The following is a 115,343-nucleotide window of genomic DNA, read 5'->3' as shown; positions in this document are numbered from 1 at the left end:
CTACAAACCGTAGCTTCAGGGAAAGTTCGTGAAGCATACCGGACTTACATAGGTCCTGACTTTCGTCACCACAACCCCTATTTCCGTGGCGATGCAGAATCACTCATGCTTGCCATGGAAGAAAATGCAGCTATGAACCCTGATAAAAAACTTGAGGTCAAACTTGCTATTCAAGAGAGAGATACGGTTGCGGTTCACTCTCATGTGAAGCAGAATCCAGAAGATCTTGGAGGAGCTGTTGTACATATCTTCCGTTTCCAAAATAACCAAATCGTTGAATTGTGGGATATAGGACAACCCATACCAGATGATTCCCCTAATGAGAACGGCATGTTCTAACATTGTTAAATGGATGTGCTGTCAGAACACGCTTATGTAAAAAAGTGCATTCATCCGTTTCTGGATAAATGCACTTTTTTAGTTCAACTATTCATATGACCAGGATTCTTTCTCATTCAACAAATACTCCCTTTGTTCTCTGATTACTTGATGATCAATACAGGACAATGCGATAGCTGGGAAACTTTCTGGCTTACACTTCCGAGCATTAATCCTCTAATACTTCCCAACCCCCTGCTGCCCATTATGATGAGCTGATAATTCCCTTCGTCTGCCTTTTTGACGATTTGAATGGCCGGTTCTCCCATCACAAATTGAACTTCAATTTCGATACCTTCTTTTTCTGCAAATGAACTAGCTTGGTTTAATAGATCCTCGCTTTCTATACTTTGTTCAGAAAAGATTTTATCAATCGTTGCACTTGGCATCCCTTCGGTAACACCTAGATTTTTTTCTACATGGATCACGCCAATTTTAGAATATCTTTCCTTTGCAAAATTGAATGCCGACTTTAATGCTTTTTCACTCATTTTAGAACCATCTATTGCCACAAGAATACGATTGAACATGAGCACATCTCCTTTAAGTGATTTCCGTCTATTTTATTGAAGAATTTACTTCTACGGATGAAACCGTTATTTTTGAAGAAGAAGCCTTTTTTCCATACAAGAAATAGTGTAATGGTAAACAAATTACTGCGATAATACCGAGAACGATATATAGTCCATTGTATCCTATGGAAGGAACAAAAAATCCTTGAACAAAAGGCCCAATTCCTAAACCTATATCGGTAAGAATGAAAAATGTCGATGTTGCTAATCCAACACGATGAGCAGGGGCAGATTGTATGGCAACAGTCTGAGAACTTGACATATAGGTTCCGTATCCAAAACCGACTAGTGCACCAGCAATCAATAGAACGCTCCCTACATGCGATTGACTAAGAACAAATAGTCCAATTAATAAAGAAATAATCGACGGATACATGATAAAATTGGGTCCCTTCATATCAAACATCCGGCCGGAAAATGGTCTTGTTACTAGAACCGCAGCAGCATAAACAACAAAGAAGAAACTTGCTGCTGAAGTGATATGGTTCTCACTAGCAAAGAATGTTAGGAAAGATAAAATTCCGGAATAACAGAAAGCAGTAAGGGTTGCAACCAGCGTAATCGGCACAGATTTTTTCTCTATAAAATTGGATAATTTAAACCCTTTTAATTCCGCCTTTTGATCCTCTGTTAAGGTAATTTCTTCAACTTTTATGATAACTGATAAAACTAAACTGATCGCGATACAGACTAAACAAAAAACAAATATCATTTTAAATTGAAAATGTTGTTGAATATATATACCGATAAAAGGTCCAATGGCCGTAGCCAATGTCATACTTAAAGCAAAGTACCCGATTCCTTCTCCACTTCTGGTTTTTGGAATCACTTGGGCTACCACTGTTCCTAATACAGTACCAGCTAGACCAAATGCAAAGCCATGTAATAACCGGTTAGCAATGAGCATTCCAAAACTATTCACACCGAAATAGAAAATCGCAGAAATAACCATAATGATAACGCCGGCTATCAGAAGTTTTTTTCTCCCTATTTGATCAATGTATTTACCTCCAATGATCCTCCCGACTAGCGCTCCAATAACAAATATACTAGACGCTAATCCCGCTTGACTTTCAGTTGCACCAAATTCATTAGCAGCAAATACAGAAATAGTTACCATTAATAAATAAAATGTTAACATGAGAAAGAAATTTGTTACTAAAATACCGATATAATCTTTTGTCCATAACTTTTCTTTCATTATTTAATCCCCTTTTTTCCAATTTATTTAAGATGAACATATTATTTATGTTACAATATCGATATTGATAAATAAAATGAATGTTATTTATAAAGGAGATAAGTAATTAGTTATGCCAACGATTACTCAATTTGAAATCTTCATTAAGGTTATTGATGAAGGAAGCTTCACAAAAGCTGCTCAGACACTGCATATGTCTCAGCCTGCTGTCAGCCATGCAATTGCCACCTTAGAATCAGAGTTAGGAGTTACTTTATTAGTACGGGAACGGGGGAAAGATTTAATTGTAACGGACATAGGGAAACGGGTTCTATTCCAAATAAGAAATATTCTGAATTGCCTTGAAAAGATTGACCAAGAAGTATCTCTGGAAAAAGGATTAATAACCGGAACCATTCGGATTGCCACATTTCCAAGTGTAACAGCTCATTTTTTACCCAAAATTATCAGTACCTTTCAACAAAAACGACCGAATGTGTCGCTGACTTTTAAGGAGGGGTCACAAGAGGAAATCAAGGATTGGTTAACAGCCCGAGAAATAGATATCGGGTTTGTCGTTCTTCCGTGTAATGAATTAAATACGATTCCTCTTATAAAGGATCGCTATCTTGTTATGCTACCCGATGGTCATTCCTTACTAAACAATAAATCCGTCCATTTATCGGATTTGGAAAACGAGCCGCTTATAATATCTAATGCGGGATATGAAGCACCTATTATTGACCTTATGAGGAAACAAAAAATTCCTATAAATGAGAAATATAATACATCTAACCTAAATACATCATTAGGTATGATAAAAGAAGGATTGGGGGTGCTTATTCTGCCTGAGCTCTCATTGAAAAATCTTTCTTTTCCTAAATCGAACATCCGGCCATTAGAAACAAATAATTTCAGACATATCGCCTTAGGCTTACCTTCCATAAAGGATGCCTCTCGTGTCGTCCAATTATTTATTCAAATAACCAAAGAACTATTTGAATAGGCGAGTGATATCTTGAAACTTTAGGGTCACCCGCCTCTTACCTTTTAAATAAATAAAAAAGTTCAAAAAGGTAAGGTGAACTTGAAATTATTTTTCAAAAAAAGAAAGCTATCCATTAAACCGCATAAAAAGGGGCAGACCGCTTAACAAAAAACAACCGACATGATAATCATGTCGGTCACACATTTAAAAAATTATTTAACAATCCTTTCTCTAACCATGTCACTCTTTAATAGTTCCTTTACTTTCTGATCAATTCTCTCGTTCTCTACGGAAGAGCCTTGTCCATTTAAATGGCACACCCTTACGAATATAAATCATTCATTTTCTCGACATCTTCTTTCATCTGCTGAACCAATGCTGGCGGCGATAACAGCTGGGCGTTGCTGCCCCAGCCGCGAAGTCAGTTGAAAAAGCCTTCACCGACAATTGCTTACTCACTCGGAATATGGATTTGTCCAGTCCGATCCTGTAGCAATAATGTTTGAAAAATAATTTTAGAAAGTTTACTTGGCTGATATGGCTTTATTAAATACTCATTTGCCCCGAGTGCTTTTCCCTTTTCCTTATCATCTAATGCAGAAGAAATAAGAATTGGAATTGTTTTTAGTTCCTCTATTTCCTTAACCTGTTTAATAAAGTCCCAACCGTTCATGGCATTTTCACCAAGCATGATGTCAAGGACGATGACATCGGGTCGATCTGCTCTGACTGCTGCTAGCGCCGATTCCCCATTAGAAAATACTTTTACATAAAAGTTATTTTCCTCTAATTCAGTTTGCAGGAGGTTTGCATGACTAATGTCGTCTTCCACGATAATGACATTTACTTTCCCTGCTTGATCAATAAAAAAGTGACAGATACCAATGAATTTAGCCATTTACGATGGTTCCGCCATTAACATGCAGAATTTGTCCTGTTACATAGGACGAATCTATATTGGATGCGAGATACACATAAGCTGGCGCGAGTTCTTCCGGTTGTCCTGGCCGCTTCATTGGGGAATTTTGCCCAAATTTACTTACTTCTTCTTCCGAAAAAGTAGAGGGAATAAGTGGTGTCCAAATAGGTCCTGGAGCGACTCCATTAACCCTGATTCCCTTCTCTACCAACTGAATGGCAAGGGAGCGGGTAAAGGACGTGATGGCACCTTTTGTGGAAGAATAATCGATTAACTTTGGATTACCTTTATAGGCTGTAATCGATGTTGTATTAATGATGGCACTGCCCTCCTTAAGATGCGGTACAGCGGCTTTTGTTAGATGGAATATCGAGAAAATATTTGTTCGGAAGGTCCGCTCTAGCTGCTCCGTGGAAATGTCAAGGATGCTTTCTTGAGGGTGTTGTTCCCCAGCATTATTCACCAGTATATCAAGCCCGCCAAATTCATCGACAGTTTGTTGAACAGCTTCCTGACAAAAGGCTTCATCACCAATATCACCAGACAATAACAGGCACTTTACACTTTCTTCCTCCACCAAGTGTTTTGTTTCTTCCGCATCATTGCTTTCATTTAAGTAAATAATCGCTATATTGGCTCCTTCTTTTGCAAATGCAATCGATACAGCTCGTCCTATTCCACTATCTCCGCCGGTTATAATCACGTTCTTGCCTTTTAGTTTGTCACTTCCTTTGTATTCTGAATTCATTGCCTTTGGTGCAGGTGTCATTTCCTTCTCGATTCCAGGTTGTTGCTTTTGTCCTTGTGCAGGTAATTTAGTTGGGTATTTTTCATTGTTCATGCTTGTGGTACCTCCTAAAGATGGGTGATAGCAAAGGTAATACCCATGGTGTAGGTAAATAAACCAATTGCAATTTCAAAATAACTATCTCATCTCAAGGTGCCGCAAGTTTAAAATCTGTCATCTTGAATATCTTCATTTAAGATTCCCATTTCTCTAATATGTCCACGGGCTTTTTCATCTCCTAGGTAAAATAGCATGGTATAGATCAGCACCATTTGCTGGTCATATTCCATATTTTGAGGCTGATGATGGTATTCAAGAAAAGGAAATTGTGCACGAAAAAAGCTTTCCCAGTCCGTTTCGTCATTTTGATCAAAAAGTCGTTCAAGAACAGCTAGTTGGGATTCTGTAGCTTCAATTTTAACATCCCATTCTCCTTCGAAAGGGTCTCTTAGAATATCGTGAGATTGAATATTAACATAATAACTTTGTTTTTGTTCACCCATCCGATTCATCTCCTATCTTTTTGTATGTTTACCACAACTTTGATGGTTTTAACCATTTTAATGAATTAGGGGACTATGGGGTCTGACCTCCAGTGAAGTAACGCTTTACTACAGTGGGGGTCAGACCCTTTTCCTCACATTTTATCCTTTGTAAAGGTCTTTGCTTATCGAACTTTTTCTAAATGACGTACAATTTGCCCGTAATGACCCGTTACGTGCTTAACGATTAAATGGTCGACTAAAAATAATAATGGTTTTCCGTCAAAGTTTGGATTATAACTTGGAGCCGTTTTTACTAAATCCTCTTCTTTCACTCTATCAAGTGCTGCCCCTACTTTCGGAACTAAGTTTCGTAGTTTAGTTATGGCAACATCTTTCTTCATTCGAGATACAACAGTTTCATCTACTGCAGCTAAACGACGCACATGTTCATGATTACGTCCCCATTTTGCACCTGGAACAACTAGCAATGCTTCCAAATCTGCAACCCAAAATTCTACCGCTTCTAAAATATGAGAAACAATTTGCATGGCGGACCATTCTTTTTCAGAAGGCTTAAGTAAAAGCGCCGCCTCTTCCGTATTTTTCACTACCGTAACAATCTCATCTATACTCTTTTTAAAAGCTTCCAATTTTTCATTCAGTACTGCTGTCGTCATAATCATTCGCCTTCCTTCAGTCCACACCTAAGTGAAAATAGTTTTATAAGAATGAGAATAAAAATGCGCTAGAGTTAGCTCTAACGCGTTTTTATTTGGCCGATAGGAAAGTATAACTTTCCTATCAGGCATAAGTGCAACTACGCCTCTGTCTTCGCCCTTAGGGGCTCGCCAGTCAGCGAGTTTTCTAACTTCAAGTTGTTAATTAGCAATCGACATGTTGGTAATTTTTTTTGAAATAGCCATATAAGAAATCAACAATCTTATAATCTGTTGGTTTGTGTTGTTCGAAAATAAAGTTGCGAAGTGAAAGGGTTGTTGGATCTTCAGCGTGAATAATTTCGCCCCATTTCCGTGCTGTCGTTTGTACCATGGCAGAACGTGGAATTCGCATGTCTTGGTAGGCTTTAAATGCTTCTTCGTAAGAATGATGTTCTTTTAATTTCTCACCTAATACAAACGCATCTTCGAAAGCTTGAACACCACCTTGAGCTAAATATTGAAGCATAGCATGACCAGAATCCCCTAATAGCGTAATGTTACCTTTCGTCCAATTATCGATCGGTTCACGGTCATACATTTGCCAACGGAATTGACGGTTAATGTAAGATAAAGCGTTTTGTACTTTTGGATGAGTATTTTCAAAACGACGTGTCAGTTCTTCTGGATTTCCCCAGTCCTCTAAAGTAGCATCATAGGATTTAAATACGACTACTTGGTTGTAAAGCTCTCCACGACGAACTGGATATTGTACTAAGTGCAGGTTTGGCCCAATCCACATGATGACATCATCTAAGTCTAAGTTTGAGTTATTGGCCACTTCTTCAATTGGAATTGTTCCACGGTAAGCTACATACGCAGAGTTTACTGGTTCATCTTCAATAAATAGCTTACGCATATTTGATTTTACTCCATCCGCACCAATCACAGCTTCTGCACTAAACGTTTCACCATTTTGGTTGACAATGGTTACCGTATCACCCTTTTGTTCTGCCGTTTGAATCGTTTGGTTTGTAAAGAATTTGACATTACTACGTTTTTGACATGCTTCATAAAGAACTCTGTGTAAGTCAGAGCGATGCAATACGATATATGGCTGACCGAATTCTTTTTGGAACCCTTCCCCTAAATCAAGAGTTGCTAACTCTTTTGCCGTATAAGCATCTTTTAGTACAAGACGTTTTGGTAATACCGCATGCTTTAAAATTTCTTCCTTTACGCCTAAACGGTCTAAAACCTCTAATGCGTTTGGTGCTAACTGAATCCCTGCACCTACTTCCCCAAATTCAGGTGCTTGCTCAAAAATTGCTACTGATTTACCAGTTTCTTGGATTGATAGAGCAATTGCTAAACCACCGATTCCTCCGCCTACTACAATAATATCGCTTACATTTTCCATTGTAAAATCCTCCCAATTGATTTATAATCTTCCACAAATAGTGAACTCTGTTCCCGATAAGAAAACTTTATCTCACCTTTCACCATTTCGTCAACAGAAAAGTTTTAAAATTTAGAAATTTCTACAAATCATTTTTTTGCTATATACGTTCTAAATGTCGCAAAATAAATCTCTTCAACTTACTTTTTCTGAAAACAAATAATATTGACAATATTTTTGAAATCCATTAATATTTTTATAAATAGTGAACGAGCTTCACAATTAGTGAATACAAGGAGGGCAACAATGAAACTTATTAATTATACTGTCGCTGGCCATACACGTGCAGGGGCAATCGTTGATCACCAAGTAATCGACTTAAACTACGCCTACCAAGCACAGTTAAAAGCAGAAGGAAAATACAGATACGATGCAATCGCTAAAGCCTATGTACCAGATAATACAGATGAGTTATACCAAGGTGGTAAAGAATCACTAATTCTCGCAGAAAAGGCACTCGATTTCATCTTAGCGAATCCTGAAAGTTTTGATAAAAAAGTGATTTACAATCTCGAGGAAGTGAAGGTAGAAGCACCTGTCGGGCGACCAGGCAAAATTATTTGTGTGGGTCACAACTACCGAGAACACATTTTAGAAATGGGTCGTGAAATCCCATCGAACCCAGTTATTTTTGCGAAATTTGCCAATACCATTCTAGGGCCAGAGGACGATATTCCACACTATCCAATTTCTGACCAACTTGACTATGAAGCAGAGTTTACTTTTGTTGTCGGCAAACAAGCTCGCAATGTTACTGAAGAAGATGCATTAGACTATGTGGCAGGTTATACCATTACAAATGACGTAACCTATCGTGATATTCAACGACGCACGCTTCAATGGTTACAAGGAAAAACAGTAGATGGCAGTGCACCTATGGGACCTTACTTAGTCACTTCCGATGAATTACAAAATCCATCTGGCTTAGATGTTGTTCTAAAAGTAAATGGTGAAATACGTCAAAAAACAAATACTGCGAATCTTGTATTCTCCGTTCAAAAATTAGTATCTTTCTTATCAAATTTAATGACGTTAGAGCCTGGGGATGTGGTCTTAACTGGAACACCTGGGGGAGTAGGAGTTGCGATGAATCCACCAAAATTTTTAAAAGATGGAGACGTCGTTCGTATTGAGATCGACCAAATTGGAGCGCTTGAAAATAAAGTAAAGTCAACAGAAGTCTTAGCTACTGTTTAATTAAGATTTGCAAGGGGTCTAGCAGCAAACGCTGCTCCCCTCTTCTCTATAAAATTTGAATAATAAAGGAGAATGTGAAATGGCTGAAGTAAATCCAGAAGTTCAAGAGTTTATGAAAAGTTCAATTGTAACCGATTACACAAAAGATATTCAACAATACAACTTAGGACCTCTTTGGGAAGCAATTCCTGCAATTATGCACAAAACGCCAAGTCCTCAAGCACAAGCTTATCTTTGGAGCGATGAATTACTCAAAAAGAAAATGGCTGAAGCAGCGCAAATCTTCACACCAGATCGCGGTGGTGAACGTCGTGCGATTTATTTCCAAAATCCTGGCTTAACTTATCGTAAACCCTGGGGCTGGGGATCTACTACGCAAACGATTTATGCAGCTATTCAAATGTTATTACCTGGTGAAAAAGCGCCATCTCACCGTCACTCACAAAGCGCTTTGCGCTTCATTTCTGAAGGTTCAGGTGCCTACACAATCGTACAGGGTCAGCGTATTTTCATGGAAGAAGGCGACTTTTTAATTACTCCAAAGGGCTTATGGCATGGACATGCCCATTTAGGTACAGAGCCTATGTATTGGATGGACGCTTTAGATATTCCTACACTTTACGCAATCGGCGGTACCTTCTTTGAACCTTATGAAGAAGGTTTACAACAACCAGATATTCCAGATAACTTTTCAGAGATCCGTTATCGCGGCGGCATGGTTCGTCCTGTTGGTGATGAAAAATTCACAGTGGCTCCACTTGCTAATTATAAATGGGATCTTACTGTAAAAGGTATTAAAGGCTTAATGGAATTTGATCCAAATCCACACCATGGGTTTGCAGTTGATTACATTAACCCATCTACAGGTAAATCGGCTAACCCGACGCTAGGCACGAGAATGCAGCATTTACCACACGGTTTCCAAACAAAGGCATTACGCCATACTCACTCGACGGTTTACCAAGTACACAAAGGTTCAGGTCACACAGTCATTAATGGCATTCGCTTCGATTGGAAAAAAGGCGATTACTTCGTTGTTCCAAACTGGGCTTGGTATGAACACTTTGCATCAGAAGACTCTTACCTCTTCTCAGTCAACGATTTACCAATTATGAACCGTTTCGATTTAGAACAAGAGCAATCCTTTGAAGAAAACAACGGCCACCAAAAAATTACTGGTGAATTTAAAGCGGACTTCCGTTAATAGATTGGGGAAACGCTTGGTCCGTTCAATTCCAAGCGTTTTTTTGATGCACTAACTTGTTTGATTGATATATTTCTAGTCTTAATAACTCTACCAAGGATGAACCTTCTTGGATGGGCACCTGATGTTCTTTTGCTTTTTCAATAATATGTCTTGAACCTTCCTAATCTTCCAAGCCTGCCATTCCAAAGCCGCCTGGTCCAGCGTGTGTAGATATCATAGCGCCGGCTTGCATCCATATTACATTTTTGAAACCAGCTGCTTTTGCCATTTTATCCATCCGCTCCTTTATCCCTTCATCTATTCCGATGGAGTATAGGAGGTAAAGTTGTTCTCTATCAATGTTGTATTGATTTAAATAATCTCGCATTAGTTTTTCAGAAATTCCATCCATTTTTCCACGATATTTTTTTGTTGAAACAAGATTTCCTTCCATTAATTCAATGCGCGGCTTTATTTTTAACAAAGCCCCTCCGAGATAAGCTAGATTACTTACTCTTCCCCCAGCTCGTAAAAATTCTAAGCTTCCGGGAACGAAAGCCAGTCTTGATTTAGGAACAATAGATTCAATCTTCTCTACTAAACTTACAGGTTCAATTGTAGGTTCTTTCTCTAACAAGGTCACAGCATACATCACAATAGCAGTTAATCCGCCTGTCACGTTTAAAGCGTCAATTAGAAAAATATCATCCAATTCTTCACATGCGATGATGGCATTTTGGAAGGAAGAAGATGCCTTTGACGTATAACCAATATGTATAATGATGCAATCAGGAAAATCATTTTTTTTCTTCATAAAAAATTCATGATATTCATGGGAATTTGTGGACGTTGTAGACGGTATTTTTTTTGTCCGCTCATAATAGTCATAAATATCCGTTACGGGTAACGAACCATCTAAAAAATCCTGCCCATCCATGATGACGTGCATTGGGACCACTTGAACATTATGTTTTTCCGCTAAATCTTTGGGCAAATCTGCACCACTCTCTGTCGACAAAATGATTCTTCTCATCAATATCCTCCACTTCCATATAAAAAGCCTCTACTATTCGTTCTGTTTTTTATTTTCTACTTTAACTATACATGAAAAAAAAAGAAATGTTAGCGCTGAATCCTACAATGAGACCTTATTTATGGAAATGATTTAAAATGGAGCTACATATTTAAACATCTTACTTATTTTTTTAAAACAATGACATCAATGTAGGCTTTTTTTCATACTATATTTTTGGGGTGAAAAAATGCCAAGAGTAAATTACCGAAGTTCAGATGTCGACTTAATGGCAAGGATGATGAGAGCAGAAGCCGAAGGTGAAGGAAAACAAGGGATGCTATATGTTGGAAATGTCATTGTTAATCGTCTTAAAGGAGATTGTTCAGACTTTAAAAATTTAAGAACAATTCCACAAGTCATTTATCAAGTACAAGGAGGTAATTATTCTTTCGAAGCTGTTCAAAAAGGGAATGTATTTTATCAAAAAGCGAGAACTGCCGAAAAAAGATTAGCCAAACAGAATTTGGATTATTGGAGAGAACACCCAGGGAAATATGCCCTTTGGTACTTTAATCCATATGCTCCATGCCCTCCTACATGGTACGGTCAACCTCAATCTGGTCAATATAAAAATCATTGTTATTATGAACCAAAAGCTGGCACCTGTGACAGTGTTTATATGGGAAGTTAAGCTTACTCTATGAGTAAGCTTTTTTACATATTTTTCAAAAAGTTTGGTACCTGACCCCGGTGCATCCATTTAGATTAGTAATTGAATTTGTGCTCATCCATTTTCTCCCCCTTTTCTACATAATTCTACAAAGTAGAGCAAATTACCTTTTAAAGTTACATAAAAAGAGGCACCATCCATGCCAGATGGTGCCCACTAGTTACATTAAACGTTCTTATTTACTTCTTCAACAACTGGAGTATTTTTATTTTGAACTAAAGTCCCTATTCCCATCACTAATGCGCAGGCAACGATGCCCCAGATAATGGCATTTAGGGAGGAGACTCCTTCTATTATTAAATCTGCAATGACCACGATTGCGCTAATAACCATTGATGAAAGGGCGACCTTAGCCGAAACCTTTTTCCAAAACAATGCGGCAATGACCGGGATAAATATACTGCCCGAAAGGATGGCATAAGCAACATCCAGTGCGACAATAATGTCTTGAAGAACCAGGGAAATTAAAACAGCAATACATCCAACGATCAATGTAACAATCCGGGTTAATTTTATTTTCTCTTTTTCTGTTCGATTTTTTGTACTTCTAAATAGGATAAAATCATTTACGATTATAGTTGACGAAGCCATAATGGTACCAGATGCTGTGGACATAACAGCGGAAGATACAGCGGCAACTAAAATTCCTATTAAGCCTGTCGGAAGGATCTTTATGACCAGTTGCGGAAGGGCTTGTTGCGGGTCATCAAGACCAGGAACGACTACGCTTGCTACCATTCCAATTACTGCACCAGCAATTCCATAAATGATACAAAGAATCCCCGCGTAAATGGTTCCTTTTCTAAGAATTTTTTCATCCTTGGCCGTAAACGCCCGCTGCCAGATATCTTGGCCAATCATCATACCAAAGAAAAATAAGAGGAAATACGCAAAAATAGCTTTACCGCCGATATTCGTCAGATTTAGAAATTCCGGGCTAACTTGATTCACCAGTCCTGTTGTACCACCGGCATGATAGATTCCTACAGGAATTAGAATGCCTATTAAACCAATAAACATAATCCAGAACTGAATCACGTCAGTTAACGTTACTGCCCACATACCTCCTAACATCGTATAAAAAACTACAATAAGCCCGCCCACTAGGATTGCTGTTGCACTGCTCCAGTCAAATAAGGCAGAAAACATAACACCGATCGCGACCACAGCGGTAACAGCTACCATGATGTCATAAACAGCCATTACCAAACCGCTTATATAACGGCTTCTATTTCCAAATCTGTTTCCAAGTAGTTCGCTGACGCTGAAGATGGAAAGTTTACTAAGTTTTTTCGTGAAAAATATCCCCATGCCTAAAATACCTAAGCCAATCATCCCAACAAGCCATAATCCGGATATTCCATATTGATATCCTAATTTGGTGCTTCCAAACGTCGATGCCCCACCTAAAACAACAGCGGTCATTGCAGGTACATACAAACCATACCCAAGCCTTCGCCCCGCCACTAGATAATCGCTTTCATTTCCAATTTTTTTGGAACTATAAACCCCGACCCCTATTAACATTGCAAAATAGAAAAGGACAATAATTAAATCGAGAGATGTCAATCTACATTCCCCTTCCTTTTATTAAAAATTCTCTAATACTTTTAAAAAAGATTTTGCAAGCGGCTTCATTCCTTACCGAGGTTCTCCATTTTTAGCAGTTTCCAAATAAACCGATTTTTGGTCCTCTCTTTTATTCCAAGCGACAAGGGAAATAAATTCATAACAAATATTTGCGGCAGCTAGGCTGGTGACTCTTGCTGGATCACGATCTGGAAGAACCTCGACAACATCAAATCCTTTGATATTTACTCCCTTTAACTGCCGGACAAATTGCTGGGCCTCAAATGTACTGAAACCGCCAATTTCGGGTGTCCCTGTCCCTGGGGCAAATACAGGATCGAGGAAATCTACATCAAACGTGACAAAGGTGGGATTGTTCCCAACACGCTGCCTAATGATCTCACCTAATTCACTAGCTGTCATTGTTTTCAAGGTTTGAGTGGTTATGACCTGATATCCAAGTCCTTCAGCATCTTTGATATCATCCGGGGCGTATAAGCTTCCTCTCATTCCAATTTGAATGGATTGAAATGGGTCAACGATATTCTCTTCAACGGCCCGTCGGAACATAGTGCCATGAGAATACTTTTTACCGAAGTAAGAATCCCAGGTATCTCCATGAGAATCAAAATGGACAAGACTCATTTTTCCAAAGCGGTTGGCCATCGCCCGTAAATGAGGAAGTGACACAGAATGATCACCGCCAATTAAGATAGGTACCACATCTTTGCTGAGCAATGGTTCTAATTGGGACTCAATCATTTGGTAAGAATCTTCAATGTAACCTGGGTTAACAGCAAGGTCACCATAATCAACCCCTGAACAATATTTGAAAATATCAATCTCTAAACCAGGATTATAGGGTCTAAGAAGTGAAGACATGGAGCGAACTGATTCCGGACCAAATCTGGTACCGACCGCAAAGCTGCCACCAGTATCAAAAGGTACACCCATGATGGCAAAGTCAATATCGTCCTCTGTAACTACATGTGGCAGCCTCATAAATGTTTTCACACCACAAAAGCGAGGGGACTCTTGTGAATTAATCGGTTCATATTTCTTAGCCATAAAGACCTCCTTAAAAGTATGTTTTCACTCTAATCTCATGCAAGTACTATGCCAAACTGAAAATATGATTGGAATCAATCTTTATATAGTTAAAATTAGTTAAATGTGACTAAAACGGTTTTTAATATATTTCTGGATTTTTCGGTTTGCCGATGATTGACTAATTTGTAATGCTTTTGCTAGAGCAATGCTGTTTGGATACATTTTATACATACGCTTGATGAACTCCTTTTCGATTGATTCCATATAGGCCGTGAAGGAAGGTTCTTTATTTGTTTCTTGAGGTTCTCGATGGGGAGAATTGAAGTGAATGATATCCTCATTTGAGGTTATCATAGTTTTCTCGATGTAATTTTGCAGTTCCCTGACGTTCCCGGGCCATTCCTTATGACAGAGCCAATCAATCATTTCTGGGGAAAATTCCTTGGTTATTTGATATTTTTTATTAAATACTTCCACAAATTCATGAATAAGAGTAGGAATTTCATCTATTCTTTCCCTGAGTGGTGGAATCGCCAGTTTTACCACATCAATTCTGTAATAAAGATCCTCTCGAAACTTTCTCTCTTCAACCAGCTTTCTAAGATTTTGATTGGTAGCGCAAACAATCCGGCAATTGATATCAATTACCTTGCTCCCGCCAATTTTAGTTACCTTTCGGTTTTGCAGTACGGATAATAGTTTTACCTGTAAGTTAAGAGGAATTTCTCCTATTTCATCGAGAAAAATCGTTCCCGAGCCAGCTAATTCAAAATATCCCTTTTTCCCTCCCCGTTTTGCCCCCGTAAATGCGCCCTCATCATATCCAAAAAGTTCAGACTCAAATAATGTTTCAGGAATTGCACCACAATTCACCTCAATAAATGGTTCAATAGCTCTTGTGGATTGCTTATGCAGTAAATGAGCAATTCTGCTTTTTCCAACCCCGGATTTACCTTCGATTAGAACTGTAACGTCTAGATTCGCGACCTTTGAAATCACACTTATGATTTCAGTCATTTTGGGATTTTCATAGAGAAAGGATTCTAATCTCTTGATGTTTTCTATTTCTCTTTTGTAGATTGCAAGTGTATCAGCAACTTGTTCATTTCTTTCCTTTAATTTTTCAAATTCTGTAATATCCCTTGAAAAACTTAACGTTCGAACCAAACAGCCATTTTCAAAGATAGGATGGGCAGAAACCAGAATCTTCTTTCCGGCCTTCGTCTCTTGGATAATCGTCACAGGCTGCTGTGACATTAGAACAAGGGCTGTCACAGATGGATTCAAAAAGCCTTTCTTTTCAAGGGCTAACACATTTCCCCCAATAAGTTGATTTGGACCTACTCCGTATAATTCATAGCAAGATGGGCTTACCTCTAACACATTTCCCTCACAATCGGTAATAAAAATCTCATCAAAAGAATGCATGATAATTTCTTTCAATAAGATTTCATCGATACGTTCCGTGGCCAAATTTATCACTCCAGTCCGCTAGTAATTATTGGGTACCAATTTAGTCACAAATGACTATAAAAAATAAATATAGTCATTAAAAAACATTGGATGGTACGTACGGATACAAATTTCTATATACAATCCTCAATTTCCTTTTTTGAGGTGGGCAATCGACCTCTTTTAGGTCTTCACTGCTTGTAAACATTTATTCGCCTCCTAGCAACCAAACTTGTAAATTATTCATAAATAAAATAAAGTTAGTACCATAACTACCTTGTCTCTTGAATTAACAACGGTTATTAAAAAGTTTAGAAAATTACTTATTTTTAAATAATTTAATTTTATCATAAGAGCTTTTGGTAACTCTAGCTCAATTATAAACACACAAAAAGACCGTCTTTGAGTGACGGTCTTCATAATAAATCCCGATTACCTAATATTAATACGCACCAGGGGTCAGGCACCAGCATTCCTTTAGCGTCAATAATTCTATAAAATATTTATGATATCTCCCACAGATTTAGCTGATTTGTCTAATGCTTTGATTTCTGCATCAGTCAATGGCAACTCTATTACACTTTCAATCCCGTTTCCACCGATTACGGTTGGTACGCCTAAACATATTTTATGGTAGCCATACTCACCATCTAGGAAGGAAATTGATGGAAGAATACGCTTTTTATCTCGAATTAGTACTGCATCTGATGGTGCATGGATATATTTATTTCTTTGCATGGCGTCTGAACCCGAAAATGGCGCATCATGCCTCTGGTTGGACATTAAAAGTAGCTGTCCATTCATGATGTATTGACGAATATCACTTCTCTTTACCCATTTCGCTAGTCCCTCGGAAGGGAACACAATGGCCTTTCCGCCATTTAGTAACGCTGCTTCCACCGCTGTTGTGTCTACACCTTTTGCACCACCAGAGATAACGACAATCCCGTGTTGCACCTCTTCCCTCGAAATGTTAGCTATTTGTAATAGTTCCTCAGAATTGGCATTCCTTGCCCCGACCACCCCTACCTGGCACACGGATTGTTTGTTCATTACTATATTCGAAATTCACCCTTATTCAAGCAAACGTAGTATGCTTAATTTTCCATTTCTCCATTGCTATAAATAGCCAAAAACTATAGATACCTAATGTGATTAAACAAAAGAACCACCATTTGATCCAGTTTCCAAATAGGCCTATTGCTGAACCATTGAATGTTAATCTTCTTCCATTTATTACTGTATGTCTCGTTTTCCAACCAAGTATCATCGTAATGGCCCATGGATAACAAATTCCAAGTGTAAAAATTGTGACTAGACCGCCTAAAATTGACCATCCTATGTATTGAAATAATCCACCATCGAAATACGAATTGCCATTGTCGTGGAAGACTTGTGCATTTTGATTAGTAATAGAATTTGTACTCATTCATTTCCACCCCCTTTTCTACATAATTCTACAAAGTAGGGCAAATTACCTCTTAAAATTACATAAAAAACCAAAAATAGAACAAAAAGACCCAAATCTCACTTTAAATGACAAAATGGCTACAAAAATGGTGCCTGCCCCCGCAAGTTTAAAGCATTACCGCACTTGGTGTCAGGCACCAAAAGAAGGAATTACCTGACTTAACAGAGAATAGGTATAGTGGAATATGAACAGAGGTGATACAAATGTTAACACAAGTACAATTAGAAGAAATAAAAGTCCTTCAGGAGATTTGTGAGAAAGACGGAGGATTTCAGTTGAAGCTTAATTTTGATATGCTTAAAAACAGAGCTGGAAAAAGTAAGGAAGACTTCTTCCATTATGAAGACGGAAAGCTTGTTGGTTTTCTAGGAAGCTATGGTTTTGGTAGTAAAGCTGAGCTTTGCGGGATGGTTCATCCGGAATACCGTAGAAGAGGTATTTTTTCACAGCTGTTTGAAATGGGACTTGAGGAAGCAAAGAAACAAGGCTTTGAGATTATCTTGTTAAATGCTCCTACGGACTCACAATCTGCAAAGGAGTTATTAAAGAACGTTCCATGTGCCTTTGAGGTAGCTGAATATCAAATGAAATGGCAGAAAACGAATTTAACGGAAGATCCTGCTATAACCGTCAGACCTTCTTCTTCCAAAGAGGATTGGGAAGCTGAAATTCAACTTGAAGTTTTGTGCTTTGGATTTTCTGAAAAAGATGCACGAGATTATAATCAACGGATTAGAGAGACTGGCGGAGATCAAAATCTAATCATTGAAGTAGAAGGCAGAATAGCTGGGAAAATGCGCGTTGCTGAAGAAAATGGCGAAGCATGGATTTATGGGTTTGCTGTATCTCCTGAACTCCAGGGAAAAGGAATCGGAAGAAAAGCTTTATCAAGTGTGGTTAAAATGGAGGACGCAAAAGGTTTTTCTATTTTTCTCGAGGTAGAGGCCAAAAATTCCCATGCACTAGGACTCTATGAATCCTGTGGGTTTAGAAGCTACCATTCGCAGGATTACTATAAGTATAATTAATAACTGCTAATTATCAGAACAGCTTGGCCCTTAGGCCAAGCTGTTTTTTTTATCTCAATATGCTATCTCTCTTCATGTATCATAATTGGATGTGTCCGCACTAGTTAATAAAAAGTCCGAAGTGGCTCTTCCGTATAAATACAATCGATGCATCGGTCTTGTCATCGACACATACAATAATTTGATGTCTAAGTCTACTTTTGCGTACGGCTCTTCCATGCATACAATCAAAACCCCATCAAACTCTAGCCCTTTCGATAAATAGGAAGGTAAAATCACCACGTGTCCCTTCTTCATATCTTGTTTTTCTTCTATTAACTGAATGGGAAGGTGACTATTTTCAAGTATTTGATGGATTCTTTGACAATCTCTGTCTGTCCTTCCAATGATCGCAATCGAGTGAAGCTCTTCCTCTTTGAGTGAGGAAATATCTTGTTCAAGCTGCAGCCTAACCTGTTCCGGTTTGGCAGGGTCAATCGTTTTATAAAATGGTTTTTGACCGTGTCGAATGACGGGTTCGACCTTTGGCAGGTCTTGGTCAATCAGCTTAAGGATATCGTTTGCCAAATTCATTATTTCAACGGTTGTCCGGTAGCTTTTTTGCAATGCTTGATAATTCGCATTGGGAAAAATATCTTTTAATACCGGTTCCCAACTATTTAATCCGCGATAGGAATGAATACCTTGTGCTAAATCTCCAACGATGGTAAACAAATCTGTATTAAAGCCTTCTTTTAATGCTGCAAATTGAAAATAGCTGTAATCCTGCGCTTCATCAATGAAGATACTGCGCATCACATATTTTTCGTCGATTCCCTCTAGTTTTGCCTTCATGTAAAATAACGGAGCTAAATCCTCCAGTTCGTAGGCGCCTCGATCAAAAATTCGCTGACAAAACTTACTTAGCACCTTACATTCTTGATCTGTAAGGGTCGTTGAATGGCTTTTTAATAATTCAGGAGAAGTCATCAGTTCCTTATACAAAGTAAAAATATCTTTGATGGCAAAGGCATCCATATATTTTTTTACTGCTACCTTCGACTCCTGCTCCACATTGGCTTTTCTTTTCTCTTTCAAATCCATGAGGGTAACCACTTTTTGCTTTCTTTTTTCCGGTTCTATCCTCGTATTATAGAGGGCCTTCTCGAGTGCTTCTTCATATCTAGTGTGAAGGTTTGTTAGCATGATGGATTTCTTCTTTTTTAAATCACTTGCTAATAGGGCTTTGATTTTAGTAAGCCTTTTATAGATTGGTAAGTATGTATATTCTCTTAAAAATAGTCTTTTGAGCCTTTTCCCCTTCATGAGAATGGATTTTTCTACAATAAAATCCTCTGCAGGGGCAAGGTTTAACTCCAATTCTTTTAGATAACTATGGATTAATTCCTTAAATTCGAGTGAACCCTTGAAGCTAGAAACCCATTGAATCCGCTTGGTTTTCCCATTATCTTCAAGGAGCTTCATTAGTTTCGTAGTCGGCGAAAATAGTTTTATCTTCTGTCCCAAGCAAGTTTTCATAAAATCGATAAAGGTCGTTTGATTAATTTTGTTGACCCCGAGTTCTGGTAAGACAGCAGATATATACTCAATAAACAGTCGGTTTGGCGCGAGAATCATTAGTTTTTCAGGAGGAAATTGGTAACCAAAGGAATAGAGAAAGTAGGATATTCTATGAAGTGCAATTGTTGTCTTTCCGCTGCCGGCAGCCCCTTGAACAACAATCGGGTGTTTCAGTGATGCTCGGATCACTTCATTTTGCTCATTTTGAATGGTGGCAACGATTTCTGTTAAGCGATTGTCCGCTTTTCCAGACAATGATTTCTGCAAAAGTTCATCGTGTGTGGTCAAATCGATATCTCTGATATCTTTTATGAATCCATCGATAATTTCATAATGCCGTTTTAAGGATAAGAAACCGGTTTGTGTCTCTCCATATGCCTCATAGGAAACATCTCCCAGCCGGCCATCATAGTACACGTTGGCAATCGGGGACCGCCAATCCACGATAATAGGCTGCTGTGACACGCGGTCAAACAATGATACCTTGCCTATGTATAAAGTTTCTTCGCTTTTACTACTATCGCTTGTAAAATCAATCCTTGAAAAATAGGGTTTGCCAATCACGCTTTCTAACCTTTTCAGTTCACTTTCAGCTAATTCAAGAAAGCTTGCATTCGCGAGAAGATCGGTGTAACTTGCACTACTATCTTGTGGGTCTAGGTCAGCAAACGCTTGTCTCATATTTTCAACAAAAAATTCTTTATTCCCCTTGGAAATTTCTAAAACGGTTCGGATATACTCCTTGGTAAACTCTAAACGCTCCACTTCGGATTGATAATCTTTATGATCACGGACAGACACTTGCTCTTTAGCACTCATCTCTTTAATTTGTCACCTCACTATTTAATTTTAGAAACATGGGATATTAAGATTAACGAATACTTTAATTCTAGTCAAGTTTCTTCTTAAAAATTCTGATAATTCTTTTAAATTATTTTGAACACTATTCCATTAGCTCTTTATTGTTTACAAGGTTATACTAATGATAACCAATTTCATCACGAAGAGCCCAACCATAAAATGATGGGCTCTTTTTTCATTTCAAATCATAATTACTTATTTTTCACGAGTTCATCATTTTCGGGACCTTATGCATCATACTCACTGTCTATTTTTTATCCAGTAATATCTATATTTTTACATTTGACTTGATATATCAGTCCCTTGAAGATCAGACTCCATTTCCAATTTTTTAGACGGGTCTATCCTTAATGTTACTAAAACTCCGATTAACAATAACACGACTGACATAATAAATGGAACCTGCCAGTTACCGGAAACTGAAATTAAAAATCCAAAAGCAACTGGTGACAACATTCCGGCCACACCAAATCCAGTGTTCATCATTCCGCTCGCTGTACCAGAATAATTTGGTGCAATATCCATTGGGATAGCCCATAAATTGGCATTACAAAGCTCAAGGAAAAAGAAGGCTAGACTCATAGATATTGCAATCAACGGAAGATTATGCACAAATAATGTCGGTAATAAAAAGATCAGCGAACCTGTTAAACCTACAACAAGTATGGAACGGCGGGCAAGCTTCAAGTTTTTTGTCTTCTCGTAAATCTTGTCTGATAAGACTCCTCCAAGTGTATCTCCAATTACGCCCGACAAAAGAATTCCTGCCGCAAATAATGCCGATTTCTTAATATCCAAATGATAAGCAGTAAATAAAAACGACGGGAGCCAGGTTAAATATACCCATAATGTCCATCCATAACAAAAATCTACAAATGTAACAGGAAGAATTCTTTTAAATAGTTTTTTCCAAGGAATAATTTTTTTACTTTGTTGCCCTTCCTCTTCATATATAGGTAATTTTTCCAATTCCTCTTGTGTTATTTTGGGATGATCTTTTGGATTATCCTTAAAATACCAATTCCAGGCAATCATCCAAAAAATACTAATCGCGCCCATGATGAAAAATGATTCTCTCCATCCGAAAGCTACTATTAGTAACGCAATAATTGGAGGTGTCACTGCATTTCCAAGTCTGGAAGCTGAATGGACAATGCCCTGTGCAAAGCCGAATTTTTCCTTTGGAAGCCATTGTGCCATAGCCTTTGTAGCAGTAGGAAAAGCAGCGCCTTCCCCAAAACCAAGCCCTATTCTTACTAAAATGGCACTTACCAATCCTGTGACCATACCTGTTAACGCAGTTGTTATCGACCAAATAAGCCCTACAAATGTAAGTGTTTTTTTAGCGCCCGCCTTATCCCCTATCCAGCCGCCGAATATCTGAAGAAAAGCATATGGATAGGCAAAGGCAGATAGGATTAAACCCATTTCCGTTGTGGATAAACCTAGATCTTTTTTTATAAATGGAGCTGCTGTGGCAATATTAACCCGATCGATGTAGGTGATGAAGTACATGGCACATAGAAGAAATAACACCTTATTTCCAACCGTGATTTTTCTCTTCATACCTTTCCCCCTATAAATTGGTTTTGCCCTGCATAGTCTGATCTCAATTTTTTTGTTATCTCAAGACATTTATTTTTTCTAGTATTCTCGCATGATTAGCTCTATTCAAATGGATCATACAAACTTTTAAGTTGCCTCCTAATCCTTTAACAACATATAAAACGCTTACATTTTACGATTAAAAATAAGGGACTATTCCTGCCAGATACCGCAGGAATAAGCGCTTACAATTTATTCTTACTTAAATCTTCGAAGCTAAAATGGATTCTAGTAAGGTACCAACCTGTCTAGGCCGCTCGGCAACAAGAGCCCCCGCATTTTTTAAGGCAATCATTTTGTCTTTAACAGTCCCTTTGCCAGCTGTTATAATAGCTCCTGCATGCCCCATTTTTTTCCCTTTTGGAGCGGTTCTCCCACCTAAAAAGGCAACAAGCGGTTTGGTAAAAACATTATTTTCTATCGCTTCAGCTACTTCCTCTTCCATTGTTCCTCCAAGTTCACCAATCAAAACGACTGCATCTGTATTCGGATCCTCTTGAAATAATGGCAGCACCTCGGCAAACCGGGTTAAAGGCACGGGGTCACCGCCTATCCCAATAAGTGAGGAAGCGCCAAAACCGGCTCTTACCACCTCTGCTGTTATTTCATTGGTCAGCGAACCGCTTCGTGTCATTATTCCAATCCGTCCAGGACGGTACACTCGTTCCAGCCAATATGGAAAAAATCCCATCATTGCCTGACCCATAGAAATAATACCAGAAGTGTTCCCGCCAATCACCATGGCACCAGCGCTAATGGCTGCCTTTCTCATTTGAATGGCATCATGCAATGGAATACCGTCACACAAAATAACCACTTTTTTAATTCCGGCTTCTAGTGCCTCAAATAAGGCTTCTTTGGCAAAACGGGGTGGGACAAACAAAAGGGATGCATCAATTGGAGCATTCCTTGCAGCCCTTTTTACAGTATGAAAAACAGGGACCCCTGCAGCATACTGACCTTCTTTGCCCGGTGTTACACCTGCTACAACATTGGTTCCGTAATCAATCATATGTTTTGTCCAGAATTTGCCTTCCTTCCCGGTAATGCCCTGCACTAAAACACGTGTAGACTGATCTAAGATAATACTCATTGTTTTACACCCCCTGAAAGTGCAATGGCTTTCATAACCGCTTGCTCTGTATCGATTAATGGTTCAATTTCCATACTCCGCAACAGTTCATGTGCTTGTTCTTCCCCAGTACCCCGAATTGCTGCAACAATTGGAAATGGTGGCTGTAGTTCTTTAATGGCTTCCACTATTCCTTTCGCCATGACATCGGCTCTGGCAATCGTCCCAAATGTAACAATTAACAATACCTTAATATCATTTTTCATCATGATTTCCATCGCTTTTTTTGCCTTATGGTAATTTGGACCGCCAAACTCTAGATAGTTAGCAACAGTACCCCCGTAATCATTTACGAGATCAAATACCGTGTTTGTTAACCCGGCACCGGCACACATTAATCCAATATCTCCGTCAAACTGGATATATGGAATCCCCTCTTCGGCAGCATCGTATTCTGCTTCATTTTCGTAATAGGCTCTTGTCACCTTAAATTGGGCATGTCTGAATATAGCATTATCATCTATACTTATTTTCCCGTCTCCCGCAATTAATTTTTCATCCTTTGTTACTATTAATGGATTGATTTCAACTAATTCTGCTTCATTGTTCCTAAAAACTTGATATAAATCCATCAATATCTTAGTCCCTGAACCAATTAATTTATCATCAATCCCTATATCATAAAGAAGTCCTCGTACCTGATAGGTCTGGATGCCTTCTGAAAGATCAATATTAATTTTATGAATTTTTTCTGGAATGTTTTTTGCAATTTCTTCAATATCCATCCCGCCTTCCGAACAAGCCATCATCATAGCTGTGCCTGTTACAGGGTCCGCCGTAATGGAGACATAAAGCTCTTTCTCAATTTGGACGGCCTCCTCAATCAAAAGGCCAGACATATTTTGGGCTTTTGAAAAAATGGCATCTGCTTGGCTGTATGCTTCATCCATATTTGAAACAAACTTTATAAGTCCCGCTTTTCCCCTTCCTCCTTGGAGTACCTGAGCTTTCAGAACACAAGGAAAGCCTATTCTGTTGGTTGCTTCTCCAATTCCGTCGGGATCTTCAATAAATCTACGATTTGGAACAGGAATTTGAATTTGTTCAAAAAGTTCTTTTGCTTGATATTCAAATAACTTCATAGTTATACCCCGCTTTATCTCCCATATTTATACCAATAATTTCCCCACAATTCCTCTTCGGTTGGAACTACTTCCGGAATAATCCGGGATACTCTAGTTATATTTAGAAAATGTTTATAGGATAAATTTTCTCCAATGTTATTACCACCCCATGTTCCACCACCCATTGAAAGAGTAAAATTTAATCCATTATTAAAATTACCGCCATTTCCATACACTTGTACCTGATTAATTAACAGCCTGCAAACATCCATTTCATATCCTATTTGCTCGATATGTTTTTCTTCGGTAGTATGCAGTCCGCAAGAATGGCCTCTTCCTTGGTAATTTAAAATTTCCTTCGATAGTTTAATTGCTTCTTGGAAGTCTGCTGCTTTATATACTGTTAAGACAACGGCTAATTTTTCTCCGGAAAAAGGATAGTCCTTTCCAATTCCGGTTTCCTCTACCATAAAAAAGTTCGCGGTTTGAGCATCTGGTTGTTCCAAACCTGCCTCCTGTGCAATCACAACGGGATCTTTTGCTAGTGTACGAGAATTTCTTTTTCCATCGATCCACATTGCCTCTTGCAAGATATGTTTTTCCTCATCATTACAAAGGTATCCGCCTTGTTGTTTTAGTGCTGCCATCATTTGGTCATAAATCGCAGCTTCAATCACAACTGAGTTATCGTTTGAACAGCTCGTGGCATTGTCGAACGTTTTACTTAAAAAAATTTTACGTGCGGTCTCTTCGATATTGGCCGTTCGATCAACGATAGAAACTACATTTCCAGCCCCTACACAGGCGTTTGGCTTTCCGCTTGTCTGTCCGTTATGGACATTGTTTGCAGAACCAGTCACCGTTAAAAAATCAGCCTGACTCATTAATTCTTTTGTAATTGCTTTATTTACTGGGGCAGGGAGTACTTGGAATAGATCTTTAGGTGCACCGATTCTTTCGAATTCTTCGTGTATATATTCGAGAAGTAATTGACTTGTGGAATGTCCTTTTGGTGAGGGAGCGATAATAATTGCATTTCTCCCTTTTAATGCCATCATCGCGATATTAGCAGGTGTTGCACCCGGGTTTGTAGAAGGTACGACTGCTGCTACAACTCCCACTGGTTTGGCGATTTCAGTGATTCCTTTCGCCACGTCGATATTAATAATACCTACAGATTTTGCTCCTTTAAGGTCACGTAACGTTCCCATCGTTTTGCGGCGTTTTTTTAAAACCTTATCTTCATAACGGCCCAATCCTGTTTCTTTTAAGGCCAGTTCGGCCAAACATTCAGCATGACCGGGCTTGTAGATAGCCCAAGCAATAGCCTGAACTACTTCATCGACCTGTTCCTGACTATAATGATAAAAAACTTTCATTGCTTCTCTTGCTTTTTTGACCATTTCTGAGACTGTTTCTTGAACATTCATCCCGACAGCTTGCTTTTCCCGATTTTTCACTTCTCCCATGAATTCTCCTCCATCTAGATTATTAATTTGTAAACCTGCTTTAAAGGTTGAGCTTGCATTCTTAATACTAATCGATTTAGCCTCGACAATTCAATATATTTTGAATATTCAATATATACTAATATAAAAACTAATTGATATGAAATATTTATGAATCGTTTCTGACTGACTTCATAGTTTTAGTAAGAAAAAATAGACCGACTCTCAAAAGAGAGTGGGTCCCTGGTATCATAATATGTACTTTTATCATGTTCATAGTTCCTTATGAATAAAAGAAAGGAAAGTTTCACAGGCAGGTGTTAATTTTTTTTCATTATAAACTGAATAAAAATACCTCTTTAAATTTAAATCCTTAATGGATAATTGGCGGATGGTTTTTAAGGAAAGTTCATGTTGAACAGAAGCTTTAGAGATGATGGAAATGCCAATACCTGCTTCAACAACCGATTTTATGGACTGGGTATTGTCAAGTTCAAGAATAACTTTCAATTTTGTTGGATCCATATTATTTTTGATTAGCTGCTCTTCAATTAATTGTCTAGTACCCGAACCTGCCTCACGAAAGATAAAGGGTAATGAATAAATTTCATCAATGCTTAAGCTGCTCCTAAAATCTACCGAATCTTGCAGGACAAATTCATTCGCAGCTATGATGATTAACTCATCCTCAAAAAAGCAACGCTGGCGAAATTCAGGGTAATTGATCATAGATTGGACAAATCCAATATGAATTTTCTCGTTAATCAGCTTTGCAACAACCTGTTCCGAATTGTTAATTTCCAATACAATTTGAACATGGGGAAATTCCTTTTTGAAATTTCCTATTATCTGAGGAAGAATATGCTCTCCCATCGTCATACTGGCACCAATATTTAAAACACCATGAGTGGAATTAGAAAGGAGTGAAATATCTTTTTGGGTTTGATGAATAATATAAAATATTTTCTCAGCCGATTGATATAAAATCTCACCTGCCTGGGTTAAATCAACTTTTCTAGTAGTCCTTTTAAATAGTCTCGTATTCAAAGATTCTTCGAGTTGCCGAATTTGAAGACTGATATTTGGCTGAGACATATGAAGAACTTTTGCAGTTTTAGAAAAACTTTTTTCCCGTGCTACATTATGGAATACTTTTAGATGTTCAAAATTCATCCCTTGTACTCCTTTCTATTGTCCTTATCGCGATAAATAACATAGGATTGTAATGTAATTTTACCATTCGTCATTTTAATTTTTCATATATTCAGATTATTACACAAATTGATCAAAAAAGAAAGCGGACCATTCTAGGGCGCAAATTTCTAAAAAAAGTGCCTGCTTGAAGGATAAAAAGGGAAACCAGTGTTTAATTCACATTGGTTTCCCTTTTTTTCATGACTTTAAGCGATTATTATAATGAACAAGTTGGTCCAGGTCAGCAACCATTCTGCGACACGTATTATAAGCCTTTTCACGGCTTTTTTCGACTCTGATTCTTACTGAATGATATCTCCTATACTCTTCATAACCTACACCATGAGCACTTTGCATCGCTTTTTCCATTTCGCTCGTATAACTTAATTGTAAATGATCGATAACTTATCATTCCTTTCAGTTCTTTTCCTATGGCGAATTGTTCTTTTGCGTAGGTTTCATCTTATCATTGAATTCTAGGTCACACAAAGTCGAAAAAACAGTGTATTTTGCGATATAAAGGAATGTCATCCAAACTCGAGAAAATATCACTGATATGCGTACCTTTCACGCCATATCCTTCCATATCCTGCATGACCTATCCTTCTCAGCCATTATCAGCAGAAAAAAGTGCCAGGCACCATCCAATTTTTGGCTGGTGCCTGGCACTTTGTTTGAAAACGGACATCCATCTTAGCTTTTGCATGCTTCTCAATAACTTTTGGTCGGCTGCCTGCCACTATTAACCCAATATTTTCAGAAATCCCTTTTTCTTTGTCAGCCAGTTTCTTTTATTTCTTTTTCCGCCTCCAACATCCTGCCAAATCGATATCCTTCAATAAGCACATGTCGTTCGTGGTCACTTAGTCTACGATTCCATTTGGTTTCTAGATAAAAGATGACTTCGTTATAAAAAATATCCGGGTAATCAAAAGGTTTATTCATAGGTGCTTCTCCATTCTTTTTTCAATAGTGTGGGCGGAATTGCCCAGTATTAAACGGAGTATTTATTAGCACCATGAGGAATCAGTTCAACAGGACGCTGTTTGTACGGATTCCATAGTCTTATTTTCCCCCAGGTTAAGCCCGCTTTTGCTGTTTTCACAAACAAGTTCAAAGGAAATCGCATACATTAAAATGGAACAACCATTGACAGGGGGTGAATTTCGATGAGTCATGGGCAATCTTCCTGGGGTGTTTTTGGAATTTTTCTTGGATTTATAACAGGAGCTGTTTGGCTTCTATTCTCGGTATTGGGGATCATTTCTGATTTCTTTGGATTACTTGGCCTTGGAAACCTTGGAAATATTTTAAACATCCTTATTGCGTTAATTGGCTTCCTTGCCTTTATTATCTTTGGAATATTCGTATTTAAGGAAGCGTGGCATCGGAGCCGCAAGTAATAGAAGTAACAAAAGTGCCAGGCACCATCCAAAGATTGGATAGTGCCTGGCACTTTAGCGTTAATTAGCGGAATAATAACTTTTCACCATTTCACCCATCACCCAGTTTATTCTGGCACCTGTCACTCCGTTGCTCGGACACTGACCGCTTTCCCCTGTTAAGTCAGCAACAATGGTTTCCACAAGGGGTTGATGGACGTGCTGCGGCCGTTCGAAACTCCATTGCTGTGATCCGTTTGCTGTCGTCAAAACAATGGGCTCGTTACCGAAACTTGAAAAGGTAATTTTCCCTTTGCTTCCGACAATTTCATTTACATCGACATTCTCAAAAGCAGTAAAACACCAATTTCCAACGCCGTGGATACCAGATTCATACATATATGTACCTGTCACAATATCTTCCGCACGATAATAGCCCGCTTGATTGGAGGCAAAACCTTGAACGGACTTAATAGGCCCGAGCAAAAAATCGAGTAGATCAAGCGTATGGCTCGCTAAATCAAAAAATAATCCCCCGCCCGCCAATTCGGGTTGGACTCGCCATGGGAGATGTTGTGAATCCAATACATCTTCTGTAGCTTTTTGATACTGTGTGGTTGAAACGAACCGAACATCTCCAATTTCCCCATTCTCCAACAGCTCTTTTATTTTTAAAAATCGCGGTTGCGCCCTTCGGTAGTAAGCAACATATAAAGGAACTCCAGCCTTCTTAGATGCCGTAATCATTTCTTGGCATTCATCGAAATTGAGTGCCATTGGCTTTTCTACGTAAACAGGTTTTCCTGCCTTAGCTGCCTTAATCGCATATTCTTTATGAGATCCCGGCGGTGTCGCAATATAGACTGCATCAACATCTGGATCATTAATGAGCGCATCCGCGTTATCGTACCATTTTGGTACATTGTGCCTTTCCGCATAGTCTTTGGCAAGTTCCCCCGTTCTTCTCATAACAGCTACTAACTCGGAGTTGTTAACTTTTTTGAATGCCGGTCCGCTTTTCACTTCCGTCACATCACCGACCCCGATAATGCCCCAACGAACTATGTCAAACTTCATAGCACAAATCTCCTTCCCTTTTTAAATTCATCAAAAGAATTCAGCCTAGGCATGTTTGATCCATGCAATCTCACATTTTACCGTATATTATAAAAACTACCTCATTAAACACCAAATTTAGATTTCAGATAGTTGTAAACTCCATCTTCATCACAGGTGAAATCCGATACGTCATTCGTTATTTCTTTAACGCGGTCGGGTGCGTTTTTCATCGCTACAGCAAATTTAACCAGGTTTAGCATTGGCAAATCATTGTCGCTATCACCAATAGCCATGGTTTCACTCTCTGACAACCCAAAGCGTTTTAACATCTGTTGAACTCCAGTTGCCTTGTTTACGTTTGCCACCATCACCTCGACATTGTGCTCAGAAGAGATCGACATGGTAAAATCTATTTCCTTCTTTAATTGCTCCAGCTCTTTTTTCCAGCAATTAATATGTTCTTTTGTTCTAGCAAAAAAATAAAATTTGGAGAACTCATTTCCTTCTATATGATCCTTCCAAGCAATGTCTTCTTTAATCGCTTGTTTCCGTGAAAGCCACTCATTCTTTCCGACACTTTCCGGCTGAGGTTCTCTTATTTCAGCCTCCACATAGGCTTGATCTTGTTTTAACGTAACGCGCGCCGTTCCATAGGGAAAAAGTTCATAGTACACCTTATGTTCCCGAGCTTTTTTAATGATGGTTTCCACCAATTCAAGAGAAAGAGAATGTTTAAATACAACTTCCTTCCCAACATACCCCGCCATTCCATTTGAGGTAACCATTCCATCGACTTGAAAACCTGGCGGTACTAATCCTTCAATTTCTTCAACCGCCCTGCCTGTGGCAATAAATACAAAAAACCCCTGACTTCGTAAATCTTCAATGATTTCTTTCGTATGTAAACTTACCTTATTTTGATGGTTTAAGATCGTCCCATCCATATCTAAAAAAATCGCCTTTGGTTTAAATTCCACTCTCATTCCCCCCTGACCCACCACTTTAACGCAATACACCGGGAGGGTCAAGAACAACAAATTGTCAGGCACCATGAGTGGAATTAGAAAGGAGTGGAATATCTTTTTGGGTTTGATAAATAATTTAAAATATTTTTTCAGCCAATTGAAATAAGTATCTCACTTGCTTGGGGTAAATCAACTTTTTCTAGGTCGCAAATTACTAAAAAAGTGAAAAGGGAAACCAGTAATAAATTCACATTGGTTTCCCTTTTTATTCATGACATTGAGCGATTATTATTTTTTTGCTGGTGCCTAGTACTTTTTTTTAATAAATTTTGCTAGTATCCCTCTAAGGTCCACTAGTGTTACGAACAGGCTACAAATTCAATCGTATTTTGGTCAAGGTCTAACACCTTTTGCAATGAATTTATGTTTGTGATTGTCCCAAGTGTAAACAACCGTGACAGGGTCCCAACCGCCATTCATGCGGTATTTTTTCCAGACTTGATAAATTTTATTCTTGGAGATACGAATACTAATATCACCCGTTACATCTAAGGTACGAACAAGTTTACCTTTTTGCATTCTGTAAACAACTGCACGCTCGGAACCTGGCATCCAAGAATTCCTTGTAATAATCTGATACTCACCTTTTGCCGGGTTAAATACGCTTAATTTTGGAGTATCAGCGTCCTCAAAGATTAAACCCTTTGCAACATATGTAATTTTACTTCCTTTTACCAAATACAATTTACCTTGTTTAGTTAAGATGACCGTCTCCGATTTATGATCCTTATCCAAATCCACCTTAACATAAGTTCGAATGGTCTGTTTCGGATACTTCGATTTGAATAGGGACGTACTTGTTGCAGCCAAGGATGAATTAGGATGGCTAAGGCTTAATAAAAAGACCACTAATACGAAAAATATAATAGCACTTTGTTTTTTTCTCATTTTTCTCCCCCTATTTTTTACCTACATACTCCATATTACACCATTTTTCTCTCCACATACTAGGTAAAATTGCACAAGAATTAAAATTTTTAGAATTAGATTATAAGTTGTTTTAAATATTCCAAGCCCCACTGTTTCGGTGGGCCAATTCCGCTGCTTTGCTTGGCATCGGTGCCCACAAGTAAGAGTCATAACAAAGTGTCAGGCACCATCCAAAATATTAGATAGTGCCTGACACTTTGTTGTTTTAAATACCGTATCGAAATAATTTCCAAATCCCTTTAGGATTGGGAGTCCTTGGTATTCTTATTCCCTCCATATTTTCTTGTCCAGGCGGTATGGACTGTTCTGCTGAAGTTTATCCAACATTTTCAGCCATTTTCACTGATGCAGCAGCCCCCGAAGTTTGTGTTACTTCCTTAAAAGAAGTTTTAGCACAATTTCTGCCACATTCTAGTGCTGTCAGCAACTGAACTTTGTTCAATGATGGAATAAGCCGCATTCGTAATGGCTTGCGCCAATGTATCGCCTTTTGCACAAATATCATTAAAGCACACCCTAGAAACCCCTTTTACCGAATACGTAAACCCTAAATCTTCTAATCTTTCAACAATTAGCATCGCATGGTCGAGGTTTTGCTCGGGCTGAAACTCAGAATCATGAATGAAAACCGCTTTTTCATAATCATACCAGCGATCCCATCGATTTAATTTCCAGCCAAGTATTCTCCGTGCAATTGAGTCTATTTTGATCATATTCTAAAACCCCTTTTCATCTTGATATTATTTGTTATATAACAACACTATTAAATTAACACAATTATATAACAGGATAAAATCAATTTCTAGGACTTTTTTGAATATTTTATTAAAATTTTTTCCTATCCAATAAATTTCAAATAAAAAGAGGCCAGCCCCCACGTTAAAGTGATGAAGGACTGGTCCTCTTTTTTTATAATAAATAATGAGAAACAAAACAAGTCCCGTTCATCAATATCAAATTTAGGATGATGATGCGGGTAGTGGGTAGCCTCGTCTTACCCTTATAGTGAAATTCCTTCATGATATGTTGAAACTTAATCACAGATGAAACTTAAGCCAACGCCTATATCTAATCCCAACTAAATTTATCCAATTTATAGAATTACTCAGCTACTTTCTCTCTTTTTATCGATATGTCAACATACATTTGAAAGTTTTCTATAATAGACCCCTTCCATGAAATTACTGCGAGAATTTAACAAAGTTCATTAAAAACGATAAAATAAAGTGGAACGAGCAAATGGAAAGGAAGATGAAGTAATTATGGAAAAGTTAATGTTTATTGAAACTGGAATGGGGATTGATGTACATGGTCAAAATATTACGTCGGCAGCCATTCGTGCTGTAAAAAATGCGATTCACGATAATTCGATGCCAGGTATTCGTTCTGTTCTCCCGGAAAACAGTTTAGATAATATGCGAGTGAATGTGAAACTCGCCGTTCCATGTGATAAAGAAAACCTCGATATTATGGCTGTTAAAGAAGCCCTGCCATATGGGAAAGTGACGGTCGAAGTAATGGATGGTGGAATGAAGACAACCAGCGGGATTGTCCTTGAGGATAAGGGAGATAAGAATGATATGATGTACATCGTTGTCGCATCTGTCGAAGTTGGCTATTAATTTTTGAGCCATACCTAATCAAAAGCTACATTTTAATATAATGACACAGATATGGAATCAGCTAAGATTCCATATCTGTTTAACACACGTAACCTTCCTCGGTAAAAAAGCAAACCATCTTTCTATGTATCCAAACAAAAAAGATAGTTTTACTAGGTAGAAATGCTTTTCTCTTATTGCTTTTTAATAGGTGTAACCACCGCAAATAAGTTTTCGCTTGGATCAGATACATTGATCTCAATAACCTTATAGCCATTTCCTCCATCTTTGTACTCATTTTTCCTCGGTGTAATGATTTGATTGTTATTCATTGTTTTTTCTTCCTCTCAAAAATTATTTCTCACACAAAAGCTACTATATGCCAAATGTGAAAAGAAGTGCTTGTATTTAACAAAATAACGATAATTTTTTTTTGGACCTTTTAAGATGTTGATATTTATATCAGCAGGCGATATAATATAACCGAAGATGATATATCGGCAAACGTAATAACACTGAGGTGATGGAATGGCTGAAAGCTTGGAACGAGGCGCATTGACAGAAGCTGTTTATTATATTCTTTTGTCCCTCTATAAGCCAATGCATGGATATGGCATCATGCAGAATATAAAAGAGTTAAGCAATGGCCGTGTGGCACTGGGCGCGGGCACAATGTATGGAGCGATTAATACATTGCTGGAAAAAGGATGGATCAACCCTGTTGCAATGGAAGAAAAATCACGGAAAAAGGAATACCAAATTACTAAAATGGGAAAAGAAGTTATTAAGCTCGAGGTTTTGAGGCTAAAAGAACTTATTAAAAATGGCAATGACATTGCCGGAGGTGATTGTAATGAATCATGTGATTAGAAAGGTATTTTTTGATTTTGAAAAGGAAGAAAAATTTATAAATGAAATGTCAGCAAATGGTCTTGCCTTAAAACAATATTCTTTTGGTAAATATGTATTTGAGGATGCTCCCAAGGGAGAGTACATTTACAGGCTTGAACTGCTTGAACATCCAGCCAATCATGAGGATAGTCAGGACTATATTCAATATATGGAGGAAATGGGTGCAGAGCTAGTTACTTCTTATTTTCGATGGGCTTATTTTCGGAAAAAAGCTGTAGATGGTGAGTTTACAATCTACTCCGACAATGATTCCAAAATAAGGCACTATAAACGAATCATGTCGCTTTTCATTATCGTGGCAGGATTAAATTTCATTATTGGGCTATTCAATGTGTTTAATGGCAGTTTAATGGCTGCTAAGGGCTACCCTCCTGTAAATACCTATTTAGCCATTGTATCCTTTTCAATCGTTGCGCTGTTTGTTCCTTTCTTAATCCTACCTTTACGAAAAAATATTAATAATTTGGAAAAAGAAAAGGGAATTCGAGAATAGTACCTAAAATGAAAATGCTGCCGTTTTTTTGCTGCAGCATTTTTTAATTCTGCCAAATCCTTCGTTATTACCTTTTGTTCCTTTCCCTTATTTCCAATCGTTCTTAAAATAAAATTTTGACAATTTTGTGAACAAAGGGAATAATATATAAAAAGGAGATGAAAAAAATGGAGTCAAATGCAAAATTGTTGAATACTGTAAAGTTTTCAGGTGGTATTTTACTAACGATTGGCATTCTTACCTTTTTGTACAGTTTCTTTGCAAGCGGTTACAGCAATTTAACTGGCATCGCCATTGGGATTATGATGGGATCCGTTTTCATCTTTCTAATGGGTGTGTTTTTCGTCGCGACAGAAGAAATGCTGAAAACTGCTGAAAAAGGAATTCATTTAGCACCGAATAAAAGAAAATAGGAGCGTCGTGAATAGACGCTCCTTTTTCATTTCCCTAATTATATATAACCCCAAATCATGCATAATAATGTACCAAATACGGTGACCAACGCAATAATCAGTCCGTAATAGACGTTCGTGTAGATGGCTCCCCTATCCTTCGTTTCACCGGCGTGCATGAAAACAACTAGCTGTACAGCAGCTTGAATGAAAGCTGTAACAAGAAGGAGCGTCATCCCCATTGTCAAGGACAGGTCTAGAAAATAAACAGCCAGTGCAACGGTAGTAAGGAGTAATGAAAAGACAAAACCCATTACCTGCTTCATCGGGAATAATTCCTTCATGTTTACATCATTCCTTTCAGATAGACGAAGCTGAAAATAAAAATCCAAACGACGTCTAAGAAATGCCAGTAAAGCGAAAAGATAAATGATTTATTCGCTGTTTCAGGGGTTAACCCGCGCTTTTTCACTTGCAGAATGATAAATAATCCCCAGAATAAGCCAAATGTTACGTGCGCACCATGTGTGCCTAATGTTGTTAACAGAATCGCAGTAAAGGCACTGGTTTGCAGACCTGCCCCAATGTGTACATAATGAACAAACTCAAAGATTTCAAAACTTAAAAATCCAAGACCAAGTAACAATGTAATGGTAAAGAAGGTCAGCATCGCTTTCTTATTGCCTAGACGCATAGCGTGAATCCCAAGGCCTATCGTAAAACTACTCGTTAACAGTAAAATGGTTTCAATTAGTACGGGAGCGATTTCGAAAATCTCTGCCCCTGTCGGTCCGGTTCCCGTACGGTCCACTAATGTGAAATAGGCTGAAAAAAGTGTAGCAAACAGCATAATTTCTGCTCCAAGGAAAATCCAAAAGCCCAAGATTTTATTACTATTTTCTTCCGTACTATATTCTAGCGGCAGCGAGTTATCTATTTTCATTATTTAAGCACCTCGCAAATTATTTTCTGTCTCTTTGATTTCATCAACGGTAATGTAATGACCATGATCTTTTTCAAAAGAACGAAGTCCCATACATACAAAAATTCCGATGGTTGTCAAAATAAGTGGTATCCATATGCTGAATACAAAGGAAAATCCCCAAACAAAGAAAATGCAGCTCATGATAAACGGTACACCGCTGTTATTTGGCATATGAATTTTTTCATATTTGCCTGGGAATAACTCATGACCATGTTTCTTCGCATCCCATAAAGCTTCAGATGAATTCACCTGAGGTAGAATCGCGAAATTATATGCCGGTACTGGAGTATGCGTAGCCCATTCTAAAGAACGTGCATCCCATGGATCTGCTGCAATATCCCTTGAAGCGTAGCGAGTGCTGTAGTAGATGTTGTATACGATTAACGCAAACCCTACAGCAAGTCCTGCTGCCCCAATAAACGAAACCATATTCCACGGTCCAAACCCAGTTGATTCAGAATAGGTGTACATCCGGCGTGCCTGCCCATCTAAGCCTGAGAAAAACATTGGGATGAACGCAAGGAGTGTGCTTATGGCAATGATCCATGCCGACCATTTCCCAATTTTTTCATTCAGCATAAACCCAAACATTTTTGGCCAATAGTACGTAAGTCCAGCCAGCATCGCAAATACAACACCAGGAATAATCACCATGTGGAAATGCGCAACTAAAAACATCGTGTTATGATATTGATAGTCTGCAGCAGACATCCCGAGCATAACCCCTGTTACTCCGCCAATCGTAAAGGTCGGAATAAACAGTAAAGCATATAGCATTGGCGTCGTAACCTCTATTTTTCCTTTCCAAAGCGTAAACAACCAGTTAAACAGCTTTACCCCTGTCGGCACGGCAATCGCCATGGTGGTAATCGAGAAGATACTATTTGTCAGTGCCCCTTGACCCATGGTAAAGAAATGGTGCGTCCAGACTAAGAAAGAGAGCAGTGAAATAATTACCATGGAGCCGACCATCGATTTATACCCATATAGATTTCGACGGGCAAACGTCGAGATGACCTCACTATAAATCCCAAATGCCGGTAAAATTAAGATATACACTTCAGGATGTCCCCAAACCCAGAAGAAGTTCGCCCAAAGCATATCCATGCCGCCGTTCGTCGTGGTGAAGAAATGGGTTCCAAATAACCGGTCCATTGTTCCCATTAGGAGTAATACGGTTAATACCGGGAACGCGAAAACGATGATGGCGTTCGTAACCAAGGAAGACCATGTAAACATTGGCATTTTCATTAATGTCATCCCAGGCGCTCTCATTTTAAGAATGGTAGTGATAAAATTGATCCCTGTCATTAATGTCCCGATACCGGCAATTTGAATCGCAATCATATAATAATTCGAACCTACTGATTCGCTAAATTCTGTCCCTGCCAACGGGAAATAGGATGTCCATCCTGCGTCAGGTGAGCCGCCGATAATAAAAGAAATGTTAAAAAGCATGGCGCCCATAAAGAATAACCAAAAACTTAGGGCATTTAAACGTGGAAAAGCAACGTCACGTGCTCCTATTTGTAATGGCACGACAAAGTTCATCAAGGCCATGATGAATGGCATCGCCATAAAGATAATCATGACAATTCCGTGAGTAGTGAAAATTTCATTATAATGCTGCGCATCAAGCAGTTTGTTTTCAGGCACTGCCAGCTGTGCCCGCATCATAATTGCGTCTACCCCGCCGCGGAATAACATTAAAAGAGCAGATATCAAATACATAATCCCAATCCGTTTATGGTCAACCGTCGTTAACCATTCCCGCCAGAGATAACCCCATTTTTTAAAATAGGTTAACCCGGCAATTACCGCGATAACTGTTATGCCAATGGCAACCATCGATGCGTAAATCGCAGGGCTTGGATGTGGGATGGCAAAGCGATTAAAGAAATCCATACTAATTTGACTCCTTTCGAGAGAAGTTTTTCCAAACTCTATCAAACTTTTAAACTATTCATGGTGATGTTCCGATTCGGAACTCGTTTCACTTAAATCTTCATGATTTTCGGCTTTAGCATCATGGGTTGACCCATGGTTATGCCCGCCATTTTCCCCTTCAGGCGGCGGCAAAAATTCCAAATGCGTTCCCTTGTATGTGGACTGACCTAAGTGTCCAGGTTCCAAAAGTTGGGTAAATTTATTTTCTGTCAGTGGTTTAGCCGTTTTCTTTACCTCTTTTACCCATTCTTCATATTCCTTTTCCGACATAGCCTTGACATGAAAGGTATTTTCAGCGAAACCCTTCCCGCTAAAGTTAGCATTTCGACCCATGTATTCACCTGGAACATCTGCTGCTAAGTGCAGCGTGTTGACCATGTCAGACATCGCGTATTTTTGACCTCCAAGCTGAGGAATCCAAAAACTAGTAATTGGCCCATACGAATATAGCTTAAATTCAATTGGCCTGTCCGTTGGAATATACAAATAGTTCACTGTTTCAATATTTTCCTTCGGATAACTAAAATGCCATTTCCAGTTAGATGAGGATGCATAAATAATTAATGGTTCCTTATCTTCGTATCCCTGTGGAGTGGCCTCCACTTTATAGTTACTTTGGACGGATACAATTGAGAGGAAAATAACAATTAATACTGGGATTCCAACACAAATCGTTTCAACAAGCACACTTCCTTCAATGTGTGGAGGTTCATAATCTTTCCTTTGTTTCGAAGCACGATATTTTGTTAACATAACGATCAGGATGGCAATCACAGCCAGAAGTATGAACGACATGATTCCGGTTGATAACAGAATGTCCTTGGCTTGTGTTTCTGCTTGTGGCCCTTTAGGATCCAAAACCATTAATGGTTCGCAGCCCGTCAGTAATGTGGCAATAGTAAAAAGAAGCGTATATAAAGCCCATTTCATTTTTTTCAATATCCCCTTTCCATTATTCTAGAAAACCAATACCTTCATCATTATCTAAGTTAACATGTGATATAAATCACACATTGGCTATATCTTAATATCAATCGGGTGGAAAGGACACCTATTCATGGAATGTGTCACCAAATGTTCATAATCCCCTTTTCAAAATAGAAATATGGTGCAAATCATTCGCTTTTTGGATGAAGATTTACTATCATAGGATGGTTCGGTGTGAAATTGTAGACACAAAAAGGTGCCTTAACTACGAAGGCACCTTTTTGTATGATATATCTAAACATTACAACTTATGGAAATTTCATTAATGGATACACTTATTTTTACAAGTAACTTTTAGGTGAAATGATTGAAGAAATGATATGCTTGGAATCCCATTGTCCCTCGGATATAGCAATAATTGGGTACTTTTTTGGGAAAAGCAGTTGATTCATTTCATCAATGGAGCGACCTTCCATGTGGAGTTTTCCCACCTCACCGGAAAGATTCTCAAGATAATCTAATTTTTGCTTCAGCATGCCTTTTCCATCCTGAATGTACCCAGCATGACAGCAAAACAGCGATTGAAAATCATAGCTGAGCAGTTTGCGAATGGAATTGATTATCACGGGGATGGACTCACTATTCATAATGACCTTCGTTTTCTTGGATACGAACAAATCACCTGAAAATAATCGACCTGTTTCTTTATGAAGGAGAGAGACATGGTCATCAGCATGGCCTGGCGTATAGATGACTTTCCATTCGAGACTGTCTGATTGAATGACATCCCCAAGCGGCAAGGCATTAAATTCCTTCCGTACTCCCCAAGTCATTTGTCGATACTTTGGATAGGGACAAGGCTTGGCACAGACACTTATTCCTTTTGGATGCACATAAATCGGAACATTTTTGTTCTCCTGAATCCAGGGTGCTAAACCCGAATGATCTTCATGGCTATGAGTCAATGTGACTAATTCAAAGCTATGATTCTCGTAAAAAGGGATTAAATCTGTTTCAAGACACTGGGGACCCGTATCAATGACCATTCCATCTACTAAAAAGGAATAAACGGTTCCTAATTTGAGGCCCGACTTTTCAACAATTCCCTCCACACACATCACGTCTTCATTCGAAAACACTTTTATCATGGTTGTTCATGCACACTCCTTTTTAATGGATTTGCTGCTAAGGATTCACCGCATCTTGAATTAGCACTGGAACTTACTTTTTTAAACTTTCAAAACCCTTTATTTAACCATATAAGAAAGTGAATGAATATTCAATCATTAAACCAAAAAAAGTGCCAGGCACCATCCAAAAATAGGATAGTGTCTGCACACTGTTGCGGTTGTTGGCGATTTGTTATAGTTTCGTGATCGTAGGAATTTCACCAAGAACATTGGTACAATAGGTAGTGGGATTCAAAATTGAAGTGCTTTAGGAGAATTTCTAGGAGTGATTTTGTCTCAAAAATTTCATTGTAATAGAAATCATCATAGGAAAGGTTACCGAAAAAACAGCCTGGTCTTGTCGGTAAAATATGGGATGGATGTTCACTTTTTGTTAATACTTTAACACATTGGTTATACAGTTCCTGCAGATTTTCTTTTGTGACTTCCTGAGTAAAACAAGGTTCATCCACTCCATTATGAAGGATTTCAACAAACCAATTGTGAATTTGATTTGCTTTTCGCCAGTAAGCCATTTCTTCCATCAGACTATTCCATGAACGGTCATATTCCTCAAAGTGTTTTATAAATGGTTTCAATTTTTCATAGATTTCATTCTGTTCCTTTTCATGACGACTTAACTCACTGTTTACTTTAAATACATCATCCAAGTCCATTCCTTCCAACTTTGGTGCAGAAAATAAATACATATCCAGTCCCATCTTCATACTCCCTTTCAAATTTTTTTGGTTATTGCCAAATAGACTAGTAACCAATTAAAATCCTATCATAAATCAGTTCCGTTCTTTTCAACAAAAAATGACAAAATATTGAATTTTTCCATTGAATTCTAAAACCACATCAAAATCCTGTTATTACTGGGTGAAAGGATATATTTTTGACATAAAGGGTATAGACATTTGTAACATGAGAATATTTCAGCCTCTAAGGTTGAAACTAGTTATAACTTTGCCCGTATATACATATAAAGATCTTTTCAAATGACGATTACGGAGTTGATATGTTTTGACAAAAGTGGAATCAGCAGATTTTTTAAAAGGTGAATTGAAAAAGATAGAAAAGTGGGAAAAGAACCAAAAGGGTTTGTGGTTTTGGGAGAAAATTGGACGATTACCATTTGTAGTGCTTGATAAAGTAACGCCAAAATTTATTCAAGACAAGATTGGAATCATGATTGATGAATTAGGCAACTTCGTTCAAACCGGCGGCCAATATTTAATCAGCGAGAAAAGTATTCTAAAAAAGTTTGCCGCCAAAAATTCTTCAATGGAGCAGGAGCTCAATAGCATCAATCAACTAAACCAGCTGCCGATTAGGAAGATGGATGAGGTGGCGAATGAAATTAGAAACTCAAGAATAAACATGGCAACCATCCAAGGAGCAACAACAGGTGTTGGCGGATTGTTTACTCTCGCAATTGATATTCCGATTCTTCTGGGATTATCACTAAAGGTGTTGCAAGAGATTTCCCTTTGCTACGGGTATGACCCTAAGAATAAGTCTGAACGGATCTTTATTGTAAAATGTTTGCAATTCACCTCATCAGACATTGTTGGGAAAAAGGCTATTTTAGAGGACCTTTCCACTTTCAATCAGGACAAGCAGAACAACCGCATGATTTCCCAATTGCAAGGCTGGCGCGAGGTTGTTATGACGTTCCGTGATAATTTTGGCTGGAAAAAACTATTTCAAATGATCCCGATAGCTGGAATCATTTTTGGCGCATTTATAAATCGATCATCGATCGGCGATGTAGCCGAGACGGGAATAATGTTATACCGAAAACGGAGAATTATAGAGCGGATACACCAATTAGAAAACAGGCTGGAAACCCAAACATCTGAAAATTAAAACATAGAAATTAATAAGGCATGGACACCTTGATTGGTCCATGCCTTTTGTCATATCTAAAATCTAGAAAGTCAAATTAGTTCCGATAGTTCTACTTTTCCCAACAGTAATACGTTATTTCTAAAGCAGTCAGCTTAGCTTACTAAACCCCTACAAATTCGACTCCTTACAACTTTGTACTGCTTTTAATAAATTCAGCAAACAAATTGTTCATCTTCTTGTCTGTGCTTGCCATCGATTCGGGATGCCACTGAACACCTATCGTAAATTTGGTTGGGTGTGCATACTCTACAGCTTCAATAATTCCATCAGATGACTGGGCGGCGATGCGTAAATCACTGGCCAACTTATCTATGGCTTGATGATGAAGACTATTGACTCGTACTCGATCAGAACCAATTATTTGAAATAATTTACTATCCTTGGATACAGTCACCCAATGGCTATCACGACTCCTATCAATCTTCTGGGAGTGTTGGATTGATTCTTTGACTTGACTTGGGATATCCTGTATTAATGTCCCTCCAAGGGCGACATTCAAAAGTTGAATACCTTTGCAAATCGCAAGAAGTGGAATATTATTCTCCAACGCATATTTCACAATGGCTATTTCTGCCAAATCTCGTTCTGGCATAGTAGACCCCAAATGCTGGTGCGGATCCTCGCCATAAAATTTAGGATCAACATCCTCTCCCCCACTGAGAATAATTCCATCACATAGCTGCAGCGTTTCTAAAGATGTTTCAGCGTTAATAAATGGAAGGACAATAGGGATCCCACCATTAGCCGCAACACTTTTATGGTAGTCATGGTGCACATAAACACCTTCCATATTTTCGTTATGTTTTACATAGGCCCCCGTTATGCCGATGATTGGTTTCTTGTTCATCAATAATCCCCCCACAAACTATTTCTGTATCCTATTATGAGAGAATATTAAAAGTCTTTCCACATTTATTTTTCAATCGCAATAAACTAAAATTTTCTCTTTTTCTACAAAAAACTTACATATTCCTAAAATTATCCTCATATATATATGGAATATAAGGATATTATCGAAGGGTGGCGATTACATGGAGAACAATTCTCAGGTTATTTACAATGGCAAAAGATATATCATTCTTTATCAGTACACGTCAGGATTCTGCGAAATTAAGGAAATAGAGTGTTTCCAAACTATTGAATTAGTTCATTTATCAGAATTAATAAGTGCAACCTAGCAATATCAAGGCTGGAAAAGGTAATAAAACCTTATCCAGCCTATTCAAATATAGTAAAATAAGAAATAAGAAAACTATGATTCAAAGGATGATTAATATTGAAAAAACGCATTGCTTTATCGTGGAGTGGCGGAAAAGATTGTTGCATGGCATTACACACTCTTATTCAACAAGAATTTGAGATTGTTTGTTTAGTAACCACTGTACCAAAAGAAATCGGTCGAACATTTGGCCATGGCGAGCGAACGGAAATGATTACATTACAAGGTGAATCTCTATCCATCCCTGTTTATTTTATCGAATGTACCTACGAAAATTATACTGATCAATTTATTAAGTCGGTCCAAGCTTTGAAGAGTCAATCTAAGATTACGGGAATCGCCTATGGGGATCTATATTTAGATGGACACAGGGAGTGGGGCGAGAAAGTTGCTGCCGCGGCTGGAGTTGAAGCCTTGTACCCCCTTTGGATAAACAAAGAAGCTGCCTTACAGTCATTGGAAAACTTTGTACATTCTAGCTATGAAGCAGTGGTCATTCGTGTCCGAGAGGATGTCTTAGATGAAACCTGGCTTGGTAGAATCATCGATAAATCGTTCATACTGGATGTACAAAAGACTTCTATTTGTCCTATGGGGGAATCTGGTGAATATCATACCTTTGTCTTTGATGGACCCTTGTTTTCAAAAAGGATTCAATTGGAACAACGGGAATTAATTCAGCTTGAAACGACGAAGAAACTAGAATTTAAAAGTTATAGCTTGATAGAAAAAGGTTGATAAAAGTAGAGTGTCAGGCACCATCCGTTTACTGGTTGGAGCCTGACACTCTGCTTCTTTTTTCAACTTTTTATTTTTCCAGCATTAATTTTAAAATGAGCTCATCTGTTTGCCTCGTGCCTTCATTTCCAAGTTTGCAGAAGCTTTCGATACTTTTTTCTACATCGTCATGGATAAAGCCGTCAGTCGATTTTATTTCTTGATGGTTTAGTGCCAACAGGGCTGATTGCACTGAGACATTTGAACAGGTCGAAACCTTCATGGCACAGCCCGCCTTAGCCCCGTCGCAGATCATTCCTGATACGTTGCCGATTGTATTCTGAACCGCTGCTTTAATTTGCTGAAGTCCTCCATCCAGTAAATAAACAATCGCCCCACTCGCCCCCATCCCAGCGGCAGTTACACCACATAATGCAGAAAGGCGGCCAAATCTTGATTTGATATGGATGGTAATCAGATGGCTAAGTGCCACGGCACGAATCATCTTTTCCTCAGGTACTTGCAGCTTTTGTGCCGCGGCGACAACAGGAAGTGTAACGGCAATCCCTTGATTTCCACTCCCAGTATTCGCCATCACCGGAAGTGTAGAACCTGCCATCCTGGCATCTGAGCCAGCAGCAGCAAGAGACATGGCCGCTGTAGCTATATCATCGGATAGAATACCTTTTTTTACATTATCTTTAATTGTTTTACCGACATTTAGACCATAATCTCCGCTAAGACCTTCTAATCCAATCATTCGATTCAATTCGATACTCTTTTTTACCAGAGTCAAGTCGTTAAGGTCCGCCGTTAAAACCCATTCGTAGATTTCATCAATGGTAAGGGCTTCTAATTCCTCTTCATCCGTTTGGATTCCGATATTCTCACATCCGCCAAGGTAGACCGATTTCCCATCCACTTCGATTAAGGTGATATTGCTATGATTATCAGAAATGACCACTCTAGAAGTTTGATGGTCGGTTTCGACAATGACTTCAATATAAAGTCTTTTCGGTGTATCCGCTTGTCCGGCTGTTACTTTACCTGCTTCAATGAGTTTTAATGCCGACCGCTCATCTTCCTTTGTCAGTCCATCTAAAATTTCCAATTTCTTAGTTGGGTCTCCAGCTGCCGCTCCGAGGGCGGCCGCGAATTCAAGACCTTTAGCTGACATTCCAGGAATCCCAACAGATTTTGCATTTTTAATAATATTTCCGCTCGCTTTTAACCGGATTGCCTGAATTTGTCCGTTTGCATGGCTTTTTGCCGTTGCTGCAGCCAGTGCAATCGCAACTGGTTCTGTACAACCAAGGGCAACGACTAATTCTTTTTCCAAGACAGCCAGTATTTTATGCTTTCCCATTTTTGTTCCCCCTGATTGAAGATACCTTTTCTAACATCATATCATAATTGATTCCTTTGTTTTAAAGATTTTCTTCCCAAAAACGTAAGAGTGCCAGGCACTCTCCAAACTTTCACAGCGTAACTATCACTAGATCCATTATATATTAGAAATAGGAAGTATTTAAATAGATGGTGAGTTTAAAATATTTCCATTCAGTTAATAGCGGTAAGCTCCATACAAATTTATAAATAAAGTGCTTGCTTCTATCATTTAATACTTGTATATTCACATTTATACATTGAAAATCAAAACCATAACAAAGAGTGATTCGAATATGACTTCTTTCAAAATTTCTAAAAAAACATCGTCCAATCCGCGTTCTTTTAATACAAGGATCGCTTATCTTATAGCCGTTGTTATCATGATTTTATTTGGCCTGGCCTCCCGAAAATTTAGCAGTTTTCTTCCATTATTTATAGCGCAGAATGCCGGGGATATGCTGTGGGCTATGATGGTTTATTTTGGATTTCGTTTTTTACTAGTGCGTAAGAGCCTGCTCACAGCCATCTGGCTCAGTTTTTTGTTTTGCTTTGGCATTGAATTCAGCCAGTTGTATCAGGCAGTCTGGATTAATCAGATACGTGGTACATTGCTTGGGGCATTGATCCTTGGCAAAGGGTTTCTTACAGTGGATCTGATCCGCTATACTGCAGGGATTATTACCGCCACTATCTTGGATAAGGTGATGCTTAGATTCACTAAAAATGGTGCCTGACCCCCGGTGTATTATAGCATTACCACACTGGGTGTCAGGCACCTATATTTAAGAATTCATAAACGCTTCAATTTCCTCAACTGTACGGATAATATCTTTCGAAAGAACCTCATGGCCTTCTTCAGTTACTAAAACATCATCTTCAATTCGGATGCCGATTCCTTCTTCTTCGATATATAGACCCGGTTCAACCGTTAGCACCATTCCGGGTTGTAAGATTAAGTCCTTATAATCACCCACATCATGTGTATCTAGACCAAGAAAGTGACTGACACTATGATAGTAGTATTTTCTGATTTCGCTTTCTTCCTTAATCAATCCAGTTTCAATGCACTCTTCTGCAAGGATTTTCTTTGTAAGTTCATTCAATTTTGCAAATGGGACTCCTGGTTTAATAAAGGCTGTGGTTTCTCTTAATGCTTTTAAAACGATATTGTAATAGGTTTTTTGTTTTTCTGTAAATATACCATTCACGGGAAATGTAAAGCTGATATCACCATTATAATAGTTATATTGAGCACCTAAATCAAGCAGGACAAGACTTCCCTCCTCAATGGTCGCATCATTTTTTTCATAATGAAGGATCGTCCCATTTTTGCCACTTGCGACAATCGTAGGAAACGCATAATCTTTTATCCCTTCTGACTTAAGGGTAAAATCAAAATAGGCTTCCAGCTGATATTCCTTTCTGGCATCTTTCGCATGGCGCATGATATTTTTAATTCCTTTATAGGTGATATCAATCGCCTTTGTTATCTGTTCGATTTCCGCTGGAGTTTTATAAACGCGTAAATCACAAATATCAGGATAAACATTTTTCATTTGCAGGAAAGGATACTTCGCCTGTATTTTACCCGCAAATTGTTGTGCTGCTGTCATGACCTGATCTAACTCTCTTCTTTCAAGATCCAAATATACATTTGCTAGAGGGTTTGTAAAAAGGGTTCGCGACAGCAAGGATTCAAATTGATCGATATAATGGATAATCCCTATCCCTGAAACTTCTGCAGCCTCTTCTTTTGAAATCGACTTTCCTACCCATTTTTCTAACAAAGGGTCTGATTGTTCGATAAAAAGATATTCTTCTAGCTGATTATTATCTTTATAGGCTAAAAAGATACTATTTGGTTCGTCGATACCTGTTATGTAATAAAAGTTACGATTTGGCACAAATGTGTAGGTCTCATCTGCAGATTTTTGCGGTGCCTTTCCAGCAAACAACACCAGCAGGGAACGATCTTCTAGCTCCTCATATAAACGATGACGATTATTTGTAAAAAAATCATTACGCAATTCATTACCTCTCTTCTAAACTGTTATAAGCTTCTAATTTAACTATACTATATTTTGAAAAAATTCATACTCATTAAAAGGGAAAAAAGATACCTCCCCCCGAGACTCCTTTATTTTTCACTTTCTATCGGTGCACTTTTCCGCTGATTCTGACAAAATATCGTTTGCCGCCCCTCTTGTTCATTTTCCTCATAAAAAAGAACCTTCCAATCTCCAAATTCAGCCAATAACTCACCAGGCTGCAGCTTATAGTGATTGGATACTCCCTGATTCTCACTAATTGGTGATGTATAAAAGGTTTCCATGAAGAAATACCCATTCTCTTTCAAGATGGACTTCACAAACGGAAATAGCGTCCGATCCAGGTAATAGGTGATGACAATCAAACTAATAGAGCTTTTATTCAAATTAAGATTGGTCAATTTTGTAAGATCGCATAAGCGAGGGTTTATTGCGAGATTTTGCTTTGCTGCTATTTCCTGAAGATAGCTGACAGCCACATCAGATAGATCAATTGCCTGTACTTGAAAGTTTAATCGCGCCAGGAACAGACTGTTTCCACCAAGACCACATGCAAGATCAAGTGCGGATCCTCCGTTCAAGTAAGGAGATAGGTTCGCTAATCTGACATTCGGTAAAGGTTCTTCCAGTTGAATTAGACGCTCCTTGTATTTGCTATTCCATTTGGTTCTCTGATCCATATTGGAACTCCTCTCCTAAATTATTGACTCTTTAAAATTAACTAATTTCTCCGCCAACCGCATTAATATCTGATTCATGTGAGATAGCAGCTTCAATAGATAGTTCCAATCCCTTTACAATCAATTCTAGACTCATGCTTGGGTGTCCAGGATTGCGGACTATCTGTTCGGGCAGAAAAGGTATATGAATAAAACCACCCCGAATCTCCTTACGCCTTGTATCAAGATAATTCATCAGTCCATAAAAAATGTGGTTGCAAACGAATGTGCCCGCAGTATTTGAAACGGAAGCAGGGATTCCATTGTCATTCATTTTTTTCACCATAGCCTTGACCGGCAGTTTAGAGAAATATGCTGCTGGTCCGCCGGGAACAATTTCTGCATCAATTGGCTGATTATTCTCGTTATCTGTAATTCTGGCATCATCCAAATTGATTGCTACCCGTTCAGGCGTGATCCCGGAACGCCCCCCTGCCTGACCAACGCAGATGACCACGTTAGGATTAATTTCTTCTATTGATTCTTTCAGACTTGAAATCGCCTTGCCGAAAACGGTTGGGATTTCCCTTGTAATCACCTTGTACCCTAAAATTTCTTTTCCATTTAATCGCTTTACAGCTTCAAGTGCCGGATTAATGGGCTCTCCTCCAAACTGGTCAAAACCGGTAACAAGTATCTTTTTCATAGGTATTTTCCTTTCCTTCATTATTTAAGTCACAGCCATATAATAATGATCGCTTTTTTTCTTCGCCATCAAACCATCGATTGAATGTTAACTTCATAACTACCTTTACTGGTTCGGTTGGCTTGACCTGGTAAAAATTTATCGTTTGAAAATCATGTAGAACAAATGCTTATTTCGGCATATCGAAAGTCGAATAATATAACGGTCAATTTTTTAAGGGGCATAGCCTAGTGTAGTACAAAAACATCATCTTTTAAGACTGATACTCTGTACAAGAATGCTTTTTAGGCTCCGAACCCACGAATGCCAATTATGACTATTAACAATCCATAGCCTATAACAATAAGCGAAATCATTCCCATTCCAACATATTTTAAGGAACCACTTTCATTTGTTTTGACTCCTTTAACGCCTAACACAAAACTTGTTATCCAAGAAGCAAGCCCTGTGAAGAAATAAGGGTTGAAAACTCCATTACTTCCTTGAGAACTCAAGTAAAATAGCAAAATCCCTGCTATGGCTAAAACAAGAGATAACAATCCATATTTTCCGTTCAAAGTCCTTCATCCCTATCCATTAAATTATTTTATAATTCAGAACTATATCAATTAATTTATATAGAATAACATAAATCCTTTACTCACAAAAGCAACAAAGTTCACGAAAACAGCCTTATTTTTAGTCATGCCTTTATCCTAGGAATGAACGTTACAACAATATGTTGGCAGACTGCATCGGCAACATGATCATAAATCTAAAGTTAAAGTGTTTGATTATGTAGATCACAAAGAACCCATGTTAAAAGCAATGTTTGAAAAAAGAATGAAAGGCTATAAATCGATGGGGCACAGATTATTAGAATCTGATTCGATAACTCGGTCTAAATCAGAACAAATGAGGTTATTTTAAAAGGTCGACCATAAAACTAATAAGCAGATCATTTTAAATAGGTTGTGCACAATTTTGTCCCAAATGAAAAACAAAGTGCCAGGCACCATCCACTTATTGGATGGCGCCTGGCACCTAGTAGACCGGACCCAATAAAACTTACTTCGCCATGACAGACTCAAAAGGCCATGCGGGTAATGTTTGGCGAACTGGTTTGTCCTCACGGTAGCCTAGTGCATACTCTCCCTGCATGATTGTATGAATTTCTCGTGTTCCTTCATAAATTACTGGTGCCTTGGAATTCCTTAAGAAGCGCTCCACTGGATATTCATCCGAATAGCCATAGGCGCCGTGGATTTGGACGGCATCATTGGCGGCATCGAAGGCAGCATCACAAGAAATCCATTTGGCAAGCGATGTTTCTCTTGTATTTCGTTTGCCTTCATTTTTTAATGTCCCTGCTTTGTAGACGAGCAGCCGAGAGATTTCTAAATTGGCGCTCATTTTCGCAATCATTTGCTGGACAAGCTGATGTCTGCCAATTTCCTTCCCAAATGTTTTTCGTTCGTGACAGTACTTTAGACTGGCTTCTAAGCTGGCATTAATCAATCCACAGGCACCAGCCGCCACGGTAAAGCGCCCGTTATCAAGGGCAGCCATGGCAATTTTAAAGCCTTCGCCCTCTTCGCCAAGTCTGTTGCCTGCAGGGACTCTTACCTCACTCAGGAAGACTTCCCCTGTATTTCCGGCACGGATCCCTAATTTCCCCTTCATTGCTTTAGTCGTCACTCCAGCAAAGGTGCGTTCGACGATAAAGGCTGAAATCCCTCTTGAACCAAGGCTGGCATCTGTTTTAGCAAAAACAAGGAAATGGTCCGCTACATCGCATAGTGAAATCCACGTTTTTGAACCGTTCAGGACGTAACTATCTCCTTCCCGAATCGCTGTCGTATTTAACGCTGCCACATCGGATCCTGCATTCGGCTCTGTTAATCCAAACGCGCCAATTTTTTCACCTTTTGCTTGCGGCACTAAATATTTTTGCTTTTGTTCTTCATTCCCCCATTGCAATAACGTCATACTATTTAAGCCGGTGTGGACGGAAACGGCTGTTCGATAAGCAGTATCCCCCCGTTCCAACTCTTCACAAACAATCGCTAAGGTATTATAATCCATCCCGACGCCGCCGTATTCTTCAGGTATGCACACACCCATCAAATGTAATTCTGCTAATCTCTTTAAAATACCCGGCTCAAAATGATGGTTTCGATCCCATTCTTGGATGTAAGGTATAATTTCTTTATCCACAAATTTACGCACCATTTTCTGTACGTTTTCTTGTTCCTCGGTTAAATGAAAATTCATCATTTGGAACTCCTCCTTATTTTTTATACGATTACCCTATGTTAAAGCTTTGCCCTAATCGATAAGTCCAAGTGCAACCATATCCATTGAACATTATTTCTGCCTTTAATATTCAGCTCCAAAAAGCTCCACCACCTGCTACTTTTTATATTGAGCATGAAGCTGTGCCGCAATAATATTTTTCTGGATTTCCGATGTTCCTTCGTAAATCCTCGTAATTCGTGCATCACGGTAAAACCGTTCAATTGGGTATTCAGCGATATAACCCAATCCCCCGTGAATTTGGACTGCTTTGTCAGCGACGCGGTTATATATTTCGGACCCTAGCAATTTCACCATCGCCGCTTCTTTGATTACTTTCATATTTTGGTCCACCATCCAGGCGACCCTGTAAGTCATTGCCCGAAGCGATTCCGTTTCCATCGCCATTTCGGCTAAATAATGCTGGATAATCTGCTGTTCAAAAATTGGTTTGCCAAACTGGATTCTTGTGTGGGTATAATCAAGTGACATTTCCAGTAATTTATCACAGGAACCTAGATTTCTTGCCGCAAGGCCAGCACGCCCATTGGCAAGGATTTTTAAGGCATTCACATACCCCTGTCCTTCTTCACCTAACACGTTTTCTACCGGCACCTCACAGTCCTCAAAGAAAATTTCTGCAGAATGTGATCCGTGAAGGCCCATCTTCTTTTCTTTTTTCCCGATTTTAAAGCCTGGAAAATCTTTTTCGACAATGAAGGAGGTAATCCCTTTGGCTCCCTTAGAGGGGTCCGTTACGGCCATGACGGTAAATACATCTGCTAGAAATGCGTTGGTAATGTAATGCTTGCTGCCATTGAGGATATATTTGTCGCCTTTTTGGACGGCAGTTGTTTTTAGATTCGTAGCGTGTGAGCCAGCACTTGGTTCTGTTAGCGCAAAGGCTCCGATGCGATTGCCTTTTGCCATGTCCGGTAAATATTTGCGTTTTTGCTGTTCATTTCCCATTTCGACAACCCCAACAGAGCCGATGCCGGTGTGCCCGCCAATGACGGTGGTATAGCCATTATGGGTGCGGCCCAATTCCTCATATGCCGCACATTTCCCAACCATGCCAATACCTAATCCATCATACTCCTCCGGGATACTTAAGCCGAATAATCCCATTTTTTTGGACATTTCTAGGATTCTTTCGGGAATTTCATCTGTTTCTTCAATTTCCATTGCATGCGGTTCGACTTCATGGTCAACAAATTCTCGTATTCCATATTTTAGAGACAAAATATCGTCAGGTAATTGAAAATTCAATTGTTTTTGCCACCCTTTCTATATAACTATAAAAATGACTTCTGCCAATGTTCGCCAATATAAAAGGAAGCCAGTAAGATAGGACTGTAGTCCCCATACCGGCCATTTTTAAAGCATCGTTAATCCGCCGCTGACCGACAAGGTTTGTCCTGTCACATAGCCGGCTTCGTCCGATACGAAGTAAGCTACTGCCCCCGCAATATCCTCCGGCTGGGCTAAGCGCCGGAAAGGGATGGCTTTTTCTAATGCCCCGGCAAGACCTTCATTGTAGGAGCCGATTTCTTGAAATAACGGTGTGTTACTTGGACCCGGTGCCACACAATTAATGTTGATCTTGTGACGGGCCATTTCCCGTGCCAGCGTTTTTGTCAGTGCGACCACCCCGCCTTTGGCAGCTGAATAGACCGCTTCCCCACTGGATCCCACTCTTGCAGCATCAGAGGCAATATTCACGACTTTTCCGTAACCGCTTTCAATCATTAACGGCAATATCGCTTTGCAGGTATGGATCTGACCCATTAGGTTGATATCGATTATTCTCTTCCACGTATCAGGCTCACTTTTTAAAAAAGGCTCTACCTTATCCCAGCCCGCATTATTTACTAACACATCAATTTGTTGATAATAATTCAAGGAATCTTGGACCGCACTTTTGACACTTTCTAGGTTCGTAACGTCACAATATACCGCTGCCGCCTCCCCATTATTTTCCTTAATGATGGAAACCGTTTCCTCCGCCCCTGCCATATTGATATCGGCCACAATTATTTTTAAGGAACGAGAAGCTAGCAATCTTGCAATTTCTCTGCCGATTCCGCTTCCTGCCCCTGTCACAAACGCTACATGTTGTACCATGTCCAACCTCCCTTTTTTCCTACTAGCTATAATCGATTAGCTATTTTTTCATCAATGATTGCCCGCAACCGGAACTTTTGAATTTTGCCGCTTGGGGTTCTTGGGAAATCTGCAATCACTTCTACATGTTCCGGCCAATAGTGCTTTGCTACGCCTTTTTCCGCTAAAAAGATTTTCATGGACTCCATCGTCAGTGGTGATGCTCCGTCCTTCAAACTAATAAAGGCACAGGCCCGCTCTTGAAGCCTAGCATCCGGCATCGCAACAATTTGGACAATCGAAATATCGGGATGCTCGTATAAGATATTTTCAACATAGGCAACAGGGATGTTCTCACCGCCACGAATAATTATATCTTTGTTGCGGCCTGTGATTCGGATGTACCCGTCTTCATCCTTGACTGCACGGTCTCCTGTTATAAACCATTCACCATCGAACTCAGACTTCGTCAGCTCCAAGCGTTTTAAATAACCAACAAATAGAGCCGGACCTCTGACAAGCAAATCACCCTCTACATTAGGCGAAAGCTCTTGACCATTCAGATCAACTACCTTCACATCCATTGCTGGGAATGGGGTGCCATCCGTATTGGTCAGCTTTTCTTCCGTATCATTCGCAAGCGTTAACGTCACAAGGCCATTTTCCGTTTGACCCCAGCCTGAGAGAACTTGACACGGCAACTTTTGGGCAGCCTGTTTGACAAGTGTTCTTGGTATTGGTGCGCCAATCGCTGCAAAATATCGGAGTGAGCTTAAATCGTAGCTCTGAATATTATCGACTTGAATCGTATCTTGTAAAAATGGTGTCGCCGCTGTGGTAAAGGTGATTTTCTCTTTTTCTATTAACGCAATAAATTCTTTTGGATTCCAAATATCCTGATAAACGGCGGTGCCTCCATAAATAAACGGTAAGCGGACGCCATATAGGAAACCTGTCTGATGGGCAAATGTCGAGGCCATGAAAATGACATCGTCTGAAGTTAATTTCAAGTGATCGAGCCAAAGCTCGGAAGAAAAGGTAACCGTGTTATGGGTATGCATGACCCCTTTTGGCTCCCCTGTGGTCCCAGAAGTAAATATAATTTCAGTTATTTCATTGGGATCAAGTGTTATACCGTCTAATACCGACGGATCTTTTCGTTCTTCCCATGGTACATCCATGAGAGCTGAGAACGGTTTCATTCCTGCCGGCACATTTTCCCCAATCACATAGATATACTCCATCACAGGCCAGTCTGGTAAAAGTCGCTTAATCATTTCCGGGTAGTTGAATCCACGAAACTCATCAGGGACAACAATCATCTTTGATTCGGCAAGTTTGACCATAAAGCCAATTTCCCGGTCACGGTAGATAGGGATCAAGGGATTACTAATAGCTCCGATCCTCGTTGCCGCAAGGTGGAGAATGACAAACTCATTCCAGTTCGGCAGTTGAAAGGAGATGACATCCCCTTTTTTCAAACCCGTATCAAGCAATCCAAGAGCCACACGGTCAACTAGCATACCAACCTCCTTGAACGTATATCGGCTATTTCTATCAATAATGGCAGTTTTTTCAGGTTTATGTTCAATCGCTTGTTTTAAATAGTCGAGGATGGTTTTATTTGACCAATTGGACTCGTACTTTTTACAAAGTTCTTCGGTTAAAATCGTTTCGAAACTCATAGCTTGAATCCCCCTTTAATATAGCTAAAAACTTGGTTACTGCCTGAATTTCTTGAAATCAACGGGCCTTTTTTCTACAAAGGCATTTCTACCTTCTGCCGACTCATCTGATTTGTAAAACATCCCTAGACTAGCCATCGCAATTTGGGAAATACCTTCAATATTAGCGGAATCCGCATTAAACGAATATTTCAGCATTTTTATTGCTGTCGGGCTTTTTTCAACAATTTTCGCTGCCCATTCTTCGGCAGCTGCCATCAGTTCACCTTGAGGGACAATCTTATTTACCAGTCCCATTTCCTTCGCTTCTTGCGCCGTGTACTTCTCACATAAATACCATATTTCCCTTGCCTTCTTTTCACCGACAATCCGAGCCAAATAGGCAGAGCCTAAGCCGGCATCGTAGCTTCCTACCTTTGGACCGCTTTGGCCGAAAATGGCTGTTTCCGCAGCTATCGTTAAATCACAGATGACATGCAGGACATGTCCGCCGCCGATCGCAAAGCCATTTACGGCAGCTATAACAGGCTTTGGCATAGCGCGAATGGTTCGATGGAGATTTTCTATTTCTAAGCCAATCCCGCCGCCCAATCCTCCGGAGCTGTCATAGCCGCTGTCTCCCTTATTTTTTTGGTCGCCGCCGGTACAGAATGCCTTCTCGCCTGCCCCTGTTAAAATGACTGCACCAATTCGGTTATCATCCCATGCATCCCGGAATGACCAGATTAATTCCTGGACCGTTTGGGCCCGAAAGGCATTGTAAACCTCAGGGCGGTTCATCGTAATTTTGGCAACTCCATCCCTTTTTTCATAGAGAACATCTTGTAATTCCATCTTTTCATGCCTCCTGTTTTTTTAAAATCTTGTAAAATGACTTGTCCTTTTACCACTTTTATTCCGGATTCATATATACATACCACATTTTTCGTAATTAAATTCTAGCGTCTGTCTCCAAGATTAATAGGGACGAAATTCTTTGCCGAGTAATTCTTTCGCAATGACAATCTGATTCGCCTGAGCGGTCCCATCGCCAATTTCTAATCCAATGACATCTCGTAATCGTTGTTCAAGCGGCATTTCTTTTGTATAGGCATAATGGCCATTGAGGAGCATGCATTCATGGATTGCTTCTTGGCTGTATTTTGGGCCCAGCCATTTTACTGTGGAGGCCTCTTTTGTATGCTTTTTGCCTTGGTCACGGAGCCAAAGACCGCGATATGCCTGCCATTTGATTAATTCTAATTGGGTGGAATGGGTGACGATTGGAAAGGAGACGCCTTGGAATTTCGCCAATGGTTTTCCAAAGGCATGCCTTGTTTTCACATGTTCAATCGTTTCATCAATACTTTGCAGGGCCGCACCTACACATTGAAGTCCGATCAACAACCGGCTTAAGTCAAAGCCATTCATTACTTGGAAAAAGCCATTATTTTCTAGTCCAATTAAATTCTCAGCTGGAACCTCAACATCTGTTAAATAAATGGAACCTCTCCCAATCGGGATATTTCCCATGTCATCATAGCCTTTACATTCCACCCCCGGACGGTCGGACGGGACGATGAAGGCGCTGATGCCCTTACTGCCGGAATTCGGATCCGTTTTCGCAAATACAATGAAGGCATCCCCAAATGTTGCTGCACTGATCCCAGATTTTTCCCCATTTAAAATATAGCAATCTCCCTTATGTACAGCAGTCGAGCAAATTCCTGCTGCATCGGTTCCTGCCGAAGGCTCCGTAATCGCCACTCCGACGATTTTTTCACCGCTGGAAATTTGCGGAAGCCATGTTTTTTTTAATGACTCTGTCGCATGATTAGTCAGGATTTCGGAAGCCAAGGCGTTTAGCATTACGGCGTAGGTTAGGTTAAAATCCCCGCGCCCAATTTCTTCTGCGGCAATCCCAGCCGTGACACACTCCGCTCCGCTTCCTCCATACACTTCAGGGATCCTTAGGCCATTCACGCCAAGCTCCCCAAGCTTTTTCCATAAATGTCTTGGATGTACTTTCTCGCGATCCCATTTTGTGTATTGCGGAAGTAGTTCTTTTATGGAAAAATCTCTTAGCATCTCTCTAAAATAATCCTGTTCTTGACTGAATGAAAAATTTAACAAGATAACTCCTCCTTTCCCTACTATATTGCAACTTCCGTGCCAACTCTGTTTTTGCCATCTATCAGGCTTTATACTTTCGCAAGTTTGCAATCCCACTATTTTTTCGCATTTTCGCGAAACAAGAATGCGAATAGAAAAAAACACACATAAATGTGTGTTAAGAACTAGTAATCTTGTTTACTTAAGCTTATATTTGGCGATTTTTCGATAAAGGCTGGCTAAATGAATGTTTAGGATTTGAGCTGCCCTTGTTCGGTCCCCATCTGATACCTTTAACGCTTGTTTAATGGCAGCTATTTCTGCCTGAGAGACTGCCTCTTCTAAGCTTATCGGGATCGTGATTTCTTCCAAATCTGTTTTCTGGTCAGCCGCTTCATAGGCTGATATAAGGAACGAACCTTCCAATGTAAGCGTATCTCCCTCAACAATATTCATCCCGCGTTCGATAAACGCCTTCAATTCTCTTACATTTCCAGGCCACTGATAACTTACAAGCCATTCTTGCAGCTCAGGTGTTAAGTAACTAACATTAAGAACTAATTTTTCATTCAATTCATTGATAAAATGATAGGCCAAAGGCAGGATGTCCGACTTTCTTTGACGGAGAGAAGGAATTTTCAATTCAAATACGTACAATCGGTAAAATAAATCCTGTCGGAATTTCCCTTCCTGCACAAGCATTTTTAAATCTCGGTTTGTAGCGGTAATGATCCGGATATCAACATTTTTACTTCCAGTTCCTCCAAGCCTTTCTACCTCACGTTCCTGTAATACCCTGAGCAGCTTACCCTGAGCTTGGTAGGGAAGTTCGGAAATTTCATCTAGAAATAGCGTTCCATTATGCGCTAATTCGATTTTACCTGGCTTCCCTTCTTTTTTTGCACCGCTGAATGCCCCTGCTTCATAGCCAAACACCTCAGATTCAAATAATTCATCGGGAATGGCGGCACAGTTGACGGCAACAAAAGGATGATTTTTCCGCGAACTAAGTCCATGGATTGCTTGCGCAAAAAGCTCCTTTCCCGTTCCACTCTCCCCTGTAAGTAAGACAGTGGAGTTGCTCGTCCCGATTCTTGCTGCTAACTCTTTAATTTGGTTCATCAATGGGCTTTCTCCAATAATATCCTCAAAGCTGTACCGGTTACCTTTACTAGACTTTTTCTGAAATTTTGACTTCTCAATGGTTTTCATAAAAGAGTTTAATTCATAAATATTGATCTCTTCTTGTCTTAAAATGATCGAATAGAAAATATGATTGTCCTGTCTATCGACTCGAATGAAACAGGAATGATCCTTTATTACACCAAAAATAACTTGTTGGTGTTCAGTGGGAGGCGTTAGGTTTTTTGAAGTTCCTTCAATCACTTGGGCTAAAGAGATACCAAGTAATTCCGTCCTTATAAAAGAGAAGTGACGGCAAAAATCAGGACTAGCATCAATGACAAAACCATTTTCGTCAACTACAATATAACCCCATTGACCAACAGGGCTTTGCAAATTTTTTATACTCTCCATGTTCCCCACCTAAGTGATGTGACTCGGTAAAACTAGGATAACGACCTGTCCTTTAACCACTTCATTTCCATTTTGGTTATAACAATTCACCTTTTGGGTTAGCCAGTTCCGATCATGGTTAATATCAATTATTTCGAGTTCAGCCGTGATCTCATCCCCTATATGGACGGGATGATAAAAGACCAATTCCTTCTGGAGTAAAACACATGCTGTTCCAGGCAGCTTTTGGCTGATCACCTGAGTGATTAGGCCTTCCGTTAGTAACCCAGGCACAAGTGGTTTATTGTAAAAACTTTTCCAATCATTTTCACTTTGTTGATAAATAGGACTAAAATCTTTTGTTAACTCATTACATAATCTTACATCGCTATCATTAAATGTCCGTTTCAGCCGTCCAATTTGTCCAATAAACAATTTATCAATGATTAAACTCATCTATTTATTCTCCTATAGTTAAAATATTATGAATATTACGCCCATACTTTCAACTATACCTTTTACCTTCCGAAAAAACTACTTTAAAAAAGGAAAGAGCCCAATCTTTTGAAGAGATTGGGCCCTTTCCGATTTGGATATTAACTTCTTTTTTAGAGTGAATTACTTTTGAAATTATGTATTTTTATTATTTACTATTATTTTTGCTTTCTCTTGCTGCCTGTTTCCTAGCTTTTTTACTTTGGGTAAGTTCTGCTCCAAATTCCATATCGGATGATTTACTTCCACCCGTATATGGTTGATATCGATTGTTATTTCGGTTTGTCCTCTTTTTCCCTCCTTTGTCCTTGAACTAAATTCTTCCTAAAGAGGTTAAAAAGACACTATAAAATTGGATACTCCCAGATTTTTGCACCTTGGTGACGAATAAAGGTCTCCATGAAGAAATACCCATTCTCTTTCAAGATTGACTTAACAAACGGAAATAGTGATCGATCAAGTAATAAGTGATGACAAGGAAAAACCTCCACCTGTGCCTGCTAACTTCAAGATAAGACTTTATGGCACTCTTAAAGTGTTAGCTGCAAACCAACCTACAACTCCACTTCGCTTTCCCCTTACCATCTGGATACCTCTTCTCTAACGATTGGCGCAACCTCTTTTCCTAACAGTTCAATCGCTCTCATTACATCATCATGTGGCATGGTACCCACCGGTACATGGAGCATAAAGCGTGTGATTCCCACATTCTTTCGCAAGTGAATGATTTTCTCAGCCACCGTTTTCGGATCACCTACATACAATGCACCTTCAAAGCCGCAAGCAGCATCGAAACTGGAGCGGTCATACCTTCCCCATCCACGCTCGCTTCCTAATTTATTCATGGCCTGCTGCGTTGAAGGGAAAAACTTTTCAGCTGCTGCTTCGGTACTATCTGCGATGAAACCATGTGAATGCGAGGCAACCGGCAACTTCGATAGGTCATGACCGGCGTGAGCAACTGCCTTCTTATAAAGCTGGACAAGCGGCGCAAACTGCCGGGGACTACCTCCAATTATCGCTAGAACCAACGGGAGTCCAAGGAGACCTGCTCGGATAACGGAATCCTGGTTTCCACCGCTGCCAATCCAGACAGGCAAAGGATTCTGAACCGGTCTTGGATACACACCTAGATTATTAATGGCCGGTCGATGCCCGCCTTTCCATGTCACTTTCTCGGACTCCCGTATTTTTAACAACAGCTCCAGCTTCTCCTCGAATAACTGATCGTAGTCCTTTAAATCATAGCCAAACAGCGGAAAAGATTCGATAAAGGAACCCCGACCTGCCATAATCTCTGCACGTCCATTTGAGATGGCATCGAGTGTAGCAAAATCCTGAAAGACCCGCACCGGATCGGCGGAAGAAAGCACCGTTACGGCACTAGTCAGCCTAATCCGGCTTGTTTGTGATGCTGCAGCGGCCAGTACAATGGCCGGAGAAGATGCTGCATAATCTACGCGATGGTGCTCACCCACACCAAAAACATCCAGCCCCACTTGATCTGCTAGGACAATTTCCTCGACAACCTCCCGTATTCGTTGGGCATGACTGATCACCTCACCTGTTTTAACATCCGGCGTTGTCTCTACAAATGTGCTAATACCTATTTCCACTAAAAAGTACCCCCATTATGTTTTGTCTAGTTCGCAGTTAGAAGCAAAATTAATTCCACATGATGAACCATTGCTCTATTAAACCCTCACTTAAAATCCTATCATTATCTTAACTAACTATCTTTATTTGTACAATTAATCGAATTTGCAATCGTGTTCAGGGTGTTGGGTTCTTTTTCACTGTGGGAAGGAAGTGACGGGTATAATCGGAAAACTGACGGGTAAAAAGGAAAAATAGACAATCCTAAATCTATGATTTGATCAATGATATTCATCTTCCCCCTAACTTCTCCTACTGAAAAAAATGGACCTAATCCACTGTGAACCTAGAACTATAAGATTTACTTATACCTTCCATCTGTATTTTAAATAGTTTCAATTTTCAAATATCATTGACGGCATATTTTCCATCCAATATAATACGATTTATATCCGAATGCTTTGCCTCACTATCTATGAAAGCCATTTCAAAAGGCAAAAATGGTGAAAAATGCCTAAATGAAACAAAACTATTTCAGCTACATGAAAAAGGAGAGTGATGTACATTTATGAATGGAAACACGAATAAAAAAGTTGACCAAGATACCTTTCCACCCTATGACACCCTTACACCTCTGGAAAATAATAGGGAAATTGAGATACCGGATATCCTACGAAAAAAAAGAAAGTGGAAAATCCCACAGGAAACGGGCATCATGTGGAGTTCAATTGTTATTATATTTTTACTATGGTATACAGTCACCAAACTCAATATTTTCTCTGAAGTCTTTATCCCTTCTCCAGCAAAAACTTGGGCAGCCTTTACCGATTTACTAATTAATGGTTATAAAGGAAATAGTTTGTTATTTCATCTACTAGATAGTCTATACAGATTATCTATGGCCTTCTTCTTCGCATTAATTACAGCAGTTCCATTAGGATTAATCAGTGGTTATTCATCAAAAGTACGCGCTGCATTAGACCCCATCCTAGAATTCTATCGTCCACTACCACCATTGTCATACTACACACTCTTAATTTTATGGTTTGGAATTGGCGATCTATCAAAGATTGCTTTATTATATCTTGCTGCTTTTGCTCCCATGTATATTGCAGCAGTATCCGGCGTAAAAGGAGTCTTGGAAGATCGGATCCATTCCGCTACTTCATTAGGTGCAAATAACTGGCAAACATTTCGTTATGTTATTTTTCCGTCTTGTTTACCGGAGATATTCACTGGAATGCGAACAGCGATTGGATTTGCTTATACAACTTTAGTTGCCTCTGAAATGGTTGCCGCCGTCTCTGGTATCGGGTGGTTAGTGCTTGATGCAAGTAAATATTTACGGAGTGATATCATGTACGTTGGTATTATTTTGATGGGAGTAACAGGGATTTTACTTGATCGAATCCTTCGTAAAATTGAAGACAAAGTAATTCCATGGAAGGGTAAAGATTAAAAAGACAGGGGGTAAAGGGATGAAAAACGGCAAAATGAAATGGTTCATGTCTTTGATGATTGTTTTCTCACTATTGATGATTAGTGCCTGTGGGAATAAAACAACATCTAAATCTGCTGATGGTAGGGTAGAGTTCCGAATTGGTTACCAAGTCATACCAAATGCAGAGCTGCTAGCAAAAGCAACCAAAATGTTTGAGGAGAAGTTCAAAGGTGTGAAGGTAACCTTGCATCAATTTGAGGCAGCGGTTGATGTGAATACGGCCATGGCTGCAGGAGAAATTGATGCCGGCCTGATTGGTTCTAGTTCAGTCGCATCCGGGGTAGCACAAAATTTACCATATAAAGTCATTTGGCTTCACGATGTCATTGGAGATAACGAGGCATTAGCTGTCAAGAAAGATAGTGGAATTAAATCACTTGAAGATGTTGTGGGTAAAAAAATAGCAGTCTCTTTCGGTTCAACTACACATTACAGTTTGTTATCCGCCCTTAAATTAAAAGGAATTGACCAAAATAAAGTAACCATTTTAGATATGAAGCCAGCTGACATGTTAGCTGCGTGGAAACAAGGACAAATTGATGGCGGATATGTCTGGTACCCGACACTAGGTGAAATGGTGAATGACGGCAACATTGTTTTAACAAGCCGCGACCTTGCAAAGGATGGAATTCTCACTGCTGATGTAGGAATCGCAACGAAGGACTTTATTAAGAATCATCCAGATGTATTAAAACAATATATTAAAATACTAGATGAATCCGTCCAATTATATCGTTCATCAAAAGACGAAGCGGCTGAAGCTATGAAAAATGAGTTAAACGTATCAAAAGAAGACGCAACATTTTTCATGGATCAATTAATCTGGTTAGATGCAAAAGAACAAGCTTCAGACGAGTATTTAGGAACAGTTGACAAAAAAGGATCATTTTCCAAAGCGTTAAAAGATACGGCAGAGTTTTTAAAAACGCAAAAGGCGATTAACACTGTACCCGATCTTAAAGCCTATGAAGATGCCATTGAACCGAAATTCCTTCAAAAAGATTAGGTGGTGAGCCCCATTATTAATAGTCATGCTCTTAAAGAAACCGCATCTGATTCTATGGTCCTTCAAATAAAAAATGTAGATTTAACCTACCAGACAGATAAGCAGGTTGTGACGGCACTAAAAAATATTAATTTACAAATTAAAGAAGGCAGTTTCGTCTGTGTATTAGGTCCTTCCGGATGTGGGAAGACCACATTATTACGCATTTTAGCGGGCTACCACCAGGCTACATCCGGTGAAGTTCTGCTAGACAACAAGCCCATTTCACCTAAGCCTGATCGGCATAGGGGTGTTGTTTTCCAGCAACAAATGCTGTATCCATGGTTGAATATTGAAGATAATGTTGGCTTTGGCTTAAAAATGAGGAAAGTTCCAGCGAAAGAAAAACGTGAAATTGTTGATCATTATTTAGAAATGGTTGGCCTTTCCCAGTTTAAAAAAGCAAAATCTTATGAGCTTTCCGGCGGTATGAAGCAAAGAGCATCTATTGCCCGTGTATTAGCAAATGATCCGCGCATTGTATTGATGGATGAACCATTTGGTGCTTTAGATGCCATGACAAAGGAACAAATGCAAGATAATATTAGGAAGATATGGAAAGAGACGCATAAGACGATATTTTTTATTACACATGATGTGGAAGAAGCCTTATTGTTAGGGACGCATATTATTGTTTTATCAGCAAGGCCAGGTCGCATCCTTAGAGAAATGTACAGCGATTTCCCCTATAGAATTGAAGAAGGAAAAAGCCGTATGTACCGAACAGAACCAGACTTCGTTAAACGACGTGAAGAGATCATTAGTCTCATTTCTTTATAATGAATGGTAAAAACCGCTTGAATCACAAGAATCAAGCGGTTTTTACCTTTAATTTTTTACTACCCTGTCTTTATCTAAAATAACAACCTGATTTCTATTCAATAGTTTTTTCAATAATAGTGAATAAATAAAGGTAAAGATCACTCCTTTAATGATTGAAATCCAACCAAACAGAGAGAATCCAAATAATAACACAATATAATTAAGACACCTTATCGCAATTGCGATATCAATTTTTTTATTTCTATGATGTAAGATGATGGCTATAACGTCCACCCCTACGGTAGTGGCATTGGCGGATATACAAAAGTAATACCCTAGAGCTATCAATACTGATGCTAATATAATGGAAGAAACTTGGTTTAAATTTGTGCTAAACTGCAATGAGTAAAAAAAGTTAAAGAAGAACAAGTAACAAATACTACTTAAAATAGATTTAAAAAAATAATCCCTACCAAGGAAAATTAAACAGATCAATAATAAAAGGAATGTTATGATATTTGCTAGTTTGGTAATCCCTGCCCCAGATATAGCGTTTAATATTAAGGCTAAACTAGTGACACCGCCATTAATTATTTCATGCGGGACAACTAAACAGGCATAAGAACTACCTATTAAACTATTACCAAAAATTATTTTCATTACATCTTTCAACGGTTATCCCCCTCGCTAGAATAAAAAAGTAAAAGGCTTTTATTTTTCCATAAATAAAAGCCTTTTACCTTTTTATGAATCACAGTTACATTTTGTGTTAAAGTGACGTTTACTAGATTTCTTGTTTATCGGGGTTTAGAATACGAGAATTCAACCCTATTTCTTGCCTATCAATGCTCTCCTTTCTTCGCCGATTTACGAAGTATGATGAAATAACAATGATGGTAAACAGCGATGTAAAAATAAACTGCGGTCGCTGCGATTCAATAAATGCCATTAAAATAAGGACGGAAATCATGGCAGCTATTGTTGCATAGGTTAAATATGGGAAGAACCACATTTTAATTTTAAAAATTCCGGGATTAGTTTTCTCCATTCTTTTTCTTAAGCGTAAATGTGAAATTGCAATGGCTAAATAGACAAGAATTCCAACCCCACCAGATGAGTTTACCAAAAAGAAAAAGATTTTATCTGGGGATACGTAACTAAAAATTGTGCTAATAAACGCAAATAATGTGCTCCCTAATACTGCAAAAACAGGAACCCCATTCTTGCTTAGTTTTGAAAATACTTTTGGGGCATCACCCTTTTGAGAGAGAGAAAATAGCATTCGAGAGCTTGTATAGAGCCCCGAATTTAGGCAAGATAACAATGCAGTCAAGACCACTATATTCATGAAAACGGCTGCCGAAGGAATTCCAATCAATTCAAGAACCGAAACAAACGGGCTTTTTAATAGTGTTCCTGAATTCCAAGGTAAAAGAGTTACTACTACTGCAATCGAACCAATGTAAAAAATTAGAATCCGCCAGACCACACTATTTAATGCTCTTTTTACATTATTCACTGGGTCTGAGGTTTCGCCAGCTGCAATGGCCGGAATTTCAACTCCAACGAAGGCATGAAAAACAATTGCAATACCAACTATTACTGAACCTAAACCATTAGGTATGAAACCTCCGAAGTTTGTAAGATTCGATACGCCGGGTGACTTAATACCTGGAACAAATCCAAAAATAACCGCTGCGCCTAAGATTAAAAACAGAATAATACTTCCTATTTTAATAATTGAAAACCAATATTCAAATTCCCCAAAGGATTTAACTGAAAAAACATTCGTAAGTTGTAATAAAATAATTAATGCTAGGCTTATCAGCCAGACTGGAATGAAGGGAAGCCATTCATGTACAATTGCTGCACCAGCAACTGCCTCCAGTGCAATAACAATAACCCAGAAAAACCAATATAACCATCCCGTTGTGAAACCTGCCCATTCACCAATGCCTTCTCTTGCATATACGGCAAAAGATCCTGTATTCGGATTAACGGTTGCCATTTCACCAAGCATCCGCATAATAAGAACCACGATTATGCCCGCAATTACATATGATAAGATGGCTCCTGGACCTGTTTTGCCGATTATGATACCGCTTCCAACAAACAGTCCCGCTCCAATAACCCCACTCAAAGATATCATGGTCAAATGCCTTTGTTTAAGGCCGGCTTTGAGTTTTTCTGGTTGATGCTCCAAAATATCCACCAACTTTCAGTATTTTTTTAGAGATAACATGGGCAATTGTTCAATAAGAGGATATTTAGAAAAAAAAGAGGGGCGATCCCAAATAGGTTGCCCCTCTTTCCATGTGTTTTACCAGTTTTTGTGATCCAAGTGGGAATATTTAGGTAAAAAGCGTGTCGGCAATTTCAATGCATCTTTTCTAAATGGCGGTGCCAATTGAGTTCCATCTACTTGGATGTCAATAACCGTTGGCTTATTTGACTCAATCGCTCTTTGGATAGCAGGTCCGACATCCTCTGGTCTTTCGACATTTATTCCTACTGCCCCCATCGATCTAGCGACTTCTGCAAAATTAGGATTTTGAATATCTGCACCTACGAAACGATTATTATAAAAGTCAACTTGGTTTTTCTTTTCTGCACACCAGGCATTATTATTAAACACACAAGCGACTACCGGAATATTTTCCTCCACAGCTGTGCTGACTTCATGCAAGCTCATCCCCCATGCACCGTCACCGACAATAGCCACTACTGGACTAGTTGGATTAGCAAGCTTTGCACCTAATGCAGATGGATACGCAAAACCAGTATTACCAAAAGTTAAGGCAGCGATATGCTGACGCCCATGATTAAATTTTAAGTAGGCATTTGCTGTTGATGAAACATTTCCAATATCGGTTGTAACGATGGCGTTTTCTGGTAAAACCTTGGTAAGTTCTAGCAGCGCACGACGTGGATTAATTGGATTTCCATCTACCATTGCAAGGTCAACTAACTCTTTCTCCCATTGCGCTTTTTCTTCGGCTGCTTGACGAAGTCTTTCTTGATTTGCCGCTAAATTTGGCGTCTTTTCTATCAAGCGTTTAGCGATTTCAACACTCGCAGCCTTCGCATCGCCGATAATTCCCACTTCCACCGGATGTGTACGGGCAATATTACGCGGATTAATATCCACTTGTATAATCTTTGCATTTTTCGGAAAATAATCGATATCATAGCAAGGCAGTGTTCCAAAAACAGATAAACGAGTACCCAGGGCTAACACAACGTCAGCATCCTTAAGCGTGTTCATAGCCGATTTTGCTCCCATATAGCCGATGGGTCCAACAGATAAAGCATGATTAGCAGGGAATGCATCATTATGCATGTATGAAACAGCAACAGGTGCTGTAAGGTGTTCCGCAATTTCCTTTACGGCTTCAATGCCGTCAGAGTCAACAACGCCACGACCTGAAATGATGACAGGATTTTTTGCATTAGCCAATAATTCAACGGCTTGATCAATTAACTCTAAAGATCCACAGCCCCGATTATCAACACGGTATTGATGCGGCTCTAAAATGGCATCTTCTAATTCTCCATAGAAATAGTCCCTCGGAATATCGAACAATACAGGTCCTCGCTCGGCATAAGCGATACGAAACGCTGTTCGTAAACAATCAGCTACACGGCCTGGATGGGTAACCCTTACCGTTTCCTTCGTAATTGCTTTAAATATGGATACTTGGTCACACTCTTGGAACCCGTCCCAACCGACAGTTGGTGTTCCTGCAGATGGTGAAATAACGACCATTGGTGTATGTGCTTGATTTGCAGCAGCCACAGAAGTCACCATATTTGTGATTCCAGGCCCATTTTGACCAATGACTACGCCTGCTACCCCACTCACTCTTGTGTAGGCATCCGCCATATGTGCTGCACTTTGTTCATGACGAACCCCAATAAAGCGGATACCAGCAGTAGGTAAAAGATCAAGCATATCCATAAATGCAGATCCCAAAATACCCGAAATATGCTTTACCCCTTCTGCAACAAGTGTCTCCACAATTGCCTCACTAGGTGTCATTTTCACTTTTTTCGTTTTTATTTGTTGTAATTCTTTTTCTACTTTTGCCATTATTAGCACAACCCTTCTAAGATTAATTTAGTTGATCAAAAGCATATTTTACCGTTTCCACCAAGAAGTTCAGGTCCTCTTCCGTCGAAGAAAGCGGAGGGGCAATAATAAGCACGTTATTAAAACCTGGTACGGTGTCACCATTTCTGCCAATAATTAAGCCTTTTTCTTTACATAAGCCGATTACTTTAGCCAACATTTCATCTGCAGCAGGCTCTTTGGACTCTTTATCTTTGACTAATTCAATTCCATATAAAAATCCTTTATGGCGTATTTCTCCAACATTTTCATGCTGAATTAAATCTTTTAATCTACCTAGAATCGATTCACCTAATGTGGCAACCCTGCTTACGATATTTTCTTGTTCAATAATTTCAATATTTTTCAGTGCAACGGCACAGCTTGCCGGGTGTCCCCCATAGGTAGAGACGTGACGAAGGTGTTTGTCATTCCCCTTTTCTTTAAAGGTTTCAAATAGTTCCGATTTCACCGCCGTTGCTCCTAGCGGTAAATAGCCGCTCGTCAGTCCCTTGGCCATGGTCACAATATCAGGCTGAACACCTTCAGAATGCATAAATCCAAACATTTTTCCGGTTCTTCCAAACCCTGATACGACTTCATCCATAATGAGCAGGACATCATGTTTCATACAAATCTCTGCTACACCCTGTAAATATTTTTCTGATGGAACAATCACACCTCCGCCAGAAATAAACGGTTCCATGATGACAGCAGATACAGTTTCAGATCCTTCCCAATTTATCACTTGGTCTATCATATCTGCGGCCACTTTATCGCAATCAGTAACCTCCTCGCCAAACGGGCAGCGATAGCTATACGGTGGTGGAACATGGAGGAAGCCTGGCACACCTGGATCGTATTTTACCCTGCGGTTTGCTTGTGCTGTTGCACTTAATGCCCCTAGTGTCGAACCATGATAGGCACGATACCTTGAAATAATTTTAAATTTTCCTGGATTACCATTCTGAATATGATATTGTCTGGCAATTTTAAATGCCGTTTCATTGGCTTCCGAACCGCTATTGGAAAAGAAGGTTTTATAGGAATCTCCTAATAGATCACTGATTTTAGTAGATAATTGAATTGCCGGTATATGACTTAACGTTAGTGGAAAATAGGAAAGTTTCATCATTTGTTCCGCCGCCGCATCGACAATTTCCTTCCGGCCATGGCCCAAATTTAAACACCATAATCCGGATACACCATCCAAGTAACGCTTGCCATGTACATCGGTAAACCAAGAACCTTCACCAGACTCAGCAATTGTGGGCTTACCGCCTTCTACATGACGGCTCATGGCATGCCATAAATGATTTTGATCCTGAGTTTCAAGTATTTCCTGCTCTTGAACTTCTAGTTTAGTCATTATGATGATCCCTCCTATATTTTTATACTGTTGTAGATGGTATTTTTTGAAATAACTCACTTAAAGGTGTAAAAGGAATGTTGTATGTTTCTGCAACCGCTGGGTGTATAACTTTACCCTGATAGGTGTTAAGGCCTTTTGCTAATGCCGGGTTTAACAGTACAGATTGTTGAAGCCCTTTGTTTGCAAGCAGCAAACCATATGGGGTAGTTACATTTGCCAGGGCATACGTTGATGTTTTTGATACAGCTCCCGGGATGTTCGGCACGGCGTAATGTAAGACACCATGTTTTATATATGTGGGGGAATCATGAGATGTTATATGGTCGATTGTTTCGATTGATCCGCCTTGATCAACGGCTACATCGATAATCACGGATTTTTCTTCCATTTGTTTAACCATTTCTTCACTGACAAGCTGTGGAGCCTTTGCACCAGGGATTAGGACGGCGCCAATAAGTAAGTCTGCCTGCTTGACTTCCTCCGCAATGTTGAATGGATTGGACATCACAGTCTTTACTCTGCCGCCAAAAAGATCATCTAATTGCCGTAGACGTTCAGCATTTATATCAAAGATTGTCACATCCGCTCCAAGCCCGATGGCCATTTTCGCCGCATTTGTTCCGACTACTCCTCCGCCGATGATGACAACTTTTCCTGGTTTTACGCCAGGTACTCCGCCTAATAAAACCCCTTTCCCTCCATGAATTCTTTCTAAAAATTGTGCCCCGAGCTGAACCGACATTCTGCCGGCTACTTCACTCATTGGAGTTAACAGCGGCAGTGAACGATTTTCTAACTGGATGGTTTCATAAGCGACTGCTGTCACCTGGTTATCGATTAATGCTTTCGTTAATTCAGGTTCAGCAGCCAAATGGAGATACGTAAATAGAATTAAGCCTTTACGCAAGTATTGAAACTCTTCGGCTTGAGGTTCTTTTACTTTAACTACCATTTCAGCAGCCCAAGCATCCCCCGCTGTCGGGACGATCATTGCACCCGCTTTTTCGTATTCTTCATTCGAAATTCCACTTCCTAAGCCAGCGTCCTTCTCAACTAAGACCCGGTGTCCTGTCTTTACATAAGAGGCTACACTCGCAGGGACCATGGAAACCCGATTTTCGTTATTCTTAATTTCTTTTGGTACACCAATAATCAAAACCTACACGTCCTTTCAATTCATTACGGTCAAAAGTTATCTGTTTTGGATGATAGCGTTTACACTTTTCCTTTTAAAATACGGACATCAGGTCATCCGGACCAGTTTGGATAACAAAGCAACCTTAATTAAATTTAATCATACTTAGTTACAATTTTCAATATATTCCAATCATAAAGAATATTTAGTATTTTAATACTATTTATTAATATTTTTAATCGTTCCATTTCGTTCCGTCATTAATCCTTTTTTAATTATATTTTCTTGAAAGTTTGATTCGAAACGAGTACATATCTGAGCGAAAATAGGCAATGTAATATTCTATTAAATCACCCTCTTGGTCCATCAACAATCGTTCGGTAACCAGTACATTGAAAGGTTCTGGTATCTCTAAAAGTTCAGCATCTTCCTTAGATAATTGACCGCTTGTAATGATCTGCTCTGCATCGGAAAATTTTATTTGTAGGTCTTCCTCAAGGAAATCGTATAAAGTCCCTTTTTCAATATCAAACTCCGCTAGCTTTTTGCCAATTTCAATTGGGTAGTACTGAACTTCAATCGCAATCGGGACATCATTTGCATATCTGATTCTTTTAATATAGTAAGCTTCTTGAAAGCCGGTAACTTCCTTTATTTCATCTGGTGTTTCCACAATGCCATGCTTTACAAGCTTTGCATCAGGTTTCATACCCATCCGTTTAATTATCTCCGTTGTACTGCTAAGGCTTCCGAGCCAATCCTGAATCGGTTTAAGGGAAATAAACGTCCCTTTTCCATGAACTTTTTCTAAAATACCATCTCTTACTAAATGGGAAACTGCTTCTCTCACCGTACTCCTGCTCACTTTATAGGACTCCATGAGCTCCCTTTCACTAGGTATTTTCTCTTGGTAATAACCTTCCTTAATTAATTTCTCGAGCTTATTTCTTAATTGAATGTGAAGTGGCAGTGGGTCTTTTGGATTTAAATTCACTATCGTTCCCCTCCTTGAATTTTCCAATTTTTTTATTTTATAATTATATGTTACTAATTTATGTCGCACTTGTCATTAGTTTCCTTTATAATAGGGAATAAATTTAGAAGGTTGGAGGGGTAAATATGAATCTTGAACACCTTAAAGTTTTTTTCATGGCCGCTACAAAAAGGAACTTCTCAGAGACAGCGAAAGTACTTCACCTCTCACAACCATCTGTCAGTTTACATATCAAACATTTAGAGGAATATTTAAATACGACATTATTTGACCGCTCCACGAAAAAAATGGAGCTGACATATGCTGGAACAATCCTTTTCAGTTATGCAGAACAAATAATCCAGCTTGTTAGCCAAGTGGAAAAGGATATTTCCCTCCTATCTGAAACGGTTCATGGCGACCTGCGTTTAGGCGCCAGTCTAACAATCGGAGAATATTTACTTCCGTATTTCCTTGGCGATTTTATCAAACAATACAATAAAGTTAATTTAAGTTTGAAAATTGACAATTCCTATCAAATTATTGAAAAATTGCTGGACGGAAAAATTGATTTAGGATTTATTGAGGCAGCTATCCCACGCAAAGAAATTGATAGCCTACCATTTTTAGAGGATGAGCTTGTCATCATATCATCCGCTCGTGACCCCCATCCTTGTCTTGTAGAAGATACAATTGAGCCAGAATTACTGTTTACTCTGCCAATAATCGCCAGGGAACAGGGGTCAGGTACAAGGCAGGTACTGGAAACAAATTTATTTAATCATCAGCTGGAATTAGATCAATTACAGATTGTTATGGAGCTAGAAAATACCGAATCGATTAAATCATCAGTAGAATCCGGTTTGGGTGTAGCCATTATCTCCAAAACGACGATCCAGAAAGAACTGGACTTAGGTCTGCTGAAACAAACTAGAATTAAAGGCATCCCGCTAAAACGATATTTTTATCTCATCCACAAGAAACAAGTGTTGACCCCTGCCAGCGATGCATTCAAGGAGTTGTTTCTTACTTCTATGAAAGGTAAGAGTGAGGTTTATTAATAAAGGAGATACACTAATATTTTAACAAAGCCATTACTCTATCTTAATAAGTTGAAATGGGGGAAAAAGGGACATCGGAAGATTGTCAAGGAAGGGGAAGAACGGATTAATCAAAAGGGGAAGGATTCCCTCTCCCTTTTTAATAAAAATAATTATTATCTTTGGTACGGCCGGAGTCCTTACCACCCTTTTCTTGTAACAAACCGTTCCTAGGTGAATCATTTCCCATCCACAATTTCTTTAAATATTTCATACGAACGTTTTTGTTTTTCAGGGTCATAGATATAGGACACAGCCATGATTTCATCTACGTTATATTTTTCTTGAAAATCGGTCAATTGTTGGCGGATTGTTTCTTTGCTTCCCAACAACGTCACACTTGACATTGCTGCGGCCATTTCTTTTTCCGCTGGGGTCCATAGCTTATCCATGTTTTCAACAGGCGGCTGTAACGGATTTTTCGAACCGCGGACCACATTTAAGAAAAATTGATGTTTCGTTGTTGATAACCATTCTGCTTCTTCATCACTCTCCGCCGCAATTACATTTAAACAGACCATCATATATGGTTTATCCAAATATTCAGATGGCTGGAATCGTTGACGATAAATAGAAATGGCTTCCTCCATATATCTTGGGGCAAAGTGTGAAGCAAATACATAAGGAAGACCTAAACTTGCTGCTAAATAGGCGGAATCCGTGGAAGAACCTAGGATATAGATTGGAATATTTGTCCCTACACCGGGATAGGCTCTTACATAACTTTGCTGGTTTTCCGGTCCAAAATAGGTAAGCAAGGCTTGGACATCGTCGGGAAATGTATAAACAGAATCATTTTTCGATCGTCTTAAGGCGCTTGCCGTCATCATATCGGTCCCAGGAGCGCGGCCTAAACCAAGTTCGACTCGATTTGGATAGATCGTGGCCATTGTTCCGAATTGTTCTGCCACTACTAAAGGGGAATGGTTCGGGAGCATGATCCCGCCAGATCCTACTTGGATGGTATTGGTGTGTTCTAACGTATGTTTAATTAACATCGACGTTGCTGAACTGACAAGTGTCGGTGTATTATGATGCTCCGCAATCCAATATCGTTGATAGCCCATTATTTCTACCGCTTGTGCAAGATCTATCATTGAATCTATGGCTTGTTTGGGACCCTCGCCTTCTCGTATTGGGGCTAAATTTAAGACTGATACAGGTATATGAATAGTTGCCATATTATACAGTTCCTTTCACTATGGAGGATTACTCTAATAGTAACAATAGAAATCCAGGAAACAAACTTAAATGCTTAAAAGAGTTTTCTTAATATTGTTCTTCATACAACTTTAATATTGTATGGCTTTTTTGTGCGTGTTATGATGATTCAAACTAGCAACAGTCAGAAGGAGGACAAAATATGAACCATCCTGTAATCATTGTTGGTGCTGGTTTAAGTGGCCTTCGTGCTGCATCACTACTAACTGAACAAGGCATTAAATGCAGGGTCCAAGACGCTAGAGATAGGATTGGCGGCAGGGTTTTGAGTATTCCTGTTCCAAACAGACCTGACCTAGGTAAATTTGACCTTGGCCCGACGTGGTTTTGGCCACAGAATGAGACCCATATTGCTAATCTTGTAAAAGAACTAAATTTAGAAACTTTCGAACAATATAAGGAAGGCGAAATACTTATAGAACGATTCCAAATCAAGCCGCCTGAGCGCTGTGTGCTGAAAGAAAATTCTGACGAAAAATGGGTCCGATTGACTGGAGGTGTGCAGTCTCTTATTGATGCTCTAGCAGAGACGTTTCCCTCAGAAATAGTTGAGCTAGAAACACGAGTGAAGAGAATTCAGCTGAATGAAGCTGGTGAAATCACGGTAGAAGCAGACCAGGTTGATGGGCAGACAAAAGTAATTACTGCAGATGCTGTTATTTTAGCATTGCCACCTCGTCTTGTGGCGCGTCACATTGAATTTTCTCCCTCCCTCCCTCCGAATCTTATGGCTGACATTGTCAAAAAACCTACGTGGATGGCGGGACAGGCCAAGGTAGTGGCAGTCTATGATCGTCCCTTCTGGAGAGAATTAGGACTTTCTGGATTTGTGTTAAGCTCCGTTGGTCCCTTACAAGAAATATACGATGCTTCTCCTATAAAAGGCTCTGGTGCATTATTTGGTTTCTTCGGAATGCCTGCAGAAGCACGCGAAAAAATGGGTCAAGATAAAATCTTAAAATTGGTTGCTGACCAGTTAGTTAAGCTCTTTGGAAGTGAAGCTAAAAACGCAAAGGCTATTCTTTATAAGGATTGGTCCAGCGATTCTGAAACGGCTGTTGAGGAAGACATCAGTCCTCTTAAAAATTACCAGAGCTATGGTCAACCACCAGTAGGAGGTGTATGGGAAAAGAAAATTATTTTTGCTGGTACAGAGACGAATTCACAATCTAGTGGACATCTTGAAGGTGCACTTCAGTCAGCTGAACAGGCAGTTGATAAAATCATTAATTTAACTAACAAGCCTTTCACTACCGGATTGTGACATATTATACTTAAAGTAACAGGTGCTTTAACTTAATAGGCTTCTAATAATACAAGGAATAGCTTAGTCAATAGGAACTAGGCTATTTTATTTTATTTTATTTTATTTTAAAAAAAGCACCGCAAAATACGGTGCGAATTGATATGCATTTTACTTTACATTTTTAACTGTAAATTCAAGTTTTGTGATAGGAAGAGGAACCCGATACTATTCCCTCCCCCTACTTAAAAGCGATTTATTTTGATGAAAAATTAATCTGATTTCCTTTAACCAAACAAGCTATTTATCCTTAATACGATTTGGCACCTGAATGGTTACATGTTTAGGGCGTTCTGGAAAAGATGCCTTACCTGAATCGTCAGGACCCGTAAGATTATTTCTTTGATCAAGAACTTTCCCTGTAAACTCAATTGGATTTTTATCTGACATTACCTTCACCTCCAATTAATAGGATGGATAGCCTGAACCTAGCTTTTTTTTCCTTGAAATTTCATCTTCAGCTCTGCTTCACTCATGTTTGGATTGCTTTTAGGGGGACTTTTTCTTAGTGCCTTCTTCAATTCCACTGTGGCATCATCGCCAGTATTATATTTTTGATCCATACGGCCGCCTCCTTTTCGTTATTTATTATGGACTGAATCAAAGCGTTCATTCTTTTATGATTTTTTCAAAGCAGGTCATTTTTTGTTTGTATAAAACTCGCTATAATAAGATTAAATAAACCATGTTATGAGGGGAAAAAGTGGAGAAAGAAAATAATGATTTTCACCAAGAGGAAGAAATGGATGGGGAAGCTTCATTTTTAGAAGAAGAGGCTCAAGAATGGGAAGAGGAAAAAGAACAAAGACGAAAGCGAAAAAAATTTATCGGTAAAATCGTTAGTTTGCTGCTTGTATTTTCCATGTTAATCAGCGGATTGGGGATATGGTTTGATGTATTTAATCTCCCTGCTATCCATTTTATTGAGGTTTCAAATAGACTTTCCAAGAATCCGGAAGTGAGTGAATACAAGAAAGCAGTCGTCACCATTGAATGGAATGGTGTTAAAGGAACAGGCTTCAATGTCGCTGATGATGGGTTAATTGTGACAAATGCACATGTTGTAGAAAATACCAACAGGGTGAATGTACATTTTAAAACCGGTGATTCCTTTGTTGGCAAAGTCATTGTAAAACATCCGGAACTTGATCTTGCGATTGTTGAGATAGAGGCAAATAATCTGCCTGTTCTACCGCTGGCTTTTGAAAAAGAGTGGGAAAAATGGGAGGGTGAGAAAATTATTTTTATTGGGAATCCGTTAGCCTTTACGCAAATCGCCAATCAAGGCACGATTGTAGGTAAAGTTATGTTACTAGACTGGGATGTTCCAGTTATGATGATTGAAGCTCCTGTCTATAAAGGGAATAGTGGGAGCCCGGTTATTAATGACAAAGGGGAAGTAATCGGAGTAATCTTTGCCACTTTGCAGAATCCTGCAATTGATACAAAGGAAATTATTGGGGCTGCGGTGCCGGCGTATTACATAAAGGCCCTACTCGATGAAGTGAAAAATTAAACTCAGTCATTCATTTCTGTTGGATTTTACGTGGTTCATGCATTTTCTTGCCTCTAATGGCTTGGTGATAGAGATTCCTTGAATTTTCCCACAATAGCGCTATTGGATACCCTTTTCTAGATTTTTTAGTAGGAACGTGCTCCAATAGCGCATGGATACCGTTTTTAAGATTTTTTAGTAGAAATGTGTTCCAATAGCGTCCGTCTACTTTGATGTTCGAGAGGATCTTCAGCCTAAACATCGAAGTAGAACCTGTCTACTTAGATGTATGAAAGGATTTTATGTCCAAACGTTGAGGTAGAGCCTGTCTACTTAGATGTTTGAGAGGATTTTCAGCCCAATTGACGAAGTAGAGCCCATCTACTTAGATGTTTGAGTGAATTTTCATCCACAAAGTTGAGGTAGAGCCCTTCTAAGTCGCATTTTCCTCCAAATGCCAACTAAATAGCATCTCGAAAGTAAAGTATGAATAGGATGATTCCATTGAAAATAAAAAAACCCGGAGCATAGTTAATCAGCCCCGCGCTTTAGATGGATTAATTCATATTTTATTTTCCGTTTTCATCGTTGTCCCAATTATTCTATAAGTGATACGAACAACTTCTAGAAATTGTTATTTTTTTATTTTATAATTCTTGTGATTAACAATCGTTACTAGCGGTTCATCTTTGCCTTTTGAATAACCATATTCGACCATAACGGAATTTTCCCTAATTCCTGAAACGACACCTTCATGGCTTTTCCCCTCACGTTCAAAGGTTATAACATCGCCAATTTTTGCTGTAGCCATTTCCTCATCACCTCGCTTTTATCATACCCATAAACAGGCAATTTATACCTTAGCTTTTGTCCCATCCTCATACCTTGCATCATCCCTGCGCATTGACTTTTACTTTCCTAAGCTGCTTTTTTTCCATGACTTCTTCCGTTTGTCTTTCATTCTTAATAAAAAAGGACAGAATGAGCCCAATAAACGAAAGAACAGCTATAACCATAAAGGCCACATTGGCTCCATGAATATTCGGATAAGATATATCGGGGCGGTGTTTCGCTGTTTCCGCTGTAGTAGTCATTACGGTAACAAGAATCGCTGTGCCGACCGAAGCAGCAATCATTTTCATGGTGTTATCCATTGCCGCACCATGTGGAATTAATCGCCCTGGCAGCTGATTTAAAGCAGTCGTTGAGACAGGCATCATCACCAGCGATAAACCCAGCATTCGAATTCCATACATCACGGTTAAGTAAGTCATCGTCGTCGATGGATCTAACTTTGTAAAGGCAAAGGAAGAGACTGTCAAAATAGTTAAGCCGACAATAACAAGCCATTTTGCACCGATTTTATCAAAAATCCTTCCCGCAATCGGGGCCATGAATCCGCTAATGAGCGCTCCTGGTAAAAGGACCAAACCAGCTTCAAACGCATTGAATTCTCGCATATTTAACATAAATAAAGGGATAAGCGTTTCTGACCCAATCAACCCCATAAAGCCTATCATTCCAATGATGATTGCAAACGGGAAGATAGAATACTTAAAGATCCGGAATTCAAGCATCGGATGTTCCATGCGTAATTGTCTAGAAATAAATACGATGAGTGATAGCCCGCCCACCCCTAAAGAGATCATTGTACTTAAACCCAGCCAGCCATAATTGCCTGCGCAAGTAAATCCATAAAGCAATCCGCCAAAACCAAGCGAAGATAATAAAATCGAGATCACATCAACTTTCGGTTTAGACGCCTCAGTTACATTTTTTAATGCAAGAAAGGCAAAAAGAATAGTAGCCAGCGCGATTGGAAAAATGATGAAAAATAAAACCCTCCATGAATAATGAGCCGTTACCCATCCAGATAAGGCCGGTCCTAACGCCGGTGCAAAGGAAATGACGAGACCGACCAACCCCATTGCAGCACCGCGCTTATTTACAGGGAAGATCATCAAAAATACCGTGGTCATCAGGGGTAGCATCACACCTGCTCCAAATGATTGAATCACCCTTCCTACTAAAAGAATTTCAAAATTCGGTGCCATTCCTCCAACTAAGGTACCGGCAGTAAAAACACTCATCGCCGTTATAAATAACTGTCTAGTTGTAAAACGCTCTAATAAAAAGGCGCTCACAGGGATCATGATTCCATTCACCAACATAAATATGGTCGTGAGCCATTGGGCACTATTGGCGGTAATTTTCATTTCACTCATAATCAACGGTATTGCCGTAATCATGAGTGTTTGATTCAAAATGGCAATGAACGTTCCTGCCAGAAGCAGGGCAACAATTGCCTTCTGCTTATTAACTGATTTGGTCATACACCTATCCCCTTCACATTTTTTATATCTGGCAATCTCATAAGCTACAACTTTCGAAATGTCATTCTAGAAAACACACACTTCTACAGCTTACATGATTTTTCCTTTTAGTGAAAGGTTTGGCGAATCTGTATCCTTTATTCCCCCTGTTGACCCTCATAAATATTTACAAATGGCTCTGCGATAAGTTTACATAATAATGTTATTTTGTATATTAAATGTTTGAAAACGCCCTACCAGACTTTTTATTTCCCAAAGTCTTCGTGATTTCTAAAAAAAGGATTAGGTATTACTTTCAATGTATGCTATACTCTATTTACCATTTGCTTTACGTTATTCAAATACCCGCCCTGCTCACCTGCTGAGCAGGGTTTTTTTATTGTTTTGGAAAAAATAAAATAAATCGCACAAAAGAATCTTGCTCCTCTTGTTCTTTATAGACATAGACAATAGACAAAAAAAAGACTCTGCAAGAGAGTCTTTTTTATATTTTAGTTCTTATTATGCTTTACGAACGTTAGTAGCTTGGGGTCCACGTTGACCTTGTTCTACTTCAAATGTAACAGCTTGACCTTCGTCTAAAGATTTGAAACCTTCGCTTTGGATAGCTGAGAAGTGTACGAATACATCGTCCCCTGCTTCGCGTTCGATGAATCCGAAACCTTTTTCTGCATTAAACCATTTTACTTTACCTTGTTCCATTGTTGTTTCCTCCTCGTGTGCTTTGCACACATTGTGTTACTATCCTTGCTCAGATCTTCAAGACAGAAAGTTTAGCACTTAATAATCCTACCGACTAACAAAAATAATTCTTATTCAATATAACAGAGATTTTCTTATAATGCAAGTCCATCTCTTCAATATTATTTGCTTTATTATTATTTCGCACTTTTACATGGATAACACTTTCATTGAATTAGTTCTTAAGCAATCTTTTCGAAATTGCTTTTTTGTTTTTTATTGCGTATTGCAAAAAAATTCAGGACAGCAACAGAAACTCCTGTAACCAAAATCGTCACTAAAACCGGAAGCAACCAGCCAAGCCCATCGTTATATAGGGGCAGGGACCGCTTATAAAAAGTCACAATCGGTGCCAGCCATCCAAAATAGTCGATGCCTAGCAGTTCACAGAATGTTTTAAATCCATCAATGATACTAATCAAAAAGGTGACTGCAATTGAAGCCGCATAAACAATCCGTGAATGGTTAAAAAGCTTTGACAAAAATGTTAGCAGCATTAAGACGACTGCCAGTGGATAGAGTAACATTAATACAGGAATAGAAAAATGAATGATGTTTGATAACCCAAAGTTTGCAACAACGAATGAAACCACTGAAAAGAAAACAACCCATCTTTTATAACTAACTTTAGGTAACAGCGTATGGAAATATTCACCGCAAGCCGTCATCAATCCGATGCTCGTTGTAAGACAGGCAAGGATAATAATTATTGATAACATCACTGTTCCCAATGTTCCAAAATAATAGGATGCTGCCTTCCCAAGAACAGGTCCCCCTGTATCAAAAAGACCGAATGCTTCTGTACTTGTTGCCCCTAAATAAGCAATGCCAACATAGATGATACCGAGAAATATAATGGCTACAATTCCGGATTTCGCTGAAGCGAAGAGGATTCCACGTGTGGATGTTACACCCATCGTACGAATTGCATTAATGACGATAATCCCAAATACCAGTGATGCGAGGGCATCCATGGTGTTATAGCCTTCCATTATGCCTTTCATAAACGCCCCGTTTGAATAGGCCGTTTGCGGTGCTCCAATCGAACCCACGGGTTTTACCATCACCATCACTAATAAAACCAAAATAAGCACGATAATTCCCGGTGATAGTATTTTCCCAACGTAATCGACAATCTTGGCTGGGTTTAAAGAAAACCAAACGGTGACAAGGAAAAATAGCAAGGTGAAAACAATCAAGCCAACATGTCCAGCACTTTCACCTACAAACGGTGTGATTCCAATGTCATAGGCAACGGCACCCGTTCTTGGTGCAGCAAAAAATGGCCCAATCGTTAAATAAAGCAGCGAAGTAAAGATGACTCCATAAAGCGGATGAATTCGACTTGCCAGTTCTTGTAGATTCTTGCTACCGGAAAAACCCATTGCCAATATCCCTAGGAATGGCAGTCCAATTCCGGTTATCAAAAATCCGCCAACTGCCTTCCAAACGTTCAATCCAGCCTGTTGACCGAGTGATGCAGGGAAAATAAGATTTCCTGCTCCGAAAAATAGCGCAAACAACATAACTCCTATGATGAAATACCTTGAAAACGGCAGTTTACTACTTTGCATATAAATTGTATCCCCTTAAAATAATGTTTGAACTGGGCGATATACAATCCATGATGTATATCCCTCTCTATGTTATAGATTCCGAAAATAATATTACTATTCTCATAAGCCAAATTCAATATATTTCAGGGATTATTTCGATAATTTCGAAATGACAAAAGTTTACTTTTTTTCAATGAAAACAAGCATTATTTTAAAAAATGAAGATTCTTAAAAATTTCTAATACTCGCCATTAAAATTATTTTAGAAGAATAATTTTAATGGCAGTCTTTCTACTACCTGTGGAAATTCAGCTTTTAAACCTAATAAGTGCCTGACACCATCCTGTTTTATCGATGGTGTCAGGCACTTATTTAACTTTGCTGTGAAATTTCCTTCATTTTCTCTTCAAGAAGACGGAAGACCTTTTTTAATTTTTCGTTGGGTATGTGGGCATACAAATCTCCAATGCTTACTTCATAAAAACTTGTCGTCTTACTGACTTCCCTGATATAGCCTGATAAACCAACATCGGTGGTTTGACAGATTTCAATTAAAATCGCTTCAATCTCCTCTTTTGGCGCATCAAAATGGACATGGAACATATTAGAGACCGGTTCCGAGGGTCTAGTTGAAACAGCATGACATTGATTATAGAATTCGGCCAGCTTTTTCGCTTCGTTATAATACTGATGAAACTTACCTTTCCTCTGATCGAAATAATAGTCAGCACTAAGGATATATGGATAAAGGCTAATTAAATCCCCGCCATGGCGCCTTTTCCATACCTTTGATTCCTCAGTGAATAGTTTTTCACCTGCAAGAATGGCTCCGGCAATCCCGCCAATTCCTTTGTAAAAAGAGATATATACACTATCAAATAGAGCACAGATTTCAGCCGCAGACTTTTCATAAAAGGGAAGAATTTCAAAAAGTCTCGCACCATCTAAATGTAATTTAACCCCTTTTTCACGACAATAAGTTGAAATTTCCTCCAGAGTTTTATAGTTTGGTAGTTGTCCTCCTATTTCACGTTGTGGTAATTCCAGCAATAAACAGGCAATGTTCTCCTCCATGTCGACAACATCTTCCAGTTGAATTAACCTGTTTTTATCTGCCAATAAAACTGGTTCGATATGATGCAACTCTTTTAATCCATCTTCTTCATGAATCTCTAAATGACACAAGGGATGATATGCCACTTTTCTAAGTCCTTTTTGATCACACCAAATTCTTAAGGCAATTTGCTGGGCCATCGTTCCACTAGGGAAAAAGACGGCAGCTTCTTTACCCAAATAGGCAGCCATCTTCTCCTGGAAATCTTCGATGATTTTACCTTTCCCATAAACATCGCTTTCCAGTTGTTCAGCCCTATCCTTCAAAGCCGATTTCAGAATTTGAATTTTTCTTGAACCATGACCCGTTACCTGATATTTTGTTTGTTTAAATGCTTCTAATAAACTATGATGTTTGTCCAACGTTTTCTACTCCCTTCGAAAGGTAATGGTAATAGCAACGATTTGCTCTTTACCCTTTATGATAAATAGAGCGTTCTTTCGGTGCCTGACACCAAATCTTCCTGTTCTTTCAATGCCACCCTAATATCGTTTAATATATCATTATCAACCCGCGAAGTGAATAAAAGCGGATGTCATTCCATTGAAGAGATGGAAGAAAATATCCCCGGAAAAATAGATGATTTTATTTTTCCTAATAATTTGTTATAATTAAACGGTATTTACATTATTGAGGGGGAACTATATTTCTATGTCAGTCGAAGTAGGCAGCAAAGTACAAGGTAAAGTAACAGGAATCACTAATTTTGGAGCGTTCGTAGAATTACCGGGTGGCTTAACAGGTCTTGTCCATATCAGTGAGGTTGCGGACAGCTATGTAAAAGATGTGAATGACCATCTTAAAGTAGGCGACATGATTGAAGTAAAGGTGATTAGTGAAAAAGACGGAAAAACTGCCTTGTCCATCAAAAAAGCAATAGACAGACCCGAAGGACAAACCTCTTCTTATTCACAACGCCCGCCGCGGCAGGGAAGAGTTGATAGCCGTTCTAAAGATTTCCGTTCAAAAGGCAGCAGTTTCAAACCGAAAGAAAACTTTGAAGATAAAATGGCTAAGTTTTTAAAAGCAAGTGAAGAAAATTTATCTACGCTCAAACGCAGCACAGAAACCAAACGAGGCGGTCGAGGCGGAAGACGCGGATAACTTGCTGCGTTTTTAACATCATATAGATAATGGCAAGCCTGTATAAACGGGCTTGCCTTCTTTATTGGAAATTAAACCCATTTTTAAGCATCCCCTGCCCAATTCCCGCGAGAAATAGCCACAAACCAAACCAACCACCCTCTATTCCACAGTTTCACATTTTTTCTGATTGGACAAACTTCTGTTCTTAGTTATTTTCATTGTGCCCAACCCTCTTTTCATTTTTTACATATTTTATTATTAACCTAATGTAAGGGAGGTTTGTTGAATGTCAGATGGTGTTGGTTCAGGTGGTGGCTTCGCCTTAATTGTTGTCTTGTTTATCCTGCTTATAATTGTGGGTGCCTCGTTTATGGGCGGAGGCTACGGCGGCGGCTGCGGCGGAGGCTACGGCGGAGGCTACGGCGGCTGCGGCGGAGGCTATTATTAATTATTAAATCCAATGAAAGGGGGGATTTTTCTATGTACGGTGGATTTGGCTACGGTGGATGTGGTGGATGTGGCGGATATGGCTATGGTGGAGGTGTTGGTTTTGGCGGCGCTGGCGCATTTGCCTTAATCGTTGTATTGTTTATCTTATTAATTATCGTTGGTGCAGCTTGTTTTTATTGATTGACTAAAACAGCTAATTATTATTCAGAAAGGGAACTTCCACGATTGGGAAGTTCCCAATTTTTATTCAAAATAGAAGGAATTTATTGAATAACAAATTTGCTTTGGATATTTATTAAGAACCCGGTATTGATGGACTTTGTGAAAAAACACTATTCCCGATCCAATGGCGCTGTTAAATGGTCGTCATATAAATCAATAAATAGCGAACCATTTGACGAAATAACGGCATACTGAATGTCTTTCATCTGTAAATTTCTTATTTTCAATTCCTGATCAAGCCACGCGCTTGAATAGTGGGAGTTAAAATTCTTCTCGACTTCCTCCCCGTCCATGATTAGTTCTTTAGGAAGTTTTACTGCCTTATTAAGACCAATTGGATTAAAATCCCCTTTGGTTAAATTTTGAAAGTGTGTTTTTTTCATAACGGACAGCTTTCCGCTAACCTCTAAAAGTGCATATTCCACTTCAAATATATTGAATACCCCCTGCTCCCGTAGCTGCTGGTTTAAGTCATCTAAGGTATACCTAATTTTTTTCATATTCTCATCTAAGATTTTCCCTTTCTCCATAACGACTGTCGGCTCCCCTGACAGCAACAATCGAAACCGTCTGCTATGGGTTGAAATAAGCGAGCTAAAAAAATACATGGTAATAAGGGCAAGGAACGCTACCAGCATGGGAACAAATTTTAAATAGGTATCAAACCCCATATTTGCAATAAAAGAACCAATGGTGATAGATAGAGCAAAATTGTAATGGTTATTACTGGAATTTACTTGTTTCCCTATCCATAACGAAACAATCATTAGGATTAAAAAGGAAACACAAGTGCGTGAAATGGTAATTATTAAATTTTCCATTTGATTCATCCTTCATGTTTAATCGAATACTCACAATGTAATTATTGACCAAACGATAGATGAATATTTACTCGAGACGTTGTGTAATGAAATTTGACATCTTATTGAACCCTATTCTTATAGACAAGAAAAAACGGAACCAAGATTAAAGATTCCGTTTTATTCTCTAATTATTTTTCAATAATACAAGATTTCCAGGCAATTTTACTGTCGTCAAAATTTCCAGCTCTATTAACCGCTGCACATTATATGAGGATCCATTAAGGAGGACATGATCCAAATAGGCTGGATGACACATGATTTCAACGGTCTGACCATCTTCAATCCACGCCGAGAGGTTGGTAAAATAGCTTTCTGTGACACCTTCTCCATAGAAATCAATCAGGGATAAATCGGAGAAGGATGCTGTGCCCTCAATCGCCTTTCCCCCATTTCTCCTAACTGGTAGCCCGTACGTTTCTGACAGTTTTTGGACCACTGGCTGCAGCTCTTTGAGTATATGGACATGGTGATGGCTGTCGAAATGTGTCGGCCGCAGCCCAGAAGAGATAAATCGTTCGAATTGAGCTTTCCATTCTTTTTCTACTTCAGCTAATGATAAATCTTTGCCATTATTAAAATCTGATAAGGATTTAAAATAACCATCTTTACCAACCAATGATGGGACATTTTCTGTTAAGGGCTTCCCGCCTGTAAGGACCAGATGAATTCCTACCCGTAGTTCTGGGTTATTTTTGGCCAATTGAATGGCATGTTCTGTGCCGCCCATATTCATCATCATCGTTGTAGAATTGACAATTCCATATAAATAGCTATCGAGGATTCCGTAATTTACGCCGCGACTTAACCCGAAGTCATCCGCATTAACAATTAATTTAATCATGTTTTTATCACCTTAATGGTTTTTTCTCCGCTTTCATGTTAAATCATTTGATTTTTTGGTAAAGCTCAACCATTTCAGCGGCCATATCCCTCACTGTCATCGCGTTCATTAAATGATCCTGTGCATGAACCATTAGCAGCGAGAGTTCCGTTTTTTCTCCGCGTATCTCCCCTTGAATCAAGGAGGTCTGAATATGATGAGCCTCGTTCAAGGCATCCATTGATTCCTGTAATTTATCCTTGGCCCCTTCAAAGTCACCCTGTTTTGCTGCATGGATTGCTTCCATCGCGGAGCTCCTCCCGTTGCCGCCATGAAGGATGATTTGAAAAACGATTGATTCTAAGTTTTCCATTCTTTTTTAAACCCCTTTCTCTGAAAAAGAATGAAACTGCGGTAGATATTCTTTATGGGCCTCTAGCATTTCGTCCAAGATGACTTTCGCTTTAGTGTCGCTCGGGACAAGCGGGTTGATGGTCATTGCAAGCAATGCTGTTCCATAGTCGCCGCTAACGCTTGCGTCAATGGCTGCCCGTTCAAAGGATTTGATTTGCTGAACTAAGCCGCGCACTTGAATCGGTAAATCCTCGATCGCGATCGGCTTTGGTCCATCCTTTGTAATGATGCAGCTGATTTCTACTGCAGAATCAAACGGGATACTGGCAATCGCCCCGTTATTCCTGGTGTTTACTGCCTGAATATCACGTTTATCCGTATACATGGAGTGGATAAGCCGTACAGCAGCTTCGCTATAATAAGCACCGCCACGCTTCTCCAACTGCGGAGGTTTAATGGCTAAATTAGGATTTTTATACAACTCAAACAGCTCCGCTTCCAGCTTTTTGACCACCTCCGCACGTGTTCCGCCATCTTTAAAATTATTCAATTCCTTTTCTAGCATCTCTTCGGATTTATAATAGTAATTGTGATACGGACACGGAAGAACATCTAACGCTTTCAGGAATTCCGGCTCCCAGCCCATTGCGTGAATGTTTTGCATCGTAATGCTTTTTTTCGGATCGGTAATGAGGGAAATCACTTGATCCTTCACGGATACGCCATCAACAAAAACATCCAGTCCATACACCATATGATTCAAGCCGGCGAAATCGATGCGCACTCTGTTGTGGTCCACATCTAATAGCTTGGCGACACCCATCTCCATGCCAATTGGCACATTGCACAAGCCGACGACTTTTTTAATAGTACTATGTCTAAGCACAGCCTCTGTGACCATGCCGGCAGGGTTGGTAAAGTTAATCAGCCAGGCATTTGGGCATAATTCCTCCATCTCCGCACAAATATCAAGAATTACAGGAATGGTCCTTAGGGCTTTAAATAAGCCGCCAGGTCCATTGGTTTCCTGGCCGAGAACACCGTGCTTCAAGGGAATACTCTCATCCTTCCCCCTTGCGGCAAGCAAACCTACCCGGAATTGAGTGGTTACAAAATCTGCAGACTTCAATGCTTCTTTTCGGTTTAATGTCAAATGGATTTCAATCGGAACTCCAGCTTTTTTGACCATTCTTTTCGCCAGATTGCCGACAATTTCAAGTTTTTCTCGTCCCTCTTTCACGTCAACAAGCCATATTTCACGGACTGGTAATTCATGATAATAATTTATAAATCCTTCAATTAGTTCGGGTGTATAGCTGGACCCGCCGCCAATTGTTACAATTTTCAAACCTGTTTTCATTCCATCACACCTCTGGTTGTATCATCTATTTAAATAAGCTATTCGGGTTGTTTCAAACAATACGATTCCCTGAGCAATGACCAGAGTAGAAGCCATTTTCCTGAATTGCCCATGGCTTGAAATTTAACTAAGAAAAGCTAGGTTGTTGGAGTATCCCCTGGTGCCTCCTGTGCCTTTTTCGCATCCATTCTTCCCGTAACAAACACAAATGGCAGGTAAAGGAGAACTGAAATCACTAAATTCACTGCTGCTAAAATGGCCCCGGAAATGTGCCCGCCCGTTGCCAGTAATCCGCCCATAATAGCTGGTGTCACCCAAGGAATATCCGCTACAACTGGGTGAACTAAGCCTAGACTAATCGAAGTATAGGCGACGATGGTCATAATGATCGGACCGAGAATGAATGGTATAAACCAGATTGGATTCAAGACAATGGGCAGTCCGAACAAAATAGGTTCATTGATTTGAAAAATTCCAGGGGGTGTCCCCAAAGCGAGCATTTGCTTATAGCGTTTTCGACCGGCGATAAACATGGCAATGATTAAACCTAACGTTGCCCCGGAACCACCCAAATAAACGAAGGCATCCAAGAAGGAGCCAGATAGAACGTGATATTTGCCTAAATCATCAACGCCCTGTGCATACATATTGATATTATCTTGACCCAGTTTTGTCATTAAAGGTGTTGTGATGCCACCGAGTATATTTGGTCCGTGAAGACCGAGAATCCAAAAGCCATGTACCAAGGCAACGATTAATATCGCAAATGGCAATGTATCGACTGCACCGGTAAGCGGTGAGACAAGTACTTTGTTGATCCAATCATTAAGATAGGCACCATCACTAATAAATTTTCGTAAAATTAGCCCGAAAAGACCGAGAGTAAAAATCGTCACCATTCCCGGAAGTAGTTTCGCAAATGAGCGAGCAACCGCTGGTGGCACACCATCAGGCAATTTAATGACTAGATACTTCACCTTCGCCAGCCGGACAAATATTTCCGTTGCCACGATGGCGACGATAATCCCGGTGAATAAAGCGGTAGCATTGAAATAATTCCAGCTAATAAACCCCCATGCGCCTCCAGTTACCGCTTCTCCTCCCTCAGGTGTAAGAGTGACATTGGCTACTTGCGGTATAAGTACAAAAAAGGAAGCCGCAGCGACAAGCATTGCCTCGAACCCATCATCGCCATAAGAGCGTGCCAGTCTATTGGCAATTCCAAAGACCGCAAAGATTGTCATGAAGGCAAGTGTTCCCCACCAGATATCTCCACCTAAAGTTTTCCATGTTTCACCGAAGATGGATATCATAAACTTTTCATAATATTTACCAATCCCAGGTACTTGGCCTAGGTTCGTTAATAGCACAGATAACGAACCAATCATTGTGATGGCAATCATTCCGACCAATGCATCACGAATGGCAAGAAGATGCCTGTTGCTGCCAAGCTTATTTGCAAACGGCATTATATATTTATCAACAAAATTCATCTGGCCCTCACTCCCCTTTTATGAGATGAATCGCTTGCTTCAATACTTCCTCCCCATTGCAAAGGCCATAATGCCTTGGGTTAATAGAATCTACAGGAATTCCCTTTTCCGCCCCGGCCTTCTTTAGCTGTGCGAGCAGATAGCGAACCTGTGGTCCAAGCAGCAGGACATCCGCATGATTGATTTGTTCATTTATTTCCGTCGAACCGACGGCCCAGATTTTACAGTCGATTCCTTGTGACTTTGCACTTGCTTCCATCTTTGAAACTAACAGACTTGTCGACATACCGGCGGAGCAGCATAATAAAATTTTCATTCTAAACCTCCTACCTGAATTGAAAGCGATTACAATAATAAAAATAAGAGCATCAATAAACGTTGCGGATAGACAACTGAAAGAACTGATTCCGAAAAGCTGTGCACGGTATCTTTTACCCCTTCACCTCCTGAAAAAAATACTGACACAATGTTGCATTATCATTGTATTAATGATTCAGAATATTTATAATACAATTTAACAATTTGTTATGACAAATTTTAAAAATTGTCTTTTTAGACATTACCTTGATGATTTTTGATTATTTATAGTAATGAGGGAGGGGGTTCAATATGACAATAGAAGCGAAAGATGGAAGTGCACTAAACCTGAAGGTGAAGGATGCAATCCTCCAATTAATTAATGAGGGAGAATATAAACCAGACTCTCAGCTGCCAACGGAGGCAGAATTTTGTGAAAAGTATGGGGTCAGCCGGACAACCGTACGAACTGCCTTACAACAATTAACGGCGGAAGGTTATGTTTATCGGAAACGAGGAAGCGGGACCTTTGTGTCTGTAAACAAAGTAAAACAAATCTTAACCACGACGGTGGAACATTTTTCGAAACAAATTACCATGCAGGGAAAAAAACCGTTAATTAAAGTTCTACAGCTGGATGTAATTCCCGCGGACGAATATCTTAGTGAGCAGTTAAAGATACCCGAGGGCGAGCCCGTCAATATGCTCGAGAGGGTTCGTTTTGTCAATGACGAACCGCTCCAGTATGAAATTGCCTATTTACCATGGTATAAAACGCCTGCTTTAAATAGAGAAGCATGTGAAAAATCATTATATAACCTTTTGGAAACTCAATACGGGTTAAAAATAAGCAAAACAATGGAAAGTCTTGAATTGTTTACTGCCGATAAGGACTCAGCCAAAAGACTTCACATCAGCCTTGGCGAGCCTTGCTTTGCACTCGATACTATAGCCTATCTTAATGATGGCACCATCATAGAATATTCGAAAACAATCTATCGAGGCGATTTGGCCCATTTTGTCATTGAGAGAAATTACTAGGTATTTAATGAATTTGTCGGGAAACAAAAAAACGCCTCTAAATATATATTTTTAGGGCGTTTTGTACTCTTTTCTAATTTAACTTTAACTCTTCTAAGATAGCATAAAGCTCCCCCAACTGCTGAATTTCATAGGTTGGAATCACTTCATTTCTCTTTTTGTCATGACGATTAATCCAAACCGTTTTGATTCCGGCTCGATTAGCGCCAAGAATATCTGTCATCAGGTTATCCCCCACCATGAGGACCTCATCCTTCCCTACAGACAGGAGTGACAAGGCATGTTCAAAAATCGCTGGGTCTGGCTTGCCACTACCAAAATCGCCCGAAATAACAATCTGGTCAAAATAAGGGACAAGCTCTGGAGTTATTGCTAGTTTTGTATTTTGCAAGTCTGGGGACCCGTTTGTTAAAAGCAGAAGCTGATAGTTTCCTTTTAACCCATCAAGTGTTTGAAACGTTTCTTCGTACACAAACTGCGCATTCCTGCGTTCCTGCGGGAAACGTTCCGCCAATTCATCGCCAAAGTCTGGGTCATCCACGCCCATTGTTTTCAGACCTGCCGACCAGGCTTCTTTTCGATAGGCAGGGGCCATTTCTTTCATTTTTATAAAATCAACATGCACATCTAAAAAATTACCCCATAATCCCTCAAATGGATTGATACCAATCATTTGGGTAAACGGATAAAACTCATAGGATGCGTATAGATTTCTCGCTGCCTCACGAACAGCTTCTTCCAGTTGGTCAGCATCGACCCCATACCGGTCTTCGGCAGCTTTACACGTAGCAACAAAGGCTTCCTTAATACTTTTCTGGTCCCATAGCAGAGTATCATCTAAATCAAAAAAAATCGCTTTAATCATTTTGGACCTCACTTTTAAAGATATTTTCACTAGTTTACCATTTTTGAAATAGAAAGAATATTCTTTGAACAAATTTCTTTGTTGGTGTCAGGCACTGCATATGAAAAAAGACCGCCCGCTTTCCATGCGCGGACGATCTTTCTTCTATTTATCCTAATTCTTGCCCCGTAACAACAATATAACCGATTAAGAATACATTCAATAGGACAATAACCACGGTACATACCCATGCCAATATTTTTACTGGCAGCGAATTTGCGAATTCACCCATTTTCTTTTTATCACTTGTAAATAAGACTAACGGGATAACCGCAAATGGGAGCGCCAGGCTTAAAACCACTTGACTCCACAACAGAAGTTCACCTGTTCCTTTAGAGCCGCCAATCCAAGTTACAATAAAGGCAGGAATGACTGCTAATAAACGGGTAATTAAGCGGCGAAGCCACGGTGAAATTCGTAAATGAATAAAACCTTCCATGACGATTTGACCACTTATCGTTCCAGTAATCGTTGCATTTTGGCCAGAGGCGAGTAAGGCAACCGCAAATAATGTACTTGCGATCCCTACACCTAAGGTTGGACTTAACAGGGCATAGGCTGCTTCAATTTCAGATACATTTAAATTTGTTCCATAAAAGGCAGCCGCTCCAAGAATTAAGATAGCCGAATTAATAAGAAATGCACCTGTTAAAGAGAATGTCGAATCAATTAATGAAAATTTTAGTGCCTCTCTTTTTCCTTCAACCGTTCTTTTGTACTGTCTTGTTTGCACGATAGACGAATGCAAATATAAATTATGCGGCATGACCGTTGCTCCTAAAATCCCCAGTGATATGAAGAGCATGCTTGGATTTGTAACGATTTCCATTTTCGGAACAAATCCATTAAACAATGCCGAGATTTCAGGTTTTGACACGATGACTTCAAAAGCAAATACGACAAAAATAGTAACCATTAACACTATGACAATTGATTCAATAATCCGAAAGCTTTTCTTTTGCAAGTAAAGCAGGAGCAGCACATCCAAGGTGGTAATGGTTATTCCTAATAATAAAGGTATACCAAATAATAAATTTAACGCTATTGCAGAACCGATAACCTCAGCTAAATCGGTGGCAATAATAGCAAGTTCCGTTAATATCCAGAGAAAAAAGCCTGTTTTCTTTCCCGTTGCATCCCTAGTTGCTTGTGCAAGATCCCTTCCAGTTACGATACCAAGTTTGGATGCCAATGCTTGGAGCAGCATGGCGATTAGATTCGAAAGGAGAATGACAATCAGCAGGGTGTAACCAAAACGTGCCCCACCGGCAATCGATGTCGCCCAGTTTCCTGGATCCACATATCCAACCGCTACCAAGGAACCAGGACCGGCAAAGGCCAAAAGCTTTCGCCAGAATCCCCCTTTAGACGGAACACTCACTGTGTTATTTACCTCTTCTAAACTACTATTTGAGCTTTGTTTTAACCAGCCTTGCTCTTCTCTTACATCTTTGGTTTGAGTTTGAGTCCCCATAATTATCCCCTCCTTAAAAGATGGACAAAGTTAAATTATTTTCCTTAGTGCAACTTTTTAAGTAATATAGTTCGCTCAGATTATAAATATGCAAGTATCGTAACATGGTTTCTTGTATTTGTAAATATTTTTTGCCTACACGCAACATTTTGTTAAAAGGAAAACAACTTAGGGTATGGGAATAACATTTAGTGGTGATTTGAGTGGTATAAATAAAAAGAGCCCTTCGCTGGAAAGACTCCACTTCTCTACTAGGAAACGATATTTAAAGTTTGTCCTGAATCCCGTTAAAATGGAACTTGGACAGTTTTTACGAAAGGGAATTTGCCCAACTATGACTGGACAGATATGACATTGTTTTTAGATGGTTTCTCTTTAATCATTGGATCAACGATTTCATGATTTCCAACAACCATTAAATGCACTTCGGGGTTCTTTGAGACAATAATCACACCATTCTTAATTACCGATTGGCTTCCAACCACTGCATTTTCAATCCACACATTCTCTTCCACAATCGCATGGGGTAAGATGACTGCGTTTTTAATACGTGCCCCCTTTCCTATCTTCACGCCATGAAATAAAACGGATTTTTCGATCGTACCGTAAATTTCACAGCCTTCGCTTACTAAGCTTTGCTGCACCTTTGCCCCTTCATCTAAATAGAAAGGAGGCTCGTTATTTTCGACCGTATGGATTTCCCACTCAGGATCTAGAAGGAAAATATTGTTTTCACTTTTTAAAAGGTCCAGGTTTGCCTCCCAGTAACTATGGACGGTCCCGACATCCTTCCAATAGTTGTTGAATTCGTACACACACAATTGCAATCCATCTCTCAGCATCGAAGGGATAATATTCTTGCCAAAATCCCGCTCCGTAAATTCCTTTTCCTCCTCTCGAATGAGGTAGTCCTTCAAAATAGACCAATTAAAAATATAAATTCCCATGGAAGCAAGATTCGAGGTCGGATTTGTTGGCTTTTCTTCAAAATCAATAATTTTTGAGGAGAATTTGTCCCTCTTTATTAGACCAAATCGATGTGCCTCTTCCCATGGAACTTTAACAGCAGCAATTGTACAATCCGCCTTTGTTTCAATATGCTGCTCAAGCATTAGCGTATAATTCATTTTATAGACTTGATCGGCAGAGAGAATCAATACAAAGTCAGGGTGATGCTGCTCAATGAATTCAATATTTTGAAAGACGGCATGCGAGGTGCCTTCATACCACTCTACCCCTGAATCATCGCGCTGATAGGGCGGAAGAATGGTTAAACCGCCAAAACTAGCAGGCTGATTCCAATAGCTGCAATTTCTAAGATGAGCATGCAAAATATAAGGGCGATATTGCGTTAAAATGCCGACTGTGTCGATTCCCGAATTTTTACAATTACTTAAAGCAAAATCAATAATCCGGTATTTGCCTCCAAACGGCACTGCCGGTTTGACAATCGTGTTGGTAAGCAGGTTTAATCTTGTCCCTTTTCCACCAGCTAAAAGCATTGCAATCCATTTTCTTTGTTTCATTTTCCCCCTCCTCTTAATAGGTATTCACCCCTTCATCCCTCCCTGTTTTAAAGTTTGTTTATACTTTTATTATCACCTATTTTTTCCAATATTTTATTTAACCTGTTACAGCTTTGTGAAAATGGACTGTTTTTTTATCGACCAGCGAAGACCGTAAAACTCTAGAAATGGCTATTATTGTCGCAATTTAGAAAAGTAATTTACGCGAATCAAGCAGTTACACCATTCGAAGTAACCTTCTTAGCTGAATTAAAAGTCCATAATTAAAAGGCCCACTTTTTAAAAGTAGACCCCCTTTAAAACTTTTCCTCGTTAAATTCAAACATCATTCGAAACTACTGGCATTGGTTTTTAAGCCTTTGCTGCTTCTAGAATCGACATCACCTGTTGAACAGATTCAACGGATTTATCCAGTGAAGCCCTTTCTTCCTCCGTTAATGGAATCTCGATGACACTTTCAATTCCGTTTCCGCCTAAGATTGTTGGCACTCCTAGATAAATATCACTATAACCGTATTCGCCCTCGAGATATGCGATTGATGGCAAAATACGTTTCTTATCCTTTAGGATGGCTTCTGCCATTTGTACCATGGAGGCCGCTGGGGCGTAATAGGCGCTTCCTTGTCCAAGCAAGTTAACGATTTCCCCGCCACCTTTACGGGTTCTTTCCACAATTGCTTCGATTCTTTCAGGAGAAAGAATTTTTTCAAGTGGGATGCCACCTGCATAGGAATAGCGGACTAATGGAACCATATCATCGCCGTGACCGCCAAGGACAAATCCAGAAATGTCTTCAATCGAGACATTCAATTCCTGCGCAACAAATGTATTGAAACGTGCTGTGTCTAACACACCGGATTGGCCGATGATGCGGTTTTTCGGAAATCCAGTTGTCTTATAGCAAACGTAGGTCATCGCATCAACCGGATTACTTAAAACGATGATGTAACTATTGGGAGCGTAAATTTTTACTTGCTCAGAAACTTCTTTAATAATCTTCTCATTTGTTGCCACTAAGTCATCTCGGCTCATCCCCGGCTTTCTTGGCAGGCCAGCGGTGATTAATACCAAATCGGCATCTTTAATATCTTCATAGTTGGAAGTTCCGATTATTTTCGCATTAAAGCCTTGAACTGGACTTGCCTCCAGCATATCAAGAGCCTTCCCCTTAGTGGGGTTGGACTGTGACGGGATGTCAACTAATACAACATCTCCAAGTTCCTTTTGGGCAAGCATTAGTGCAGCTGTCGCACCGGTAAATCCTGCCCCAATGACAGCTATTTTTCTGCGTGTAAAAGCCATTTTTTATCCTCCGTTCCGTCTGCTTTATCTATATACCCCAGAGGTGGAATTCGAGATTATTTTTCTTCATCAGATATATTTTCTGCTTTTCCTTTATCTTTCGCTGCCTGGGACGTATCTATTTTCTTTTTAGTAGAAGTTTTATTTTCTGCGGGAATTTCCTTTTTCTTACTGGACTCTTTTACTTTTTCATCCTTTTTTAATAAAACATCCCTGATTGATTCATCCGGGTGTGGGATGACATGGGCGGAAACGAGCTCCCCTACCCTTGCAGCAGCCAGTTTACCAATCTCTACAGCGGCCTGAACGGCGCTGACATCTCCCTGTATCAATACGGTAACGAGGGCAGCATCAACTTTTTCCTGCTTCACTAAGGTTACATCAGCAGCCTTCAACATCTCATCAGCCGCAACGATGGAACCAATTAGTCCTCTTGTTTCAATCATTCCTATTGCTCTAGACACGTTCTTCACCTCTTTCTTTCACTACGATGATTAAAATATCCTGATGCTTTTCCCCAATTCCCGTGCGGTATCACGTGCTAAAGGGGTAATAATTGTTGAAGGATCAACCACAATTTGCTCTTCTTGGCAATCTTGTACATCTCGTTGCGTTAACAGCTTTTTCTTTTTCAGATTCGAAACTTTTTTAGGAGCCGGTGGTACCATTTCCTTCGGATTTCCAACAAAGCTTTCGAAGGATTCAGCATTCCCAGCTAATTTATTTTCCTCGTATTTAACAAGTTTCCCGGTTGTTTTTCCGGTAATAAAACCGGCATTGGCCTCATCTGTATCGACATGCATTTCAAGCTTGTACCTAGGAGATACACGAATCAAAACCTTCCCAAGGGTTACAGGCCGGGCGCCATCCACTTCCACTTTGACATACTCCCCATTCCCAACACCGAATGAGAGCGCATCATCGGGTGCCATGTGAATATGAGCCTGGGCAATGATTAGTCCTTCTTTTTTATAAAGGCTGCCAATCGGTCCGACGAGTGTGATGGGTGCCGACCCTTCAATATCACCTGATTCTCGTAAAGGTGGTTTTACACCGAGCTTGACCGAATCGGTTTGACTTACCTCCACTTGGGTCATCGAACGCGCAGGACCAAGAATGCGCACTTTTTCAATGCTCCCTCTTGGTCCGACAATCGTAATAGATTCGTTTGCCGCGAATTGACCTGGTTGTGATAAATCCGCTTTTTTCGTTAACTCATACCCCTCACCGAAAAGGGCCTCTAGGTCGCTTTTACTTAAATGACAATGCCGAGCAGAAACAGCCATTGGTATGGAACGATTTCCCGTGGAGGCTCCAGTTAACCGTGAAACAATTTCCTCCACTATCGATTGGATGGCCTGTTGATCCATGTTTCATGCTCCTAACCTATTAGTCTAGAATTAAAGTTCGATTTCTACCTTTGGTAAAATACTTTCTAATTCGTTGTGTGGACGTGGAATGACGTGAACACTCATAAGCTCTCCCACTCGTTCGGCAGCGGCAGCACCTGCCTCAGTAGCTGCTTTAACGGCACCTACATCACCGCGAACAAGGACAGTCACTATTCCGCCGCCTACATGAACTTTACCAACTAAATGGACATTTGCTGCCTTTACCATTGCGTCAGCTGCTTCTACCGATGCTACTAAACCTTTTGTTTCAATCATTCCTAATGCTGTTAATTCTCTAGCCATTTTACATTCCTCCTAATTAGTTGGTTTGATATTTTTGGATTACTTGATTTACCATGTCGGCAATCATCTTTGCGTCAACCTCACCGGCTGGTGCTACTTGTTTTATTACTTGGTCAACAATATTTTCAACATCCTGATTACCTGCCGCTTCCTCTTTGACTGAAGTTGAAGATGATGGTTTTGGGATGGTAACTTCCTTGATTCCATAAGCCATTCTCTTAATGTTAATCAGATGGCGTGAGGACACATTATCTGAGGTAATATTTCCGCCATAGGAACCACAGCCAAGTGTTAAGGAAGGCATTAAGCCTGTTGTTGCTCCAACTGCACCAATCGATGAAAGGGTATTGACCATTATTCTTGAGACAGGCATTTCAAGAACAAATTCCTTAGCGACTGCCTCATCATTCGTATGAAGGGACAAGCTATGCCCCCTGCCGCCAAGATTCAGAAGCTTTAAACAGTATTCTTTTGCTTCTTCATAGTTTTCAGCTGTATAAAGGGCAAAGAGTGGTGACAGTTTTTCAATAGAAAATGGTACATCTTTACCAACTCGTGTCTCTTCAGCGATAAGCACCCTTGTATCAGCCGGCACCTGAACTCCCGCCATTTCGGCAATTTTCACTGCACTTTGACCAACGATTGCTGGATTTAAATGCCCTGGTGACAGAACAATTACTTTTTCTACTAAGACTTTCTCTTCCGTATTCAAGAAATATGCGCCTTGATTTTTAAGCTCGCGGATCAGCATTTGCTGGATATTCCGATCAACCACCAAGGATTGCTCTGTTGCACAAATCGTCCCATTATCAAACGACTTACTATCGATAATCATTGCTGCAGCTTTAGAAACATTGGCACTTTTCTCAATATAGCAAGGGACATTCCCTGGTCCAACGCCATAGGCAGGTTTGCCAGAGCTATAAGCAGCGCGAACTAATGCCCCGCCGCCCGTTGCCAAAATGACATTCACGTCGCGGTGTTTCATTAATTCATTTGTTGCGGCCATCGAAGGCTTGGAAATCCAGCCAATCAGCCCTTCAGGTGCACCCGCCTTAACCGCGGCCTCGTTGCAAACTTTCAAGGCTTCAACCGTACATTTTACAGCCCTTGGGTGCGGGCTGACGACGATGGCATTTCTTGTTTTCAATGAAATCAATGCTTTAAAAATTGCTGTGGAAGTAGGATTGGTCGTTGGAATAATCCCAGCCACCACCCCATATGGATACGCGACTTCCGTTATCTTATGAACACGGTCCTCACTTATAATTCCCACTGTTTTTTCATTTTTAATTGATTCATAGACTGCCATTGAACCCACTTCGTTTTTAATCCTTTTATGTTCCACGATACCCATGCCAGTTTCTTCAACCGCCATTTGTGCTAGCTCAAGGGATTTTGCAAATGCGGCTTGTGCCACATGCTTAACAATTTCATCTACTTGTTCCTGTGAATAGGACATGTATTTCAATTGAGCCTCTTTCGCACGCTTGACGGCATCTCGCATTTCTTGTATTGATTGGAGATCCTGATCAAAATGCACTAGTACTCACTCCTTCTAAAACACTTTTTAATACTTAATCGGATTTTGGGCGATGTCCAAAATGGCTTGCCGGAAAGCTTCTGCTGCCGCCTGGCAAGCTGATTGGGTGCCTGTCAGTAATCCACCGCCGAAGTTTGTTTCTGACGGCGGGCCAAAAAACTTTACAAGTTTAACATCGGCTGCCTTCAGCGCCGCATCAAGGCCATAGACTGCCTCTAACGGCGGGGCAATCAGATAGGCAAGCGGCTCACCCTGCCTGATTCCTGCCTCCTTCGAAAGATAGGAACCCGTTCTCGAAACAACATGGGCATAAAGGGCATGCGTTTTTTCGTGATTGATTGCTTCGAAAAAGGCATCGGACTTTGCCGTTTGCTGCACTGCTTCCATTCCGCTTTTCACTTCATCAGGGGACGCCCCTGCAATCATCCCAATCATCTCTCCCGACAATGGTCCGGAAGCGTGGCCGGAACCTGCGTAAAAGGAGCGGGCATAAACGACTTCGACATCAGCTCGTTTTGTTGCTTCATCAAGGGCCGTATATCCAATATCATCAACGGTTGAGGTAAAGATGGCCAAGCTTCTTTGATGTGGTTCAAGGTTAAATTGCTCCGCCAAATCAGGGTCAACATTTGGAATTACTCGAACTGCTAATATGTCAGCGTAAATACGTTCTAAAGCCAAACTACTCCCCCCTTAGCCTTCCTTTTGAACAAGCGACACGCCGCTAGCCTCATATTTTAATATTTTCTGAATGACCGTACCGAGATAAGCACCAGCCTCAACAGGCGGGATCCCGCCCTTATGAATATTCGAAATCACCATTCGATCAGCCTCGATTGTTCCTTTCCGCGGCTCGAAGCATAAATAAGCACTTAAGGATTCTGCACTAACAAGACCTGGGCGCTCCCCAATTAATAACACAACGACCTTCGGCAGAAGCGCTTCTCCAACATCATCCATCACGGCAACCCGTCCTTTTTCGATATAAAAAGGGGTACCCGAATCAAGTCCCAAACTTTTCAGCGATTGCTGTAGAGATAGGTAGACATCCTCCACATTTTCCTCTACGGCACTCGAGCTTAGTCCATCTGATACAATAATTTGCACGGTTGGTGCTTTACGACATTTTTCGCTAATCATTTGCTTCGCTTCATCCGAAAGCTTGCGTCCTAAATCAGGGCGGCGGATGTAAACTTCTTTATCCCTAACCTTTGTGCTTACTTTAAAGAGATCAAGCCGTTTAAGCAGCTCCTCATTGACATCACCATAAACAGCATCGACGGCTGCAGCATGGTCAAAGCGAAATTTTAACCATGTATCTGTTTTCGGCCGTGAACCCGCTCGTCCAACTCCGATTCGGGACGGTGTTTTACTAATCAGATTCTTTAGTTCTTCCGGATCGAATGGATTTTCAACTCCTGAAGCAGGATAAATGGCTTCCGTCCGCTGTTCTTCTTTTTTAACAGCTGACTCTTTCTTTCTAACTGAGTTGGATTCAGAGTAGTTGCCAAATTCTATACGCCCCTGTCCTTCCTCCACTTTCGCATCTGAAACATTCAGAGCGGGGCGAGAGATATTTTTAGGTTCGGAGCTTGAAGTATGATCCCAAAATTTCACAGCAGATGCCGAGGGCGCCACACTGTTTGCGGCCCCCCCGCCTCCAGGAGGATTTTGGGCTTGTAATTTTTCAACAATCAGTCTTGTTATTTTTTCTATAAGCTCAGGATTCACTTTATTCAACTCCTATCTCGAAAAAATGGTCGGATCCCCGGCAATCTTACTTAGTTTTCCATTTTCAAAGATCCCCATTTTCTCGAGCCATTCAGCGAAGATTGGGGATGGTTGTTTATTCATCGTTTGTCTTAATGTGGCAACATCATGGTAGCTTAGTGATTGATAATTTAACATACAGTCATCACCCATTGGTGTTGCGATTACAAAATTTACCCCGGCAGCGGTAAGTAGGACCCCTAGATCTTCTATATCATTTTGATCTGCTTTAATATGGTTCGTGTAACAAATATCCACACCCATCGGAATGCCGTGCATTTTTCCCATGAAATGATCTTCTAAACCAGCACGAATCACTTGCTTATTGTTATACAAGTATTCCGGACCGATAAAGCCAACCACTGTATTGACGATATATGGATCATAATAGCGGGCGAACCCATAATTTCTTGATTCAAGTGTCATTTGGTCGATTCCGAAGTGTGCTTCAGCTGACAACTCCGAGCCTTGACCCGTTTCAAAATATAAACGCTGCGGCCCTGTTCCAGTCCCTAGAGTCTTCGCCAAATCGTTTGCTTCCGAAAGCAAGGAAGCGGTAATTCCAAACGAGCGGTTCGCAGCTTCAGTCCCAGCAATACTTTGGAAAATCATATCTGACGGCGCTCCTTGTTCAATGGCCTTCATTTGTGCCGTGACATGGGCCAGGACACAGTTTTGTGTCGGAATTTCCCATTCTTTAATAAAATTGTGGGTCGCATGAAGCAGGCGCTTTACACTTTCTACCGAATCATCGACCGGATTGATACCGATGACCGCATCCCCGATCCCGTAAGACAGGCCTTCTTTAAGGGAGGCAATCATTCCCTCTACATTATCCGTCGGATGATTCGGCTGAAGCCTTGAAGCTAGCGTACCTTTATATCCAATGGTGATATTGCATTTTGTTAAAATTTCAATTTTGTTTGCTGAATGGACGAGATCAAGATTGGACATAAGTTTTGCCACTGCAGCAATCATTTCACTACTTAATCCCCGGCTTAGCCTTTTTAAATCTTCACCTGTCGTTGTATCATTCAAGATATACTCACGAAGCTCAGCCACAGACCAATTTTTAATAGATTGGTAGACAGGTTCGTTTAGCTGACCTTCGATAATTCGCGAAACCTCATCCGTTTCCGGTGAAAGTAACGGGTTTTCTCGAATATCTGACAGAGTTAAATGACTAAGTACTTCTTTTGCAGCAATTCGTTCTTGGACGGTTTCTGCCGCTATTCCAGCCAAACGATCTCCGGATTTTTCTTCGTTCGCCTTCGCAAATAAGTCTTTTAAGGATGTGAATTGATAGATTGTTCCTAAATAATTTGTTTGCAGCTTCATTGGAAAAATCCTCCTTTCTTAATGATGAAACGTTAATGTTTTGATTACCACTGGGACCACACTTGTTTGCAGCAAATGTCCAATATCAATATAATCACCATGTTCAACCCGTATTTGATCAATGCAGATGATGCTTCCCGAAGGATTTTGGACTTTCAATGTTTGCCCTAGGACCTTGGCATGGTCACTTTCTAAAACTATCACTAATGGTTGCTGGTGATTGGGTTTGGCTTGGATCGACGACAAAATGACTGCGGCCAATTCTTGAATATCGCGAAAACCTAAATAGGGCATTTCCGTTAAATACAAGGCAAAGTTCTGCCCCTCCCTCTGTGGGTCATAGATTTCTAGCGCTTGGGTAATGGCCTCAGGCATTCGCTTTAACCCGTCCTGCAGTACTTGTCCAAACGGAATTTGATAAACCGGAAGATTTCTTAACGGCAACTCATTGCTTTCAACATGAATCGTCGCCCCGCTTATTTCCGTCGTCTGCGTCCCTGCCCCGAGTACGGTGGCCCGAACGGTTTCAAATGGCTTGACCCATTTCCATAACGAAAGTTCTTTACTCTCCCTAAGGGAAGCAGCCAGCATTTCCCCGATATCATCATATTGAGCTGTGCCGGCTGCACCAGTCTCATATTTGTAGATGCATTCACTGATCCCGCCGGAAAACATGATCACCTCAATGTCCTCCTGCCAGTCCGGCTCGTGACCTAAAAGCAAAGGCTTATCCGATTCCAATAGTTCTCGATTTAACATTCTTGCAATGACGGCTGCCATAAAATCGGTTAACTTTTGTATCACTGTTACATGGCGGCTGTCACCTTCTTTTGCCGCTGAGGATGGCCCCCACTGTTGAAGCAATTTTTTTATCGGAGGTGAAACACTCTTAATCTGATTACCGGCAAACTCAATCAATCTACCCCCAATATGTAATGTACAGGTTCCGCAAAGCTTTCCTGCTTTGTAAACCGCCACATTGGCTGTACCCCCGCCGATATCAATATTTGCAATAACTTTGCCTGTCTTTTTCGAATATTCATAGGCACCGGAACCTTTGGCAGCAATGATTCCCTCTAAATCCGGGCCGGCAGTTGCTACTAGAAATTCACCAGCATGATCTGATAACGAATGGATCGTTTCTTCCGCATTTTGTTTCGTCGCCGTTTCTCCTGTGATGATGACAGCACCCGTTTGAATATCTTTGGCTTCAATTCCAGCCTTAGCGTATTCTTCTCTTACAATCGTTTCTACCGCTTCCATATCAATCGTAGTTGTTGTTCGTAAAGGAGTTCGGTAGATGGGGCTGCGATATAATACTTCCTTATTGATAATCTCAATCCGGGGCATATGCATCCCGCCCGCCATATTCATCAGCGAGAATTTACTGATGACAAGCTTTGTCGTACTCGTGCCGATGTCAATCCCTGCACTAAGAATATCCTCTTTTTGAGGCTCGTATCGTTTGATGATGATCACCTCGATCCTAAAATGTCTATGGGCCTTACTATTCAGACTATTATTGAACATGCAAAAAAAGCACCTCATATGAACTATCATTTTCATGACAGTTCATACAAGGCGCCTTTGCCTGATAAATTCTTTTGTATACTAAGAATATAGTCTAATCCTCCACTTTTGTAAAGGGTTTCATGAAAAAAAGCTCCAGCGCTTTGGTCAGGCGCTGGAGCTAGATTCATAAGAAAATAATATCCGTTTCCGGGATGGACTCAGCATATGCTTTCATCTCATCCATGGAGTTGCATTTTACTAGATTTCGAATTTCCTGAATCCCTTTTCCGGTAATCGAAGAAGAAATGACGATGGGTCCCTTTGGAATAACGCTCCTCAATTGTTTAATGCCGGCACCAACATCCGCGTTTTCAGAGTCACATTTCGTAACGACCCCGATCGGAAGCTTATTGATGCCAGTACTAAATCCAGGAGGAAAAATCGTCCTTTGCCTTGTGGCATCTTGCAAATATAATACATGTGTCACTTCAAGTGCCGTCGCCATAATATTTTTATAGAAAAAAGGATTTTCCGTGTACTCACCGGGTGTATCGACAATCCAGTCCTGATAATTGAGTGACTGCGTTTTAACCGCTGCCATTTTCCGTTCAAGAAGTGCATTAGTTAACGTTGATTTCCCTGCGCCAATGGAGCCGATTAGCATTGCCCTATTTTTTTTCATAATAGACGTCTCCACTACGATTTGGTAATTCTTGATGGAGTGTACTGTAATATTTCGGACAAGAACCGGTTAATTTCTTCCATCGCCATTTGCACCGAGGAAACACTTCCGATAATGACAAGACTACCGGTAAAGCGGTCTAAAAAGCCAATTTGAACATCGGCCGCTTTTGTTGCTAAATCACCCGCGATGATCACGGTTTCGCTTGGTGTCAAGGTCAAAATCCCCATAGCACCTGCTTGCTGAATCCCTAATTTATCAAACATATCCGGATCAGGATTTGCAATGATATGACTTAATGTCACTTGCTTTCCCGGCACGAATTCCTGGATAAATCGTTGTTTCTCTTCACTCATTACAACGGCCCCCTTGATGACAAACTTTGTTACCCTACTTTTTTCACATTTTTACTATTCTGCTTTGGTAAATATTCATCTTTACCAATAATTCCTGCTTCACGGTCCTTCTTCTCCAATTCAAGCGCCTTCGGTACGGATAACCAATAGGCTAAACCGATACCAATAATACCGGCTGAAAGTTTTCCAACAATAATTGGGAAAATCAAGCTCGGCTGAAAATTCGCTGTAAAAGATAAATGGTCTCCTAAAAGGAACGCGGAACAAACAGCAAAGGAAATGTTGATAACCTTATCCTTTGGCGGCATTGTTTTTACTAGTTTAAACATCGCAAGGATATTGGCAATTGTCGCTACAATCCCCGCACTGCCTTCTTTACTTAGACCCACTTTACGTCCGATCGCTTCCAATGGACCTCCTGCATATTTCTGCAGTAAATAAACCATTGGAAATGCACCGGCCAACATAATCCCGATATAACCGGCCGTTTCTAAGGCGCGGAATTGGTCTGCTTTATCCGCCATGATTGGGTGGAAGCCCCACGCTCCAAACACAGTGCTGAATAGGCCAGTGAAAATTTCAACGATTGAGAAGACTAGGACAAGTTTGATTGCGGCATCCATAATGCGCCCAAACCACATAAAGGCCTTGATCATTAAATCTGGCAGGAAATATAAGCCTACTGCAATTATAACAACGAAAAGAAGAAGCGGGCTTAAATTTAAAAGAATTTTTCCATATCCTAAAGCAAATTGATATTTTGCTTCTCCCGTGGTTGCGATAAAATCACGGAATTTTGAGCTTGATAAAGTAATAATCGTACTAGAGATTAGTGCACCAATTGGGATCGTCAATACCCCTGACATGACGCCGAGTGCCATATATTTATGATCACGTTTATCCAGCATGGCAAGGCCCATAGGAATGGAGAAGACAATCGTTGCACCAGCCATAAAGCCGACGATCATTGCCATAATCCAGCCTTCTTGGGTTTGCTTTAACACTTCGGCTAATTGATACCCACCCATATCTGTTGCTAATATGGCGGTAGCGGCTATTGCCGGGTCGGCACCAATGGCCGCAAAAAATGGACCACACACTTTATCAATAAACCATGATAGATACGGAATGGATGCCATGATTCCTGCAGCAGGCACGAAGATATAGCCGACAGAATGCAAACCCTCCATAAATTGTTTCCCTAATCCCTCATCACTGTTTCGAATGGCAGCGATGGCCCCCATCACGGCACATGCCATGATTATGTAGATAACAAACTTTCCTACCATTTCCATAGTAAACCCCTCCTTGAAAGTAGTTATTATTCTATATTAAACGGATTGTGTAAGCGCCTTCTAGTGATAGACCCTTCCAAGTCAGGTAATCCCCTCCTAACTTGAAAAATTGCTAGATTTACTAATCGAAAAAAGACAAAAAGGTGCCGTGCGGTTTTATTATTAAAAAACCACAGAGCACCTTTGCTCGGTCTATTCACTTGTGAAGGGTTTAAGCATTATACTTTAGGATAATTTGCTTTGCTACCTTTTCCATTGTAATCTGTTTGTTCATACTGATTTTTCTCATTTTCTTGAAAGCATCATCCTCAGGCAGTTCAAATTTCTGCATTAAGATCCCTTTTGCTTTTTCAACTATCTTTCTTTCCAATAGCTGTTTGTTCATGGTTTCTACTTGTTCCCGGTAAGCCTTTGCATTTTCAGCCTGCCTTAAGGCAATTTCAACGGCAGGTATGAGACTAGCTTCATTAATCGGCTTCACTAAATAGCCCATAATATTTGCTTGTTTCGCTTTGTCCACATACTCACGCTGGCTATAGGCGGTTAAAAGAAGGATTGGAGTATTCGTTTTCTTTGAAATAATTTCGCTAGCCTTAAGACCATTCATTTTTGGCATTTTTATATCCATAATGATTAAATCAGGCTCCAGTGAAAATGCCTGTTCAACGGCTTTTTCTCCGTCCCCTGCTTGGGCGACAACCTCATACCCGGCATCTTCTAGCATCATCGCTACATCTAAACGAACAATCGACTCATCCTCAACCACCATGATTCGCTTTTTCATGTTTGAATCAGCTCCCTATTAATCGGGAATCTAACTGAGGCAATCGTTCCTGACTCAGCTCTTTCAATTAAAAAATGACCCGATAAATCATGTTCAATCATCATCGATACGATTTCTAAGCCTAATGATGACTTGGCCTTTGGTGAATACCCCTCGCCGTTATCGATTACCTGTACCTTTATTTCATCACCTTGTTGCTCAAATAAAACTTCTATCTTACCCTCTGCCCTCGTTTTAAAGGCATGCTTCACACAATTTTGGATTAATTCATTAATCACTAATGCTACTGACACGGCTTTATTCGATTTAATCAAGAGATGGGGCGGTCCAGAATAGGTGATGCTAATCTTTTTATTTTCATGCTCTGCTTCAAATACCAGCATGTTGCCGATTTTCTCTATTAAACTATAAATATCAACATCGTCCACACTTGAATTGGAAAGGATAATCTCGTAAACGGAGGCAATGCTCGTTATTCGATTAAGGCTTTCCACAAAGTGGACTTTGCTTTCCTCCGGTAACCCTCTTCGCATTTGAAGTCGCAGCAGGCTAGCAACTGTCTGCAGATTATTTTTTACGCGGTGATGGATTTCACGAATGGCGACGGATTTGACAATTAGTTCTCTTTCTTTTTCCCGAAGCTCAGTAATATTCTTACAGATCACAAAGGTCCCATTCGATTGATTGAGCTGGCCTAATTTGATTTTTTTCACTTGAAATACTTGATTCAAAATCATTATTTCTTCCACTAATAGTTCTTCAGGATCGTCAAGGATCTCTTCAATGCTAGGAAAATAATGCACAAGCTGATTTCCTATTTGCCATTCTTCCTCACCAATTTCTTGGATGAGATTGGCAGCGGCGGGGTTGCAATAGAGAATTTTCCCCTCTTGATCAAGAAAGAATAACGAATCCTCAATCACCTCAGGTATAATTGGTCTATTCTCGGTCATCCCTATAAGAATTTCACTTAACGTCTCTGTTGCCTCTGACAACGCTTCCATTTTTTGCTGATGTTGAAGCTGGTCACTAATATCCTTTTCCATAATAAGCGTCCCAATCACACGATTGCCTGCGCCCTTAATCGGGACAACACTTTGGTCAACTTTCTTACCTTCTTGTGTTACCGCCCGATTAAGGAACATCGGCTTACCTGTTCGTAATGAAAAGAATACGGAAGGTTCAAATGCTTCATAGGCAAACTTTCCTACTACCGGTTTTATATAGACCGATTTCGTTGTGGTGGGTGCAGCTTCTGCCACGACAATCGCATGCTTGCCTTCTTTCGTAGGACAATCAACGAAAACATTCGCTTTATTTAAGTCAGCAATTAGCGGTAAATTAGTCACTACTTCTTTGATTCTTTGAATATCTTCCTTCGATAGATTCGTATGAAGAGTACATAGTTCTTCTACAATTTTGTTATTCATATGATGTTAATTCTCCTAAGTGTATAGAAAAACAGAATATAAGAAATATTATAGTGTTTATTTATCGAGCATGTCAATCTCAATTAAAATGGAATGGCACCCTCCTGTTGGAAGGTGCCTTTCAGATTTCTACAATCCTTATGATAAGATCCGCTTTTCCCCATCAATAGCGTGAATTGGATTTATATCTTGCGTAAATTCAATGGTCCCCATGTATGTGCCGTTCTCATCGCGGACAGCAAAGTAACGAATATAGACATATTTATCCTTGAACCTGATCCAGAAATCCTCACAATCTTTTTTCCCCGATTTAAAGTCCGCCAACAGTTCCTCAACAACATGGACACTTCTTGGCGGATGACAGTTCTGAACGGTGCGGCCAATGATGCTTTAGTCCGTGCAAAGATTCTTTCCTTCCCGTGCGAGAAGTAACGGACAACGTCATCCTGGTCAATGAAGGTGATGTCTACAGGCATATGATTCAACAGCAGCTCGAGCTGTTTTAACGACAAAATCCCCGTTTCCATCTTAATATATCCTTCCGTGACGGCCAAAGCATCCAGTGCTATTCGTTCAGGCTTCCATTCTTCTGCCGGGGCTGTTAGGCAAAAGCCGATTTCATCACTTTCATGGGCGATTTTTATCCACTCATCTTCAGTTAGATTCTTCAAGGCCATCGGGAAGAGAATGTTTTCTTCCTTGTAAATCATGTCACTTGTCTCTTGAATGACATAGTTAACCACCCCAATGACTGCCTGCTTGTCACCCTGATAATTGGCTAGCTTTTGCTTGGCATCCTTAATGGCATCGCGGATAAAATCATCAATTCGCCACATATTCGTTGTAGGACCGTAAATCCCGTATGTTTCTAAATAGGGGAAAATTAAATTTTCTTTCCGGCTGTAGTGCTTTTCAATATCAAGCAACAGATTGCAATCTTCCAAGAGTTTGAACACATTTTCATCTGTTTCTTCTTTTTCAAATTGCCATAAGTGAATTTGAATCTTCGTTTTAAGTAATCTTTCAATTGCTTGGTTCTCCAGTTTAAATATATGAACTGGATGCCCTGGCTGCTCTTCCGGCCGCATTGTTTGGTGGTCCCCTTCTTCAATCGAGCCTTTAAATAGAGCCGTATGCAAAGCATATAAACGCTGTAGATCATCTGACGAGATCCCTTCGATAAAATCATGTTGAAGCTGGGATATTTCATCAACAGTTATTTTTCCGATAAGGGCATCGAAGTGGGTTTTACCTCATCTATATTTCTTCCATTATGAAGGTCTGTAAAAATTTGTTTTAATATCTCAAGGCGCTCGGTATTTTTTATTGGCTGCTGCTCGCGGTTATTAATAAATTCACTCATATAAGGATTCTCCTTTGAACTAATTTAACTAGTGATAATATTTCTCATTAGTAACGTAACACTAATTTTAGCTCTTGTTTGTGATTAACATCATTGGGAACGATTAAACCCTTTAAAATGTGAACACTTTAAGAACGAACCATTTTGACAATCTCATTTATTTATGATATATTTATCTCGAATTAAAAATATCTTAATTAAAGATAAATGTTCAACTATAATTACATGAAAGTTATAAGAAAATAAGTATGATTTCCTTAAGTAGAAAATTAACTTTATTTTAATTTTTATATCAATTGGAGGGTTCAATATGAACGGATTAAAAGGTATACACCACGTTACCGCGATTACAAGCAGTGCCGAAAAGAACTATGAATTTTTTACTTTTATTTTAGGCATGCGTTTGATAAAGAAGACGGTTAACCAGGATGACATTCAAACCTATCATTTATTTTTTGCAGATGATACCGGCAATGCTGGAACTGATATGACATTTTTCGACTTCCCTGGCATTCCAAAAGGGATTCACGGCACAAATGAGATTTCCAAAACCTCTTTCCGTGTCCCAAGCGACGCTGCATTAGATTATTGGGTCAAACGTTTTGATCGTTTAGACGTAAAACATACTGGCCTGAGAGAACAATTTGGCAAAAAGACGCTGTCCTTTGTTGATTTTGATGACCAGCAATATCAATTGATTTCCGATGAAATTAATAAAGGTGTTGCGGCTGGAACTCCATGGCAAAAAGGACCGGTTCCATTAGAGTACGCCATTACCGGCTTAGGACCAATATTTGTTCGCGTTGCTAATTTTGATTACTTTAAAGAAATGGTGGAAAAGGTCTTACTATTTAAAGAAATAGGTCATGAAGGATCGTTTCATTTATTCGAAGTGGGCGAAGGGGGAAATGGCGCGCAAATTATTGCAGAATTTAATACGATTCTTCCTCAGGCCCGACAAGGCTTTGGTACGGTCCATCATGCGGCATTCCGTGTGGAAGACCGCTCTGTTTTAGAAGAATGGATTGGCCGAATGGAAGGCTTCGGCTTCCAAACGTCTGGTTTTGTCGACCGCTACTTTTTTGGATCTCTATACGTCAGAGTGGCTCCACAGATATTATTTGAGTTTGCAACAGATGGTCCAGGATTTATGGGTGATGAACCCTATGAAACGCTGGGAGAAAAGCTATCATTACCTCCATTCTTAGAACCAAAACGCGAACAAATCGAAAAATTAGTCCGCCCAATTGATACCATAAGAAGCACGAAAGAATTCATCAAAGAATAATTATTCACTATTCATTTGGACAAGTAGTACAATAATAAGTTAAGCACAGGAAAAGGACAGTGATTTAACATCACTGCCCTTTTTTGGTTAATTTACCTTTTTCGGACCATTCCAATATAATTCCCTTAAACGATATTTTTGTAGTTTACCGGTCGCTGTCTTTGGTAGGGATTCAACAAACTCAACTGCTTTTGGTGCCTTAAAGTGAGCCATATTGGCCCTGCAAAAGTGAATCATCTCTTCTTCTGTCACATGTGCACCAGGTTTTAAAACAATAATTGCTTTCGGTACCTCGCCCCATTTTTCATCAGGAATGGCAATAACCGCCGTCTCCAAGACATCCGGATGTTTGTATAACACACCTTCTACCTCTGTCGAAGAAATATTTTCTCCTCCTGAAATAATTAAATCCTTGGCACGGTCTTGGATTTCAATGAACCCATCTGGATGGGTGACGGCTAAATCGCCGGTATGAAACCACCCATCCCTAATGGCAGCTTCTGTTGTTTGCGGATCCTTATAATATCCCTTCATTACAACATTCCCACGGGTAATAATTTCTCCTAATTCCTTCCCATTCCAAGCCACTTCTTCCCCGTCTTGATGAACAACCTTTGTTTCTCCGTTAAAAGCAAGTTCAATTCCTTGTCTTGCCTTAATTGTTGCTTGTTCATCCCCTGACTTTGAATCAAATTCCCTTTTCCATTCACAATAAAGAATAAATGGCGAGGTTTCCGTCAGACCATAGACATGGATCATATTTAATCCAAGGATTTCTTGTGCTTTATGAATCAGCGCAGCCGCTGGAGGTGCACCAGCTGTCGCCATCCGCGGCTGGGTCTTGATAGCAATTTCCTGCGCTTTTGGATCATTTACAAGCATATTGACCACTGTCGGCGCACCACACAACAGTGAGATATTTTTCTCTTCAAACAACTCAAGAATTAACGGTGGATCGACCTTTCGTAAACATACATGGGTACCGCCAGCTGCCGTGATCGCCCAGACACCGCCCCAGCCATTCGCATGAAACATCGGTAATGTATGAAGATAGACATCATCATGTTTAACATCAAGATGATATAAGAAATTAGCAGCGTTAAGATAATTACCTCGATGCGTTAGCATCACCCCTTTTGGTTTTGAGGTTGTACCACTTGTATAATTTAAGGTGAGGAGCTGATTTTCATCGATTTCCACCGCTGGTAATACCGCCTTATCAGGAACATGTTCAAGAAATGCCTCATAATCCACTCCATTTAAAGAAGTCTTCTGTCCTTCTACAGAAACGATAACGATCTGTTCTAAGGAAAGGCTACCCTCCATTTCCTCAATCGGACCGGTAAATTCTTCATCGACAATCAACATTTTCGAATCACTATGCTTGATGATATACTCCAAGTCTCCCGCTGCTAACCGGTAATTCAAAGGGACCATTACTGCGCCGAGCTGGCAGATACCATAGAAGCATTCCAACATATAATGCGTGTTAGGCAGCATGACTGCCACATGGTCACCTTTGCCGATACCTGCTTTATGTAAGGCTGCTGAAAGACGGTCAGTCCGTTCACCGAATTCCTGATACGTAAACTCCTTCTCGCCATCAATGACAGCCGTCTTTTGCGGATAATACTTCAATGCCCTGCGTTTCCAGTCCAATGGGGTTAATGGAGAAAACATCATGATCAACTCCTCTTTTTTAAATAATTAATTTAATTTTCTTACTATTTTACCATTAATTTCATCTAACATGGTAGTAAGTTTATTAAATAATTGTTTTGACCAATTTATATTTTTCTTTATATGTGCATAGAATACTATGTTGCTATGGAAAAGAATATAATCCTTTGCACCTGCATATCGTTTTATGACGGGAAAGGAGAATGACAACTATGATCAGTTTTAATGTCAGCAAGAAAATTGAAAGTATTGCTCATCCAAAGGTACAAAATATCGTTAGGGTTTGTGTGGAACAAGGATGTCTTTTCAAACCACATCCAAGCAATCCTAATTTAGTTCATTTGTTTGATCCTGTACACAGGAAAAATATCATTGGGGATATAAATCTTTTAAGTCCGCGAGGATATTTTACCCTAGAAGTGGAAAATGGCCGTTTCAAGTCCTTTCGAAATGAAATTTTGGGGTTAGATATTAATCATCCCGATTTTGAAGCAAACGTACTTAGAAGGTTAAAGCGATAGTCCTGATTCTCTATATTTAAAGGTATTGGAAAAGTCAGTGATTCTAAAATCACTGCCTTTTTTATTTTTTTAAAAACTAATTAAGAAATCTTCCATATAATTTACAGTTTGGTACCTGACACCCTTTTACTTTTAAATGTTTGTCACTTTTGGACAAACTTTTTTCCAATATAAGCAATTACCCTATACAAAAAAAACTGTCCTAACGTAGATTAGTAGGAGAGAAGGAAGCGCGTAGGAGAAGTTTTTTAAAAGCATTGCTCTCCCTTTTCAAGAATAAAAAGAGGTGAAAAAATGAAAAGTTTTTCAACAGATGATATTCAAAGAGCTGCAGAGGCGGTAAAAAGGTCTGGGCATGGAAAACACATGTTTAATGACCCTGGATCAAAGAAGCGAACACACCACAAAAAACATTCTCGGCGGAAGCGTCCCCATCGTCCGGTGACTTCACGCAGAGTAACTTCTAGACGAAATACTTCCAGAAATCGCCCAACTTCTGTAATGGTTACTACAAGACGGAACACTTCCAGAAATCGTCCTACTTCTGTAATGGTTACTACAAGGCGGAACACTACTAGAAATCGTCCTACTTCTGTAATGGTTACTTCCAGAAGAAACACTTCTAGGAATCGTCAATCCTTCGTGCCGGTTACGACTCGACGGAATACTTCCAGAAATCGTCAATCCTTCGTACAGGTAACTACTGGACGGAATACTTCCAGAAATCGTCAATCCTTCGTACTTGTAACGACTAGACGGAATACTTCCAGAAATGGTCAAACTTCTATCATGGTTACTTCTAGACGTATTACTTCTAGGCAGCAAAATACTTCCCGCCGAAATACTACAAGACGGAACACTTCTAGACGAAATACTTCAAGACGAAATACTTCAAGACGGAACACTTCGAGACGGAACACTTCGAGACGGAACACTTCGAGACGGAACACTTCGAGACGGACGGTTGCGAGATGTTGTTCTAATCGACGCAGGAATGATAGTAGACAAGCAACTTGGGGATGGTCCACAACTCCAAATGACAATTTCCAAATGGAGGGATACCAGAGAGAAAGAAACATTTGGAGACCAAAAAGAAGCTAATAATTTCAGGAGATATTGAAAAAGATGCCTCGGGGCATCTTTTTTTGCAGTTTATCCTTTTTAGATTCTCTTTTTATAGCAATTATTACTCTAATATCGATAATTTCCTTTGCAAATATTTTCTTCTTTCCACAATATATTCGGTTATTACCGCTAACTCCTGATCAAAGTCATTCAAAGCTTGTTTTTTATAGGGATCCTGTAAAACATATGGGCGAATTAATTGAAGGAGATTTTCAACCTTCGGAATCATATATTCTACAGTAAATTGATGGCTCATAATCTCTACAAGTAGGTTTTGATATTGCTTTCGAAAATTCTCCACATCTAACAGCCGTGCTGTTAATGTGTTAAAGCCATCTATCGGGACATAATTAGCCTCCATCAGCTTTCCATTTACATCCCTTCCCCATGTTGCATCATAATCCCATGGGATTACTTCAAATAAGCCTGTTTCCCCATTCCTGTAAAGAGCATAATTATGAACAAATCCGTCATAATTGGAGGTAAAAATAATCCCGGCAATCCAGCGGAGGTATTTTTCGATATCGACAAATTTTGGGATTCTTTTCTCGAACTCACTGTTTGGAATCGTATTAATGTTATAAATGAACTCCTGTAAGTAAAAATCATCTTCAATAGGCCCGCACTTTCTTTCATAGCCTAATTCCAGTGATTTTTTTGTTTCCTTATCTAAATCGCTCATTAGTGAAAAGTTCGCATCGCCATCGACTGCATAAAAAATACTTCCGTCCGTGAGTTTTCTTCTTTTGATAAAATTCTCATCCACCGATTCAATTTCCAAATAAATTCCTTCCACTTTTCCATTTTGCGTTAATAAAATATGGCGAGATTGTGGAGCTAAACAGCCAATTTCCGAAAAAAAGTCAAAGGACAGTTTATTTCTAATGAAGGATGGATCCTTGAATTCTGCGTTTAAATGGAATAGTTTTGAACCTTTAAATTTTGTTGGTTTATAGAAAGAAATTTGGTAAGACTTTTTGGCAAAATCACGAATATGTGAACCGCGATAACTTAAATCGATTTCAAGTTTTTTCCCTTCTATTGTTAACTGAGCAGGAATGGGCTCATCAATCCAAATATCTCTTTTGAGTTCCCGTAGATCGGTTGGTTTAATAAAAAGCTTGTAGTGCGGTAATTTTGTACCCTCGTCCATTTTTTATTCCTCCTTCCTTTATTCGTATGAATGAAAAATGATGATTGTCACGTTTGATTAGCATTTTTTCTTTTAATAGGCTTTTGTCCCATACAAAAGCAACCCTACATACGTAAATTGGTAAAAGAAGAGTGAGTTTTATGGACAAAAATGTCAATCGGTTTTCGTGCTCCCTTTTCTATATTAAAGGAGGTGCAGAAAAGAAATGAGTGAATTTTCATCAGAGGATATTCAACAAGCCGCCGATGAGGTAAGACGCGGGGGTTTCGGGGACTTCATGTTCAGAGACCCAGGCCACAATCGTGGGATAACACAGAAAAGAACTTCCAGACAAAGAACTTCGGGACGTCGGGCGACATCACGAAGGAACACTTCACGCAGAAATACGTCAAGAAAGAATACATCAAGAAAAAATACGACAAGAAGAGTGACCTCTAGACGGCGCAACACAACAAGAAGAAATGATTTTACATGTTCTGGATGGCGAAATTCAACACGAGGCAATAATCAAATGAACTCCTGTTGGAAAGACGGTAACATGTGGGAATTAAGAATCCGAAACCGTTAATAAGAAAAGCGGAAGCACCCGTTAAGCGGCGTATGGACTGGAGCGCTTTGACTGAGATAAAGGAAACACGG

113 protein-coding genes and 4 pseudogenes (1 of these 117 running past the window's edge) are annotated in these 115,343 nt (G+C 39.7%); 29 read left to right on the top strand and 88 right to left on the bottom strand.

The genetic code is table 11. The annotated features are described in order from the left end of the window. A protein-coding gene (locus BSO02S_RS11355; RefSeq protein WP_066066982.1) for a nuclear transport factor 2 family protein crosses the window boundary here: on the top strand, positions 1–339 show its 3' portion. It extends 36 nt beyond the left edge of the window; 339 of the gene's 375 nt are visible here — the last part of the coding sequence; its start codon lies off the left edge, out of view; it ends in the stop codon at positions 337–339. 143 nt (positions 340–482) lie between these two features. Here BSO02S_RS11355 and BSO02S_RS11350 read toward each other — a convergent pair whose 3' ends face one another. Together BSO02S_RS11350 and BSO02S_RS11345 are read right to left on the bottom strand one after the other, a co-directional pair. Then, a complete protein-coding gene (locus BSO02S_RS11350; protein ID WP_066066849.1) occupies positions 483–908 on the bottom strand; it encodes a universal stress protein in 426 nt (141 codons plus the stop codon). A 28-nt stretch (positions 909–936) separates the two neighbouring features. After that, complete coding sequence (locus tag BSO02S_RS11345; protein ID WP_066066846.1) at positions 937–2,151, bottom strand: MFS transporter; 1,215 nt, start codon at positions 2,149–2,151, stop codon at positions 937–939. A gap of 112 nt (positions 2,152–2,263) precedes the next feature. On the opposite strand from BSO02S_RS11345, the gene BSO02S_RS11340 reads away from it, so the two are divergent. Then, a complete protein-coding gene (locus BSO02S_RS11340; protein WP_066066845.1) occupies positions 2,264–3,136 on the top strand; it encodes a LysR family transcriptional regulator in 873 nt (290 codons plus the stop codon). A gap of 433 nt (positions 3,137–3,569) precedes the next feature. Here the strand turns inward: BSO02S_RS11340 and BSO02S_RS11335 are convergent, their stop codons facing one another. The 5 genes from BSO02S_RS11335 to BSO02S_RS11315 form a co-directional block, all read right to left on the bottom strand. Further along, positions 3,570–4,016 (bottom strand): response regulator, encoded by a 447-nt coding sequence (locus tag BSO02S_RS11335; protein ID WP_066066843.1) that lies wholly within the window; start codon positions 4,014–4,016, stop codon positions 3,570–3,572. Then, complete coding sequence (locus BSO02S_RS11330; protein WP_066066841.1) at positions 4,009–4,878, bottom strand: SDR family oxidoreductase; 870 nt, start codon at positions 4,876–4,878, stop codon at positions 4,009–4,011. The genes BSO02S_RS11335 and BSO02S_RS11330 overlap by 8 nt, the downstream gene beginning before the upstream one ends. 110 nt (positions 4,879–4,988) lie before the next feature. After that, the gene (locus BSO02S_RS11325; RefSeq protein ID WP_066066839.1) at positions 4,989–5,327 is read right to left on the bottom strand and encodes a hydrolase; all 339 of its coding nucleotides are present in this window, start codon (positions 5,325–5,327) and stop codon (positions 4,989–4,991) included. 164 nt (positions 5,328–5,491) lie between these two features. Further along, entirely contained in the window at positions 5,492–5,992 is a 501-nt protein-coding gene (locus tag BSO02S_RS11320) for a DinB family protein (RefSeq protein ID WP_235846906.1), read from the bottom strand. Positions 5,993–6,191: 199 nt separating this feature from the next. Continuing rightward, entirely contained in the window at positions 6,192–7,385 is a 1,194-nt protein-coding gene (locus BSO02S_RS11315; RefSeq protein WP_066066835.1) for an FAD-dependent monooxygenase, read from the bottom strand. A 285-nt stretch (positions 7,386–7,670) separates the two neighbouring features. Between BSO02S_RS11315 and BSO02S_RS11310 the strand changes: the two genes are divergently transcribed. Then, positions 7,671–8,621 (top strand): fumarylacetoacetate hydrolase family protein, encoded by a 951-nt coding sequence (locus BSO02S_RS11310; RefSeq protein WP_066066833.1) that lies wholly within the window; start codon positions 7,671–7,673, stop codon positions 8,619–8,621. A gap of 79 nt (positions 8,622–8,700) precedes the next feature. Continuing rightward, positions 8,701–9,825 carry a cupin domain-containing protein gene (locus BSO02S_RS11305; RefSeq protein ID WP_066066831.1) on the top strand — a complete coding sequence of 375 codons (1,125 nt, stop codon included), beginning with the start codon at positions 8,701–8,703 and terminating at the stop codon, positions 9,823–9,825. A gap of 163 nt (positions 9,826–9,988) precedes the next feature. On the opposite strand, the gene BSO02S_RS11300 is transcribed toward BSO02S_RS11305, so the two are convergent. Continuing rightward, entirely contained in the window at positions 9,989–10,840 is an 852-nt protein-coding gene (locus BSO02S_RS11300; protein ID WP_066066830.1) for a DegV family protein, read from the bottom strand. Positions 10,841–11,069: 229 nt separating this feature from the next. Here BSO02S_RS11300 and BSO02S_RS11295 point away from each other — a divergent pair, with 229 nt between their 5' ends. Continuing rightward, on the top strand, positions 11,070–11,513 hold the full coding sequence (locus BSO02S_RS11295; protein WP_066066827.1) for a cell wall hydrolase: 444 nt from the start codon (positions 11,070–11,072) through the stop codon (positions 11,511–11,513). A 204-nt stretch (positions 11,514–11,717) separates the two neighbouring features. Here BSO02S_RS11295 and BSO02S_RS11290 read toward each other — a convergent pair whose 3' ends face one another. The 5 genes from BSO02S_RS11290 to BSO02S_RS11270 all read right to left on the bottom strand — a co-directional run bounded on the left by BSO02S_RS11290 (position 11,718) and on the right by BSO02S_RS11270 (position 17,052). Continuing rightward, positions 11,718–13,121 carry a sodium:solute symporter family transporter gene (locus BSO02S_RS11290; protein WP_235846905.1) on the bottom strand — a complete coding sequence of 468 codons (1,404 nt, stop codon included), beginning with the start codon at positions 13,119–13,121 and terminating at the stop codon, positions 11,718–11,720. A gap of 72 nt (positions 13,122–13,193) precedes the next feature. Then, positions 13,194–14,189, bottom strand: a complete 996-nt coding sequence (gene speB / locus BSO02S_RS11285) for an agmatinase (protein ID WP_066066825.1) — start codon at positions 14,187–14,189, stop codon at positions 13,194–13,196. 99 nt (positions 14,190–14,288) lie between these two features. Beyond that, positions 14,289–15,644: a sigma-54 interaction domain-containing protein gene (locus BSO02S_RS11280; RefSeq protein ID WP_084374983.1), complete on the bottom strand. Its 1,356-nt coding sequence runs from the start codon at positions 15,642–15,644 to the stop codon at positions 14,289–14,291. A gap of 471 nt (positions 15,645–16,115) precedes the next feature. Then, a complete protein-coding gene (locus BSO02S_RS28280) occupies positions 16,116–16,676 on the bottom strand; it encodes a DNA-processing protein DprA (RefSeq protein ID WP_066066823.1) in 561 nt (186 codons plus the stop codon). A 25-nt stretch (positions 16,677–16,701) separates the two neighbouring features. Beyond that, the gene (locus tag BSO02S_RS11270) at positions 16,702–17,052 is read right to left on the bottom strand and encodes a YjgN family protein (protein ID WP_066066821.1); all 351 of its coding nucleotides are present in this window, start codon (positions 17,050–17,052) and stop codon (positions 16,702–16,704) included. A gap of 245 nt (positions 17,053–17,297) precedes the next feature. Here BSO02S_RS11270 and BSO02S_RS11265 point away from each other — a divergent pair, with 245 nt between their 5' ends. Beyond that, positions 17,298–18,122 (top strand): GNAT family N-acetyltransferase, encoded by an 825-nt coding sequence (locus BSO02S_RS11265; protein ID WP_066066818.1) that lies wholly within the window; start codon positions 17,298–17,300, stop codon positions 18,120–18,122. A 72-nt stretch (positions 18,123–18,194) separates the two neighbouring features. On the opposite strand, the gene helD is transcribed toward BSO02S_RS11265, so the two are convergent. From helD to BSO02S_RS27040, 8 genes are all read right to left on the bottom strand, one after another. Then, positions 18,195–20,501, bottom strand: coding sequence for an RNA polymerase recycling motor HelD (gene helD / locus BSO02S_RS11260; protein WP_066066816.1), 2,307 nt, complete (start codon positions 20,499–20,501; stop codon positions 18,195–18,197). 318 nt (positions 20,502–20,819) lie between these two features. Then, positions 20,820–22,109, bottom strand: a complete 1,290-nt coding sequence (locus BSO02S_RS11255; protein WP_066066814.1) for an MFS transporter — start codon at positions 22,107–22,109, stop codon at positions 20,820–20,822. A gap of 241 nt (positions 22,110–22,350) precedes the next feature. Continuing rightward, on the bottom strand, positions 22,351–23,241 hold the full coding sequence (gene sucD / locus BSO02S_RS11250; RefSeq protein ID WP_066066813.1) for a succinate--CoA ligase subunit alpha: 891 nt from the start codon (positions 23,239–23,241) through the stop codon (positions 22,351–22,353). Then, on the bottom strand, positions 23,238–24,362 hold the full coding sequence (locus BSO02S_RS11245; protein ID WP_066066811.1) for a succinate--CoA ligase subunit beta: 1,125 nt from the start codon (positions 24,360–24,362) through the stop codon (positions 23,238–23,240). Before BSO02S_RS11245 ends, sucD begins: the two co-directional genes overlap by 4 nt. Before the next feature lie 14 nt (positions 24,363–24,376). Next, the gene (gene sauS / locus BSO02S_RS11240; protein ID WP_174524242.1) at positions 24,377–25,813 is read right to left on the bottom strand and encodes an acylating sulfoacetaldehyde dehydrogenase; all 1,437 of its coding nucleotides are present in this window, start codon (positions 25,811–25,813) and stop codon (positions 24,377–24,379) included. 252 nt (positions 25,814–26,065) lie between these two features. Continuing rightward, entirely contained in the window at positions 26,066–26,965 is a 900-nt protein-coding gene (locus BSO02S_RS11235) for a selenium metabolism-associated LysR family transcriptional regulator (protein WP_066066809.1), read from the bottom strand. Positions 26,966–27,184: 219 nt separating this feature from the next. Beyond that, positions 27,185–27,343, bottom strand: coding sequence for a YuzK family famiily protein (locus BSO02S_RS28710; RefSeq protein WP_483406937.1), 159 nt, complete (start codon positions 27,341–27,343; stop codon positions 27,185–27,187). Between the two features lie 420 nt (positions 27,344–27,763). Further along, on the bottom strand, positions 27,764–27,931 hold the full coding sequence (locus tag BSO02S_RS27040) for a hypothetical protein (protein ID WP_157081440.1): 168 nt from the start codon (positions 27,929–27,931) through the stop codon (positions 27,764–27,766). 224 nt (positions 27,932–28,155) lie between these two features. Here BSO02S_RS27040 and BSO02S_RS11230 point away from each other — a divergent pair, with 224 nt between their 5' ends. Next, positions 28,156–28,389: an ABC transporter gene (locus BSO02S_RS11230; RefSeq protein ID WP_066066807.1), complete on the top strand. Its 234-nt coding sequence runs from the start codon at positions 28,156–28,158 to the stop codon at positions 28,387–28,389. 60 nt (positions 28,390–28,449) lie between these two features. Here BSO02S_RS11230 and BSO02S_RS11225 read toward each other — a convergent pair whose 3' ends face one another. From BSO02S_RS11225 to BSO02S_RS11210, 4 genes are all read right to left on the bottom strand, one after another. Continuing rightward, on the bottom strand, positions 28,450–29,445 hold the full coding sequence (locus tag BSO02S_RS11225; protein WP_066066805.1) for a Gfo/Idh/MocA family protein: 996 nt from the start codon (positions 29,443–29,445) through the stop codon (positions 28,450–28,452). A 104-nt stretch (positions 29,446–29,549) separates the two neighbouring features. After that, on the bottom strand, positions 29,550–30,404 hold the full coding sequence (locus tag BSO02S_RS11220; RefSeq protein ID WP_096190864.1) for an HAD family hydrolase: 855 nt from the start codon (positions 30,402–30,404) through the stop codon (positions 29,550–29,552). Between the two features lie 381 nt (positions 30,405–30,785). Beyond that, positions 30,786–31,340, bottom strand: a complete 555-nt coding sequence (locus BSO02S_RS11215) for a hypothetical protein (RefSeq protein WP_066066801.1) — start codon at positions 31,338–31,340, stop codon at positions 30,786–30,788. A 431-nt stretch (positions 31,341–31,771) separates the two neighbouring features. Further along, positions 31,772–32,095 carry a BC1872 family protein gene (locus BSO02S_RS11210; RefSeq protein ID WP_066066799.1) on the bottom strand — a complete coding sequence of 108 codons (324 nt, stop codon included), beginning with the start codon at positions 32,093–32,095 and terminating at the stop codon, positions 31,772–31,774. A 549-nt stretch (positions 32,096–32,644) separates the two neighbouring features. Here BSO02S_RS11210 and BSO02S_RS11205 point away from each other — a divergent pair. After that, positions 32,645–33,004 (top strand): Lin0512 family protein, encoded by a 360-nt coding sequence (locus tag BSO02S_RS11205; RefSeq protein ID WP_066066797.1) that lies wholly within the window; start codon positions 32,645–32,647, stop codon positions 33,002–33,004. 173 nt (positions 33,005–33,177) lie between these two features. On the opposite strand, the gene BSO02S_RS27035 is transcribed toward BSO02S_RS11205, so the two are convergent. After that, positions 33,178–33,315 carry a hypothetical protein gene (locus BSO02S_RS27035; protein ID WP_157081439.1) on the bottom strand — a complete coding sequence of 46 codons (138 nt, stop codon included), beginning with the start codon at positions 33,313–33,315 and terminating at the stop codon, positions 33,178–33,180. Positions 33,316–33,511: 196 nt separating this feature from the next. Here BSO02S_RS27035 and BSO02S_RS11200 point away from each other — a divergent pair, with 196 nt between their 5' ends. The 3 genes from BSO02S_RS11200 to BSO02S_RS11190 all read left to right on the top strand — a co-directional run bounded on the left by BSO02S_RS11200 (position 33,512) and on the right by BSO02S_RS11190 (position 34,801). Then, a complete protein-coding gene (locus BSO02S_RS11200; protein ID WP_066066794.1) occupies positions 33,512–33,853 on the top strand; it encodes a PadR family transcriptional regulator in 342 nt (113 codons plus the stop codon). Then, positions 33,837–34,388 carry a DUF2812 domain-containing protein gene (locus tag BSO02S_RS11195; protein WP_066066792.1) on the top strand — a complete coding sequence of 184 codons (552 nt, stop codon included), beginning with the start codon at positions 33,837–33,839 and terminating at the stop codon, positions 34,386–34,388. The genes BSO02S_RS11200 and BSO02S_RS11195 overlap by 17 nt, the downstream gene beginning before the upstream one ends. A gap of 167 nt (positions 34,389–34,555) precedes the next feature. Continuing rightward, positions 34,556–34,801, top strand: coding sequence for a hypothetical protein (locus tag BSO02S_RS11190; RefSeq protein WP_066066790.1), 246 nt, complete (start codon positions 34,556–34,558; stop codon positions 34,799–34,801). A gap of 38 nt (positions 34,802–34,839) precedes the next feature. On the opposite strand, the gene qoxD is transcribed toward BSO02S_RS11190, so the two are convergent. The 6 genes from qoxD to BSO02S_RS11160 all read right to left on the bottom strand — a co-directional run bounded on the left by qoxD (position 34,840) and on the right by BSO02S_RS11160 (position 40,530). Then, entirely contained in the window at positions 34,840–35,124 is a 285-nt protein-coding gene (gene qoxD, locus BSO02S_RS11185) for a cytochrome aa3 quinol oxidase subunit IV (RefSeq protein WP_066066789.1), read from the bottom strand. 2 nt (positions 35,125–35,126) lie between these two features. Continuing rightward, positions 35,127–35,723 carry a cytochrome aa3 quinol oxidase subunit III gene (gene qoxC / locus BSO02S_RS11180; protein ID WP_066066787.1) on the bottom strand — a complete coding sequence of 199 codons (597 nt, stop codon included), beginning with the start codon at positions 35,721–35,723 and terminating at the stop codon, positions 35,127–35,129. 3 nt (positions 35,724–35,726) lie between these two features. After that, the gene (gene qoxB, locus BSO02S_RS11175; protein ID WP_066066785.1) at positions 35,727–37,670 is read right to left on the bottom strand and encodes a cytochrome aa3 quinol oxidase subunit I; all 1,944 of its coding nucleotides are present in this window, start codon (positions 37,668–37,670) and stop codon (positions 35,727–35,729) included. Between the two features lie 54 nt (positions 37,671–37,724). Further along, positions 37,725–38,642, bottom strand: a complete 918-nt coding sequence (gene qoxA, locus BSO02S_RS11170) for a cytochrome aa3 quinol oxidase subunit II (protein WP_066066784.1) — start codon at positions 38,640–38,642, stop codon at positions 37,725–37,727. Positions 38,643–38,980: 338 nt separating this feature from the next. Then, the gene (locus tag BSO02S_RS11165; RefSeq protein ID WP_066066783.1) at positions 38,981–39,787 is read right to left on the bottom strand and encodes an MBL fold metallo-hydrolase; all 807 of its coding nucleotides are present in this window, start codon (positions 39,785–39,787) and stop codon (positions 38,981–38,983) included. Positions 39,788–40,026: 239 nt separating this feature from the next. Then, positions 40,027–40,530, bottom strand: coding sequence for a hypothetical protein (locus tag BSO02S_RS11160; RefSeq protein WP_066066782.1), 504 nt, complete (start codon positions 40,528–40,530; stop codon positions 40,027–40,029). 304 nt (positions 40,531–40,834) lie between these two features. Here BSO02S_RS11160 and BSO02S_RS11155 point away from each other — a divergent pair, with 304 nt between their 5' ends. Continuing rightward, complete coding sequence (locus BSO02S_RS11155; protein ID WP_066066780.1) at positions 40,835–41,680, top strand: EcsC family protein; 846 nt, start codon at positions 40,835–40,837, stop codon at positions 41,678–41,680. Positions 41,681–41,846: 166 nt separating this feature from the next. On the opposite strand, the gene BSO02S_RS11150 is transcribed toward BSO02S_RS11155, so the two are convergent. Next, positions 41,847–42,569 carry a gamma-glutamyl-gamma-aminobutyrate hydrolase family protein gene (locus BSO02S_RS11150; protein ID WP_066066779.1) on the bottom strand — a complete coding sequence of 241 codons (723 nt, stop codon included), beginning with the start codon at positions 42,567–42,569 and terminating at the stop codon, positions 41,847–41,849. A gap of 184 nt (positions 42,570–42,753) precedes the next feature. Between BSO02S_RS11150 and BSO02S_RS27030 the strand changes: the two genes are divergently transcribed. Together BSO02S_RS27030 and BSO02S_RS11145 are read left to right on the top strand one after the other, a co-directional pair. Next, complete coding sequence (locus tag BSO02S_RS27030; protein ID WP_157081437.1) at positions 42,754–42,900, top strand: hypothetical protein; 147 nt, start codon at positions 42,754–42,756, stop codon at positions 42,898–42,900. A 98-nt stretch (positions 42,901–42,998) separates the two neighbouring features. Beyond that, a complete protein-coding gene (locus BSO02S_RS11145; protein WP_066066777.1) occupies positions 42,999–43,679 on the top strand; it encodes a Dph6-related ATP pyrophosphatase in 681 nt (226 codons plus the stop codon). A gap of 70 nt (positions 43,680–43,749) precedes the next feature. Here the strand turns inward: BSO02S_RS11145 and BSO02S_RS11140 are convergent, their stop codons facing one another. Further along, positions 43,750–45,024: an L-cysteine desulfidase family protein gene (locus BSO02S_RS11140; RefSeq protein ID WP_066066776.1), complete on the bottom strand. Its 1,275-nt coding sequence runs from the start codon at positions 45,022–45,024 to the stop codon at positions 43,750–43,752. A 316-nt stretch (positions 45,025–45,340) separates the two neighbouring features. On the opposite strand from BSO02S_RS11140, the gene BSO02S_RS11135 reads away from it, so the two are divergent. Further along, on the top strand, positions 45,341–45,781 hold the full coding sequence (locus BSO02S_RS11135) for a ribosomal maturation YjgA family protein (RefSeq protein ID WP_066066773.1): 441 nt from the start codon (positions 45,341–45,343) through the stop codon (positions 45,779–45,781). 48 nt (positions 45,782–45,829) lie between these two features. Here BSO02S_RS11135 and BSO02S_RS11130 read toward each other — a convergent pair whose 3' ends face one another. The 13 genes from BSO02S_RS11130 to BSO02S_RS11070 all read right to left on the bottom strand — a co-directional run bounded on the left by BSO02S_RS11130 (position 45,830) and on the right by BSO02S_RS11070 (position 60,239). Then, positions 45,830–47,074, bottom strand: coding sequence for an aminopeptidase P family protein (locus tag BSO02S_RS11130; protein ID WP_066066772.1), 1,245 nt, complete (start codon positions 47,072–47,074; stop codon positions 45,830–45,832). Between the two features lie 110 nt (positions 47,075–47,184). Then, positions 47,185–47,775, bottom strand: a complete 591-nt coding sequence (locus BSO02S_RS11125; RefSeq protein ID WP_066066770.1) for a class I SAM-dependent methyltransferase — start codon at positions 47,773–47,775, stop codon at positions 47,185–47,187. A gap of 37 nt (positions 47,776–47,812) precedes the next feature. Next, positions 47,813–48,460: a pyroglutamyl-peptidase I gene (gene pcp, locus BSO02S_RS11120; protein ID WP_066066767.1), complete on the bottom strand. Its 648-nt coding sequence runs from the start codon at positions 48,458–48,460 to the stop codon at positions 47,813–47,815. Between the two features lie 284 nt (positions 48,461–48,744). After that, positions 48,745–49,017, bottom strand: coding sequence for a hypothetical protein (locus BSO02S_RS11115; protein ID WP_066066765.1), 273 nt, complete (start codon positions 49,015–49,017; stop codon positions 48,745–48,747). A 490-nt stretch (positions 49,018–49,507) separates the two neighbouring features. Beyond that, positions 49,508–50,713 carry an acyl-CoA dehydrogenase family protein gene (locus tag BSO02S_RS11110; protein ID WP_066066974.1) on the bottom strand — a complete coding sequence of 402 codons (1,206 nt, stop codon included), beginning with the start codon at positions 50,711–50,713 and terminating at the stop codon, positions 49,508–49,510. A 138-nt stretch (positions 50,714–50,851) separates the two neighbouring features. Next, positions 50,852–52,003, bottom strand: coding sequence for an acyl-CoA dehydrogenase family protein (locus BSO02S_RS11105; protein WP_066066763.1), 1,152 nt, complete (start codon positions 52,001–52,003; stop codon positions 50,852–50,854). Positions 52,004–52,111: 108 nt separating this feature from the next. Continuing rightward, positions 52,112–52,858: an SDR family NAD(P)-dependent oxidoreductase gene (locus BSO02S_RS11100; RefSeq protein WP_066066761.1), complete on the bottom strand. Its 747-nt coding sequence runs from the start codon at positions 52,856–52,858 to the stop codon at positions 52,112–52,114. A 26-nt stretch (positions 52,859–52,884) separates the two neighbouring features. After that, entirely contained in the window at positions 52,885–54,522 is a 1,638-nt protein-coding gene (locus tag BSO02S_RS11095; protein WP_066066759.1) for an AMP-binding protein, read from the bottom strand. Positions 54,523–54,558: 36 nt separating this feature from the next. Beyond that, entirely contained in the window at positions 54,559–55,356 is a 798-nt protein-coding gene (menB, locus tag BSO02S_RS11090; RefSeq protein ID WP_066066757.1) for a 1,4-dihydroxy-2-naphthoyl-CoA synthase, read from the bottom strand. A gap of 123 nt (positions 55,357–55,479) precedes the next feature. Continuing rightward, on the bottom strand, positions 55,480–56,634 hold the full coding sequence (locus tag BSO02S_RS11085; protein ID WP_084374981.1) for an acyl-CoA dehydrogenase family protein: 1,155 nt from the start codon (positions 56,632–56,634) through the stop codon (positions 55,480–55,482). Positions 56,635–56,811: 177 nt separating this feature from the next. After that, entirely contained in the window at positions 56,812–58,149 is a 1,338-nt protein-coding gene (locus BSO02S_RS11080; RefSeq protein ID WP_066066755.1) for a sigma-54 interaction domain-containing protein, read from the bottom strand. A gap of 9 nt (positions 58,150–58,158) precedes the next feature. After that, positions 58,159–58,584, bottom strand: a complete 426-nt coding sequence (locus tag BSO02S_RS11075) for a hotdog family protein (protein ID WP_066066754.1) — start codon at positions 58,582–58,584, stop codon at positions 58,159–58,161. Positions 58,585–59,201: 617 nt separating this feature from the next. After that, positions 59,202–60,239: an LLM class flavin-dependent oxidoreductase gene (locus BSO02S_RS11070; RefSeq protein ID WP_066066753.1), complete on the bottom strand. Its 1,038-nt coding sequence runs from the start codon at positions 60,237–60,239 to the stop codon at positions 59,202–59,204. 548 nt (positions 60,240–60,787) lie between these two features. Here BSO02S_RS11070 and BSO02S_RS11065 point away from each other — a divergent pair. Genes BSO02S_RS11065 through BSO02S_RS11055 form a run of 3 tightly spaced genes read left to right on the top strand, consistent with a single transcriptional unit; the run spans position 60,788 to position 63,545 of the window. Continuing rightward, complete coding sequence (locus BSO02S_RS11065; RefSeq protein ID WP_235846904.1) at positions 60,788–61,678, top strand: ABC transporter permease; 891 nt, start codon at positions 60,788–60,790, stop codon at positions 61,676–61,678. A 19-nt stretch (positions 61,679–61,697) separates the two neighbouring features. Beyond that, positions 61,698–62,726 carry a taurine ABC transporter substrate-binding protein gene (locus tag BSO02S_RS11060; protein WP_066066749.1) on the top strand — a complete coding sequence of 343 codons (1,029 nt, stop codon included), beginning with the start codon at positions 61,698–61,700 and terminating at the stop codon, positions 62,724–62,726. 3 nt (positions 62,727–62,729) lie between these two features. Beyond that, a complete protein-coding gene (locus tag BSO02S_RS11055) occupies positions 62,730–63,545 on the top strand; it encodes an ABC transporter ATP-binding protein (RefSeq protein ID WP_218010601.1) in 816 nt (271 codons plus the stop codon). Positions 63,546–63,593: 48 nt separating this feature from the next. Here BSO02S_RS11055 and BSO02S_RS11050 read toward each other — a convergent pair whose 3' ends face one another. The 6 genes from BSO02S_RS11050 to BSO02S_RS11025 form a co-directional block, all read right to left on the bottom strand. After that, on the bottom strand, positions 63,594–64,199 hold the full coding sequence (locus BSO02S_RS11050; protein WP_066066747.1) for a YitT family protein: 606 nt from the start codon (positions 64,197–64,199) through the stop codon (positions 63,594–63,596). A gap of 112 nt (positions 64,200–64,311) precedes the next feature. Continuing rightward, the gene (locus BSO02S_RS11045; RefSeq protein ID WP_425320400.1) at positions 64,312–65,733 is read right to left on the bottom strand and encodes an amino acid permease; all 1,422 of its coding nucleotides are present in this window, start codon (positions 65,731–65,733) and stop codon (positions 64,312–64,314) included. A 114-nt stretch (positions 65,734–65,847) separates the two neighbouring features. Then, complete coding sequence (gene xsc / locus BSO02S_RS11040; protein ID WP_066066745.1) at positions 65,848–67,617, bottom strand: sulfoacetaldehyde acetyltransferase; 1,770 nt, start codon at positions 67,615–67,617, stop codon at positions 65,848–65,850. Between the two features lie 22 nt (positions 67,618–67,639). Next, positions 67,640–69,004 (bottom strand): aminotransferase, encoded by a 1,365-nt coding sequence (locus BSO02S_RS11035; protein WP_066066744.1) that lies wholly within the window; start codon positions 69,002–69,004, stop codon positions 67,640–67,642. 22 nt (positions 69,005–69,026) lie between these two features. Then, complete coding sequence (gene ald / locus BSO02S_RS11030; protein ID WP_066066742.1) at positions 69,027–70,163, bottom strand: alanine dehydrogenase; 1,137 nt, start codon at positions 70,161–70,163, stop codon at positions 69,027–69,029. A 250-nt stretch (positions 70,164–70,413) separates the two neighbouring features. Next, entirely contained in the window at positions 70,414–71,136 is a 723-nt protein-coding gene (locus tag BSO02S_RS11025; RefSeq protein ID WP_066066739.1) for a GntR family transcriptional regulator, read from the bottom strand. A gap of 125 nt (positions 71,137–71,261) precedes the next feature. Here BSO02S_RS11025 and BSO02S_RS11020 point away from each other — a divergent pair, with 125 nt between their 5' ends. After that, positions 71,262–72,176 carry a selenium metabolism-associated LysR family transcriptional regulator gene (locus BSO02S_RS11020; protein ID WP_066066738.1) on the top strand — a complete coding sequence of 305 codons (915 nt, stop codon included), beginning with the start codon at positions 71,262–71,264 and terminating at the stop codon, positions 72,174–72,176. Between the two features lie 218 nt (positions 72,177–72,394). Here BSO02S_RS11020 and BSO02S_RS11010 read toward each other — a convergent pair whose 3' ends face one another. Next, entirely contained in the window at positions 72,395–73,396 is a 1,002-nt protein-coding gene (locus BSO02S_RS11010) for an LLM class flavin-dependent oxidoreductase (protein ID WP_066066734.1), read from the bottom strand. Between the two features lie 182 nt (positions 73,397–73,578). On the opposite strand from BSO02S_RS11010, the gene BSO02S_RS11005 reads away from it, so the two are divergent. Further along, positions 73,579–74,700, top strand: coding sequence for a flavin monoamine oxidase family protein (locus BSO02S_RS11005; RefSeq protein ID WP_066066732.1), 1,122 nt, complete (start codon positions 73,579–73,581; stop codon positions 74,698–74,700). 279 nt (positions 74,701–74,979) lie between these two features. On the opposite strand, the gene BSO02S_RS27025 is transcribed toward BSO02S_RS11005, so the two are convergent. Together BSO02S_RS27025 and BSO02S_RS28275 are read right to left on the bottom strand one after the other, a co-directional pair. Next, positions 74,980–75,129 (bottom strand): hypothetical protein, encoded by a 150-nt coding sequence (locus BSO02S_RS27025; protein WP_157081435.1) that lies wholly within the window; start codon positions 75,127–75,129, stop codon positions 74,980–74,982. Positions 75,130–75,167: 38 nt separating this feature from the next. Then, a complete protein-coding gene (locus tag BSO02S_RS28275) occupies positions 75,168–75,302 on the bottom strand; it encodes a hypothetical protein (protein WP_268875994.1) in 135 nt (44 codons plus the stop codon). A 140-nt stretch (positions 75,303–75,442) separates the two neighbouring features. Here BSO02S_RS28275 and BSO02S_RS11000 point away from each other — a divergent pair, with 140 nt between their 5' ends. After that, complete coding sequence (locus tag BSO02S_RS11000; protein WP_066066731.1) at positions 75,443–76,255, top strand: S1C family serine protease; 813 nt, start codon at positions 75,443–75,445, stop codon at positions 76,253–76,255. Between the two features lie 613 nt (positions 76,256–76,868). Here BSO02S_RS11000 and BSO02S_RS26330 read toward each other — a convergent pair. The 5 genes from BSO02S_RS26330 to BSO02S_RS10975 all read right to left on the bottom strand — a co-directional run bounded on the left by BSO02S_RS26330 (position 76,869) and on the right by BSO02S_RS10975 (position 82,340). Beyond that, positions 76,869–77,045: a DUF2187 family protein gene (locus BSO02S_RS26330; RefSeq protein ID WP_084374980.1), complete on the bottom strand. Its 177-nt coding sequence runs from the start codon at positions 77,043–77,045 to the stop codon at positions 76,869–76,871. Positions 77,046–77,124: 79 nt separating this feature from the next. Next, positions 77,125–78,567 (bottom strand): DHA2 family efflux MFS transporter permease subunit, encoded by a 1,443-nt coding sequence (locus BSO02S_RS10990; protein ID WP_066066728.1) that lies wholly within the window; start codon positions 78,565–78,567, stop codon positions 77,125–77,127. A gap of 501 nt (positions 78,568–79,068) precedes the next feature. After that, positions 79,069–79,269 (bottom strand): cold-shock protein, encoded by a 201-nt coding sequence (locus tag BSO02S_RS10985; protein ID WP_007083691.1) that lies wholly within the window; start codon positions 79,267–79,269, stop codon positions 79,069–79,071. Between the two features lie 221 nt (positions 79,270–79,490). Continuing rightward, entirely contained in the window at positions 79,491–80,882 is a 1,392-nt protein-coding gene (gene brnQ / locus BSO02S_RS10980; protein WP_066066726.1) for a branched-chain amino acid transport system II carrier protein, read from the bottom strand. A gap of 354 nt (positions 80,883–81,236) precedes the next feature. Next, a complete protein-coding gene (locus tag BSO02S_RS10975) occupies positions 81,237–82,340 on the bottom strand; it encodes a threonine aldolase family protein (RefSeq protein ID WP_066066725.1) in 1,104 nt (367 codons plus the stop codon). Between the two features lie 289 nt (positions 82,341–82,629). On the opposite strand from BSO02S_RS10975, the gene BSO02S_RS10970 reads away from it, so the two are divergent. From BSO02S_RS10970 to BSO02S_RS10965, 3 genes and pseudogenes are all read left to right on the top strand, one after another. Next, entirely contained in the window at positions 82,630–83,082 is a 453-nt protein-coding gene (locus BSO02S_RS10970; RefSeq protein ID WP_066066724.1) for a S1 domain-containing RNA-binding protein, read from the top strand. Between the two features lie 268 nt (positions 83,083–83,350). Further along, positions 83,351–83,443 (top strand): annotated as a pseudogene (locus BSO02S_RS27950) (YjcZ family sporulation protein); the annotation flags it as partial. 101 nt (positions 83,444–83,544) lie between these two features. Continuing rightward, the gene (locus tag BSO02S_RS10965) at positions 83,545–83,694 is read left to right on the top strand and encodes a YjcZ family sporulation protein (protein WP_066066722.1); all 150 of its coding nucleotides are present in this window, start codon (positions 83,545–83,547) and stop codon (positions 83,692–83,694) included. 152 nt (positions 83,695–83,846) lie between these two features. Here BSO02S_RS10965 and BSO02S_RS10960 read toward each other — a convergent pair whose 3' ends face one another. The 6 genes from BSO02S_RS10960 to BSO02S_RS10935 all read right to left on the bottom strand — a co-directional run bounded on the left by BSO02S_RS10960 (position 83,847) and on the right by BSO02S_RS10935 (position 88,942). After that, entirely contained in the window at positions 83,847–84,557 is a 711-nt protein-coding gene (locus tag BSO02S_RS10960) for a DUF421 domain-containing protein (protein WP_066066720.1), read from the bottom strand. A gap of 166 nt (positions 84,558–84,723) precedes the next feature. Continuing rightward, positions 84,724–85,440: a chitin disaccharide deacetylase gene (gene chbG, locus BSO02S_RS10955; RefSeq protein WP_066066718.1), complete on the bottom strand. Its 717-nt coding sequence runs from the start codon at positions 85,438–85,440 to the stop codon at positions 84,724–84,726. 43 nt (positions 85,441–85,483) lie between these two features. Next, a complete protein-coding gene (locus tag BSO02S_RS10950) occupies positions 85,484–85,792 on the bottom strand; it encodes a PTS lactose/cellobiose transporter subunit IIA (RefSeq protein ID WP_066066717.1) in 309 nt (102 codons plus the stop codon). 6 nt (positions 85,793–85,798) lie between these two features. Continuing rightward, complete coding sequence (locus BSO02S_RS10945) at positions 85,799–87,133, bottom strand: 6-phospho-beta-glucosidase (RefSeq protein WP_066066716.1); 1,335 nt, start codon at positions 87,131–87,133, stop codon at positions 85,799–85,801. Positions 87,134–87,270: 137 nt separating this feature from the next. Further along, the gene (locus tag BSO02S_RS10940) at positions 87,271–88,626 is read right to left on the bottom strand and encodes a PTS sugar transporter subunit IIC (RefSeq protein ID WP_066066712.1); all 1,356 of its coding nucleotides are present in this window, start codon (positions 88,624–88,626) and stop codon (positions 87,271–87,273) included. Positions 88,627–88,633: 7 nt separating this feature from the next. Next, positions 88,634–88,942: a PTS sugar transporter subunit IIB gene (locus BSO02S_RS10935; RefSeq protein ID WP_066066709.1), complete on the bottom strand. Its 309-nt coding sequence runs from the start codon at positions 88,940–88,942 to the stop codon at positions 88,634–88,636. Between the two features lie 293 nt (positions 88,943–89,235). Here BSO02S_RS10935 and BSO02S_RS10930 point away from each other — a divergent pair, with 293 nt between their 5' ends. Next, a complete protein-coding gene (locus BSO02S_RS10930) occupies positions 89,236–89,964 on the top strand; it encodes a GntR family transcriptional regulator (protein WP_066066707.1) in 729 nt (242 codons plus the stop codon). 73 nt (positions 89,965–90,037) lie between these two features. On the opposite strand, the gene BSO02S_RS10925 is transcribed toward BSO02S_RS10930, so the two are convergent. From BSO02S_RS10925 to BSO02S_RS10840, 18 genes and pseudogenes are all read right to left on the bottom strand, one after another. Then, positions 90,038–90,829, bottom strand: a complete 792-nt coding sequence (locus BSO02S_RS10925) for an HAD family hydrolase (RefSeq protein ID WP_066066705.1) — start codon at positions 90,827–90,829, stop codon at positions 90,038–90,040. A gap of 148 nt (positions 90,830–90,977) precedes the next feature. Beyond that, on the bottom strand, positions 90,978–92,342 hold the full coding sequence (locus BSO02S_RS10920; RefSeq protein ID WP_066066703.1) for an Nramp family divalent metal transporter: 1,365 nt from the start codon (positions 92,340–92,342) through the stop codon (positions 90,978–90,980). Positions 92,343–92,674: 332 nt separating this feature from the next. Further along, the gene (locus BSO02S_RS10915; RefSeq protein ID WP_066066701.1) at positions 92,675–93,868 is read right to left on the bottom strand and encodes a glucose-1-phosphate adenylyltransferase; all 1,194 of its coding nucleotides are present in this window, start codon (positions 93,866–93,868) and stop codon (positions 92,675–92,677) included. 351 nt (positions 93,869–94,219) lie between these two features. Beyond that, complete coding sequence (gene mdh / locus BSO02S_RS10910; protein WP_066066699.1) at positions 94,220–95,170, bottom strand: malate dehydrogenase; 951 nt, start codon at positions 95,168–95,170, stop codon at positions 94,220–94,222. A 56-nt stretch (positions 95,171–95,226) separates the two neighbouring features. Beyond that, entirely contained in the window at positions 95,227–95,634 is a 408-nt protein-coding gene (locus BSO02S_RS10905) for a BMC domain-containing protein (RefSeq protein WP_066066697.1), read from the bottom strand. Positions 95,635–95,895: 261 nt separating this feature from the next. Continuing rightward, positions 95,896–96,540 (bottom strand): annotated as a pseudogene (locus BSO02S_RS10900) (phosphate propanoyltransferase); the annotation flags it as partial. 30 nt (positions 96,541–96,570) lie between these two features. After that, on the bottom strand, positions 96,571–96,864 hold the full coding sequence (locus BSO02S_RS10895; protein ID WP_066066693.1) for a BMC domain-containing protein: 294 nt from the start codon (positions 96,862–96,864) through the stop codon (positions 96,571–96,573). 16 nt (positions 96,865–96,880) lie between these two features. Beyond that, positions 96,881–98,407 (bottom strand): acetaldehyde dehydrogenase (acetylating), encoded by a 1,527-nt coding sequence (locus BSO02S_RS10890; RefSeq protein WP_066066691.1) that lies wholly within the window; start codon positions 98,405–98,407, stop codon positions 96,881–96,883. A gap of 27 nt (positions 98,408–98,434) precedes the next feature. Continuing rightward, the gene (eutL, locus tag BSO02S_RS10885) at positions 98,435–99,088 is read right to left on the bottom strand and encodes an ethanolamine utilization microcompartment protein EutL (RefSeq protein WP_066066689.1); all 654 of its coding nucleotides are present in this window, start codon (positions 99,086–99,088) and stop codon (positions 98,435–98,437) included. Between the two features lie 12 nt (positions 99,089–99,100). Further along, the gene (gene eutC / locus BSO02S_RS10880) at positions 99,101–100,138 is read right to left on the bottom strand and encodes an ethanolamine ammonia-lyase subunit EutC (RefSeq protein ID WP_066066687.1); all 1,038 of its coding nucleotides are present in this window, start codon (positions 100,136–100,138) and stop codon (positions 99,101–99,103) included. A 12-nt stretch (positions 100,139–100,150) separates the two neighbouring features. After that, a complete protein-coding gene (locus BSO02S_RS10875) occupies positions 100,151–101,515 on the bottom strand; it encodes an ethanolamine ammonia-lyase subunit EutB (RefSeq protein ID WP_066066685.1) in 1,365 nt (454 codons plus the stop codon). A gap of 18 nt (positions 101,516–101,533) precedes the next feature. Further along, positions 101,534–103,045 carry an ethanolamine ammonia-lyase reactivating factor EutA gene (locus BSO02S_RS10870; protein WP_235846903.1) on the bottom strand — a complete coding sequence of 504 codons (1,512 nt, stop codon included), beginning with the start codon at positions 103,043–103,045 and terminating at the stop codon, positions 101,534–101,536. A gap of 166 nt (positions 103,046–103,211) precedes the next feature. Next, a complete protein-coding gene (locus BSO02S_RS10865) occupies positions 103,212–103,712 on the bottom strand; it encodes a EutP/PduV family microcompartment system protein (protein ID WP_066066962.1) in 501 nt (166 codons plus the stop codon). Between the two features lie 11 nt (positions 103,713–103,723). Beyond that, entirely contained in the window at positions 103,724–104,065 is a 342-nt protein-coding gene (gene eutS / locus BSO02S_RS10860; RefSeq protein WP_066066684.1) for an ethanolamine utilization microcompartment protein EutS, read from the bottom strand. Between the two features lie 29 nt (positions 104,066–104,094). Then, the gene (gene eutH / locus BSO02S_RS10855; protein WP_066066682.1) at positions 104,095–105,360 is read right to left on the bottom strand and encodes an ethanolamine utilization protein EutH; all 1,266 of its coding nucleotides are present in this window, start codon (positions 105,358–105,360) and stop codon (positions 104,095–104,097) included. A gap of 211 nt (positions 105,361–105,571) precedes the next feature. Further along, complete coding sequence (locus BSO02S_RS10850; RefSeq protein WP_066066680.1) at positions 105,572–106,144, bottom strand: ANTAR domain-containing response regulator; 573 nt, start codon at positions 106,142–106,144, stop codon at positions 105,572–105,574. After that, entirely contained in the window at positions 106,141–107,574 is a 1,434-nt protein-coding gene (locus BSO02S_RS10845; RefSeq protein ID WP_066066678.1) for a GAF domain-containing sensor histidine kinase, read from the bottom strand. The genes BSO02S_RS10850 and BSO02S_RS10845 overlap by 4 nt, the downstream gene beginning before the upstream one ends. A gap of 138 nt (positions 107,575–107,712) precedes the next feature. Further along, positions 107,713–108,937 (bottom strand): annotated as a pseudogene (locus BSO02S_RS10840) (DUF438 domain-containing protein). Positions 108,938–109,247: 310 nt separating this feature from the next. On the opposite strand from BSO02S_RS10840, the gene BSO02S_RS10835 reads away from it, so the two are divergent. Continuing rightward, a complete protein-coding gene (locus tag BSO02S_RS10835) occupies positions 109,248–110,225 on the top strand; it encodes a ring-cleaving dioxygenase (protein WP_066066676.1) in 978 nt (325 codons plus the stop codon). An 87-nt stretch (positions 110,226–110,312) separates the two neighbouring features. On the opposite strand, the gene BSO02S_RS10830 is transcribed toward BSO02S_RS10835, so the two are convergent. Further along, positions 110,313–111,905 carry a long-chain-fatty-acid--CoA ligase gene (locus BSO02S_RS10830; protein WP_066066674.1) on the bottom strand — a complete coding sequence of 531 codons (1,593 nt, stop codon included), beginning with the start codon at positions 111,903–111,905 and terminating at the stop codon, positions 110,313–110,315. Between the two features lie 212 nt (positions 111,906–112,117). On the opposite strand from BSO02S_RS10830, the gene BSO02S_RS10825 reads away from it, so the two are divergent. Both BSO02S_RS10825 and BSO02S_RS28645 read left to right on the top strand, forming a co-directional pair. Then, positions 112,118–112,426: a hypothetical protein gene (locus tag BSO02S_RS10825; protein WP_066066672.1), complete on the top strand. Its 309-nt coding sequence runs from the start codon at positions 112,118–112,120 to the stop codon at positions 112,424–112,426. 294 nt (positions 112,427–112,720) lie between these two features. Continuing rightward, a pseudogene (locus BSO02S_RS28645) lies at positions 112,721–112,795 on the top strand (CotG/ExsB N-terminal domain-containing protein); the annotation flags it as partial. A 78-nt stretch (positions 112,796–112,873) separates the two neighbouring features. Here BSO02S_RS28645 and BSO02S_RS27010 read toward each other — a convergent pair. Both BSO02S_RS27010 and BSO02S_RS10815 read right to left on the bottom strand, forming a co-directional pair. Next, positions 112,874–113,251: a hypothetical protein gene (locus BSO02S_RS27010; protein WP_157081431.1), complete on the bottom strand. Its 378-nt coding sequence runs from the start codon at positions 113,249–113,251 to the stop codon at positions 112,874–112,876. A 361-nt stretch (positions 113,252–113,612) separates the two neighbouring features. Next, positions 113,613–114,704, bottom strand: a complete 1,092-nt coding sequence (locus BSO02S_RS10815) for a CotH kinase family protein (RefSeq protein WP_066066669.1) — start codon at positions 114,702–114,704, stop codon at positions 113,613–113,615. 205 nt (positions 114,705–114,909) lie between these two features. On the opposite strand from BSO02S_RS10815, the gene BSO02S_RS28640 reads away from it, so the two are divergent. After that, positions 114,910–115,272, top strand: coding sequence for a CotG/ExsB N-terminal domain-containing protein (locus BSO02S_RS28640; protein ID WP_157081430.1), 363 nt, complete (start codon positions 114,910–114,912; stop codon positions 115,270–115,272). The last annotated feature ends 71 nt before the right edge of the window (positions 115,273–115,343 follow it).

This window comes from Neobacillus soli NBRC 102451, assembly GCF_001591665.1.
Taxonomy (GTDB): domain Bacteria; phylum Bacillota; class Bacilli; order Bacillales; family Cytobacillaceae; genus Neobacillus; species Neobacillus soli.
Note: the sequence above shows the minus strand (reverse complement) of the source record. Positions and strands in the feature narration are given on the sequence as shown.

Bases quoted from the DNA above. Each gene is read 5' to 3' on its own strand.
- BSO02S_RS11350 (WP_066066849.1), bottom strand. From the start codon at position 908: ATGTTCAATCGTATTCTTGTGGCAATAGATGGTTCTAAAATGAGTGAA.
- BSO02S_RS11345 (WP_066066846.1), bottom strand. From the start codon at position 2,151: ATGAAAGAAAAGTTATGGACAAAAGATTATATCGGTATTTTAGTAACA.
- BSO02S_RS11340 (WP_066066845.1), top strand. From the start codon at position 2,264: ATGCCAACGATTACTCAATTTGAAATCTTCATTAAGGTTATTGATGAA.
- BSO02S_RS11335 (WP_066066843.1), bottom strand. From the start codon at position 4,016: ATGGCTAAATTCATTGGTATCTGTCACTTTTTTATTGATCAAGCAGGG.
- BSO02S_RS11330 (WP_066066841.1), bottom strand. From the start codon at position 4,878: ATGAACAATGAAAAATACCCAACTAAATTACCTGCACAAGGACAAAAG.
- BSO02S_RS11325 (WP_066066839.1), bottom strand. From the start codon at position 5,327: ATGGGTGAACAAAAACAAAGTTATTATGTTAATATTCAATCTCACGAT.
- BSO02S_RS11320 (WP_235846906.1), bottom strand. From the start codon at position 5,992: ATGATTATGACGACAGCAGTACTGAATGAAAAATTGGAAGCTTTTAAA.
- BSO02S_RS11315 (WP_066066835.1), bottom strand. From the start codon at position 7,385: ATGGAAAATGTAAGCGATATTATTGTAGTAGGCGGAGGAATCGGTGGT.
- BSO02S_RS11310 (WP_066066833.1), top strand. From the start codon at position 7,671: ATGAAACTTATTAATTATACTGTCGCTGGCCATACACGTGCAGGGGCA.
- BSO02S_RS11305 (WP_066066831.1), top strand. From the start codon at position 8,701: ATGGCTGAAGTAAATCCAGAAGTTCAAGAGTTTATGAAAAGTTCAATT.
- BSO02S_RS11300 (WP_066066830.1), bottom strand. From the start codon at position 10,840: ATGAGAAGAATCATTTTGTCGACAGAGAGTGGTGCAGATTTGCCCAAA.
- BSO02S_RS11295 (WP_066066827.1), top strand. From the start codon at position 11,070: ATGCCAAGAGTAAATTACCGAAGTTCAGATGTCGACTTAATGGCAAGG.
- speB (WP_066066825.1), bottom strand. From the start codon at position 14,189: ATGGCTAAGAAATATGAACCGATTAATTCACAAGAGTCCCCTCGCTTT.
- BSO02S_RS28280 (WP_066066823.1), bottom strand. From the start codon at position 16,676: ATGAACAAACAATCCGTGTGCCAGGTAGGGGTGGTCGGGGCAAGGAAT.
- BSO02S_RS11270 (WP_066066821.1), bottom strand. From the start codon at position 17,052: ATGAGTACAAATTCTATTACTAATCAAAATGCACAAGTCTTCCACGAC.
- BSO02S_RS11265 (WP_066066818.1), top strand. From the start codon at position 17,298: ATGTTAACACAAGTACAATTAGAAGAAATAAAAGTCCTTCAGGAGATT.
- helD (WP_066066816.1), bottom strand. From the start codon at position 20,501: ATGAGTGCTAAAGAGCAAGTGTCTGTCCGTGATCATAAAGATTATCAA.
- BSO02S_RS11255 (WP_066066814.1), bottom strand. From the start codon at position 22,109: ATGAAGAGAAAAATCACGGTTGGAAATAAGGTGTTATTTCTTCTATGT.
- sucD (WP_066066813.1), bottom strand. From the start codon at position 23,241: ATGAGTATTATCTTAGATCAGTCTACACGTGTTTTAGTGCAGGGCATT.
- BSO02S_RS11245 (WP_066066811.1), bottom strand. From the start codon at position 24,362: ATGAAGTTATTTGAATATCAAGCAAAAGAACTTTTTGAACAAATTCAA.
- sauS (WP_174524242.1), bottom strand. From the start codon at position 25,813: ATGGGAGAAGTGAAAAATCGGGAAAAGCAAGCTGTCGGGATGAATGTT.
- BSO02S_RS11235 (WP_066066809.1), bottom strand. From the start codon at position 26,965: ATGAATTTTGAACATCTAAAAGTATTCCATAATGTAGCACGGGAAAAA.
- BSO02S_RS28710 (WP_483406937.1), bottom strand. From the start codon at position 27,343: ATGCAAAGTGCTCATGGTGTAGGTTATGAAGAGTATAGGAGATATCAT.
- BSO02S_RS27040 (WP_157081440.1), bottom strand. From the start codon at position 27,931: ATGAATAAACCTTTTGATTACCCGGATATTTTTTATAACGAAGTCATC.
- BSO02S_RS11230 (WP_066066807.1), top strand. From the start codon at position 28,156: ATGAGTCATGGGCAATCTTCCTGGGGTGTTTTTGGAATTTTTCTTGGA.
- BSO02S_RS11225 (WP_066066805.1), bottom strand. From the start codon at position 29,445: ATGAAGTTTGACATAGTTCGTTGGGGCATTATCGGGGTCGGTGATGTG.
- BSO02S_RS11215 (WP_066066801.1), bottom strand. From the start codon at position 31,340: ATGAGAAAAAAACAAAGTGCTATTATATTTTTCGTATTAGTGGTCTTT.
- BSO02S_RS11210 (WP_066066799.1), bottom strand. From the start codon at position 32,095: ATGATCAAAATAGACTCAATTGCACGGAGAATACTTGGCTGGAAATTA.
- BSO02S_RS11205 (WP_066066797.1), top strand. From the start codon at position 32,645: ATGGAAAAGTTAATGTTTATTGAAACTGGAATGGGGATTGATGTACAT.
- BSO02S_RS27035 (WP_157081439.1), bottom strand. From the start codon at position 33,315: ATGAATAACAATCAAATCATTACACCGAGGAAAAATGAGTACAAAGAT.
- BSO02S_RS11200 (WP_066066794.1), top strand. From the start codon at position 33,512: ATGGCTGAAAGCTTGGAACGAGGCGCATTGACAGAAGCTGTTTATTAT.
- BSO02S_RS11195 (WP_066066792.1), top strand. From the start codon at position 33,837: ATGAATCATGTGATTAGAAAGGTATTTTTTGATTTTGAAAAGGAAGAA.
- BSO02S_RS11190 (WP_066066790.1), top strand. From the start codon at position 34,556: ATGGAGTCAAATGCAAAATTGTTGAATACTGTAAAGTTTTCAGGTGGT.
- qoxD (WP_066066789.1), bottom strand. From the start codon at position 35,124: ATGAAGGAATTATTCCCGATGAAGCAGGTAATGGGTTTTGTCTTTTCA.
- qoxC (WP_066066787.1), bottom strand. From the start codon at position 35,723: ATGAAAATAGATAACTCGCTGCCGCTAGAATATAGTACGGAAGAAAAT.
- qoxB (WP_066066785.1), bottom strand. From the start codon at position 37,670: ATGGATTTCTTTAATCGCTTTGCCATCCCACATCCAAGCCCTGCGATT.
- qoxA (WP_066066784.1), bottom strand. From the start codon at position 38,642: ATGAAATGGGCTTTATATACGCTTCTTTTTACTATTGCCACATTACTG.
- BSO02S_RS11165 (WP_066066783.1), bottom strand. From the start codon at position 39,787: ATGATAAAAGTGTTTTCGAATGAAGACGTGATGTGTGTGGAGGGAATT.
- BSO02S_RS11160 (WP_066066782.1), bottom strand. From the start codon at position 40,530: ATGGGACTGGATATGTATTTATTTTCTGCACCAAAGTTGGAAGGAATG.
- BSO02S_RS11150 (WP_066066779.1), bottom strand. From the start codon at position 42,569: ATGAACAAGAAACCAATCATCGGCATAACGGGGGCCTATGTAAAACAT.
- BSO02S_RS27030 (WP_157081437.1), top strand. From the start codon at position 42,754: ATGGAGAACAATTCTCAGGTTATTTACAATGGCAAAAGATATATCATT.
- BSO02S_RS11140 (WP_066066776.1), bottom strand. From the start codon at position 45,024: ATGGGAAAGCATAAAATACTGGCTGTCTTGGAAAAAGAATTAGTCGTT.
- BSO02S_RS11135 (WP_066066773.1), top strand. From the start codon at position 45,341: ATGACTTCTTTCAAAATTTCTAAAAAAACATCGTCCAATCCGCGTTCT.
- BSO02S_RS11125 (WP_066066770.1), bottom strand. From the start codon at position 47,775: ATGGATCAGAGAACCAAATGGAATAGCAAATACAAGGAGCGTCTAATT.
- pcp (WP_066066767.1), bottom strand. From the start codon at position 48,460: ATGAAAAAGATACTTGTTACCGGTTTTGACCAGTTTGGAGGAGAGCCC.
- BSO02S_RS11110 (WP_066066974.1), bottom strand. From the start codon at position 50,713: ATGAATTTTCATTTAACCGAGGAACAAGAAAACGTACAGAAAATGGTG.
- BSO02S_RS11100 (WP_066066761.1), bottom strand. From the start codon at position 52,858: ATGGTACAACATGTAGCGTTTGTGACAGGGGCAGGAAGCGGAATCGGC.
- BSO02S_RS11095 (WP_066066759.1), bottom strand. From the start codon at position 54,522: ATGAGTTTCGAAACGATTTTAACCGAAGAACTTTGTAAAAAGTACGAG.
- menB (WP_066066757.1), bottom strand. From the start codon at position 55,356: ATGGAATTACAAGATGTTCTCTATGAAAAAAGGGATGGAGTTGCCAAA.
- BSO02S_RS11080 (WP_066066755.1), bottom strand. From the start codon at position 58,149: ATGGAGAGTATAAAAAATTTGCAAAGCCCTGTTGGTCAATGGGGTTAT.
- BSO02S_RS11075 (WP_066066754.1), bottom strand. From the start codon at position 58,584: ATGAGTTTAATCATTGATAAATTGTTTATTGGACAAATTGGACGGCTG.
- BSO02S_RS11065 (WP_235846904.1), top strand. From the start codon at position 60,788: ATGAATGGAAACACGAATAAAAAAGTTGACCAAGATACCTTTCCACCC.
- BSO02S_RS11060 (WP_066066749.1), top strand. From the start codon at position 61,698: ATGAAAAACGGCAAAATGAAATGGTTCATGTCTTTGATGATTGTTTTC.
- xsc (WP_066066745.1), bottom strand. From the start codon at position 67,617: ATGGCAAAAGTAGAAAAAGAATTACAACAAATAAAAACGAAAAAAGTG.
- BSO02S_RS11035 (WP_066066744.1), bottom strand. From the start codon at position 69,004: ATGACTAAACTAGAAGTTCAAGAGCAGGAAATACTTGAAACTCAGGAT.
- BSO02S_RS11020 (WP_066066738.1), top strand. From the start codon at position 71,262: ATGAATCTTGAACACCTTAAAGTTTTTTTCATGGCCGCTACAAAAAGG.
- BSO02S_RS11010 (WP_066066734.1), bottom strand. From the start codon at position 73,396: ATGGCAACTATTCATATACCTGTATCAGTCTTAAATTTAGCCCCAATA.
- BSO02S_RS11005 (WP_066066732.1), top strand. From the start codon at position 73,579: ATGAACCATCCTGTAATCATTGTTGGTGCTGGTTTAAGTGGCCTTCGT.
- BSO02S_RS27025 (WP_157081435.1), bottom strand. From the start codon at position 75,129: ATGTCAGATAAAAATCCAATTGAGTTTACAGGGAAAGTTCTTGATCAA.
- BSO02S_RS28275 (WP_268875994.1), bottom strand. From the start codon at position 75,302: ATGGATCAAAAATATAATACTGGCGATGATGCCACAGTGGAATTGAAG.
- BSO02S_RS26330 (WP_084374980.1), bottom strand. From the start codon at position 77,045: ATGGCTACAGCAAAAATTGGCGATGTTATAACCTTTGAACGTGAGGGG.
- BSO02S_RS10990 (WP_066066728.1), bottom strand. From the start codon at position 78,567: ATGACCAAATCAGTTAATAAGCAGAAGGCAATTGTTGCCCTGCTTCTG.
- BSO02S_RS10985 (WP_007083691.1), bottom strand. From the start codon at position 79,269: ATGGAACAAGGTAAAGTAAAATGGTTTAATGCAGAAAAAGGTTTCGGA.
- brnQ (WP_066066726.1), bottom strand. From the start codon at position 80,882: ATGCAAAGTAGTAAACTGCCGTTTTCAAGGTATTTCATCATAGGAGTT.
- BSO02S_RS10970 (WP_066066724.1), top strand. From the start codon at position 82,630: ATGTCAGTCGAAGTAGGCAGCAAAGTACAAGGTAAAGTAACAGGAATC.
- BSO02S_RS10965 (WP_066066722.1), top strand. From the start codon at position 83,545: ATGTACGGTGGATTTGGCTACGGTGGATGTGGTGGATGTGGCGGATAT.
- BSO02S_RS10960 (WP_066066720.1), bottom strand. From the start codon at position 84,557: ATGGAAAATTTAATAATTACCATTTCACGCACTTGTGTTTCCTTTTTA.
- chbG (WP_066066718.1), bottom strand. From the start codon at position 85,440: ATGATTAAATTAATTGTTAATGCGGATGACTTCGGGTTAAGTCGCGGC.
- BSO02S_RS10950 (WP_066066717.1), bottom strand. From the start codon at position 85,792: ATGGAAAACTTAGAATCAATCGTTTTTCAAATCATCCTTCATGGCGGC.
- BSO02S_RS10945 (WP_066066716.1), bottom strand. From the start codon at position 87,133: ATGAAAACAGGTTTGAAAATTGTAACAATTGGCGGCGGGTCCAGCTAT.
- BSO02S_RS10940 (WP_066066712.1), bottom strand. From the start codon at position 88,626: ATGAATTTTGTTGATAAATATATAATGCCGTTTGCAAATAAGCTTGGC.
- BSO02S_RS10935 (WP_066066709.1), bottom strand. From the start codon at position 88,942: ATGAAAATTTTATTATGCTGCTCCGCCGGTATGTCGACAAGTCTGTTA.
- BSO02S_RS10930 (WP_066066707.1), top strand. From the start codon at position 89,236: ATGACAATAGAAGCGAAAGATGGAAGTGCACTAAACCTGAAGGTGAAG.
- BSO02S_RS10925 (WP_066066705.1), bottom strand. From the start codon at position 90,829: ATGATTAAAGCGATTTTTTTTGATTTAGATGATACTCTGCTATGGGAC.
- BSO02S_RS10920 (WP_066066703.1), bottom strand. From the start codon at position 92,342: ATGGGGACTCAAACTCAAACCAAAGATGTAAGAGAAGAGCAAGGCTGG.
- BSO02S_RS10915 (WP_066066701.1), bottom strand. From the start codon at position 93,868: ATGAAACAAAGAAAATGGATTGCAATGCTTTTAGCTGGTGGAAAAGGG.
- mdh (WP_066066699.1), bottom strand. From the start codon at position 95,170: ATGGCTTTTACACGCAGAAAAATAGCTGTCATTGGGGCAGGATTTACC.
- BSO02S_RS10895 (WP_066066693.1), bottom strand. From the start codon at position 96,864: ATGGCTAGAGAATTAACAGCATTAGGAATGATTGAAACAAAAGGTTTA.
- BSO02S_RS10875 (WP_066066685.1), bottom strand. From the start codon at position 101,515: ATGAAGCTGCAAACAAATTATTTAGGAACAATCTATCAATTCACATCC.
- BSO02S_RS10870 (WP_235846903.1), bottom strand. From the start codon at position 103,045: ATGTTCAATAATAGTCTGAATAGTAAGGCCCATAGACATTTTAGGATC.
- eutS (WP_066066684.1), bottom strand. From the start codon at position 104,065: ATGAGTGAAGAGAAACAACGATTTATCCAGGAATTCGTGCCGGGAAAG.
- eutH (WP_066066682.1), bottom strand. From the start codon at position 105,360: ATGGAAATGGTAGGAAAGTTTGTTATCTACATAATCATGGCATGTGCC.
- BSO02S_RS10850 (WP_066066680.1), bottom strand. From the start codon at position 106,144: ATGAAAAAGCGAATCATGGTGGTTGAGGATGAGTCGATTGTTCGTTTA.
- BSO02S_RS10845 (WP_066066678.1), bottom strand. From the start codon at position 107,574: ATGAATAACAAAATTGTAGAAGAACTATGTACTCTTCATACGAATCTA.
- BSO02S_RS10835 (WP_066066676.1), top strand. From the start codon at position 109,248: ATGAACGGATTAAAAGGTATACACCACGTTACCGCGATTACAAGCAGT.
- BSO02S_RS10830 (WP_066066674.1), bottom strand. From the start codon at position 111,905: ATGTTTTCTCCATTAACCCCATTGGACTGGAAACGCAGGGCATTGAAG.
- BSO02S_RS10825 (WP_066066672.1), top strand. From the start codon at position 112,118: ATGATCAGTTTTAATGTCAGCAAGAAAATTGAAAGTATTGCTCATCCA.
- BSO02S_RS10815 (WP_066066669.1), bottom strand. From the start codon at position 114,704: ATGGACGAGGGTACAAAATTACCGCACTACAAGCTTTTTATTAAACCA.
- BSO02S_RS28640 (WP_157081430.1), top strand. From the start codon at position 114,910: ATGAGTGAATTTTCATCAGAGGATATTCAACAAGCCGCCGATGAGGTA.